This is a genomic window from Geomonas diazotrophica (genome assembly GCF_018919385.1).
In the GTDB taxonomy this organism is placed as follows: domain Bacteria; phylum Desulfobacterota; class Desulfuromonadia; order Geobacterales; family Geobacteraceae; genus Geomonas; species Geomonas diazotrophica.
Genome location: NZ_JAHLMF010000011.1, coordinates 171,789 through 260,083, shown reverse-complemented (window position 1 = coordinate 260,083; position 88,295 = coordinate 171,789). Strand labels below are relative to the sequence as shown.

Here is an 88,295-nt window from a genome sequence, read left to right as displayed (position 1 = left end):
CATACCCTGCGACAAAGTGCTCAGTTCCTGTTAGACTCTTTTTCGCCATGTTGGCCTCCCTCGTACGGTAACCTGAAGCGGCACACTTCAATGTTACCAGGATGGCCAGCATGGTATTTTTCGTGTCGGAGTTCGTTGTGTGACTGGGCCGACGTCACTGTCTTCTTGCCTTGGGCTTTTGCCTGATCTGGATATTTTTTAAACTTAGTTATCCGTTTGCCCTGCGATCCGGGAGCCCCTCAGTCCCCGGAGGCCGCCAGCGCCGGGAGGCGAACCGTCACCTTGGTCCCCTTGCCCGGCTCGGACTCGAAATCCAGGCTGCCGCCATGCTCTTTGACGATGGACGAAGAGATGTACAGGCCGAGCCCGGTACCCCCCTTGTTGATCCTCATCGTGAAAAAGGGCTCGGTAAGCCGCGAGAGCACCTCCTCGGACATGCCATCCCCCTCGTCCTCGACGCTCAGGTTCACCGTCTTCCGCTCGGCATCGTACCAGGTCGCCACCACGACGCCGCTGTTCTTGTCGGGTAACGACTGCAGCGCGTTCATGACCAGGTTGATCACCACCTGGTCGATCTGCTGCTGGCTTCCCTGCACCTCGGGGAGGTCTCGCTCGAGCTCCATCCGGTAGCGATCGGTGTGACGCTGGATATGGTGCCACAGGATGGCGCCGGCGTTTTCCAGCGACCGGTTCAAGTCGACACTCCCCTGCATGTCCAGCTCGGCGGGCTTGCTGAAGTTCTTCATGTCCCGCACGATCTTGTCGATCTGAAGCGACCCCTCCCGGATGCCGTCGTGCAGCTTGGGGACCATGTCCAGGACCTCGTCGTAGTGGAACCCACCGAGGTCGAACTCTCCCTCCGCCTCCCTGAGCGCCCGCAACCGGGCCAGGGAGTCCCGGGTGATCTGGGTCAGCACGGTGTTGTTGATGGAGATGCAGTGGTTGGGGTTGTTGATCTCGTGCGCGACGCTTGAAACCAGCATCCCCAGGGAGGTCATCTTGTTGGTCTGGATCAGCTTGGCCTGGGTGGCCCGGATCTCCTGCTCCAGGCGGAGCTTGTCGGATATGTCCCGGATGGAACAGAGCAGCAACTCCTCGTCCTTGAGCCTGATCCTCGTGCCCCGCAAGGAGATGACGATCTTCTCGCCCCCCGCTTTGTAGCTCACCGCCCGCTGCAGGAACCCCTGCGAGGCGTGGTGCTGGGCGAGCTCCTCCCTGATCTTCTGCAGGTCCGCCGCGGCGATGAGGGCGTCCATCCGCAGGGAGGGGAGCTCCTCGTGGCGCAGCCCGTAGAGCGAGAGCGCCGCGGGGTTGGCGTCGATTACCTGCAGCGTCTCCAGCTTCATGAGGATGACGGGATCGTCGTTTTGCACGAAGACCTGGTAGAAACGCTCCTCGCTCTCCTTGAGCTCGCTCTTGGCCTGGGCGAAGTCGGTGATGTCGCGCCCCTCGGCGATCAGGTAGATGACCGACCCCGCCTCGTCACGGATCGGGGAGAGGGAGAAGTCGACGTGGTGCACCTCTCCCGCCTGGTCCAGGTGGGTGGTTTCGAAACGGGTCGGGATGCCCCGGCAGCCGGTGGCGATCGACGCGCGCAGCCGTTCGCGCAGCTCCGGGTCGTGGCGCCACCAGGGGGTGTCCCAGTAGGGGACGCCGAGGACGGCCTCCTTCTCGGCTCCGACCAGGGCGAGTGCGGTGCGGTTCGCGTCGACCAGGGTGCCGTCGGGTGTGAGGAGCCCCTGGTAATGGAAGGCGTGGTCGGTGACCGAGCGCAAAAGCCTCTCGCTCTCCATGAGCTGCTGCTCCCGGTGCCGGATCTCGTCCCCCATGCTCTGCAGGTCGCCCGCCAGCTGCTCGACCTCGGCGATCTCTCCCTTGTGCCAAGGGGGAGAACTCTCGCCGCCGGCCACCCTGCGGGCGAAGCTGGCCAGCTCCTCCAGGCGGCGCGAGAGGCGGCGGGCCAGAAAGAGCGAGGCGAGGAGGGCCAGGAGGAGGGCGGCAAGCGCCCCGGCCGCCACGTTGCGGGTGGTGATGACCACGGAGCGGTAGGCGCTCTGCACCGGCTGGGCGACCAGCACGTACCAGCCGATATGGGTGGACTTCATCACGGTGCCGACCAGGGCCTGCCCCCGCAGCCTGAACTCGCCGCTCACCGGCCGGTCCGAGAGGAGTCCCCGGCGCACGAGCGGGATGTCACCCATGAAGGGGGGAGGGGACAGGGCGGGGCCACCCTGCTGGGCGATCAACTGGCCGTTGCGGTCGATCAGGATGATCGCCTGCCCGGCGCTCCCGACGATGTCCCCCATGGAACGAACCAGCTTCGCCAGGTCGACCTCTCCGATCAGGACCAGGTCAGCGCTCGGGACGCCGACCGCGATGGAGGTTCCCTTCCCGAATGCGGAAACGAACGTGTTGGACCAGACGGCGTCCCCGACGCGGCGGGTGTCGCGGAAGAGCTGTTCCTGGGCCAGGCTGGCCCTCTCCAGGGCCCGGTGGTCCTGCTGGGTGTGGCGGTGGTCCTTGCGGATCCCGACCGCCTCGATGTGTCCGTCGGGGAGGACCGTGTAGAGCAGGTTGAGCGACGCCGATGCCTCGACCTCGGCATCGAGGATCTCCTGCAGGTCCGCTTGGTAAGCGGGCCTGTGCAGGGGGAGGGCGGCCACCGCCTTGACGTCGGTGAGCGCCGCGGAGAGGTAGTTGTCCATGGCGACCCCGAACGCCCGTGCCAGTTCGCGCTGCCCCGTCGCCACGTCCTCGCTGATGTGGGGAAGCAGCAGGAAGACGTTCAAAAAGACGACCAGCAGGAAGGGGATCACGGCCAGAAGCGTCGACTGCAGCGACAGTATCCTGCGAAAACGGTGGGTGGGCACGGGGCTCCTCGCGCTGGGCTCCCCGCAAGGGGGGGCGCCATGGGAATCGGTGCGAAAAAAAACTCTTTTGCTTTTAACATTTTGACGATAAGCTGGCAAACACTCATTTGACTATTAGCATTAGTGGATTGTGGACGGACGCGGAGCGCACATGTCAGCACGGGGAAACAAGAGGGACGCAGCGGATCTGATCCTGCTGGTAGACGACGAGCCCCACATTCTGTTCGGGTCTTCGGTGATGCTGAGGCAGGCGGGGTTGGGACGGGTCAGGACGCTGGATGACATCCGCCAGCTGTTGCCCCTTTTGGCCGAGGAAGAGCCGGGGGTGATCGTCCTCGACCTGCAGATGCCGTACATCTCGGGCAAGGAGATGCTCGGGGAGCTCGGCTGCAGCTACCCGGGGGTCCCGGTGATCATCGTCACCGCGGCTAACGAGCTCGATACGGCCATCGACTGCATGAAGCTGGGCGCCTTCGATTACATCGTCAAACCGGTCGATGCCACCCGCTTCGTCACCAGCGTCAGGAAGGCGCTGGACCGCAACACCATGCAGCGCGAGATCGAGTCACTGCGCGAGTCGCTTCTGGGCGGCAGGCCCGCCAACGAGGAGGCCTTCTCCGGCGTCAAGACCAGGAGCCCGCGCATGAAGGCGATCTTCAGCTACCTGGAGGCGGTGGCTCCCACCGAACAGCCGGTGCTGATCACCGGAGAGACCGGGGTCGGCAAGGAACTGATCGCCCGCGCCCTGCACGAGTTGAGCGGTCGCCGGGGTGCCTTCGTCCCCGTGAACAGCGCCGGGGTCGATGACCACGTCTTCTCCGACACGCTCTTCGGGCACAAGAAGGGGGCCTTCACCGGCGCCGACCACGCGCGCGACGGCATGATCGTCCGCGCCGCGGGGGGGACGCTCTTTCTCGACGAGATCGGCGAGATGTCACTCCCCACCCAGGTGAAGCTCCTGCGCCTCTTGCAGGAAGGGGAGTACTACCCGCTGGGGGCCGACGTCGCCTCCGCCAACCAGGCCCGCGTGGTGGTGGCGACCAACCGCGACCTTTCCGCCGCCATCAGCGAGGGGAGCTTTCGCCGCGATCTCTACTACCGGCTCTGTGCCCACCAGGTGCACATCCCCCCGCTGCGCGAGCGGACCGAGGACATCCCGCTCCTTTTGGAGACCTTCGTGGAGGAGGCGGCCCACACGCTGCACAAGGAGGTCCCGGAGTACCCCTACGAGCTGGCGAGCCTCCTGGCCGGCTACAGCTTCCCCGGCAACGTCCGGGAGCTGCGCGCCCTGGTCTTCGACGTGGTGACCCGGCACCAGAGGGGGAAGCTTTCCCTGGCCCCCTTCCGGGACGCCACCGGGGTGGGGCTCCCGGCCCTGGCCCCCGGTCCCGACGAGGGGGGCGAATGGCTGAACCTCACCGCAGGTTTCCCGACCCTGGCGCAGCTCACCCAGAGCCTGATCGAGGCCGCGCTGAAGCGCTCGGGGGGGAACCAGAGGGCCGCCGCGGAACTCCTGGGCATCAGCCGCCAGGCGCTCAATCAGAGGATTAGCAAAAAATAACGCCACTATTTTCCCGCTTCACCCCGAAAAAACCGCTCCCCGCCCTTTCGCATCCCCTTTACAGGGCAAGAAATCTTGCCCTGTAAAGTTTTCTTGCTCGCCGCCGCAAGTCTCCGTCACATAAGCCGAATTCCCGCGTATACCCTCGCGCCGTCAAGAAACCTTGCTGACCGCAACGCCCCCCCCCACACTTTGTATTCATTGCAAGCGCCGTAAACAGGGAGTTCTTCATTTTTTTCGGTGCTGGCACGGCGCTTGCCAGAGCTGGAACGTCCGGGATGAACTCCCTGCCCGGCAGGCTGCTTTGTCGCTTTCCCCCTTGAGTCACGTGGGGGCATGGCAAGGAGAAGGATAAAGGAAAGAAAACGAGGTGCACGATGCTTAAGAAGGTGCTGGTAGTCGATGATTCGGAAATGATCCACAAGATGTACCGCCTGGTTCTGAACCGCTACAGCTGCGAGATCCTCGACGCTATGGACGGACAGCAGGCGCTCGACCTTTTGGAACGCCACCAGGGGGTCCAACTCATCCTGCTCGACATCAACATGCCGGTGATGAACGGGGTGCAGTTTCTGGAGAAGGCCGGCGCGCTGGGCTTCACCAGCAGGATTCCCGTGGTCATCATCAGCACCGAAGGGAAGGAAAGCGACACCATCCGCGGCCTGCAGCTGGGCGCCAAGGGGTACGTGAAGAAACCCTTCAACCCCACCCTGCTGCACGAGCTGATCGCTAAGCTCATGCTTCCCTCAGGCGAGGTTGCCGACTTCGATCAGCGCCGCTACGCCAACACCCTGTAATCCAGCGGCAGCTCGCCGGCGTCGGCACCGCAGCCGGCCGGAAACATGGAAAGGGAATGAGATGATGCTGAACAAGGTTCTCGTAGTGGACGATTCGGCGCTGATCCACCAGATGTACCACCTGGTCCTGGCGCGTTACCGGTGCGAGGTCGTCGATGCCCGCAACGGGCAGGAGGCGCTCGACATCCTGGCGCGGCAGGAGGACGTGCAGCTCGTGCTCTTGGACATCAACATGCCGGTGATGAACGGGGTGCAGTTCCTGGAGAAGGCCTCGGTGCTCGGCCTGACCGAGCGGGTCCCGGTGGTCATCGTAAGCACCGAGGGGAAGGAGGCGGACACCGTCCAGGGGCTGAGGCTGGGGGCCAGCGGCTACCTGACCAAGCCCTTCACGCCGAGCCAGCTGCACGACGTGATCGTACGGGTGATCGAGGCGGGGGTGGCCGGCATCGAGCCGGACGAGGAGATGGCACTTGAGCGGTGAGTGTGATTTTTCAGCCCTGATCGGTGACTTCGTCGAGGACGCCGGCGGACACCTGGACGCGGTGGAGGGGTTCCTCCTGGAGCTGGAGCGGCGCGCCCCGGCCGGATGCGACGGCGAACTGGTCACCCTGATCCAGGGGCACCTGCACACCCTCAAGGGGAACTCCGGGATGATGGGGCTCTCCCCGCTGCAGCAGTACGTGCACCGGCTGGAAGAGGTGATGAAGGAGACCGGCGCCGGCACGCTCACCCTTGGGGGCGCGCTCTTCGGTGCGCTCTACGGCGGCATCAACGCGCTCCGCTCGGCCCTGTTCCGCTTCGCCCAGACCCCCGACGCCGGCTTCGACTTCGCCGTCGAAGAGGCCGCTCTCGAGGCGCTGCGCGCCGCGCCCCACTCCGTTACCCGGGCCTCGGCCGAGGCGACGTCCGAGGGGACTCCCGAGCCCCTCCCTTCCCGTTCCGCCGCGCCGGCGGAGTTCGGCTACATCACCCAGAAAAGCAGCACCCTCAAGGTGAACTTCGAGAAGCTGGACGAGCTCTTGAACCTCATGGGCGAACTGGTCATCCAGCGCACGGCGCTTGCCACCCTGGAAAAGCGCCTGCGCGAGCAGGTGTCCGACCGGGAGCTTTTGAACGCCTTCAACGAGACCAGCCAGCTGATCGGCAAGAGCACCGACGACCTGCGCCAGTCCATCATGAAGGTGCGCATGCTCCCGGTGAAGAGCGTGTTCCAACGCTTCCAGCGCCTGGTGCGCGACCTCTCGCTCGCCCACGGCAAGGAGGTGCGCCTCAAGCTGGAAGGGGAGGAGACCGAGCTGGACAAGACGGTCCTGGACGAGATCGGCGAGCCCCTTTTGCACCTGATCAGAAACGCCGTGGACCACGGCCTGGAGCCCCCCGCCGAGCGGCGCGCCCGCGGCAAGGAGGCCTGCGGCACCCTGACCCTCAGGGCACGCCACGAGAGCAACCACATCGTCATCCAGGTCTGCGACGACGGGCGCGGCATGGACCCGGAGGAGATCCGCAAGAAGGCGGTCGCCCGCGGCGTGCTGGAGCAGGAAGCGGCCCAGGCGATGAGCGAGGCGGAGCTCTTGCAGTTGGTCTTCGTCCCCGGCTTCTCGACCAGGAGCGAGGTGACCGAGACCTCCGGCCGTGGCATCGGGCTCGACGTGGTCAAGAAGATCGTCTCCTCCCTAAACGGCATCATCGAGATCGAATCCCGGGTGGGACGCGGCACCACCTTCACCATGATGCTCCCCCTGACCCTCGCCATCATCTCCGCCCTCATGGTGGAGGTGGCGGGCGAGACCTACGCGGTGCCGCTCTCCGGGGTCCTGGAGAGCGTCCAGGTGCAGGGGGAAGAGTGCCACGACACCGGAAACGGCGAGGTGATCATGCTGCGCGACCGGGTGCTCCCCCTGTACCGGCTGGACCGCTTCTTCGGTCGGGAAAGCGGCGGAGAAAGGGAGCAGGAGTACGTGGTGGTTGTTGCCAGCGGGGACAAGAAGGGGGGGCTCGTGGTGGACCGGCTGGTCGGCCAGCAGGAGATCGTCATCAAGGGGCTGGACGACTACCTCGGGGAGCTCCCCGGGATCTCCGGCGGCACCGTGCTCGGTGACGGCAGGGTCTCGCTCATCGTCGACATACCCTCGATTCTGGGGCGCTGACCCCGTAAGGCGTAAAGAGTTATCGCAAAGGAGACAGGCATGGCAGAGCAATTTATCCTCCCAAGCTCCGGGCTCGCGGAGGACGTGCTGGCCCGGTTCATCGAACAGGCGCAGGAGGAGGTGGACCGGGGCACGGTGGGCGACTCCTTGGCACAGGGAGGGGGGACGCTGCAACTGGTCACCTTCAGGCTGGGCAAGGAGGAGTACGGGGTCGACATCAACAGCGTGCAGGAGATCATCCGGGGAGGGGGCATCACCGAGGTCCCCGGCGCACCCGGGCACGTAAGCGGGGTCATCAACCTGCGCGGCAAGATCATCCCGGTGGTGAACCTGCGCCGGCGCTTTTCCCGTCCCGACATCGAGGAGAACGAGGAGCAGCGCATCGTGGTGGTGGAACTGGGCGAGAAGCGCCTGGGGATGCTGGTCGATTCGGTGCGCCAGGTGATCCAGTTCTCGACGAGCCTCGTGGAGGAGATGCCCGAGGACGCCACCACCCCCGAGGCCAGCTACATAAACGGCATGGGGAAACTCGACGGCCGCCTGATCATCATTTTGAACCTCAACCGCGCACTGCTGCTCTAGCACGGGGCACTACCAGTAAAGGAGAAGGAGATGTTAAAGAACGTTCGCATAGGGGGCCGGCTCGGCCTTGGTTTCGGCGTCATGCTGCTCATCGTGGTCGCGGTCGGCGGCACCGGCTACTGGGGGGTGAAGGAAAGCACCCAGACCACCATCGCCATGCTGCAGGGGGACGCCACCATCTCGGAACACGCCTCCCGGGCGCGGGCCAACGTGGTGGGGATGCGGCGCTACGAGAAGGACCTCTTCCTGAACATCGGCAGCCGCGAGCACGAGAAGGAATACCTCGGCAAGTGGGGCGAACAGCGCGACCACCTTTTGAACCGCCTGAAGGACCTGGAGAAGATCGTTGTACTGCAGAAGGAGAAGGACGCGGTCAAGGCGATGAGGGAGGAGCTCGCCGCCTACGAGGCCGGCTTCAACAAGATCTACCAGGGGATAGAGGCGGGTCGCATCAAGAGCCCGGCCCAGGCTAACGCCGCCATCGAGCCGTACAAGGCGGGGATCCACAAGTTCGAGGAGGTCTCCAAGGAGATCGCCGACGAGAGCAACCAGCGCATGGACAGCAAGGAGAAGGTCATGATCGACCTCTCCCGCCACGTGACGCTCCTGGTCATTTCCAGCATCCTGGTAAGCCTCATCGCGGGGATCCTGGTGAGCTTTTTGATCACCCGCAGCATCACCGTGCCCATCAACGCGGCGGTCGAGGTGGCGAAGACCGTGGCCCGGGGGGATCTCACCGTGGCGGTCGAGGTGAACTCGAAGGACGAGGTGGGCGAGCTCCTTTCCGCCATGCAGATCATGGTGCAGAACCTCATGGCCATGATCGGCAAGATCAGGGGCACCTCCGGTGAGGTCGCCTCCGCGGCCGGACAGATCTCGGCCAACACGCAGCAGCTCACGAAGTCCGCCCACGGCCAGGCCTCGGCCACCGAGGAAACCTCGGCCACCATGGTGCAGATGGCCGCCTCCATCCAGACCGTCGCCGGCAACGCCGATGCTTTGGCCGCCAACGCGGACGAGGTTTCCTCCTCCATCGAGGAGCTCGGGGCCTCCAGCGAGCAGGTGGCCAAGAGCGCAGACGTGATGGCGAGCGCGGTCGCCGAGACCTCGGCCACCATCGAGCAGATGACCATCTCCATAGAAAACGTGGCCCAAAACGCAGACGAGCTGATGTCCTCGGTCGCCGAGACCTCGGCCACCATGGAGCAGATCGCCGTTTCCATCGACCAGGTGGCCGCCAACTCCCAGGAGCTGCAGAAGGTGGTGGGCGATTCGTCCTCCACCATCGAGGAGATGGCCGCGTCGATCCGCCAGGTGGCGAGGAACGTGGAGGAGGCGGACCAGGTGGCCAAGGGGGCGGCCAAGGAGGGGGGCGCCGGCCTCGAGGCGGGGCAGCAGGCGGTCGCCGCCATGGAGCGCGTGGCCCGGGTGATCGAGAAGACCTCGGACTCCATCCTGACCCTCGGGCGGCGCTCCGAGGAGATCGGCAACATCGTCAAGGTGATCGGCGAGATCGCCGACCAGACCAACCTGCTCGCCCTGAACGCGGCCATCGAGGCGGCGCGCGCCGGCGACGCGGGGCGCGGCTTCGCCGTGGTGGCCGACGAGGTGAGAAAGCTCGCCGAGCGGAGCATGGGGGCCACCAAGGAGATCGCCCTGGTGATCCGCCAGGTGCAGGCAGATACCGGCGAGTCGGTGAAGTACGGCGAGATCGCCTCGCAGGAGGCGAAGAACTCCATGGAGCTGATCACCCTGGCCGGGAACTCGCTGGAGAACATCGTCTCCAGCATCGAGCGCACCAGCACCCTCATGTCCGACATCGCCCGCATGACCGCCGAGCAGTCCAACGCCTCCAACCAGGTGATAAGGGCGGCGGAGCAGATGAGCGGGGCTTCGGAGGTGGTGGCCAACGCAGCCCGGGAGCAGGCGGCCGGCGGCAGGCAGATCCGGATCGCCGTGGAGCGGATGAACCAGCTCACCCAGGAGGTGACCGGTTCCGCCAAGGAGCAGGCCCTGGGGAGCCGCCAGATCCGCATCGCGGTGGAGAACATGAACCAGGTGACCAGCCAGGTGACCCTCGCCACCCGGGAGCAGTCCCTCTCCGCGCGCCAGATCGTCACCGCCGTGAACGGCATGACCGCCATGACCCAGTCCGTCGCCAACGCCACCGCGGAGCAGAAGAAGGGGGGCGAGATGGTCGTGGTCGCCATGGACAACATAAGCGACATCACCCGCGAAAACCTCTCCGCCGTCGAACAGCTCTCGCGTGCGGCGCTAAACCTCACCCAGCAGGCCGAGGAGATGACGGCGCTGGTTGGGACCTTCAAGGTGGCCTGAGATGGAAACCGGGGGAAACCTGGCCTGCCGGGACGGGGCGCCGGACCCGTACCTGGAGCGGATACGTGAACGGGTCTTCCAGAGGAGCAGGCTCTACTTCGGCCCCCGCAAGCTCTCACTTTTCCGGCAGCGGCTGGAGACCCGGCTGGCGCAGCTGGGTCTCGCGGATTACCGCTCCTACCTGGGGCACCTGGAACAAACCCCGGGGGAGTACGCGTCCCTGCTCGACCTGATGACCATCAACGAGACCTTCTTCTTCAGAAACCCCGACCAGTTCCGGCACCTGCGGCAGGCGGTGCTGCCAGGGCTGGAGCTGGCGCGGGGGCGGGAGATGATGCGCTCGTGGGGGGGAAGCGGGAACGGCGCCGGCGAAAACGTCATGAAGCTGCGGGTCCTCTGCGCCGGCTGCTCCACCGGCGAGGAGCCGTACACGGTGGCCATGACCCTCATGGAGGGGTTGCGCTACCCCAAGGCGTGGGACATCGAGATCGTGGCCGGTGATATCAGCAAGAGCTGCCTCAAGGCCGCGCGGGAGGGTTTCTACGAAACGGAGCGGCTGCACAACATCCCCCCCCACCTGATCGGCAAATACTTCACGGCGACCGCCGGCGGCGCCTTCGTGGGGGAAGAGCTGAGGGAGCTGGTCCGCTTCATTCCGCTGAACCTGAACCAGCTCATGGAGGGAGAGCTTCCCCCGGAGCTCGCCACCGGCTGGGGCGGCTTCGACCTGGTGTTCTGCCGCAACGTGATGATCTACTTCGCGCCGAGCTGCCAGCAGCTCCTCGTGGAAACCCTCTCCCGGCTCCTGGCCCCGGGGGGGCACCTCTTCACCGGCGACGCCGAGCCGCTGCACCTTTTCAGCCACGACCTCGCTGCGGTCCCCGATGCGGCCTGCCTCGTCTACAGGAAATTGGAGAACGTCGAAAATGCTTCTGCCCTATGACACCCTTGGCACCGAGTTCCCCCCCTTGCAGGAACGTTCACTCCCCGAGCTCCTCCTCTTCGTCGGCGACGCCGAACGGGGACGCAAGTACGAGGCCCTGGAAGCAATCATCGGACGGGGGATGGAGGAGATCTACCCCGCCCTCGAGGCGGCGGTTCGCGACAACGACAACGCCGACCTGAGAAACGGCGCCATGGAGGTGCTGGTGAAGATGGGGGGGGAGGCGGTGCCCCGCCTGAGCCGGCTCCTTACCGACGACGATGACGAGGAGATCCGCAACTTCAGCGCGGTGATGCTCGGGGACATCGGCAGCCGGGACGCGGTGGAGCACCTGATCCGGGCGCTCGCCGACCCGGACAGCAACGTGAGCCATTCCGCGGCCGAGGCGCTCGGCAAGATCGGCGACCGCAGCGCGCTGGTGCCGCTTCTGGAGCTGTTGAAGGGGGACTTCTGGCTGCAGTACCCCGCCATCTGCGCCATCGGGGAGCTCAGGGACTACCGCGCCGTGCCGCACCTGCTGCCGCTGCTCGACGACGAAATGTTGCGCGCCGCGGTGGTCGACGCGCTCGGGAAGGCCGGTGACCAGCGCGCCCTCTACGCGCTGGGCGGCATCCTCCCCTTCGTTGAACCGGAGCTGGCGCGCAGCGTCGCGCGCGCCATGGCGTCCATCAACAACAGCCTGAACGACCAGTTGAGCTACAAAAACCGCATCGAGGTGGGGACCCAGCAGGAACGGCTGCGGCAGCTGGTTTCCGGCCGCGGCGTGGAGCGGCTCAAATCGATCCTCAAGGAAGAGGGGGACCCTGAATCGTCTCAGGCGGCGGCGATGCTGCTGGGGTGGATGGGGGAGCTCTCCGCCCTGGACGGCTTCTTCGCGCTTTTGGGGGACGAGCGCAACCACCAGGTGGTCGAGAACGCCGTCCTCTCGCTGGGGAGGCAGGCCGAGGGGGAGCTTCTGGCGGCGCTGCACCATGACAGCGCCGCGGTCCGGCTGGTCGCACTGCGCGCGCTGCGCTGGGTCGGCGTCCCCTGTGATGCGCGGGAACTGGCGCGCCTTCTCAAACAGGACGAGGAGGCGGTACAGCTCGAGGTGCTGGAGACGCTGCAGTCCTTCCCCGACGAGTCGCTCTTGCCGCAACTGCAACTCATGCTGGCAAAGGGGAGCGACCAGCTGGCCGAGCAGGCGGCCCTCGCCCTGGCGCGCCATCGCCTGGGGCCTGTGCTGGATCTTTTCGCCCAACTGGTGCATTCCCCCGAGCCGCAGTCGCGCCGCCGCGCCGCCATGCTGCTGGGGTGCCTCAAGCAGGGGGGGGGCGTCGAGAACCTGCGCCTGCTCAGCCTCGATGACGAGGCCGTGGTGCGGGCGGAGCTCGTGCGTTCCATCGGCAAACAGCAGGTCTCCCAGGCTGTGCCGCTTCTGTGCCGCGCGCTGTGCGATCCGGAGGAGTCGGTGCGCGAGGCGGCTGTCCTGGCCGCGGCGGAGCTGGGGGAGCCGATGCTCGTGGATGAGCTGCTGGCCCTTTTGGGGAGCGGACGCGAGGATCTCGACTACTGCGTGATCCGCGCGGTCGGCGACATCGGCGCGCGTGAGGCCGGCGCCTTCCTGGTGGAGTACCTATCCCGGGGCGTTTCGCGCCAGCTGGAGTACGCCATCGTGGAAACCCTGGGCAAACTGGCCTACCGGGAGGCCTCCGACCTCGTCACCAGGCGTTACCTGAAGCATGCCGATCCCGACATCAGGCGGCTCGCGGTCTATACCCTTGGCGAGCTGGCCGACCAGGAATCGCTCAAGGCGGTGGAGGACGCGGTCTGCGACCCCCACTGGAGCGTGCGTATCGCGGCCCTGCGCGTGCTGGGCAAGATCGGCGGCGGACGTGAGCTCCCGCTGCTGCTCAAGGGGGTGAACGACGCCGATTCCATGGTGCGCAAGCACGCCATCACCGTCCTCGGGGAGCTGCGCAACCCCGTCACCGTCCCGGAGCTGGTGGCGCTGCTCGACGATGCGGAGGTAGGGAGGCACGCCTTCGAGGCGCTGGTGGCGTTCGGGCGCGGCGGGCTCCCCTGGCTGCACCGTCTCATGAAGAAGAGCTACAGCGCGGAGCTGCGCGAGCGGGTCATCGACGTGATCGGGAAGATCGCCGACGTCAAGAGCGTGGAGCCGCTTTTGGAGCTCCTCGACGACGAAAGCGAGATCGTCCGGCTCGCCTGCATCGACGCGCTGTGCCACTGCTACGATACCCTCCCCCTGAAGCGGCTGATCCAGGTGAGAAAGGAGGACCAGAGCGCCGAAGTCAGGGCGAGGGCGGAGTTGGCCCTGCAGAGTTTCGCACAGCGGGAATACCTCGGATGATGGTGGAGAAGATCGCCATGCAGGCCGAGGAGTTCAGGCTTATCAAGGAGTTCGTGGCGGACTCCTTCGGCCTGGTGCTGGAGGAAGGTACGCAGAGGGGGCTGGCGGCCAAGCTTTCGCCCCGGCTGCAGGAGTTGCGGCTGAAGAGCTTCACCGAGTATTACAGCTACCTCAAGTTCTCACCGGGGAGAAGCGCCGAGTGGCAGCGCCTGGTCCCCCTCATCACCAACAACGAAACCTATTTCTTCAGGGAATCCGGACAGCTCTCGGTCCTCGCGCAGGAGGTGCTGCCGGCGCTCAAGGAGCGCAAGCTGGCCCGCGGGGAGCGCACCCTCCGCATCCTCTCGGCCGGCTGCTCAAGCGGCGAGGAGGCCTACACCATCGCCATGCTCCTTTTGGAGTCGGGGTGCTTCTCCTGGGACTGGGACGTGCGCATAACCGGCGTCGACATCGACGCGCGGGTCCTGGACGCGGCCCGGCAGGGGGTCTACGCGCAGCGTGCCTTCTGGGCGACGGAGCCGCACCTGGTCGAGCGGTACCTGAGACGCCAGGACGACAAGTTCGCGGTGAGGGACATCCTGAGGAAATGGACCAGCTTCGCCCAGGGAAACCTGCTCGAGTTGGCCGACAGCGCGGCCGGCGAGCAGTTCGACGTCATCCTGTGCCGGAATGTGCTCATCTATTTCGCGGACCAAACCATCAAGCGGGTGGTGGACAACTTCGGCGCCCTGCAGTCTCCGGGAGGCTACCTGTTCCTGGGGCATTCGGAGTCGCTGTCCCGGACCCAGGCGTCGTACCTGCCGCTTCGTTTTCCGGGCGCCATCATCTATCAGAAGAGGGAGTGACAGCGTGGGCGGCTTGCAGAAGAAAATAAGGGTCCTGGTCGTGGACGACTCCGCCTTCGTGCGCCGGGCCATCCTGCGGATGTTCGAAAAGAGCCCCGACATCGAGGTGGTCGGTGTCGCCGCCAACGGCGAGAGCGCGGTGGAACTCGCCAGGAGCCTGCGCCCGGACGTGATCACCCTCGACGTGCAGATGCCGGTCCTGGACGGCCTCTCAGCGCTCGAGTTGATCATGAAGGAGTGTCCCGCGCCGGTGATCATGTTCAGTTGCCTCACCGGCAAGGGTGCGGAGAAGACCATGAAGGCGCTCGACATCGGCGCGGTCGACTTCGTCGACAAGAGTTCCGCGGGAGGGGCCATGGACATCGGCGCCCTGGCCAAGGAGCTGACCGGGAAGATCAAGGTGGCAGCCGGGGTGGACCTGGAAAAGCTGCGCGCCGCGGCACGCAAGGCGGGAACGGCGCCTCCCTCCCGGGGGAGAACCAAGGGAGAGGGCGCCGAGGTCGTGGTCATGGGGACCTCGACCGGCGGCCCCCCCGCGCTGCAGCAGGTTTTGGGGCGGATGCAGCCCCCCCCCTGCCCGATCCTCATCGTGCAGCACATGCCGCCCGGATTCACCGCCTCGCTCGCCGCGCGGCTCGACCGTCACAGCGCGCTGACGGTCCGGGAGGCGAGCGACGGCGAGGTGGTGGTGGCGGGGAACGTCTACCTTGCCCCCGCCGGCTGGCACATGCGGCTTCGGCGCAAGGACGGGGCGCTCCAGGTCTGGCTCGACCCGGCCCCCGGCGGGCACCTGCATTGCCCGTCGGTCGATGCGCTCTTCGACTCCGCGGCCGAGGTCTGTGGGGATCGTACCCTGGGGGTGGTGCTGACCGGGATGGGGAAGGACGGGGCAGCCGGCGCCCGGGCCATCAAGAAGGCCGGGGGGCGCATCGTGGTGGAGACCGAGGAGACCGCGATCGTCTACGGCATGCCCAAGGCGGTCGCGGACGCGGTCAGCGTCGACGCCGCGGTGCCGCTGTACGAGGTGTCCGATGCCATCGCCGGCATGATCTAGCGGCGGCACCGTCACCGTGCACCGACCGGCAGCGGGAGCTCGAGGCTTCCCCCTGCCGTTTTTTTTCGCCCCAAATCTGCCCCGGCTATTGCCGCCCCTTCCGCGCCCAGGCGCCTTTTCTCTCCGCAATCAGCAGGAAAATCACGAAGAAACCGAACAGGTACAGGGAGTAGTAGTACTTGAACTGCCCCGCCGGGGCCGCCAGGAAGACCAGCGGGACCCGGCTCAGGACGACCAGGGCGGTCGACGCCGTGGCCGGGAACCAGGGGAAGAGGGCGAGGGCAAGCAGGGCGAGGGCCAGCTCCGGGAGGAAGTTCCAGTGCAGGAACTTCCCTTCCGGGTGCAGCCCGGTGAAGGTCGATGCCGAGGCGATGAACCCGGCCTGCCGCTGGTAGAGTGCGGGAAAGAGCGTTCTGTGCAGCGGCTCGTTGTAGACCGCGTCGAAGTGCGGCGCGTGCTTTGTGTCCCGCGCCATGTCGCAGTAGGTGAAACCGTAGGGCCTCATCCCGGTGCTGGCCGAGAAGCAGATCAGGCGGTTGGCCAGAAACAGCGCCTTGTTGTCCATGATCATGCGGCCGTACAGGGCGCGCACCCGGGAGAAGGCGGCTTCCGGGACCGGCTTCCAGTAGCCGGACCAGAACGCCGGGATCTCGTACGGGATCGAGACCTCTTTCACCTTGTCCACGTCGACGAGCATGCCGAGCACCTTGCGGTCCTGTTCCGGGGTCGCGGTGACGTAGTCGTTTTGCAGCAGGTACCCGAGCGGGTTCATCATGAGCGAGACCGAGTAGGCGATCTTCTGGTCGTCGGGGATGGCAAGGGCCTTGATCAGGGCGGGCTTGACGATCTGCAACATGAGCAGCGCGCCCAAAAAAAGCATCCCCGCCCGCGGCGTCGAGATCCTCCCGTTCAGCCCGAGCAGCAGCGGGACGGCGAGCAGCAACGCGATGCCGTCGCCCCGGTAGATGGCGAGAAAAACGATGAGCGCCGCGCAAAAGCAGAGCTCCCTCCCCGAAAAAGCCCTCTCCCGCTCCACGATCCGGAAAAAGATCCAGAGCGCGAAAAACAAGAGCACCACGGAGAAGACGGTGTCGCGGGTGACCAGCAGGGTCAGCGCGATCACCGGGACGTTCACCAGTAACGCCAACAGCAGCAGGATCGTGAGGAACCGGGAAAGGCCGAGCCGGCGCAGCCCCGCCAGGGCGTAGGCGAAGACCAGGGAGGTGAGCAGGAGCTGGAAGATCGGGACCACCACCGCGTTGGGAACGATCTGGTACAGGGCCAGGTACAAAAGCGGGTGCAGGGCCGAGAACCAGTTGTCGAAGGAAAGGGAGTACATGCTCCAGAGCGTGCCGTAGGAGTCGGTCATGTAGAACCCGGGCCACAGGCCGAGGAGCCAGAAGCCGAACCAGGCGGCGCAGATGACGAAGAAGGCGAGGAAGTTCCCGGACTCCTCGTCGAGGCCGTTTTGGGCCGCCCGGTGCACGAAGCGGAGCACCCTCCCGGCGAGCAGGTAGGCGCCCCCCACCGCCACGGCCTTGGCGCAGAAAAGCTTGCTGAGCTTCGCGGCGTCGTAGGCCGCATAGGGGAGGGTGTTGTAGAAGGTCAGCAGCAGGACCAGCAGGGCGAAAAGGGGCGCGCCGACGCGGACCAGCGCCGGAGTTTCGGCGCGGTGCGCCGGCTCAACGTTTGGCGGGGACGGTCGCGTGACCGCCGGCTTTTCCGGCACCGGTCTCTCCATCAGTCGGCGAGAAAGCGGCTGACTTCGTCCGGGGTCCCCAGGGGGGTGACCGACCCGAACGGTATCTCGGTGACCGTCACCTCCCGCGCCTCGGCGATGAGCTGGTTGTACAGGGGGGCGACGTAGCGCTCCCCGCGCTCCTCGCGCCCGGCGACCGCGTAGTAGGCGTCATAGGCGCGGGCGTAGAGCGCGGCGGAGGAAAACCAGTAGAAGCCGATGGTGGCGAGCTCCGAGATGCGGTTCTTCTCGCGCACCTCCACGGCCCGTCCGTCGTCGGCGCACCTCACGAAACTCCACCCCTCGCCGGGGGCGCGGAAGCAGGGGATCCAGCCGTAACCGGCGGCCTGACCGGGCTGCAACAAACCCGGCTGCACCCCCGTGTCGATGTTGAAGATGGCCATGGGGGCGGCGCCGTCGATCTCGCCGCAGGCAAGGCGCGCCGTGGTGGCCTGCCCGTCCGTGGGGGCGGCGAGCTCGATGACGCCGACGGTGCCGATGCCGCGCGCCGCTGCGCGCTCGCGGATGAAGTCGGCGGCCCGGTCCTCGGCGCGCACCACGAAGACGAAGGGGGAGCCCGTATCGATGAAGGATTGCAGACCCTTCATGGACCAGTCGAACAGGGTGAGCCCGCGCGCCTGGATCATGTACTTGGGGACCGTGTAGCCCGCGTCGAGAAAGCGCCGGCCGAAGCCGGCCATGGTGATGACGATGGTGGTCTTTTGCGTCACTGTTCCCCCACCTCCTTGAGGATGTGCGCCGCTATCAGGGCGAAGGTAAGGATGTTGTGCGGAGATTCGATATGCAGCGGCAGCATGCTCAGGAACAGGGACGCCTCGTAGAGGCGCAGCCGTTTCAGGTCGATCCCCTGCGCCTCCAGGGGGGGGAGGAACACCGCCGCGTAGGCGTCGAAGTCGGCTTCGGGGGTGTGCAGCTGCAGCCGCAGGTCGGTGCCCACGACGATCTCGCTCAGGCCGTTGACCACGAAGTCGTAGCCGCCCAGCACGGAGTGGGACAGCTTGGCGTAGTCGTAGAACGGGTCGGTGTAGAGCTCGTCCTCGGAGCCGGCCCCAAGCGGGTCGATCAGCTTCAAGAGCCGGATCCTCTTGTCGTAGAGGATGTTGGAGAAGCAGAGGTCCCCGTGCCCGATGCACTCGTAGTCGGGCTGCCGGTCCCGGTACGGCGCCACCAGGTCCAGGTAGCACTCCAGCAGCCGCTCCAGCGAGGGGAAGCTGCTGCCGTTACGCAGCATGTCGTCCAGGTACCCCCTGAGCGGCAGTGGGTGCAGCTCGGCCTGGCGCTCCCGCACCTTGGTGAGGTAGAGCCGGTCGAAGTTGGCGCGCGCCCGCTGCCGCGAGCAGGAGCGGCGGGCACGCCCGTCGAGGAAGTGCAGGATATCCTCGAGGAAGCGGGCGAACTCCCGCGTGTCGAAGCCGCCGTTGATCCACTGCTGCCCCATGTCCAGCATGAGCAGGCGCTCCATGGCGTAGCTCGCGCCGTTTTTCCCGACGGTCAGGTCGTAGGGCATCACGAACCAGCGCCGCATCGACTCCGGCAACAGGCCGTAGAAGTCGTGCTCCGCCCGTATCTTGCGCGCGTTGGCCGAACGCTTGACCACGCTTTGCAGGGTCAGGGTGACGTTGTTGAAATGCCTGCTGTTGAAGGAGCCGCTCAGGAAATCGAGCAGCCCCACCTGCTCGCTCACATCCACGAAGGCGCCGTCCACCGGGACCCGCACCGCGTCCCCCTCCGCGGCGAGCGCAAGGTCTGGCCCGCGGCGGAAACGCTCCAGGCTGGTCGCCTGCAGCGGGACCCGCACCCCGTTCATGGTCCCCTGGCAGCTGTCGGCGCAGATACCGATCCGCTCAAGGAGGTCCAGGGCGACGGCTTCCAGCGCCGGCACGAGAAAGCCGGCTATGCGCACCACCCGCGAGCAGCGCTGCCGAACCAGTTCGGCGTCGATCATCTCGGCCGGTTTGCCGGTTTCAAGCCTCACCACGGGCCAGCCGAGGCGGCGGGCCAGGGCGCAGGCGCGCTCGAAGAGGCACTGGCGGCGGAACACGATGTCGCCGAACCTTTGCGCACCGATCAGGCCGGTGAGCTCGCCCGGGACGGGGCAACTGTCGTCGTAGAGTAAAACGGTGCTCATCTGGTCCGTCCTCTGGTGGTGGCCTTGACGCCCTGGAAGGGGGGCGTGTAGCGGTAGTTGGGCGCGGCGGGGTGCCTGCCGGGGCGGTAGCCGAGTCTCAGCCTGGCGTAGCTTCCCCCTCCCAGCGCCGCCATGATCCCCAGGGTGAGCAGGCAGATGGAGCGGTACAGCGCGAGCTGCAGGACGTGGCTTTGGGGCTGAGCCATGATGGCGTTACTGAGGGTGTCGAGCGCCTGCTGGGTGACGGTGTACCCGGTCGTGGGGGAGGCGATAAGGAGCAAAAAGACCATGGCCAGCTCGAGCCCCCAGACCGCGAAGGTGACGATGCACAAAAGGGACAAGGTCTGCAGGTCGATCCTCGGGATCGCACCGAGCAGGCGGCGCAGCCGCCGCATCCCCCGCAGCACCGTGAGTGACCTCTTGCTGCGGGACTGCAGCAGGGCCCGCATCAGCGCCGCGACCGCCCCGGGAAGCAGCATCCCCAAGAGGATGGAGCAGAGCAGGAAGCCCCCAAGGGAGAGAAAGATCAGCTCCATCGGCGGGCCCGAAGGCCGCAGCAGCACCAGCCCGACCAGCATCGCCAGGATCACCGTCACGTCGAAGAGGCGGTCGAGCCAGACGGCGAAGAGCCCGCGCGCGTCGTTACAAAGCAGGCGCGAGAACTCGGTGGCCCTGAGCAGGTCCCCCAGCTTGAACGGGGTCGCGAAGGTGACCAGGGCGATGGTCGCGTGGCAGCCGAACACGGTCGAGAAGCCGAGCCGGTCGCTGCCCAGCAACAGCCAGAGGCGGATGGCCCGCAGCACGTGCGCCAGCGAGTAGGCCGCCATGGCGGCGAGTCCAGCGGCGAGGGCGGTCGAGCCCCAGGCCGGATGCAGGCTAAGGACCTGCGCGTTGTAGACGCAGAGGGAAAAAAGGAACAGGGCGGAAAAACAGGCGAGGCACAGCCCGAAGAGATCGAGCACGAGGGAGGCCGAGGGAGCGCGTAGCCTCATGGTCACAGCCCCTTGGCGAGCGTCTCGAACCGGTACTCGGCCACCGGGTGGTCCCGGAACTCCCGGGCCAGGAACGCGTCGGGGTTCTTGAGGTAGCTGCCGAGCAGGCCCAGGGTGCGCCGCGCCTGGGAGAAGAGCTTGACGTTGGAGACCTGGTCCTCCTCGCGCCAGGAGATCGGGAAGAAGAGGAGGCTGTCTTTCCGTTTGACGTGCGCGAGGATCATGCAGTAGTTGAACATGAGGTTGTCGTGGAACTTGTGCCAGTACCCGGAGCGGAGATGCTCGGTGCGGTACAGGTTGAGTCCGGAACCGAGATCGTGGAGCTTTCGTCCGCATGCCGCCGAGAAGAGGCGGTTGAAAACGTGGTTGCCCAGGACCCGGGTGGGTGAATACCCCTCGATGCGGGAGTCGGGGTGGAAGCGGGCGCCCAGGCAGCAGTCGTAATCGTGGTGACGACCGGCGGCGAGTACGGGGATGATGTCGGCGACGTTGCCCTGGTCGTCGCCGTGCAAGACCATGACGTGGCTGAAGCCGTTGGCGATGGCGTAGCCGAAGGCCGCCTTGTGGGAGCCGCCCAGCCCGTAGTTGGCATGGTTGTGCACCACCGAGACCTTGCCAAGGCCCAGGGCGCGGGCCTCGTCGATGGCGGCCGCCACCGTCTGGTCGGGACTCACGTTGTCCACCACCATGATCTCGGCGAAGTGGCCGTGCACTGCAGGGTCCTGGAACTGGCGCAGCACCCGGACCACCTGGGGGGCGCAGCGGTAGGCGGGGATGAAGGCCAGTATGCGGTCGGGGGTGGACATGGTCGCTCTCGGGACGTATGGAATGGTGCGGCGTACGAGCGCCAAAGGATACGACGAATTCACGCTCAGTGCAATGGAGAACTGCAGCGCCGAGCGGCTCAAGCTCCCGGCGCAACTGCCGATAAGACAGTGAACCTCAACCTGCGGAGCCCCATGGCATGCCCCACACCAAGATCCTCGCCGTCGACGATGAACCCGTGTTCCGTTTCCTGCTCGAGCGCCAACTGCGCGAGATCGGCTATGACGTCGTCAGCGCCGTCGACGGGCTGCAGGCGCTGGAGATCCTCGAGCAGCAGACCGTCGACCTGGTGCTCTCCGACCTGGTCATGCCCAGGATGGACGGCCTGCAGTTGATCGGCTCGGTGCAAAAGCTCCATCCCGGCACCCCCATCATCGTGATCACCGCGCACGGCAGCGTGGAGAGCGCGGTGGAGGCGATGCGGCGCGGCGCCTACGACTACCTGGAGAAACCCTACGACCCGGAGGATCTGCGCATCACCATCCGGCGCGCCCTCGACTACCAGCGCGTCGTCCAGGAAAACGAGCAGATCAAGGGGCTTTTGACCGAGCGCTTCACCTTCCAGAGCATCGTGACGGTGAACCCCGCCATGAAGCAGGTGCTGGAGTTGGCCTCGCGGGTCGCCGCAGCGCGGCAGACCACGGTGGCCATCTACGGCGAGAGCGGTTCCGGCAAGGAGGTGCTGGCGCGGGCCATCCACTTCGCCGGCAACGGGCTTCCCGCTGAGTTCGTGGCCGTGAACTGCGCCGCCATCCCCGAGCACCTGATGGAGAGCGAGCTCTTCGGGCACGTGCGCGGCGCCTTCACCGGCGCAGACCGCGACCGGGAAGGGAAGTTCAGCCTGGCCAGGAAGGGAACCATCCTGCTGGACGAGATCGGGGACATGCCGCTTCCCCTGCAGGCGAAGCTGTTGCGCGTGCTCCAGGAGCGGGTCTTCGAGAAGATCGGCAGCAACGCCCCCATTCCCGTCGCCTGCCGCGTGATCGTCGCCACCAACCGCAGCCTCGCCGACCTGGTCGCGGCCGGGCGCTTCCGCGAGGACCTCTACCACCGCATCAACGTCTTCCCCCTGACCATCCCGCCGCTTTGCCAGAGAAAGGACGATATCCCGATCCTGTGCGGCCACATCCTCGAGCAGCTGCGCCAGCACCTGGGCAAGCCGCTGCCCGGGATCTCGCAGCAGGCCATGGAGCTGATGCTCGAGTACCGCTGGCCGGGCAACGTCCGGGAGCTGCGCAACTGCCTGGAGCGGGCCGCCATCATAACCGACAACGAGCTGATCCGCCCAAGCCACCTGGGGCTTGCCGGCACTGCGCCGGAGGGGACGGAATCGATAGACGCGGAAGGCGCCGTCGACGCCAGCCGGGTCAGCTACCACCTCTCGCTTTCCGCCGACGGGCTTTCCCTCGACGCCTTGAACGAGCAGATCCTCGGCATCACGCTGCAGCGCTGCGGCGGCAACAAGTCGAAGGCCTCCCAACTGCTCAAGGTGAACCGCAAGGCCTTCTACCGTTCCTGATCCAGCGTTTCGGCCCGTCGCAGGTCCTTGGCCTGACGCGGCGGTTGCCGCCTCCCCCCCTTTGCCGTCTCCCCCCATTTGCCGCCGACTCCTGGTGCTCCCCCTCCCACCCTTCCCCTCCGGGGGAGGTGCGGGACCCATTGTCCACACCCTTCGGACTCTCCTGTCCCACTGCCGGTCACACTGTCCCGCTGGGGGACAACCGCCTCCGTCCGCAGACGGTCAAACCTGCCGAAACTGCACCAGTTGCGGTTTTGGCACCGGTTATGCTCCTTACAGGTACAGGGAGGCCGATCTGTCCCGCACGGAACAGCTGCGACGGCACCGGCCACCTGAAACTCCCCTTGGGGGAGACTACCGCCACTACCGAAAGCACGGGAGACACGACATGAAAGCGATCAGAGATCTTAAAGTAGGTATGAAGCTCGCGGCAGGTTTCGCCTGCGTGGCCATCATAGCGGTGGTCATCGGCTTCATCGGCATAAGAGTGACCAACAACCTAAACGCTGAAGGGAAGAGGGCCTATGAGACGGTGACCGTTCCCCTGGGGGAACTGGCAGGGATGTCGGTCTCGTTCCAGCGGGTCCGGATCAACCTGCGCGATGCGGTCGAGGCGACCGACCCGGCGCAGCGCCAGCGTTACGTGGAAACGGTCACGGCGCTGCGTCAGAACATCTCTGAGCGGATGGCGCGCTATGAGAAGACCATGACGAGCGAGGAGGAGCGGAGCCTGTTCCGCGGATACGCCCAGGCGAGGTCGGAGTACCTGGGGTGCGTCGAGAGGATCCTCGCGATGAACCAGGCGGGGCGAAACGCCGAGGCCAGGGAGCTGCTGCACGGCGCGGGCAAGGAAGCGGCCCTGAAGCAGCAGGGGGCGCTGGACAAGCTGATGGCGGCCAAGGAGCAGCAAGGGAAGACCACCGCCCGCAGCAACGAACTCGCCGCCGCGTCGGCGGCACGGTCGATCGGCGGCCTCCTGGCGTTGGGTCTCATTCTCGCGCTGGTACTTGGGGTGGTTACCTCGAGGATGATCACCCGGCCGCTGGACAAGGCGGTGCAGGTGGCCAACCGGCTGGCGGAGGGGGACCTGACCGTCGAGGTGGTGGTCGATTCCAAGGATGAGACCGGCCAGCTCCAGGCGGCGATGGGGCACATGGTGCAGAGCCTCAGGGGGCTGGTGACCCAGACCGTGCAGATCTCCAGCAGCATCGCCTCGGCTTCGACCCAGCTGCAGGGTACCTCGGCCCAGATCGCCACCGGCGCCGAGGAGGTAGCCTCCCAGACCGGGACCGTCGCCACCGGCAGCGAGGAGATGGCGGCCACCAGCGCGGACATCGCCCGCAACTGCGTCCTGGCCGCCGAGGCATCCCGCCAGTCCAGCGATTCGGCCAACCAGGGGGCCAAGGTGGTGCAGGAAACCATCACGGGCATGGAAGAGATCGCCGGCCGGGTGCGCCGGACCTCCAAGACGGTGGAGGCGCTGGGGCATCGCTCCGAGGAGATCGGCGACATCGTCGGGACCATCGAGGACATCGCCGACCAGACCAACCTGCTGGCCTTGAACGCCGCCATCGAGGCGGCCCGGGCCGGCGAGCAGGGGCGCGGTTTCGCCGTGGTGGCGGACGAGGTGCGGGCCTTGGCCGAGAGGACCAGCAAGGCGACCAAGGAGATCGGCACCATGATCAAGGCCATCCAGGGCGAGACCCGCGACGCGGTCCGCGCCATGGACGAGGGTGTGCAGGAGGCCGAGAAGGGGGCGGCTTCGTCGCAACGTTCCGGGCAGGCGCTGGAAGATATCCTCAAGTGCATCAGCGAGGTCTCCCTGCAGGTGAGCCAGATCGCAACAGCCGCCGAGCAGCAGACCGCCACCACCACGGAGGTCACCTCCAACATCCAGCAGATAACGGACGTGGTGCAGCACACCGCGCGCGGCGCCGAGGAAACCGCCATGGCCGCAGCGCAGTTGGCCCAGCAGGCCGACGAACTGCAGACGCTGGTGGCCAGGTTCAGGGTCGCCTAGCGCAGGCAAGGCGGAGGAAACCTCGAGACGCGACATTCCCCTCAAGGGGTGCGCGCTTTTTCCCGAAGAAAGGAGTACGTCCCCGCAGAGGGTGATCCCTGCCGAGGACGCGGCGATACGAGACAGAGGTGGCGTCATGCACGCGGAGCGCAGCCTGAAAATAACCATAGTAAGCACCCTGGCACTGGTGGTCCTGCAGGGGGGACTCACCTGCCTTCTCCTGGAAAAACTGCAGCTCGGAGCCGGCGGCCCCCAGCTGCGGCAGTTAGCCCTGCTCCTGATCGCCGCCGCCTGCACCGTTTCCGGGTGGGTCCTGGCCTGGCACTTCATGGCCCGGCGGGACGATCCCCCGGCTGAGGCGGGGCCTCACGCCTCCCTGCTCCTGCAGTCGGTCGAGGAGGGGGTGGTCTCGGTGGACGGCACCGGATGCGTCACCTTCGCCAACCAGGCGGCGCAAGAACTCCTGGGGTACCAGGAGGGGGAATTGGTGGGGCGGGACCTGCGCGAGGTGATGCACCACGGCAAGGATCCCGACTGCGCCCATTGCGGCAAGGAGAGTTGCCTGCTGCACCCCGCCTTCACCGGGGGGAGGAGGCAGCGCTCCCGCAACGAGGTGCTGTGGCGCAAGAACGGCAGCTCCTTCAGCGCCGACTTCAGTTGCAGTGCGCTCGCCGGCGGCAGCCGCCCCGGCGCCGTACTCACCTTCCGTAACGTCAGTGCCCGCCGGGAGGTCGAGGATCGCCTGCGCCTGCAGGGCGCGGCCCTGGAGGCGGCGATGAACGGGATCATCATCGCCGACAGGCAGGAGAGGATCATCTGGGTAAACCAGGCGCTCTGCCGGATCCTGGGGGCGAGCCCCGAGGAACTGCTGGGGAAGAAACCGCAGCTGCTTTTCACGGCGGGGGACAAGCCGGAGCTCCTGGAGAACCTCTCCGAGAGCCTGGAGGCGCGGCGCCCCTGGCAGGGAGAGCTCCTTGGGTGCCGCGAAGACGGGACGACGCTGGACCAGGAGGTGACGGTAACGCCGGTTCTTGACGAGGCGGGTGAGCTGTCCAACTTCGTCTGGATCATGCTGGACATCTCGCAGCGCAAGCAAAGCGAGGCGGCCCTGCAGGAGAGCACCCGCCTGCAGGAGGAGGCCAACCGGCAACTGGTCAGGACGGTGCAGCGCGCCAACGAACTGGCGGTGAAATCCGCCCGCGCCTCCGCCGCCAAGAGCGACTTCCTGGCCAACATGAGCCACGAGATCCGCACCCCGATGAACGCCATCGTGGGGGCGGGACACCTGCTGCTGGACACGGAACTCTCCCCCCGGCAGGGCGAGTACCTGCAGACGCTGATGGTCTCCGCCGACCTCCTCCTGGGGATCATCAACGACGTGCTCGATTTTTCCAAGATCGAGGCGGGCAAACTCATGATCGAGCGGGTCGCCTTCCGCCTTCAGGACGTGGTGGCCGAGCTGTTGGCGGTCTATGCGCTGAGGGCGCGCCAACAGGGGATCGACCTGCACGTCGAGCTGGACCCGCAGATCCCGGAGCTGCTCACCGGGGACCCGATGCGCCTCGCCCAGATCCTCAACAACCTGCTGAGCAACGCCCTCAAATTCACCCGCCACGGCAGCGTACAGCTCGCGGTGAAACTGGCGCGCAGGGAGCCCGGCACAGCGGAGCTCATCTTCGCGGTGCGCGACTCGGGCATCGGCATCCTGGCCGAGGACCAGGCCCTGCTGTTCCAGGCCTTCACGCAGCTGGACGGCTCGATCACCCGCAGCCACGGCGGGACCGGACTCGGGCTCGCCATCTGCAAGCGTCTCACCAGCATGATGAAGGGCGAGATCTGGTGCGAGAGCATCCCTGGCCTTGGGAGCACCTTCTCTTTCTGGCTTCCCTTCGGCATCGCCGCCGCGGACAGCAGGGTGGAGCGTAAGAAGAAAGCGGGCTTCACCCGGTTCCGGCAGCAGCAGGTCCTCCTGGTCGAGGACAACCCCTTCAACCAGAAGGTGGCGCTCGCCCTGCTGGAGCGGGGGGGACTGCGGGTGACGGTCGCCTCCAACGGCGCCGAGGCGGTGGAGCTGGTGCGGCGCCGCGACTTCGACCTGGTGCTGATGGATATCCGGATGCCGGGGAAAGACGGTCTCACCGCGGCGCGGGAGATCCGGGCGCTGGGCAAGCCGGGGACGGAGACTCTCCCGATCCTGGCCGTTTCGGCCAACGCCATGGAGCACGACGTGGCCGCGAGCCTCGCGGCCGGCATGAACGGGCATGTCGCCAAGCCCTTCACCCCGGAGTCGCTTTACAGCGCCATCTCGGTCTGGCTCGACGGCCAGGGGAGCGCGCGGGCGTCCGGCCAGGGCGCGGTTGCGGGGGGGCAGGAACAGGCCCAGGAACGGCAGCCGGTGGCGAAGATCGACTTCGAGACCGGCGTTCGGCAGACCGGCGGCGACCGCAAGCTCTACCGCGACCTGCTCAAGCAGTTCGAGCGCGAGTACCAGGGCCAGGGGGGCGAGATCGAGCGCGAGATACGGGGCGGCAATAGGGAGGAGGCGGCGCGGCTTGCCCACTCGGTGAAGGGGATCGCCGGAGTGCTGGCGGCGCAGCCGCTGCACGGGGCCGCGCAGCGGCTGGAGACTGCCTTGAAGGGGGAGGGGGATCTGGACAAGGAGCTCTCCGACTTTCAGGAAGAACTGAAAGGTACCATAGGGTGCCTGCAGGCCGATGGGTGGCAGAACCTTACCAGCAGCGTCCCGCGCCAGCAGGCGGAAGCAGCCGGGGCAGGTGCGTCCCGGGGCCAGGCCTGAAGCCGTCAGGGGAGGGGGAGCCTGTAAAAGGAGACTGTTTCTCACCGGAGTTCCCGGAAGAACCAAAAAAAGCGCCTGTTCCAGTCGAGGAACAGGCGCTTTCTGTTTAGACACGTGCGTATTGGTAGCAGCCGGGTGTTACTTGGCCTTGATCATCTCGATTTCGAGGTTGATGTCGACGTCCTCGCCCACCGCGACGCCGCCGGTTTCCAGCGCTGCGTTATAGACCAGGCCGAAGTCCTTGCGGTTGATCTTGGTGTTGGCCGTTACGCCGCTTCTCAGGTTGCCCCACGGGTCCTTGCTCTCCTTGGCGGGACCTTCCACGTTCAGCACCACTTCCTTGGTCACGCCGTGCAGGGTCAGGTCGCCGGTCACTTTGAGCCTGTCCTTGCCGGCCCTGGCGACCTTCTTCGAGGTGAAGGTCATGGTCGGGTACTTGGCCACGTCGAAGAAGTCGGCGCTTCTTAAGTGCTCGTCACGCTTGGCCACGTTGGTGTTGACCGAGGCGGTGTCGATGGTGACCAAAACCTTGGACTTGGTGATGTCCTTGTCGTTGATCTCCACGGTCCCCCTGTGCTTCTCGAAGCTCCCCTTCACGTTGGATACCATCAGGTGCCGTACCTTGAAGCCGACGCTTGAGTGGTCGGGGTCGATGTTCCAGGTGGAGGCGGAGGCGAGAACTGGAACTGCGAGGAGTGCTACTGCTGCTATGGTTGCGATGGTTCTTTTCATGGTCTTTCTCCTTTTTCGTTGAACTGTGCGTGGTTTGTTCAAGTTGATGTCTTTTGATGTTAAACTATTGTCTCAAAAAAAAGCCGCTGTCGTCCTTCCCGTCATCCCTCCCGTAAACCGAGTTTTTTGCAGATCCTGCCCAGGGTTTCCTGTTCTTCATCGGTCAGCACCCCCATCTCCGCGGCGATGGCCGCCTCGACTTCGGCGAAGGTCGCCTCGATCAGCGCCCGTCCCTTTTCCGTGAGGAGCACGGTGCAGAAGCGGCGGTCTTCCAGGGAGCGCTCGCGCCGGACCAGTCCCTGCTTTTCCAGGTTGTCGATGACGAGGGTGATGTTGCCGGTGCTTTTCAGTATCTTGGACGCCACGTCGCGCTGGCACATGGGGCCCTTGTGCAGCAGTGCCTCAAGTACGCCGAACTGGCTGATGGTGAGCCCGGCGTCCGACATCTTGCGCCCTACTCGGACGGTCACCGACTCGGCACCCCGCATCAGTTTGGTGTAGCTGTTCAGCGCGAGTTTTGTCTTGGCGTCTTCTTTCATGATCGTTCTCTCCGTTGAGAAGCAACATCGTTTCGATGATTTAAAACTATAACTGAAGTGATTAAATGTCAAACTATTTTTTTCGGGATATTGCAAATAGTGCAACTCAGCGGACGCAAATGTAAAAAACAAACATTTCGCACAAGGCCGCAAAGGCGCCAAGGCACGCTGAAGCTTGCCAAGGCCCTCTTTTAATGGAAAAATACGCCTGGAGCTTCTAACCGTAGCACCGCGGCAGGCCGCTGATCGTAGCCTTTTTGGGGGGTAAGCTTTGCGTCATTGCGGCTTGGCGTGAGGCCGAACAGTTTTTTCGGGAGGTGCGGTGATGAAACGGCTGTTGCTGGTGCTGCTGTTACTGGTGCTCCCCCTGTGCCTGGCGGCTAAGGAGCCGCAGGTGGGACTCATCTCCCTGCGTGGACCGATCAATCCGGTCAGCACCGCCTTCCTGAAGGAAAACCTGGCGGCGGCCGGTAAACGGGGGGACCGGCTCCTGCTGGTGGAACTGGACACCCCCGGCGGGCTCGACAGCGCCATGCGCGAGGCGGTCCAGGCCATTCTCGGCGCGCCGGTCCCGGTTGCGGTCTACGTCGCCCCCTCCGGCGCGCGCGCGGCCTCGGCGGGCGCCGTGATCGCCCTTTCCGCTGACATCCTGGCGATGGCCCCCGGCACCAACATCGGGGCGGCGCACCCGGTGGGGCTGGGGGGCAAACCCGACCCGGTCATGGAGGCGAAGCTTGTGAACGACGCCGAGGCGTACGTCGAGGGGATCGCCGCCAAGAGGGGACGCAACACCGAGCTGGCCAGGAGGATGGTGCGCCAGAGCATCTCGTTGAGCGCCGAAGCGGCACTCGCGCAGCGGGTGATCGACCTGGTGGCGCCGAGCCGTCAGGACCTCCTTGCCAGGCTGGAGGGGCGCAAGGTGCAGCGGGGAGGGGAAGAGATCGTGCTGCACCTGGCCGGCGCACGGGTGGTTGGCCACGAGATGGGGACCCGCGACCGGATCCTGGACGCGATCAGCAACCCGGACGTCGCCTACATGCTGATGCTCCTGGGGATCCTGGGGCTCTTCTTCGAGCTCTCCAACCCCGGGGTGATCCTGCCCGGGGTAATCGGCGGCATCTCGCTGCTCCTCTCCTTCTTCGCCCTGCAGACCCTGCCGGTCAACTACGCCGGGATCGGCCTGATCCTTTTGGGAATCATCCTGTTCATCGCGGAGATCAAGGTGGTCTCCTACGGCATGCTCGCGGTCGGGGGAGTCGTGGCGATGGTGCTGGGATCGCTGATCCTGTTCCCGTCGCCCGAACCGTACCTGCGCCTGTCCTGGGGGGTGCTGGCGGGGACGGTCGGGGTGACGGCGCTCTTCTTCGCGGTGGTGGTGGTCAAGGTGATCCAGGCACACCGGGCGAAGCCGATAACCGGCGTGGAGGGGATGCTCGGGGAACTCGGGGTGGCGGATACCGACCTGGTGCCGGAGGGTAGGGTGCTGCTGCGCGGCGAGTACTGGAACGCGAGCAGCGAGGAACCGCTGCGCAAAGGGGAAAAGGTGCAGGTGGTCGCGGTGACAGGGCTGCGCCTCACCGTGCGCAAGGCGGGAGAAAAGGAGGAGGTGCGGGGCGGGTCATGACGCAATCCAAAAAGCGCAAGGAGTCGGGAGACCTGCGGCTGGGGGATGACCTTTTGGGGCTTCCTTGCCTGCAGCGCCAGCGCGCCAACCTGACGGGGGGTATGCGGGAGGAAAGGGGAAGCGCCGCGCCGGAGTGCCCGGTCTGCGGCCAGGAGGTGCCGGAGCTGTTGCACGGGTCGCAGGGGGCGGCCGACCCGGTGGTCGTGGAGCAGGTGCAGGAGAGGTTTCCCGGGTGGCAGCCCGAGGAGGGCCTCTGCCGGCCCTGCCTCGAGCGGTTCGGTCGCCCCGGGTAAGCGCTAGTAGTGCTTCGGGATGGGGAGGCACCCCTCCTCGTCGAGCGCGTCAAGATAGGCGCTGCGCAGGCCGAGGAAGGCCTGGGTTAGCCGGTCGATGAGGGTGGTGTGGGTGCACCCGATCAGTTCCAGCAGCCCGTTCTGCTTGTTGGCGATCAGCCTCTCGATGTGCGCCGCCCTGCGGTTGATGTCCACGTGGGTGTGCCCCTGGGCGTGGCTGACCAGGCTCAGCATGGCGTCGGTCACGAAGACGTCGATGGAGTACACCGCCGCCACCTGCGGGTGCTCCTTCAACTGGAACACCACGCGGATTTCCGGGTGCGGGAACTCGATGCCGGGAAGGTGCTCCGGTCCCATGTAGTAGGACGCCGCCACCGGCAGCACTTCGATGTAGCAGTTGAGCAGGGTCGATTCGATATCGATGGGGGTCTGCACCGGAAGTTTCAGTGCGGCCCGGGAGAACTGTTCACCATGTTCGAGATAGAGAGAAAGCCGCATGTCATCACCTGTAGTAGAACCTGTGGTAGAGGGATACTTCGGTTGTCACGATAAAAATAATACCGGCCCCAGCCAAAAAGCAAATGGGGGGACGCAATAATCTTTGCGGCGTACCCAGGTTCCGGTCGCCCCGTCCTGGCGGGTGATCGCGGTTGACATAGCCCTCCGGTCTATGCCATTAATTTCCCATCGCCATCTATCCCGCTAGTCCCTGCTAAGGTGTCTTGCCCTTGCACGTTTTCCGCTCAGTACAACAGATCCAGAGATCCCGCGCCGCCGGTGCCGGCCGCAAGCGCCTGTGCCTGACCCGAGTTACCATGCTCCTGGTCCTTTTCCTGGTGCTGCTGGCCTCGGCGGCGGGAGCCGACACCCTGGGGCGCGGCGGAGCCGGCAAAGGGGTGGTCGTGGTGGGGGGGGACTTCAACTATCCCCCCTACGAGTTCGTCGACAACGACGGCAAACCCACCGGTTTCAACGTGGAGCTGACCCGCGCCATAGCCGAGGTGATGGGCTTCAAGGTGGAGATCTCCCTGGGGCCCTGGGACGGCATGCGCCGGGCGCTGGAGCAGGGGGACGTGGACATCCTGCAGGGGATGGCCTTCTCCCAGGAGCGCACAAGCGAGGTCGATTTCTCCACGCCGCACGCCCTGTTGTTCCAGTCCATCTGGATCCGCCGCGACGACCGGCGCATCCGTTCCATAGACGACGTGCGCGGCAAGGAAGTCATCGTGATGAAGAACAGCATCATGCATGACTTCATGAAGGGGTACGACCCGAAGGCGAGGCTCATTCTCACCGATACGCTGGCCGAGGCGTTGAGACTTTTGAACCAGGGGAGGGGGGACTGCGCCCTGGTCTCGAGGCTGACCGGGATGTACCTGGAAAAGGAGATGGGGCTGAAGCGGATCGTCCCGGTGGCCGAGCCGATCATGACCCAGGCCTACGGCTACGCCGTGAAGAAGGGGAACGCCGAGGTGCTGGCGCGCTTCAACGAGGGACTCGCCATCCTGAAGCGTTCCGGTCAGTTCCAGGAGATCCACAACAAGTGGCTCGGCGTGATGGAGTCGCAGCCGGTCTCCTGGGGGCGGGTGGTGCGCTACGTGACCCTGGTGTCCCTGCCGCTTTTGCTGATCCTCGGGGGGACCGTGGTCTGGTCCCGAACCCTGCAAAAGCGGGTGGCGCAGCGCACCGAGGAACTGGCCCGCGAGGTGGCCGAGAAGCAGGCGGCGCTTGAGAAGTTGAGGATGCACCAGGACCAGTTGGTGCAGGCCGACAAGCTCGCCTCGCTGGGGACCCTGGTGGCGGGCGTCGCACACGAGATAAACAACCCCAACGGGCTGATCCTTTTGAACCTCCCCCGCTTCGAGGAGGTCCTGCGCGGTTCCCAGCCGATCCTGGACGAGTACCGCGAACGGCACGGCGACTTCAAGCTGGGGCGGCACAGCTACGACCGCCTGCGCGAGGAGCTGCCGCACATGCTCTCCGAGACGCAGGACGCCGCCAAGAGGATCAAGCGCATCGTCGCCGAGCTGAAGGATTTCGCCCGCCGCGACAGCGCCGACCTGACCGAGCTTTTGGACCTGAACCTCTGCGCCCAGGCCGCGCTGCGCCTGGTCGAGAACACCGTGGTGAAGAATTCGCACCAGGTGGTCGCCAACTTCGCCGAGACCCTGCCGCGGGTGAAGGGGAATAGCCAGCGCATCGAGCAGGTGATCGTGAACCTCCTTTTGAACGCGGCCCAGTCGCTGGAGGGGAGCGGCAAGAGCGTCCAAATCTCCACCCGGCACGACCGCTTTCGGGACCTGGTGCTCCTCACCGTGCGCGACGAGGGGAGGGGGGTGGAGCCCGAGCACCTGGCGCGGCTCACCGATCCCTTCTTCACCACCAAGCGCGAAGAGGGGGGGTGCGGCCTGGGGCTCTCCATTTCCGCTGGAATCGTGAAGCAGCACGGCGGCACCCTGAACTTCGATTCCCAGCCGGGTTTCGGCACCACGGTCACCATGGAGCTGCCGGCGCTGCGGGAAAGCGCGGGCATGTAGAGATCGCAGAACTCAAGGGAGTGGGAGCCTGTGACCGCCCGGTGGCATGGACGCCCGGTGGCATGGACGCCTGGTGGCATGGACCGCCAGGTAGCATGGACCGCCAGGTAGCATGGACCGCCAGGTAGCATGGACCGCGAGGTGGCATAAACCGCGAGGTTCTGTAGGGGCGAATAATCATTCGCCCTCCCCCTTGATTCAAAAGACGAAGAGGAGTTGCAGATGAGCGAAGCACTATACCCGGCATTCGGCGTGCTGCTGGTGGACGATGAGGCGCCCTGGCTGCGCAGCCTGCGCATGACGCTGGAAGGACCCGGTGCCATCAGCAACATCACCGCGCTCACCGACAGCCGCCTGGTGATGGGGGTGCTGGACAAGGGGGAGATCGGCCTGGTGCTGCTCGACCTGACCATGCCCTACCTCTCCGGCCAGGAGCTCCTGGCCCGCATCGCCGAGGAACACCCGGAGGTCACCGTGGTGGTCCTCTCCGGCCTGAACCAGATCGAGACGGCGGTCTCCTGCATGCGCCTGGGCGCCTTCGACTACCTGGTGAAGACCGACGAGGAGGACCACATCCTCGAATCGGTGCGGCGCGCCATCCGGATGCAGGAGCTGCAGCGGGAAAACAAGGAGATGCGGCGCCGTTTCCTGAACGACCGCCTGGAGTGCCCGGAGGCCTTCGCCCCCATCGTCACCAACAACAAGGCGATGCGCTCCATCTTCCAGTACATCGAGGCGGTGGCCAGGAGCACCCAGCCCATCCTGGTGACCGGGGAGAGCGGCGTCGGCAAGGAGCTGATCGCCCGGGCCATCCATACGCTGAGCCGCGGCGACGGTCCCCTGGTCCCGGTGAACGTGGCGGGGCTGGAGGACAACGTCTTCACTGATACCCTCTTCGGCCACAAGAAGGGGGCCTTCACCGGTGCCGACGAGAGCCGCAGCGGCATGGTGGAGCAGGCCGCCGAGGGGACGCTCTTTCTGGACGAGATCGGGGACCTCTCGCTCGCCTGCCAGGTGAAGCTCTTGCGGCTTCTGCAGGAGGGGGAATACTACCCGCTCGGGAGCGACCAGCCCAAGCAGCTCAGGGCGCGCATCGTGGTGGCGACCCACCACGACCTCTCCAAGAAGAAGGACGCCGGCGGGTTCAGAAAGGACCTCTACTTCCGCCTGAGGGCGCACCACGTGCACATTCCCCCCTTGCGCGAAAGAAAGGACGACATCCCGCTGCTCCTGGACCACTTCCTCAAGGAGAGCGCGGAGGTCTTCGGCAAGAAGGTGCCGAGCTACCCGAAGGAGCTCATGACGCTTCTGACCAACTACAGCTTCCCGGGGAACCTGCGCGAGTTGAGGTCGATGGTCTACGACGCCATGAGCGTGCACTCCTCGCGCATGCTCTCCATGAACAGCTTCAGGCAGGCGATGGAGGTGCAGGGCGAGGTTCCCGCGGACCAGGCCGCAACCGGCGAGCAGAACGTCTTTTGCTCCTGTGCCGAGATACCGACCTTGAGCGCGGCGGTGGAGCAGCTGGTCGCCGAGGCGATGCGACGCTCCGACAACAACCAGAGCATGGCCTCCCGCATGCTGGGGATCTCCCAGCCCGCGCTCAGCAAGAGGCTCAAGCTGCAGAGGGACGGCAAGGGGGAGTAGGTGAGGATGGACGGGCGAATGATTATTCGCCCCTACGGAGTGCGTGCCCAGTTTCGAGGCAGCGCGCTCACTCCCGGCCTCCTTCCTGCTGAACCCGATACGCTGCTTCTGCCGCTTTTTTGCACAAAACCTGCGCCTTTTCCCACCGGCTCTTTTCTTCGCGCTCCGGACCCGCCGCACGATGGGGTATAACTTTCGTTAAGCCTATAATGATTGTTATACCCGCCCTAAAATCCCCTTTCTTCGTCACTTCCTTCTTCGCCTCAAACAGCTTTCCAGTAGTGGTTATACCCCTTTGTTTCTAATGTTGGCTCCCAAAATGGCGTATTCGGATAGCAATCCGAGTTGTTAGCTGTTTACGCCTTCTTTGGCACCGGCTTTGCTGTATATAGAGCCGGATTGTACGCGTGCCAGCCTTGCCGCACCCAAAACGACGGTTGGCGGGAACGGTTGAGCGGGGAAACTGCCCATATCCTGTGCAGCAGCTTCGAGTGACTCGATTGGCAACAAATAGAAAAGGAGCAGCAGATGATCAAGTTTGAAGGGGTCCACAAGTGGTTCAAAAAGCTTCACGTGCTTAACGGGATCGATCTCCACGTCAAACAGGGGGAAGTGGTCGTCGTCTGCGGTCCCTCGGGGTCCGGCAAATCGACCCTGATCCGCACCATCAACCAGTTGGAGCCGATCGAGGAGGGGAGCCTGATCGTCGACGGCATGGACCTCAGGAGCAAGAAGACCGACATCAACAGGCTGCGTGCCGAGGTTGGCTTCGTGTTCCAGCAGTTCAACCTGTACCCGCACCTTTCGGTGATCGACAACATCACGCTGGCACCGATCAAGATCCGCAAGACATCCAAGAAGGAAGCGCAGGAGCAGGCCATGGAACTGTTGGAGCGCGTCGGCCTCGCCGTCAAGCGCGACGCCTACCCGACCCAGCTCTCCGGCGGCCAGCAGCAGCGCGTGGCCATCGCCCGTGCCCTGGCCATGAAGCCGCGCATCATGCTCTTCGACGAGCCGACCTCCGCGCTCGACCCCGAGATGATCGGCGAGGTGCTCGCGGTCATGCAGGACCTTGCCAGCACCGGCATGACCATGGTCTGCGTTACCCACGAGATGGGCTTCGCGCGCGAGGTGTCCGACCGCGTGGTGTTCATGGACCACGGCGTCATCCTCGAAGAGGCACAGCCGGAAGAATTCTTCCGCAACCCGCAGCACGACCGCGCCAAGCAGTTCCTGAAGCAGCTGCTGTCGCCGATGCACTAGAGAACTCGTTCACCCGCCGAACTCTGCCGGATTCCCAGCGGCGGGCACGGGTGCCTGTTAATAACGAACATCAAAAGGAGAGTACTGTGAAAAGATTGGCTGCTGTTGTTATGGGTTTGGCCCTGTTGGGTTCTTTCGGTAAGGCGATGGCCGCGGCTCCCGCCGACACCCTTGCCGAAGTCAAGAAGAAAGGCGTCCTGGTGGCTGGCGTGAAGGATTCCCTTCCTCCTTTTGGTTACGTGGACGAGAAGAGCCGCGAGATCGTAGGCTACGACGTCGACTTCGTGAAGGCGATCGCCAAGAAGCTGGGCGTGAAGGTCGAACTGAAGCCGGTTACCTCCGCTTCCCGCATGCCGCAGCTCACCGAGGGTAACATCGACATCATCGCCGCCACCATGACCAAGAACCCGGAGCGCGCCAAGCAGATCGGCTTCAGCCACACCTACTTCGCCACCGGTCAGAAGTTCATCACCGTGAAGGGGAAGGTTAAGAGCCTGAAGGACCTGGCCGGCAAGAAGATCGGTACCGCCAAGGGTTCCACCTCGGAGCAGAACGTGAAGGCCGCCCTGCCGACCGCCACCGTGCTTTCCTTCGACGATTACCCGCAGGCCTTCCTCGCGCTGCAGCAGGGCAAGGTGCAGGCGGTGACCACCGACGAGGCGATCCTGGCCGGCATCCTCGCCAAGGCACCCAACAAGGCGAAGTTCGAGATCCCGAACGTCCAGATCTCCAACGAGCCGTACGGCCTCGGCATGAGGAAGGACGACGCCAAGTTCATCGCCTTCGTGAACAAGACCATCCTCGACATGGAGAAGAGCGGCGAAGCCAAGAAGATCTTCGAGAAGTGGTTCGGCAAAGGCACCGACTTCCAGCTCAAGCGCACCTTCAAGATCGTAGCGGACAAGTAAAAAGACAGGTTAAGGTTGAGATTGAGGTTAAGAAAAACCTTTCTCTCAACCTTGACCTGCCGTTTAACAGTAAATCAGGTCGAAGAGTGAGGCCCGGTTGAGAAAAGACGTTTAGCTGGTAGCTTTATCTCAGTCTTAATCTTAGTCTCAGTCTCAGTCTTCAACCTGCCTCTAAGGGGTTTCACGTGCTAAAGTACACATTTGACTGGTCCATCGTCACCTCCGGCAAGTATTTCGAGTGGCTGGTATCCGGGCTCAAGGTCACCCTGGAGCTCTCCGCCGTCGGCATCGTCTGCGCCTTCATCTTGGGACTCCTGATCGCCGTCCTGAAGATGAGTCACTACCGTCCCGTGCGCTGGATCGCCACCGCCTACCTGGAGTTCTTCCGGAACACGCCGCTGCTGGTCCAGATCTTCTTCTGGTACTTCGGCTCCTACAAGGTGCTCCCGGCGGCGGTCAACGAATGGTTGAACAGCACGAACTTCGAGTTTGCCGCGGCCGCCATCGCCCTCACCATCTACACCTCGGCCTTCATCGCCGAGGATATCAGGTCGGGCATCCTCTCCATCCCGAAGGAGCAGATGGAGGCGGCCAGAAGCGCCGGCTTCTCCTATCTCCGTTCCATGCAGTACATCATCCTGCCGCAGGCGGTACGTATCACGATCCCTCCCCTGGTGAACCAGTTCCTGAACCTCGCCAAGAACTCCTCGCTCGCGATGAGCATCGGGGTCATGGAGCTCACCTACCAGGCGCGCCAGGTCGAGAGCTACACCTTCAAGGGATTCGAGGCGTTCACCGCCGCCACCGTGGTCTACCTCGGGCTGTCCGTGGTCATCACGGCGCTCATGGATCTGTACAACAAGAAGGTGCTCAACCCGCACCGCGCCTAGCGGACGGCGGACGGGTCCGGTAACGAGAACGGCAGATTTTCCTGCGGTAAACGGAGAAGATAATGGAAGAAGCACTCAACTTTCAGGTAATCATAGACAACTTCACCTACTTCATGATCGGGCGCTACCCCAACGGCCCGCTGGGCGGACTCGGGCTCACCATGTACCTCGCGGTGGTCTCCTGCGTCCTCTCCTTCTTCGGGGGACTGATCCTTGGGCTCTTGAGCCTGTCGCGCTACGCGGTGATCCGCCACCCGGTGAACCTGTTCATCAACACGGTGCGCGGCATTCCGCTTCTCATGGTGATCTTCTGGATGTACTTCCTGCTCCCGGCCCTGATGGGCAAGACGGTGCCGGAGGCGACCACGGTCATCATGGGACTCACCATATTCACCTCGGCCTACATGTCGCAGATCGTGCGCGCAGGCATCCAGGGGATCCCCAAGGGGCAGACCGAGGCGGCCATCTCGACGGGCTTGAAGCCCTGGCAGGCGATGCTCTACATCGTGCTTCCGCAGGGGCTGAGGAACATGATCCCCTCCTTCGTGAACCAGTTCGTGTCGCTCATCAAGGACACCTCGCTCGCCTTCATTGTCGGGGTTTCCGAGCTGACCCACGTCGGCACCCAGATCAACAACCGGACCATGGCCTTCCCGACCGAGATCTTCATCTTCATCGCCGCGGTCTACTTCGTGCTCTGCTTCGCCTTCACCTCCTTCTCGCGCTGGCTGGAGGGAAGGCTTGCGTGGAGAAAGTCGATCTAGGCTTTCGGGACCGGCAACAGCTTTTAAAACGCCCCCCTCGGTGCTCCGAGGGGGGCGTTTTTTTGTTCGGGGTAGGGGATGGACGCAGGGGCAGGCTTGTCATCGGGCTTGTCATCGGTGCGCGGCTGGCTTATCCTTTTGGTCTTATGCACCCCCAAAAAGGGGAGAGGGCATTGTCATCGGTCGCGCAGAGGTGCATAGGGGAGGGGGGAGTCATGGAGGCTCAGGTCGTTTCGGTTCGTTATCGCATCCCGCTTACGGAGCTCCAGGCGCAGAAGCTCCGCCGCACCTGGCCCAACGGCGACCCTTTCTACCCCTACGAAAAGATGGAACGCTACCTCGAACCGCTCCTGGTCGAGGACCTCAACTGGCACCACTACTCGGGAAACTACCTCTACTTCACGGTGTACGGGGACGATATCGAGGCGACGCTTGCGGACGCTCTCAAGGTGTTCGAGGCGAGACTGGCTCTTTTGGAGGGGAAAAAATGATCAAGAAACGGTTGGCGCTATCCTGCCTGCTGCTCCTGCTCGCCTGCGGCGCTGCCCACGGCGAGTCGGGGGGCCTCGGCCAACAGGTGCTCGCCGAAACCAACGCGGCGCGCCAGAACCCGCAGCGCTACGCGGAATACATCCGGGAGTTCAGGAAGAGCTTCATCGGCAAGGCGTACCGGCTGCCGGGGACGCTGAACATGGTGATGACGTCGGAAGGGAAGGGGGCGCTGGACGAGGCGGTGCGTTTCTTGTCGCGGCAGCGCCCGCTGCCGGCGCTTTCCTGGTCGCCGGGACTGGCGATGGCGGCGGCCGACCTGGTGCGGGAACAGGCCGCCTCGGGAGAGACGGGACACGGCGAGCGCGGCGACACGAAGAAGAGGATCGAGGAGTACGGCTCCTGGCGCTCGAGCCTCGGGGAGAACATCAGCTACGGGCCGGAAACCGCGAGGCAGGTGGTGATGGGGCTGATCATCGACGACGGGGTAGCCGACCGGGGACACAGAAAGAACATCTTCGACCGCTCCTTCACCACCGCGGGCGCCGCCTGCGGCCCGCACCCCCTCTACCGCACCATCTGCGTCACGGATTTCGCCGGAGGCTTCCAGGGGCGGTAACCGGCCGGTTCAGGCCTGGTTGACCAGGAGCGCGAGGCTGAGCCGGTTGCCGGCGGGGAGCTTGCAGTAGATGGAGGTGAGGTGGGCTTTCACGGTGCGCTCCACTATGCCCAGGTCGGCGGCGATCTCCAGGTTGGTCCTCCCTGCCGCCACCAGTTCGGCCACCCTGCGCTCGGTCGGGGTAAGCGGCGCCAGGAGCCTTTCGGGGTGCCTTTCCCTTCCCGCGCTGTTCTGCGCGGCTTCCAGGATCAACTGCTGGATCACCTGCTGTCCGAGCCACACCCCGCCGCTTGCCATCACGCGCAGCGCTTCCTGGAGGTTCTCCCGGGCGATGTAGCTGTTGGCGTAGCCCACGATCCCCACCTTCAGGAAGGAGAGCCCCTCCTCGGGTTCGGGACGGTCCGAGAGGAGGAAGAGCCGGGCCGCGGGAGCCGCGGCGCGCAACTCGGCGCAGGCGGCAGCGTCCACCAGGTCGCGGTGCAGGAGCACCAGCTCGAACTGTCCGGAGGAGGCCAGCCGCTTCAATTCGCCGAGGGTGCGGCACTCCTGGACCTGGTTCCCTTCGGCCACCAGGCCCTGCCACCGGCCCAACAGGGATGCGTTTGCGCTAGCCAGCAGGATCAGCATGTAATCACCTTTCGCGCAACGCCGAGTACTTGGCCTTGAGAATCGGTTTCAAGAGATAGGAGAGGATGGTCCGTTTGGCGGCCACGATGTCCACGGTGGCCACCATGCCCGGGATGATGGGGAGCGGCTTCTCCTTGGTCCCCAGGTAGTTGCGGTCGGTCCTCAGCGTGACGAGGTAGTAGCTTTCCTTGGTTTTCTCGTCGGTGATGCTGTCGGCACCGATCTGCTCCAGCCGTGCCTCCAGCCCGCCGTAGATGGTGTAGTCGTAGGCGGAGAACTTCACCGTGGCCTTCTGGTTCGGCTTCAGGAAGGCGATGTCGGCCGGCTTGATCTTGGTCTCGATGAGGAGGGTCCCCTCGGTGGGGACGATCTCCACGATGTTCATCCCCGGCTGGATGACGCCGCCGATGGTGTTGACCAGGATCCGGTTCACGGTGCCGTTCACCGGGGAGCGGACCAGGGTGCGGTCCAGACGGTCCTTGAGCGCGAGCGAGGACGCCGTTTCCTCGCCGACCTTCGCCGCGACGTCGTTGTACTCGGCCTTGGCCTTGTTGGAGAAGCTGAGCCTCAGCTCCTTCATGGCGGCGTAGCTCTCGTCGATCTTGGACTGAATGCGCGGGATCGACTGCTTGATGGTCTCGATCTCCCCCTTCATCTCGCTCGCCTTGCGCTCGAGCTGCAACAGCTCCATGTCGGAGACCGCTCCCTTGGCGACCAGGGGCCTCGTGATGTTGATCTCCTTCTGGTACAGGGTGTAGGTCTGGTTCAGCTCGCGCAGGCGGGTGCTCAGTTCCCTCAGTTCCCCCTGGCGCTGGTCGACCTGGGACTGCTTCACCTCGATGGAGTGCTTCAGCTCGGCGCGGCGCGACTCGAAGAGGGCCCGCTCGCTGGCCGCGATGCCGGCCGGAACGTCGCTCGGAATGGAGAAGCTGGTGCTGCCGGCCGCCTCGGCGCGCAGGCGGGCAGCCTTGGCCTTGTCGGCGCCGGACTTCGCCTGGCTCTGCTCCAGCGAGGAGACGAAGCGGGTCTCGTCGATCTTCAACAGGAGCTGCCCCTTCTTGACCGTGTCCCCCACCTTGACGTGCAGTTCGGAGAGGATCCCCCCCTCGAGGTTCTGGATCACCTGGACCTGGCTGGCCGGGATCACCTTCCCCTCGCCCCTGGTCGTCTGCTCCACCTCGGATACCGACGCCCAGCCGATGAAGATGACGAAGAGCGCAAACGTGGCCCAGAGGATGGCCCGCCCGCCGCGCGGGGACTGCACGAGGATCGAGGTCCTGATGTCGGTGACGTAGTCGACGTCGTCTTCGGGCATCCTGCGGAACACCCCGTTTCCCTTGTTCTTGGCTGCTTTTATCTCCACGTCGTATTCTCCGCTAGATGTTCAGGTGCCCGCGCTGCAGCGCTTCGAGGACCGTCGCCTTGGGTCCGTCGGCGATCACGGCGCCGTTGTCGATCACGATGATGCGGTCCACGAGTTCCAGGAGCGAGGCGCGGTGCGTGATCAGGACCATGGTCTTTTCCTGGGCGCCGGCCGCCAGGTTGTTCTTGAGCTTCAACTCGGCGCGGCTGTCCATGTTGCTGGTCGGTTCGTCGAAGACCAGCACCGGCGGGTCGAGCAGAAGCGCCCGTGCGATGGCCACGCACTGGCGCTGTCCGCCGGAGAGCCCGCGGCCGAACTCGCCGACCTCCATGTCGAAGCCCATGGGGTGCTTCTTGACGAACTCCCCGACGCCGGCAAGCTCCGCCGCGCGCATGATGGCGTGGTCGTCGATGTCGGCAGCCCCCAGGGTCAGGTTCTCGCGCACCGTCCCCTTGAACAGCGAGATGTCCTGCGGGACGTACCCCACGTAGTGCCGCAGCTCTGCCGGGTCGATCTGCCGGAGATCCGTGTCGTCCATGGTGACCATGCCGCTGGCCGGCTCGAAGAGGCCCAAAAGGAGCTTCCCGAGCGTGGTCTTGCCGGAGCCGATGGGGCCGATGACGCCGACCTTTTCGCCCGGGGCGATCTGCAGGGAGATGTTGTTCAGCGCGTTGACCGTCTGTCCGGGATAGGCGAAGAAGAGCGCCTTCACCCCGATCCCCCCCTTGAAGCGGGGGCGGTGCAGGAAGGTCTTGCCGGCGGGGCGCTCCACCGGGAGCTTCATGATGTCGTCCAGGGCCCGGTAGGCCTCCTTGGCCCGGTGGTAGCGGGTGGCGAGGTTGGCCACCTGGGCCACCGGCGCCACCACCTGCCGGGACAGGATCACCAGCGCCACCAGCCCCCCCTGGGTCAGTTCGCGCAGGGCGATGGCGTAGACCCCGGCGATGACCAGGGCGACCACGGCGAGGTTCTGTACCAGGTAGGAGACGTTGCTCACCGAGGAGGAGAGGAAGCGGGAGCGCGCGCTCCAGGTGGAGATGTAGCTGACGGCGTCCTCCCAGCTCCGCTGCACGTGGCTCTCCGCACCGAGCATCTTCACCGTCTCCAGCCCGGCGAGCCCCTCGACCAGGATGGCGTTCTTCTGGCTCGATGCGGCGAACGTGTTCTCCACGGCCCGGCGCAGCGGCGCCTGGATGCAGGCGGAGTAGAGCAGCATGAGAGCGATGCTCACCAGGAAGATGGTCAGGATGGCGCCACCGCCGATGTACCAGATCACCACCAGACCCAGGATGACGAACGGGAGGTCGATGACGGCGGTGATGGAGAAGGAGGTGATGAAGTCGAGGATGGTCTCGAATTCCCTCAGGTTGTTGGAGAAGGAGCCGATCGACTGCGGGCGCGCCTCCAGGCGGAGGTTCAGCACCCGCTGCAACAGCAGCGAGGAGATCTTCAGGTTGGCTTTCTTGCCCGCCTCGTCGACGAAGTAGCCGCGCAGCCCCTGCATCAGGACGCTGAACAGGTACACCACGGTGACGCCGATGGAGAGGACCCAGAGGGTCTCGTAGGCGCTGTTCGGAATGACCCGGTCGTAGACGTTCAGGATGTAGAAGGTGCTGACCAGGGCGAAGACGTTGATCAGGAAGGAGGCGATCAGGACGTCGCGGTAGATGCGCCAGGATGAGGTGATCGCCCCCCAGAACCAGTTTCCCTTCCCGTCCTCGCGGGTCACGCTGGTCGACTTGCCGATGCGGTACCTGGGGCGGACGAAGACGGCGAAGCCGGTGTAGAGCTTCTCCAGTTCGGCGCGGGTCAACGTCTTCTCGCCGGTCCCCGCCTCCGGGAGCAGGATCTTGAAGCTGTCCGACTCCGGGAGCCGCTCGACCACCGCGCACGCCTGCCGGTTGTGCAAAAGCAGGATGGCGGGGAGCTGCAGCTGGGAGATCCGCTCAAGGGGGCGCTTCACCAGGCGGGAGGAGAGCCCGGCGCGCTCGGCGCAGCGGGGAAACAGCTCGACCGTCACGCGGTTTTGCACCAGGGGGAGCCCGGCGGTCAGCCCCGTCCGCGATGCCGGCAGCCCGTGCAGCTTGGCCACCAAAAGGAGCGAGTCGAGAAGGGGGTCGTCGTGGCGATCGCTGTCCTCGCCGACATTCCACTCTGTTTCTTGGGTAAGGTTTTCAGTCTCTGGCACGTCCGATCCTCTTTAGCTGTAAAGGGGCCGCTCAAATGAACGGGAAACATACTAGCATAATACCTTTCACATTGGTAAACGTTTTGCGTTATACTTGCGGCTGTCTTCCCGTGTCAGTACCTCTTTTAGAAACACCGTCAGCCACCCGTTCAAAGAAAGGATACTCCATGTTTTATGTAGAAAGAGACGGCGAGGGCAAGATCGTCGCCCTGCACAAAAGTCCCGCCGCATCGGCCACCGAACAGAAATCCCCGATGGACGAGGAGGTGATCGCCTTCCTGAACGAAGCCGGGGCCTGGGGGGAGGCGCTGGCCTTCTCCGACGCGGCCACCGTGCGCGTCATCGAGGACCTGGTCGACCTCCTGGTCAGAAAGAACGTGATCAACTTCACCGAACTCCCCGAACAGGCGCAGCAGAGGATCAAGGCACGCCAGAGCCTGCGCGAGAAGATCTCCTCCACCGACCTCTTGGTGCACGACATCATCTGACGGCGGGGTAGGAGGCCAAAGGCGTCGGCCTGCCGAAGAAGTACCCCTGCATGGCGTCAAGGTTCAGCTCCTTGAGGATGGCCGCCTGCTCTTCGCTTTCCACCCCTTCCGCCACCACCTTGATGTCGATGCTGTGCGCCACGCTGCAGAGCGAGGCGACGTAGAACCTGCTGTCGGTCTCCCCGCCGGAAAGCTCGCCGGTGTAGGCCCGGTCGATCTTCACGTATTCCGGGTGCAGTGACTGCAGGTAGCCAAGCTTCGAGAAGCTGCGGCCGTAATGGTCGAGACCGATGCCGTGGCCGCAGGCCCGTACGGCGGCGCCGAACTCCCTGATGTTCTGCAGGTGCTGCACCGCGGCGAACTCGGAGAACTCGAAGCTCACGTGGGGTGCGGAGGGGGGGAGGGCCTTTAAGAAGGCGTAGAGCCAGTTCCGGAACGCATCGTCCTCCAGGGAGGTAGGGGACAGGTTGATGGCGATCCGGTCCACCCCGAGGCGGCGGTAGTCGGCCTTCAAGGCCTCCTCGATCACCATGCGGTCGATGGCGGACACGAGCTTCAGCCGCTCCGCGACCGGCATGAACAGGGCGGCGTCCAGCGGCTTGCCGTCCTCCTGCATGATGCGCGCGAAGAGCTCCAGCTGGAGCAGTTTGCGACCCGGCCCGTTCTCGATCACCCCCTGCGCGTCGAGCCTTATGCGCCTCTCCTCGAGCGCCCGCACCAGGGCGTCCTTCCAGTGCTGCTGCCCCTGCGGCAGCGCGTCCGAATCCCCGGTCACCGCACGCAGTTCCCAGCTGTTGGCCCCCTTTTGCAGCGCCGCGGAGAGCGCCAGGTCCGCCTCGGCCAGAAGCCTCGTGAGCGTGGTGCTTCCCTGGTAGGTGGCGATGCCGAGGTGGCCTATGTTGTCGGAAAGGGTGATCTTCTCCATGGCGATCCGGCCGAGCTGCGCCGCGATCTCGGTGGCGATGATCCCCCCCTCGGAAGGGGAGGCGTCGGGGAGGAAGATGCCGAAGTCGCCGCCGGTGAGGCGGGAAAGCGCGGTGTCGGCGTAGGCCTTCACCGAATTCTTCAGGAGCGCGGCCACCCGCTTCAGCAGGTCGTCGCCCGCCTGCAGCCCCCTTTTCTGGTTCAGCGCCTCCAGTCCGTGGATCCTCAACAAGAGGAGCAGCCCGCAGCCGTTTTGGTCCTGACTACCGAGGTCGGCGTTCACCTGGCTCTCGAACAGGCGCCGGTTCCCCAAGAGGGTGACCGGGTCCTGGTAGGCCCTTTCCTGGAGCCCCTCGGCCCGCGCCGCTTGCTCCTCGAACATCTCCTTCACCTTCACCGTCATCCGGTTCATCGCCTCCACCACGCTCTTGAATTCGCGGGTGCGCGGCAGCGACTCCTGCAACTGGTACTCCTTGCGGCACAGGGCGTCCGCCTGGCGCTCGACGGCGGCCAGGGGCTTCAACAGGATCCTGAGCCCGATCCCCGCCGCCAGGAGCAGGAAGGCCGCGCAGGCGGCGAACCAGATGGTCATGCTGATCACCTCGCTCCAGAGCGTTGCGTAGGCGTAGCCGGGGTGGCTCTTGACCAGGATGGTCCCACCCTGGTTCCACCCTGCCATCACGTCCGAGGCCGCCTCCGGGGTCTTCAGAGGGACCAGCGCCACGAACCACTGCGGCACGTCCTCGACCCGGACCGGGAGCGTCCGCTCGATGAGCACCTTGCCGCGCGGGTCGGCGTAGGTGATCTTCTGGTAGTAGCCCCGGTCGAACAGTGCGCTGATCATCCCCTCCACCAGGGTAAGGTCCTTCTGGGCCACGTGGGGTGAGATGGAGAGGGCCAGCGATGTGGCGGTGTCCTGCACGTGGGACTCCAGCTGGTTGGTGAGGAAGGTCCGCGTGTTGGCGAGCTTCGCGTACCAGGTGCCGGTGAACAGCAGCAGGAAGAGCACGACGGTGAAAATGATGAGCTGTCGATACAGTGTCATAGGGTTACCCTTTGTCCGTTACAGTCTGTTCTCGGACATCTTTTGAAGAAGGTCCTGCCAAAGCCTCAGCCGGCTCGACTTGCCGGCGGGCTTGCCCATCCCCCTTTGCTTGGCGAGCCACAGCCCGGAGCCGTTGAAGCTCAAGATCGGCATCAGGTCGTTGCGCTTGGAGGCGTGGTCTATGGAATCGACCAGGTTGTCGAGCACGAGCGGCTCGGCCTCGGGCGTGCTGTAGTAGGTGAGCACCATGTGGTGGATGTTGTAGCGCAGCGCCTTGACGTAGGTGATGCGGAGCTTTTCGTCTTCCACACCCATCGCCTTTAGGGTGAAGTACTTGGCGATGGCGAAGTCCTCGCAGTCCCCGGCCCCCTTGGCCAGGAATTCGATCGGGGTCGCCCAGTAGTCCTCTACCCCCCAGACGTCCCAGTCGCTGGCGAAACGGATCCTCTCGTTGAAGAAGCGGTTCACCTTGTCGAGCTTGTCCCGGTCGGACCGGCTCCTGTCCCGCGCGATCAGCTCCTCCCAGGCGGTCAGGCGGCGCAGGGCCTGCCCGCCGTACTTCTTCTCGGCCTGTTGCAGGATGGAGCGGTCGACGCTGAAGTTGCCGGCGGGGAGGACGGTGCCGGCAAGCAAAAGCGCCGCCATGAGGGCGGTCAAGGACAGCGATGTCAGTCGTTTCAGGTAGATGCCCACGGTTATCCCGGCCAAGGTGCTCTTTCTCTAAAAAAAAGCCCGGACCGTCCTTAAAGGTAGCGGCGATCCGGGGCTCTATAATACAGTGCTCTCTCGGGATAGTCTACGGCGTTCCTGCCGCCGTGGTGACCCTGCCGGTCTGGTCGGGAGCCTGCAGGCCGAGGGTCGGCAACAGGCGCGACATGCCGTTTAGGAGCCGGTACTCGGCGTAGCGCTGGTCGTACTGCGCGTTCACCAGGCTCGCCTTGGCGTTGATCAGCTCGGCCTGGGTGTCCAGCAGGTCGAACATGGTCCTCCTGCCGATGGACCACTGGGCGGCGAAGGCGTCGGCGGTCTGGGCGGCGGCCTTGACGTAGTCGTCGAGGTACTTGATCCGCTCCTGGGCGGAACGGTTGGCTTCCCAGGAGAGCCGGATCGACTGCACCGTCTGGCGCTTGGTGTTCTCGAGGATTTCCTCAGCCTCGTACACCTCGCTCTGGGTCTGCCCCAGGCGCGCCTTGTTCCAGCCGCCGTTCAGGATGTTGAAGGTGAGGGTGGCGGTCCCCAGGAACTCCTCGCGGTTCCCGGGGAAGTCGTTGTAGTCCTTGAGCCAGCGGTAGTCGAGTGCCACGTCGAGGCTCGGGTAGAGCAGGCTCTTCGCGGCCTCGTGCTGCGCCGTTCTCTCCTGAACCCCTTCCCGGGCTGACTTGAGCGCCTGGTTCCCGCCAACCGCCAGTTCCTCCGCCTCTTCCTTGCTCCTGGGGAGACGCGGCCCGACCGACTGGGGCTCGGTGAGCTCGCCGGGAAGGTAGCCGATCACCGCCTGGTAGTCGGCGAGGCTGTCGGAGAGGTTGGCCTGGGCGGCGGCGAGGTTGCTCTCCGCCAGCGCCACACGCCCCTTGACCTGCTCGAAGTCGGCCCGGCGGTCGACCCCGGACTCGCTTCTCAACTTCACCTGGTCGTGGATGCGCAGGTGGTTGGTCAGGTTCTCCTGGGCCAGGGCCAGGAGCTTTTCACTCTTCAAGACGTTGAGGTAGACCTTGGAGGCCAAAAGGGCGTTGTTCTCAGCGGAGTTCCCCAACTGGTACTGCTGGGCCCGGGCTCGGGCCTCCTGGCGCTCGACCTCGCTTTGGGTCCCGAAGAAGCGGAACACGTTCTGGCGCACGCTGATGGTCGCGGCGTTTGGGTAGACGGTGCCGAAGGTCGGCTCGTGCTGGCGGGTCACCCCGGCTGCCAGCGAGAGGTCCATGGTGGGGAGGTAGCCGGCCTTGGCCTGGCGCACTTCCTTCTCGCGTGCCACCTTGTTGTAGTAGTTCGCCCGCACCTCGGGGTTGGAGCGAAGCATGTACTGCACAGCGTCCTGGAGCGTCTCCGCCTGGGCGGCGCCCGCTGCCGACGCGAACATCCCCAATGCCAATACTGTCACTAATTTCCTGGTTCGTGGCATAGCATACCTTCCTGTGATGTCATATGGGTATTTGCAAATTAAATTTTACTAATATTTGCACTCTTGACTCATTATATACCGAGTAGTTGCTAATGTCGACACACATATTATGTGCTCATAATAAATTTGCAAATATTATTTTTTGTGTTTAATATATGGCGGGCCGTGAGTCAAGCATAAAGAATCATATGCCATTTGACACGGCGGGTTTTAATAGTAGCTTAGTAGTACCGTTTGGCAAGCCTGTGAGATTAAAGTGCAACTTTAATGCAATCTAATACAACTGAAACGGAGAAGATTGATTTGAAACGACATGCATTGATGATGATGGCAATGGCGTTGCTCCTCGCCTCCCGTCCCGGTCCGTCGGCAGCAGCCGACGCGCCGCAGGGGGGGAGCCCGGCGAGCAACAGGGTGGGGACCTTCTCGATCTCCCCGGTGGTCGGCGGAGTCTCCTTTGACGGGGAGCAGCACCTGGAAACCGCGCCGGTGTTCGGCCTGCGCGCGGGCTACAACTTCACCCGCAACCTCGAGGCGGAGGCGCTCTTCGACTACTCGAAGACCCGCTCGACGCTGACCGACAACAACACCGACTTCCTGCGCTACGGGGCCGACCTGCTGTGGAACTTCCGCCCCGACGAGAAGTTCGTCCCCAACGTGGCCGCGGGCTACGCCGGGACGCAGCTTAAGTCGCAGACCAAGGGGGCCTTCGACCTCGGCGCCGGCTTCAAGTACTTCGTCACCGAGGACATGGCCTGGCGCGGCGACGTGCGGGGGATCTTCCTCGACAACAAGATCGACAGGTACGCCATCGAGTACACCACCGGGATCTACATCCCCTTCGGCGTGACCCCGCCGGTCGCGAAGCTCCCGGCCCCGCCGCCTCCGCCCGAGCCGGTGGCGCGGCCGCTCCCCGCGGCACAGCCGACCTTGAACCTGACCGTACCGCCTCCTGTGGTGCCGGTACCGGTGGCCGCTCCCGAGGTCTCCCTGGCCGCCGCTCCCGCCTCCATCAAGAAGGGGGAGAAGTCGGTGCTGACCTGGCAGAGCAAGCGGGCCGACAACTGCGAGATGCGTCCCGACGTCGGCGACGTAGCCGCCAACGGTTCCACCATCGTGACCCCCGCGGCCGACACCATCTACACCGTGACCTGCAAGGGCAAAGGGGGCACCGCCTCCGCCAACGCGGCAGTCATGGTGGTCCAGCCGACCCAGGCGGAGAAACGCTTCTGCAACCAGCCTGCGGTGCTGATGATCAACTTCGACACCGACAAGTGGAACGTGAAGCCGCAGTACCACGCCGAGTTGAAGACGGTGGGCGACTTCCTGAACGAGTTCCCCGAGGCCCACGGCGAGATCTCCGGTCACACCGACGGCACCGCCAGCGTCCCTTACAACCAGAGGCTCTCCGAACGGCGCGCCCAGTCGGTGCGCGACTACATCGTCAAGAACTTCAACATCGATCCCAAGCGGCTGACCGCGAAGGGGTACGGCAAGTCCCGCCCGGTGGCGACCAACAAGACCGCCGTGGGGCGCGCGAAGAACAGGCGCATCGAGGCGAACCTCGTATGCGAGAAGAACGGTGTGCAACAGGCGCCGGCAGCCCAGTCGGGCCCGACCCCAAAGGCCGCGGGCAAAGCAGCCGCGGTAAAGAAAGGGAGCGCCCTTGGAAAAAAGCCGGTAGCCCTGGTGCCAGCGCAAGGTAACGTCGCCAACGGTGACGTTCCTCCTGCGCAACGCCAGGGCGAACCCGAAGCACGCTTTTTCCCGCAGGCCGCTGATCCGGGTGTGACCGCATCCGGATCGGCCCTCCTCCCCGCAGCACAAAGAAAGGGGGAAGAAACCGCAAGGTACTTCCCCAACGCGGCAGCACCCGAACTGAAGGAGGGGGCCGTGCCCCCTCCGCTTCCCGCGGCCAAACGCATCCAAGAGCCCCTGCGGCCTACCCGGACCAGCCTCCTGAACCCGGGCAGGTGACGGCGAGGGTCGCTCCAGCGCTCCCCGCGGCGCAGCTCCCCCCGCAGGCGGTTCCGCTTGTCGAGGGAGCGCAGCCGGCCCCGGAACTCAAGGCGGCGAAAGAGCCGCCCGAGCTTCCCCCCGCACAACTAAGCAAACAGGCAGCCCTGCCTACTCCCGATACCCCCGCCACTTCAGCGCCGACCGCGCTTCCCTCCATCGCCGCCGCGCCGGCCGCACTCCCCCTGGCTGCCGTTTCCGAAGCAGCATCCGTCGCCTCCGCGCTCAGAAAGCAGGAGCCCGAACCCGTCGCTCCCGATGAAGCGCCCTTCGAGCTCAAGGCGACCACGCCCACCCCCGTGCCCGATGGCAGGATCGCCCTGACCGGCATCACCATCGACAAGGACGGCCTCAGTCTGTACACGAGCGGCAAGGTGAACGAATTCAACCTGATCACCATGGTGGAGCCCTTCAGCCTGGTCATCGACCTCTACGGTGCGGTGAACGGCATAGGCCTCCCCAAGGCGCCGGTGGAAAAATTCGACCTCACCACCGTTCGTTTCAGAGAGTTCCCCGACCATCTCCAGATTACCCTCGACGCCGGCCGGGAGGAAATCATCCCCTACCGCAGCTTCAAGACCGACACCGGGTTGAGGATCAATATCAAACCGAGAAGCAGTCACCACATAGGCCCCTGACCGGCAGCGCAGGCGCTGCCTCCCGGAGGCCCACGATACGATGCTCTGAGTAGCTCATCCGTAAGGAGGAGTCTGACATGGACCACGGTATTGCATTGCGATGGAAACTGGCTGTCGTAGTGACGGGATTGGTGTCTCTACTTGCCGCGCCGGTGCTTGGCGCCGATGCGCAGCCCCCCGCCGCTGCGCCGCAGGACGCGCCCACCGAGCAGGCGAACGACCTCGGGCTTGAGCTGAGGCTGCAGACGGTGAAGAAGGACCTCCTGGTCATGCTCAACTTCGCCGAGCACTTCATCGCCAGCGGCGAGACCAAGACGGCGGCCCAGCTCCAGGCACCCCTCGACGACTACCTGAGGAGGCACGCCGACTACCTGGTGACCCAGGCGGTGGACGGCTCCAACAACGAGATGACCCAGCTCTCGGCGGAGATCGCGCTGGTGAAGACGCGGCTTCTGATCGTGCTCAACTACCGTGATGATGCCGGCAGCGTCCTCGCCGAGATGAAGAGGCTCTACGCTCCCTACCAGAAGATGTCGGTGCAGATCCAGGGGAAGACCACCACGCTGGACGAGGCCATCCGCCAGCTGGACAGCGACCTGGCGCGCATCGCCAAGAAATAACCGCTAAGGAGCCGCCGTCATGGACATTCTGGGCCTGATCACCATCAACCCCAACAGTTTCAACATCTGGTCGCTGAGAATCTCGCTCACCCTGACCTCCAGCATATTCATCATCGCGATGGTGCTGGCGGCGCGTGCCTTTTTGCACGCGAAGGCGCTGGACCAAAAGCACCTGGACAGCATCAAGGACCAGCACGCCTCGCCTACGGACACCCTCGCCGAAAGCGTGGCGAAGATGCTCTGGGCCACCAGCCAAAGCGACAACGCGACTGGAGCTGCGGCACCCAAGGAGTTTCTGTACGACGCCACCCGCGAAGTGGCGCAGAACAACTTCAACGGCACCTTCGTGAACCGCATCTACATGTGCGCGAACCTGCTCCCACCCATCGGCCTGTGGGGGACCGTGGCCGGGATGATCGTGATCTTTCTCTACACCGGGGACCCAGGGAGCGCCATCAACAACGGCGCCATCGGGGCGAAGCTCTGGTCGACCTACTTCGCCCTCATGTACTACGTGCTGCTGCAGGCGATCTGCGTCTGCCTGGACGTGATGGCCAAGCGTTCCATCAACCGCGGCCTGCAGGTGAAGATCTAGGAGGTGGACCATGCGCACGGTGGGAACATCCCGGAACCAGTGGCTCATCTCGTTTACCGACGTCGCCTTTTTGCTCCTCCTGGTCTTCACCCAGATGTCCCGGATGGACACCTCGAGCAGCCAGGTGGCTGAGATGCAGCTCCCGGCGCCGGTGGTGGCGAAGAGCCCCGAGTTGGTGGCGATGCAGTCCAACCCCGACTACCACCAGCTCCTGGTGGAGAAGCACAGCGCGAAACCGTACCGGCTGGCGCACATCCTGCGCGGCAAGGAGGCGGCGCGCACCGACCCCCTCTCCTACGACGAGCTCTGCTCGGCGCTGAAGCACCTGCAGGGGAACCGGGAGCAGCCGCGCCCGGTCGTGGTGCCGCTTCCCGAATCCTACAGCAGCGACCTTCTCTCCGCGGCGGCGGTGGTGAGCAGGTACTGGAGCTCCAACGGACTGGCGGTCGTGCGCACCTCGCGCACCGGAGGGGACAAGCCATGACCCTGCGCGTCCAGAACGCCTGCGGCCACGGGGGCACGCGCCTTAGGCACATCCTGGTCTGCGCCGAGCACGAGATGCGCCCCCCGGTCCCCCTGTGGCTGAGAGGGTCGGTGGTGGCGGCCTTGGTCCTTGTGGCGCTTTGCGTGAGCCGCTTCCAGATGCCCGGGGCTCCGGTCTCCAAACGCACCATCATGGACGTGAGCCGGCTGGATTTGAAGGCCCCCCCGGCGCACCCAAGGACGCTGCCTCCCGTCGAGAAGCCGGTGCCGGCACGGCAAAACCCGCGCACCATGTACGCCCTGGACCTGAAGCCGCCGCAGTACCGCCCTCCCGAGCCGGGGGGGCGTGAGCATGCCGGACAGCCCAGGAACGCGCCGCTCAGGCACGAGGTGGATTACCCCGCGGAGCTGCAGCGCCCGGCAATCGCCCGCGCTTCAGGCTACCAGAGTGGCTCCGAGGTGACCCTCTACCCGGCGGTCGCCCGGGAGCGCAAGGGGACGGAACCTTTCGACGCTCTTGGCGGCGCGCCTCCGGAGCGTCTGCCGGCCGCGAGGCTCAGGAAGGAGGCGGGGAGCGTCGAGGTGGGGGGGCGCCCCTCGCCCAAGAGCACCTACATCTACCGGGTGCGGGGCGGGCCTAACGCAGTTCCCGCGGCCGACGAACCGATTTACTTGCCGCAGCGTCCGGCCCGCGCCGTCGAGGTGGGGGGGAGCGCGCCACCCCTGCGGGTCGCGGCGGTGAGGAGCGCGCCGCAGGTGTCCATCGAGGAGCCCAAGGGAGGGCCGGTCCAGGCGGCGCGGCAGCGGAGCAAGAGCCCGGCAGGGAGCGGCGCGAACGGTTCGGAGGTCGCGCTGGCGCGCGGGGTGTCGCTGATGAGCCTCAAGATCTGCGACAGCGCCCTGCAGCAGGAGGAATCGATCAAGGCGGTATTGAGCGTGGTGGGGTCGCGCTCGAGCTGCAGCAGTGACAAAGGTGAGTTCCAGTTCAAGGGGACCAAACGCGTATCGTCCTTCAACCTCATCATCTTCCCTTCCAGGGGACGAGAGCCATCCCAGCGATGCGAGGAGTTGGAATATGCTTACGACTGCCTTAAAAAAAACTGACGTCAAACGGATCCTCTGTTTCATCTTCTTATGCGTCCTCTGCCTCCTGATGGGGGCCGCCCCCTCCTGGGGCGCCTCCAAGAAAAAGGGGCACGCCGTACCGGCCAGGAAGGAGCACAAGACGGCTGCCGTCCCGGCCCCGGCCCTCCCCCAGATCAAGGAGTGGGGGCCCTACCTCGACGTGGCCTACGAGCTCACCTACTGGGACAAGAACGAGATCAAGGAATGGCGCGAGAAGCGCGACCAGGAGATCGGCGAGACGCTCACGTCCTACATCGCCACCTGGAACGGCAAGCTCATGTCCGGGCAGAAGGGGGAGCAGCCGCAGCTCTTTCGCGACCGCGACTATTTAAGGCTCGCCATCGCCCAGACCGTCGACTACCTGCAAAGCGACAACCAGGAGAGCCTGGCCGCCGCGGCCAAGACCATTGAGAGCCTGAAGGGGAAGGCCTCCATGCCCGAGGTCGCCTACTGGTCCGGGATGGTGAAGGCGCTGCAGGCGTTGGAGCGCGATGACGCGGACGATTTCGTCGCCCAGGTCTACGGCATCTGGAACGGGTCGATCCTGTACATCGAGAAGAACGAGATCGCCACCGGTGCGACCAGCGGCTCAGTCCCCACCAACACCCCCTTCTACTACCGTAACCTCATCAACCTGGTGGTGAACCGGGCCATCATCGCGAGGAAGCTCGACGGCCTGAATGCGCTGGGCCCCCTGTTCGTGATGATGAACGACAGGAACCTCGGGGAGAAGGACAGCGAAGGGAAGTACACGAAGACATTGGTGCAGCGCATCGTGGACGGGCTGAACGCGCCCGACTCGGACTGCTACCGGTTGAACTTCACCGTTGCGGCCATCGAGTCCAAGCGCCTGCAGCAGGTGGCGAGCGCCAAGCTCGACGCCGAGGGTATGACCGAGGCGGTGCAAAAGACCTACGAGCGGGCGCGGACCTACAACGACCTCTGCTTCAAGTGGGCAGCGGGGCCGAGGTCGAGCGGCGTGGTCACGGCGGCGGTGGACTACCTGGACATGACCAGCTTCGCCATCCCGCGCCTGGCCGACAACGAGAACTCCGCGTCCTACAAGTTCTTCGCCACGTTGCCGGACCAGGAGGGGCGCACCGCGCTCCTGAAGTCGATGGCGATCTTCAACGACATCGCGCCATACTCGGCGGGGGGATGGGAGCGGGCCGGCTACCAGAGCCGCGAGCTGTACCTGAAGTCGGCGCACCGGCTCTGGCGGGCCATCATGGAGCTCGCCCTTTGGACCGGCGACTACTACCTGGTGAAGCTGAACACCACCCAGGACTCGCAGAGCATCCAAAGCTACGCCACCTCCATGCAGATGGCGCTCAACTCCTACCTGAACTTCCTGACGGCCCAGCAGGGTAGGGGGTACAACGACGTGATCCCGGACTCGGCCTACTTCGGTGCCTTCGAGGCGAGCGACAAGGTCTCCTACGCCTACCGCAAGGTGAGCGAGTTCAGTACCGACAACGGCGCCTACAACCTGTGGTTCACGCACCGGCTCCTCTCGGCCGAGCTGTTCCCGCTCTCCCTGCGCGAGGTGCGCCAGACCTCGTCGGCGCTCAAGAAGGACGGGCGCTACAACCTGTACCTCGACTACTTCCTGCCGCTGGCGAGCCGCATCAAGCAGTCTCCGGCCATCAAGAAGTGGGTGAGCGCGCAGCGTCCCGAGACGGCGACGGCGAGCCTTGCCTACATAACCACGATCGACAAGCTCTTTGCCGGCACGGCGACTGCCGATGCGCCGTCCGACACCCAGCTGGTCGCCTCGTTCCAGAGCATGCGTGAAGAGATGCAGAGGAATCCGGACCATCCGACGCACAACCTTTTGAAGCTCTTCTATCTCGAGGAGATCCAGAAGAACTCCAACTTCACCAAGCTGGTCAAGGAACCAAACCGTCTGGACCGGCCGTTCTGATTTGGCGGCTGCCGAAGTGCAGCACGTGCCCCGGCGAGGGGGATTTACCTTCCCCCCCAATCATAAAAAAGCCCTCTGAAGTAGCAGAGGGCTTTTTTTCGTCCCATGCTTGGCATTGGCCTGGACACAGGTAATATATCATCTCTGATTTAGCTACCGGCAGGTATGGCAGGAACAAAAGTGAGATCTCTGTAATCTCGATCACTATGTCAGTCTAGTACCAAGGTACAATAGACATGGTTTCCCCTCAGAGATATCTTTACCATAACCAAATTTAGTAGCTCCTTTCACGCTTCACTATCAAATATTACGGAGAACGGTCATGGCACAGAACGATCAAGCAGCAGCGGCAGGCGCCGGGAACCAGGTAGTCGGCAAGGTTGTCATTCTCTACGGAACGGTAAAAGCCATATCCCCGGATGGCGCGATCCGTCTGCTCATGCCGAACAGCCCGATCTTCGCGAACGATCGCATCGTCACCGAGAGCGACGGCAGTGTCTCGATCGTGTTTGACGGCGCCCAGGGCAACCATTTGGATCTGGGCAGGATGACCAACGTCGCCATCGACCACGACGTCTATGGAACCGTGACCGCCGGTGACACCACCGATACGACAGCCGAGGTCCAGCAGATCCAGCAGGCGCTCGCCACCGGCGACCAGCCCATCGAGCTGGAAGCCCCGGCAGCAGGTGGTCCCGCCGATGCAGGCGGCACCCACCCGGTCTTTATCCTTGCGCCGACGGGCGAGGAGGTTCTCCCCACCGCCGGTGTGACCACCACGGGCGTCACCTTCGGGAGCACCGGGACCATTGATTCGGTGATCACCGAGACCGTAGCCCCCCCCACCGTTCCGACCACCAACACGGTCGTGGTTACCGCGCCGACCGATGTCAACGAGGGTGGGGATATCACCTACACCGCGACGACTACCCATCCGGCCCAGGGTGACATCACGGTAACCCTCTCCAATGGAAGCTCCATTATCATCCCCAATGGCGGGACCAGCGGCACCGTCCACGTCCCCGTTCATCCGGACAACCCGTACATCGACGCCGGCACCGTAACCACTACGGTCACCTCCGCAACGGGCGGGACCGAAACTGTCGTTGTCGACCAGACTCCGGTGGTGACCCAGGTTCATGACATCCCAACCCCGACCACTGTAACCCTCGCGGTCAGCCCGGTCGCGATAACGGAGGCGGGTGCGACGGTGACCTACACCGCCACCCTGACCAACGTTGCCCACGGCGACGTGACTGTGCACCTGGACAACGGTCAGACGATCACGATCGCTGACGGCCACACCACCGGTTCGGTGGAGCATACCTTCGCCAACGCGGACGACGTCTACGTCGACCCGAGCAATAGCAGCGTAGCGATCACCAGCGCCTCCGGCGGCAATTTCGAGCAAATCGTTGTTGATGGCACCCCTGCAACCGTGCACATTGCCGATACTGTCAATGACACGACCGTAAGCCTCGCGGTCAGCCCGGCATCTGTCACCGAGGCCGGCGCAACGGTGACCTACACCGCGACCCTGACCAACGCGGCCCACGGCGACGTCACCGTCCATCTTGCCAACGGCCAGACCATCACCATCGCCGATGGCCACACCACCGGTACCGTCGATCACACCTTCGCGAACACGGACGACGTCTATACCGATCCGAGCAGCAGCTCTACATCGATCACTAGCGCCTCCGGCGGCAACTTCGAGAACCTGGTGGTGGACTCCACTCCGGTAACCGTCCAGATTGCGGATACCGTGAACGACACCACCGTCAGCCTGGCAGTCAGCCCGGCGTCGATTACGGAAGCCGGTGCAACGGTGACCTACACCGCGACCCTTACCAACGCGGCCCACGGCGACGTGACGGTGCATCTGGACAACGGCCAGACCATCACCATCGCCGACGGTCACACCACCGGCACCGTGGACCACACCTTCGCCAATACGGATGACGTCTACGTCGATCCGAGCAGCAGCAGCGTGGCGATTACCAGCGCTTCCGGCGGCAACTTCGAGAACCTGGTCGTCGACCACACTGCCGCCACGGTCAGCATCGCCGACACGGTAAATGACACCACGGTGAGCCTGGCTGTCAGCCCGGCGTCGATCACCGAGGCCGGCGCAACGGTGACCTACACCGCGACGCTTACCAATGCGGCCCACGGCGACGTGACCGTCCACCTGGACAACGGGCAGTCCATCACCATCGCCGACGGTCACACCACCGGTACCGTGGACCACACCTTTGCCAATATCGATGACGTGTACGTCGATCCGAGCAGCAGCGCTACATCGATCACTAGCGCCTCCGGCGGCAACTTCGAGAACCTGGTAGTGGACTCCACTTCGGTAACCGTCCAGATTGCCGATACCGTTAACGACACCACCGTGAGCCTCGCTGTCAGCCCGGCGTCGATTACGGAAGCCGGTGCAACGGTCACCTACACCGCGACCCTGACCAGCGCGGCTCACGGCGATGTCACCGTCCATCTCGACAACGGCCAGACCATCACCATCGCTGACGGTCACACCACCGGCACCGTGGACCATACCTTCGCCAACACGGACGATGTCTACGTCGACCCGACTAGCAGCAGCGTGGCGATCTCCAACGCCTCCGGCGGCAACTTCGAGAACCTTGTTGTCGATCACACCGCGGCCACGGTCCACATTGCCGATACCTTCAACGACACCACCGTCAGCCTGGCAGTCAGCCCGGCGTCGATTACGGAAGCCGGTGCAACGGTGACCTACACCGCGACCCTTACCAACGCGGCCCACGGCGACGTGACCGTTCACCTCGACAACGGCCAGACCATCACCATCGCCGACGGTCACACCACCGGCACCGTGGACCACACCTTCGCCAATACGGATGACGTCTACGTCGATCCGAGCAGCAGCAGCGTGGCGATTACCAGCGCTTCCGGCGGCAACTTCGAGAACCTGGTCGTCGACCACACTGCCGCCACGGTCAGCATCGCCGACACGGTAAATGACACCACGGTGAGCCTGGGTGTCAGCCCTGCGTCGATTACGGAAGCCGGCGCAACGGTGACCTACACCGCGACGCTTACCAATGCGGCTCACGGTGACGTGACCGTCCATCTCGACAACGGCCAGACCATCACGATCGCCGACGGTCACACCACCGGCACCGTGGACCATACCTTCGCCAATGCGGACGACGTCTACGTCGACCCGACTAGCAGCAGCGTGGCGATCTCCAGCGCTTCCGGCGGCAACTTCGAGAACCTCGTTGTCGACGCGAATCCGGCGACGGTACACATTGCCGATACGGTGAACGACACCACCGTGAGCCTGGGTGTCAGCCCCGCGTCGATCACCGAGGCGGGCGCCACCGTCACCTACACCGCGACGCTGACCAACGCGGCCCACGGTGACGTGACGGTGCATCTGGACAATGGCCAGACCATCACCATCGCCGACGGCCACACCACCGGCACCGTGGACCACACCTTCGCGAGCAGTGATGACGTCTACGTCGATCCTTCCGACAACAGCGTGACGATCTCGAGCGCCAGTGGCGGGAACTTCGAGAACCTTGTTGTTGATCACACCGCGGCCACGGTCCACATTGCCGATACCATCAACGACACCACGGTGAGCCTCGGTGTCAGCCCGGCGTCGATCACCGAAGCGGGCGCCACCGTCACCTACACCGCGACGCTCACCAATGCGGCCCACGGCGACGTGACGGTGCATCTGGACAACGGCCAGACCATCACCATCGCCGACGGCCACACCACCGGCACCGTGGACCATACCTTCGCCAATACGGACGACGTCTACGTCGACCCGACTAGCAGCAGCGTGGCGATCTCCAGCGCTTCCGGCGGCAACTTCGAGAACCTTGTCGTAGACCATACTGCCGCCACGGTCAGCATCGCCGATACCGTGAACGACACGACGGTGAGCCTGGGAGTCAGCCCGGCGTCGATCACCGAGGCGGGCGCAACGGTCACCTACACCGCGACGCTGACCAACGCGGCCCACGGCGACGTGACGGTGCATCTGGACAACGGCCAGACCATCACCATCGCCGACGGCCACACCACCGGCACCGTGGACCACACCTTCGCGAGCAGCGATGACGTCTACGTCGATCCTTCCGACAACAGCGTGACGATCTCGAGCGCCAGCGGCGGGAACTTCGAGAACCTTGTTGTCGATCACACCGCGGCCACGGTCCACATTGCCGATACCTTCAACGACACCACCGTGAGCCTCGGCGTCAGCCCGGCATCCATTACCGAGGCGGGCGCCACCGTCACCTACACGGCGACGCTCACCAATGCGGCCCACGGCGACGTAACGGTGCATCTGGACAACGGGCAGACCATCACCATCGCCGACGGTCACACCACCGGCACCGTGGACCACACCTTCGCCAATATCGATGACGTGTACGTCGATCCGAGCAGCAGCAGCGTGGCGATCTCCAGCGCCTCCGGCGGCAACTTCGAGAACCTTGTCGTCGATCACACCGCCGCCACGGTCAGCATCGCCGATACGGTGAACGACACCACGGTGAGCCTCGGTGTCAGCCCGGCATCCATCACCGAGGCGGGCGCAACGGTGACCTACACTGCCACCCTGACCAGCGCGGCTCACGGCGATGTAACGGTCCACCTGGACAACGGGCAGACGATCACCATCGCGGACGGGCATACCACCGGCACCGTCGATCACACCTTCGCCAACACCGATGATGTGTACGTCGATCCGAGCAACAGCAGCGTGGCGATCTCCAGCGCTTCCGGCGGCAACTTCGAGAACCTCGTCGTGGATGCCACTCCGGCCACGGTTCACATCGCCGATACCATTAACGACACCACCGTGAGCCTGGCCGTCAGCCCGGCGTCGATCACCGAGGCGGGCGCAACCGTCACCTACACCGCGACGCTGACCAACGCGGCCCACGGTGACGTGACGGTGCATCTGGACAATGGCCAGACCATCACCATCGCCGACGGCCACACCACCGGCACCGTGGACCACACCTTCGCGAGCAGCGATGACGTCTACGTCGATCCTTCCGACAACAGCGTGACGATCTCCAGCGCCAGCGGCGGGAACTTCGAGAACCTTGTTGTCGATCACACCGCGGCTACGGTCCACATTGCCGATACCATCAACGACACCACGGTGAGCCTCGGTGTCAGCCCGGCGTCGATCACCGAAGCGGGCGCCACCGTCACCTACACCGCGACGCTCACCAATGCGGCCCACGGCGACGTAACGGTGCATCTGGACAACGGCCAGACCATCACCATCGCTGACGGTCACACAACCGGCACCGTGGACCACACCTTCGCCAATATCGATGACGTGTATGTCGATCCGAGCAGCAGCAGCGTGGCGATCTCCAGCGCCTCCGGCGGCAACTTCGAGAACCTCGTCGTCGACCACACCGCCGCCACGGTCAGTATCGCTGATACGGTGAACGACACCACGGTGAGCCTGGCAGTCACCCCTGCATCCATCACCGAGGCGGGTGCAACGGTTACCTACACCGCCACCCTGACCAGCGCCGCACATGGCGACGTCACCGTTCACCTCGACAACGGCCAGACCATCACCATCGCCGACGGGCACAGCACCGGCACGGTTGACTACACCTTCGCAAACAGCGATGACGTGTACGTCGATCCGAGCAACAGCAGCGTGACGATCACCAGCGCTTCCGGCGGCAACTTCGAGAACCTCGTCGTCGACCACACTGCGGCCACCGTTCACATCGCTGATACCATCGATACAACCGGTGTACACATCAGCACCACCAACATCGGCGAGCATGATGCCGGGGCGACCTTCAGCATCCACCTCGACAACGCCCCGCAGGGAGCGGCCACGGCGACGGTTGACGTTTATGACCAGTACACCGGGCTGACCACGACCCACTCCGTCAATATTGACGGTTCCGGCAACGGGTCGCTGTTCGTGGCACTGTCGAACCCCGCGGATGAGAGCATCACCGCGACCGTTACCGCCATCAATGGCGGCAACTATGAAGCGACCAGCGTCGGCGCAACTGCCACTGCAAGCATCGACCACGGCGTCACACTCACACCTGTCGGCGTTTCCGTCAACGAGGCGAACCTGTCGGACGGCTCAAGCCCTGCCGCGGCTGCCCTGACCCAGAGCGGATCGCTTTCGATCACCGCCCTGGATGGCGTCAGTAGCGTCCACATCGGCAACACGGACATCTCTATCGCCGCCCTGCACGACCTCGGTTCTACCGGCCCGATCTCCATCGACGGCGTTACCTACGGGCAGATGACGGTCACCGGCTACACCGATACCGCTACCGGCGGCACGCTCCAGTACAGCTTCACGCTTAACGACAACGTGCTGACCCCGCCTGCCAGCGTGGAGAGCTACGTGGAGCAGGTCTCCGTCAGCGTAACCGATGCGAACGGCAGCGTTGCCAACTCTTCCCTCGGCATCACCATCGTGGACGATCACCCGACCTTCACCATGATCGATCACGCCATCATCGGCAACGAGAACAGCTCCACCGCCGGTGTGCTCTACGGCAACCACGACATCAACTTCGGTGCCGATTCGATCGGTTCGATCAACGTGGCCGGCGATTCCCTGAGCGGCAAACTGAGCTACGAGTACACCACCCATGCTGACGGCTCGGTCACCGCGGCCGCCTACTCGGGCACCAACCATACGGCCGACACTCACTTCTTCGACCTGACCGTCAACACCGATGGCACCTACGCCTTCGACATGGTCAACGCCCGGGCAACCTTTGCTTCAGGCAACATCAGCCTGCTCAACGTGAACGGTGGAGCGTCTACCAACAGTTTCGTTCTCAACGATGCGACCTTCAACGCCGTCGATACCAACCAGAATGGTTCGATCGGCAATGCAGAGCAGCTGAAGCCGACCTCGGTGGGCTTTGGCGTCGGTAACGGCAACGTGGATGTGGGCGAGCAGTTCAACGTCACTTTCGCAAACGGCATTGCTGTCGACACCATCTCGCTCTACGGCAAGGTCCAGGCCGCCGGTTCCCTGACCATGTCCTACGTCACGGACTACTTCAACCCCGACGGCACCGTAGGGCATGACACCGGCTCCGCAACGCTCGGCAGCAACGGCGAGATGCATTTCGACCCGCTGCACGACTTCACGTCCATTACGTTCACGGTCAGCACCGGCTCCGGCAAGCTGGACAGCTTCTCCTACACCGAGCGGCTGATCCCCAACGACGAGACCCTGCACTTCCAGGTCTCCGCAACCGACGGCGACGGCGACCCGACCGGATCGCACAGCCTGGACGTGACGCTGCTCGGCGTTCACACCGCCGGGACCGTCATTGCCGGAACCACCGGCAGCGATGCCATGATCGGCACCTCGGGCAACGATATTTTCTCGACTGGGGCAGGCCACGACACCATCATGGCGACCAAGGGGAACGACCACATCACCGACTTCGATGTCAACCACGACACCCTGGATGTCAGCAGCCTGCTGGCGAACGCCACCCAAAGCAACCTGGTGGTGGGCAACGACGGAGCGAACCATCTGAAGATAACCGTGGTGGATAACGCCAGCCACACACTCGGCAGTGTGACCTTTGACAACATCGCGTCGAACGACACAACGTCAATCAACACGTTGCTGGATGAAGTCAAGACGCACCATTGATCCCGTCTCACGGCGGTGACACCAACCTGCTGCGGAAGTTTCTTCCGCAGCAGGTTTTTTTCTGTCCGTAGCCTTAACGACTGTTCATCCATTCCGCAGGATTCGCTTGACACTCCCGCCGCAAAAAACTATAGCTATAACCTCCACTTCACCCAACCTTCTCCCGCCCGGACCGGGCCAATCGGGGAAACATGTACTGGGAATCTTTCGGCTTCAAAGAAGCACCTTTCGCACTTACTCCAAACCCGTCCTTCCTGTTCCTGAGCTCTCCGCACCAGGAGGCTTTCGCGCACCTGCTTTTCGCCATTGAGAACCGCGCCGGTTTCATCGAGCTCTCCGGCGAGGTCGGCACCGGCAAGACTACCCTCGTCCGTACCCTTCTGAACCAACTCGACCCGGAAACCCACCGCACCGCGCTGATCTTCAACCCGATCCTCTCCCCCCTGGGGTTCATGAAGGAGGTGAACGCGGAGTTCGCCCTTCCTACCGAAGGCAACGAGATCCGCGACCTGCATGCCGCCCTGAACGCGTACCTGCTCGAGGAAAACCGCGCGGGGCACACCGTGGTGCTGGTGATCGACGAGGCACAGAACCTCTCGGTCGAGGTGCTGGAACACGTCCGGCTCATCTCGAACCTGGAGACCGAGAGCGACAAGCTGATCCAGATCGTGCTCGTCGGGCAGCCGGAGCTGAACGCGCTCCTCGCCCGGGACGAGCTGCGGCAGCTCGACCAGCGCATCACGGTGCGCTACCACTTGAAGCCGATGTGCTTCGACGATACCTGCGCCTACATCCGGCACCGGATCAGGTTCGCCGCCGACGGCAGGGAGCCGCTCGTCTTTTCCCCCGGCGCGTTCAAGCGCATCTTCAAGTTTTCCGGCGGTCTGCCGCGCCTGATCAACGGCGTGTGCGACCGCGCGCTGCTGCTCGCCTACACTCGCGACTGCAAGGAGGTCACCCCTGCGATGGCGTCGCTCGCCATTGCCGACCTGCGCAAGGAGTCGCCGCGCCGGCGACGGGCGCTGCAGGTGAGGGCGCTGTCGGCGGCGCTGGTTCTCTGTGTCGTCATCATCGCCGGTTTCTCCGCGGTCTCCTTCCACCTGCTCCCGGAGGAGAAGAAGGCGGTCACGGAGAAGAAGGAGGCCAGGGAGACGCAGGAAGCCGATAAGATGCCTCCCTTGTCGGCCGAGGCTGCGCGGCAGGCGATAGCGGCGCAGCCCGAGCAGGAAAACCTGTACGCAGCCGTCAACGCCGTACTGGACGCCTGGCAGGTGCAGCGGGTCGATCCGGTCCCGGGTCAACCTGCCAACCTGCGCACGCTGGTCCGGCAGCGCGGGCTCGTCGCCTCGAAGTTTTCCGCGAGCTTTGAACTCCTGACGCGGCTTGACGCGCCGGCGCTGCTCCACATCGCGTTGCCGGGTGGAGGCGAGCGGTTGGTGGCCCTGGTGGGAGCGGATAGGGGCGGACTGGAGGTCGTCCCGCAGGTGGCGGGGCGCTCGAAGCTCAGCCACGCCGAACTGGCGCAGCTCTGGACCGGCGGGACCACCGTTCTTTGGAAGGATTTCCATGGCATCGCCTCGCGTACCAAGGCCGCTGACAAGGCTGCCGGGACCAAGGCTCTCCAGGGGCTTTTGAAGCAGGTCGACTGTTATGCCGGTCCGCTGGACGGGAACCTGAACGAGGCTACCAAGGCGGCGCTCGCCGAATTTCAGCGCCGCGAACAGCTGACGGCGGACGGCAAGGTGGGGGCTCAGACCCTCATGCTCCTGTACCGCAAGGCTGGCGGCTTCTTCCCCCCGGGGCTTATGCGGGTTGGCGCCAACGGCAAGCAGACGACGGGACGGATCTGACATGAGCCTGATACTCGACGCTTTGAGAAAGATGGAGCAGGAACGACGGAGCAGGCGCGGGTCCGCCCAAGACCTGCGTCCCGAGGTGCTGCGCTACCGCCTGGCGGCCCAGCCCAAAGAGCCGCGCCGCTACCCGGTGGCCGTGGTCGCCGGTACCGCGCTGCTTTTGGCCGGCATCGGTGCAGGTTTTCTGCTGAAGGGGCACGCCCCGGAACCGGCAAGGGAACCGGGTCTCGCAGCAGCTCCCGCACCCCAAGTGCCCGCAACCCCAGCACCGGTCGCACCGCCCGCAGCGCCCGCAGTCGCACCGGTAACAGTCGCACCCCCGGCCGTGCCGCCGGCACCGGCGCCTCCGGCCGCGACGGCCGTTGCCGGTCAATCTCCGGTCGCAATTCCCCAGTCGGTTGCGCCACCCACCGGGCAGGCCCGGAAAGCCTCCCGTGCCGCAGCCGTCCCCCGGTCCTTGCCGTCCGACGCGCCGCAGATGGCACCCCAGGAACCTGCCGCCGCTACCGGCGGTGCCCAGGACATCACCATCTCCGGGATCGCCTACCAGGACGAGCGGCGCCTGAGGCGCGCGGTCCTGAACGGGATCCTGGTCGGCGAGGGGGCGGAGGTGGGGGGCGCCCGCGTGGTCGAGATCAAGGAAACCAAGGTGCGGCTGTCCCGCGGCGGCCGCGTCTTCGAGGTTCCCTTCTCCTCCGGGCTCCAGTCCCGTTAACCCCGGCCTTCACGCCCCGGCCCCTGCGTATCGCCCTGGCCGGCCATCACGGTTCCCAATCTCCGAAGCACTGCAGCTGGAGCCCCGATGAAAGAAAGATCACCTGCCGAACATGCGGTCGAAAGAATTTCCGGCTCCCTGGAGAGGGTTACCTTCCACAGCGAGGAGACGGGCTTCTGCGTGCTGCGGGTGAAGGTTTCAGGGCACCGGGAACTGGTGACGGTGACCGGGAGCGCCGCGTCGATCACCCCGGGCGAGTTCCTCGAGTGCACCGGTTCCTGGCACAACGACCGCACCCACGGCATGCAGTTCAAGGCGGAGCACCTGAAGGTGGTGCCCCCCACCACGCTGGAGGGGATCGAGAAGTACCTGGGATCCGGGATGGTGCACGGCATCGGCCACCACTTCGCCAAGGTGCTGGTGCAGGCCTTTCGCGAGGAGGTCTTCGATGTCATCGAGAACCGCCCCGAGCGGCTGCTGGAACTCCCCGGCATCGGCCGCAAACGGATGGAGGCGGTGGCGAGCGCCTGGGTGGAGCAGAAGGCGATCCGGGAGATCATGGTTTTCCTGCAGTCCAACGGCCTTGGGACCGCACGCGCCGTGCGCATCTACAAGAGCTACGGCAACGAGGCGATCTTCAAGGTCACCGAGAACCCGTACCGGCTTGCCCTCGACATCCACGGGATCGGGTTCAAGACCGCCGACGCCCTGGCCGCCAACCTCGGCGTCGCGCGCGACTCGATGATCCGTGCGCAGGCCGGCGTCAGGCACGTGCTGCAGGAGCTCTCGGCAAGCGGCCACTGCGCGGCCGCCCGGTCCGACCTGGCGCAGAGCGCCGCCTCCCTGCTCGACATCCCCGTTGCCGTTATCGAAGCCGCCATCGACGCGGAGATCGCGGAGCAGAACCTGGTCGCCGAGCCGATCGCCGGCCGCCCCTGCCTGTTCCTGGCGCCGCTGCACCGTGCCGAGGTCGGTGTCGCCGGGAGCCTCTCGCGCCTTTGCAACGGAGCCCCACCCTGGGGCGGCATAGTCGCGGAAGAGGCCATCCCCTGGGTTGAGAGCCACAACGGCATCACCCTGTCCCAATCGCAGCGCGACGCCATCCGGCTTGCCTTGAAGAGCAAGGTGGTCGTCGTCACCGGCGGCCCGGGAGTCGGCAAGACCACGCTGGTGAACAGCATCCTTGCCATCATCCGCTCCAGGGAGCTACGGGTGACCCTGTGCGCCCCGACCGGAAGGGCGGCCAAGCGGCTCACCGAATCGACCGGTATCGAGGCCAAGACCATCCACCGCCTGCTGGAGTTCGACCCGCAGAGCTTCGGCTTCAAGCGCGACCGGGAAAACCCGCTTGCCACCGACCTCCTGGTGATGGACGAGGCCTCCATGGTCGACGTGGTGCTGATGAACAAGCTCCTCCCCGCCGTCCCGGACCACGCCGGCGTGATCATCGTGGGGGACGTGGACCAGCTCCCCTCCGTCGGCCCCGGCTGCGTCCTTGCCGACATCATCGATTCGGGCGCCGTCGCCACCGTGCGCCTGACCGAGATCTTCCGCCAGGCCGCGGGCTCCAAGATCATCGTCAACGCGCACCGCATCAACCGCGGCGAGCTCCCCCTGCAGGACGAGGGGAAGGAGCTGGCCGATTTCTACTTCATCCCCGCCGCGTCCGCCGAGGACATCCACGGCAAGCTGCTCCAGGTGATCACCGAGCGTATCCCGAAGCGTTTCGGCTTCGACCCGGTGCGCGACATCCAGGTGCTCACCCCCATGAACCGCGGCGGACTCGGCACCGGATCCTTGAACGCGGAACTGCAGGGTGTGCTAAACGGCAAGGCTGAACCCAGGGTGACCCGCTTCGGCACCGGCTTCGCGCCCGGCGACAAGGTGATCCAGACCGTGAACAACTACGAGAAGGAAGTCTTCAACGGCGACATCGGCCGGATCGTGGAGGTGCGCCAGGAGGAGGGGACGCTCAGCGTGGATTTCGACGAGCGGCTGGTGGAATATCAGTTCGGCGAACTGGACGAGGTGAGCCTCGCCTACGCCACCAGCATCCACAAGAGCCAGGGGTCCGAATACACCGCCGTCGTGATCCCCCTGTCCATGCAGCACTACACCATGCTGGAGCGCAACCTGATCTACACCGCGGTGACCCGGGGCAAGAAGCTGGTGGTGGTGATCGGCGAAGCCAAGGCGCTGGCCATGGCCGTGCGTACCAATAAATCGCAGCGCAGGATGACGGACCTGGCGCGCAGGATCTGCAGCGCCGGCATGGTGGAAGCGACCGTGCAGCCTTGAGCTCAGGAGGAAGTGATGAAGACCATCGGCATGATCGGCGGGCTCGGACCGGAGTCCACCATCGACTACTACCAGCGCATCATCGAAGCCTTCCGGGTGCCGGGGAGCCTCGCCGCACCGGAGATGGTGATCTACAGCGTTAGCCTGCAGGAGGTGATGGACCTCGCCGCCCGGCGCGAATGGAACCATCTCGTTTACCTGCTGCTGCAGAAGGTGAGGGCGCTGCACAAGGCCGGCGCCGATTTCGCCATCATCACGGCCAACACGCCGCACGTCGTGTTCGACGAGGTCCAGGCGAAGTCGCCCATCCCGCTCATCAGCATCGTCGCGGCCACCTGCGAGAAGGCGAAGGGGCTGGGGGTGAAGAAGGTCGGGCTTTTGGGGACCAGGTTCACCATGGAGGAGAACTTCTTTGCGCCTCCCTTCGCGGCAGCGGGGATCTCTGTGGTGGTCCCCTGTGCCAGTGAACAGCACTACATCCACGAGAAGCTGATGACGGAGATCGAGCTGGGGATCATAAAGGACGACACGAGGAAGGGGTTGATCGACATCATCGAGCGCCTGGTACTGCAGGAAAAGGTGGAGGCGGTCATCCTTGGCTGCACTGAACTGCCGCTGATACTAAAGGACGGCGACTTCGACACGACCTTTCTCAATACAACGGCGATCCATGTCGAGAGTGTGGTGAGATATTGCAGGGAAGGCAGGACGTGGTAAAAGGAGCAGGTCGGAATAAAGAACAGGGGGCAGTATGAAAACTTTATTGATCCTGGCGCTGGTTCTCGTCGCCTCGACCTCGTTCGCCGGTGAGAAGACAAAGACGGCCAAGGATGCGCCGAGCTCGCAAACGCTGCAGGAGAAGTGGGACGCGGATGCCTCGCTTTTGAAGCTGGACTGCAGCGACAGCATGTGCGTCTACGGCGTCAAGGGTTCCGCGCAGATCGTCGACGCCGACAGCAACATCCGCTCGGCGTGGGTCGCCTTTCTCTACACGGATGAAGGGCGCAAGGCGCTCGCGGGGCCGCTGAAGGGAAGCTATTACAGCAAGGAAAAGTGGAACATCAACTGCAACGAGGCGACCATGAACGTCTCCTCGGTCCACTACTACGACGCCAAGGGGAATCCGGTGAGCTCCTACGGCAACGACGACCAGTGGAGCGACGTCGTCCCCGGCAGCTTCGGTGAAACGGTCGCCGCCATCGTCTGCACCCTGGAGGACGACGGGACCGAGGAGGACACTCCCACCCGGGACGTGCCGGGAGAGGCCCCCTCCCAGGAAGGCACGCCCCTTTAAGGTCCCATGAGCCCCCTCGCCGGCATATCCCGCGTCAAGGTGCTGCTGCGGGCGCTACGCTCACGGAACTACCGCCTCTTCGTGGCCGGGCAGAGCGTCTCCCTGGTCGGCACCTGGATGCAGCAGGTTGCCATGAGCTGGCTCGTGTACCGACTGACCGACTCCGCCATGCTGCTGGGGGTGGTCGGGTTCACCAGCCAGGTTCCGACCTTCCTGTTCGCCCCGGTGGCGGGTGTCTTCGCGGACCGCTGCAACCGGCGCCGCCTGCTGATGCTGACCCAGGCGCTGGCCATGGTCCAGGCGGCGCTCCTGGCGGCGGCGGTGCTGCTGGGGGTGGTCCAGGTCTGGCACATCGTGCTGCTGAGCCTCGTTCTCGGCGTCGTGAACGCCTTCGACATCCCGGTCCGCCAGTCTTTCGTGGTCGAAATGGTGACCGAGCGCGAGGATCTCGGCAACGCCATCGCCCTCAACTCCTCCATGGTGAACGCCGCCCGCCTGATCGGTCCGACCATCGCCGGCCTGCTGGTCGCCTCGGTCGGGGAGGGGATCTGCTTCCTCTTGAACAGCGTGAGCTACCTTGCCGTGCTCCTGGCCCTGGCCGCCATGCGCATCGAGCCGCGGGGAGGCAACGACAAGCCCCGGCGCCACATCTATCACGAGCTCAAGGAAGGCTTCATCTACGCCTTCGGTTTCGGCCCCATTCGGAGCATCCTGCTGCTGGTCGCCCTGATGAGCCTTACCGGAATGCCGTACACCGTGCTGGTCCCGGTTTTCGCCAAGGACATCCTGCACGGCGGCGCCCACACCTTCGGCTTTTTGATGACCGCCGCGGGATGCGGCGCCCTAGTCGGCACCATCTACCTCGCCTCCCGCAGCAGCGTCCTCGGCCTTGGCAAGCTGATCGTGCTCTCGACCTGCCTTTTCTCCATCGGGGTCGCCGTCTTCGCCGTCTCAAGCAGCATGGCGCTCTCCCTCTCCGCGCTGGTCGTGGCCGGTTTCGGCGCCATGACGCTGGTCGCCTCCTGCAACACCATCCTGCAGACCATCCTGGAGGAGGACAAGCGGGGTAGGGTGATGAGCTTCTTCACCGTGGCCTTCATGGGGATGGCTCCCTTCGGCAGCCTGGGAGCCGGTGCCATGACCAAGGTCGTCGGCCCGCGCGTGACCCTGGTCATAGGGGCGGCCTGCTGCCTGGCCGGAGCCCTGGTATTCGCCAAAAACCTCCCCCGGATCAGGCAGATGATCCGCCCCATCTACGCCCGCATGGGCATCGTCAAAGAGGTGGCCCAGGGGATGGAGACCGCGGCCGAGCAGCCGCAACTGCCCAAGGAGAAGGAATGAAGGAAAGGATGAAGTTTTAGATGATAGATTTCCTCACTGCAGGTCTTGTTCTCGGTTGCTCGGCGGGGTTCTCGCCGGGGCCGCTTTTGATGCTGGTGATCTCCGAAACGCTCAGCCACGGCACCAGGTCCGGGGTGCGGGTGGCGCTCTCCCCCATCATCACCGACTTCCCCATCGTCGCCGCCACACTGCTGTTACTGATGAAAGTCTCCGGCTACCACGGCATCCTGGGCTGCGTCTCGCTGGCAGGCGGCCTCTTTGTGCTCTACACCGGCTACCAATCGCTGCGGGCCAAGCCGGTCCAACTGGACCTCCCCAAGGACCCTCCCAAGTCGCTGCGCAAGGGGGTGGTGACCAACTTGCTCAGCCCGCACCCTTACCTTTTCTGGATCACCGTGGGCGCGCCGCTTTTGTCCAGGTCGCTCAAGGTCGGACCCGCCGCCTTTGTCGCCTTCATCGGGAGCTTCTACCTCTGCCTGGTCGGCGCCAAGATCGTCCTCGCCCTCGCCGTGGGGAGGTCGCGGGCCTTCATGGGGAGCAGGGTTTACCTCTGGATCATGCGCCTGCTCGGCGCGCTGCTGACCTTCTTTGCTCTGCTGTTGTTCCGTGAGGGGCTCAAACTGCTGGGGGTGTGGTAGGAGGGGATCAGTAGTGGTAGCGTGCCTGGAGGAAGTCGACGCGGTCGTCGCTCACCAGGTACACCAGCCGGTGTTCCTGGGTGAGGCGGCGGGACCAGGCGGCGGGGGAGAGATACTTGAGCGGTTCGGGTTTTCCGATTCCACGGAAAGGGTCCCGCATCACCGCCTCCACCAGCGACAGGGCCCGTAACGCCGTCTTGCGGTCCACCTCCACCCAGTGGCGCAGGTCTTCGCGAAACTCCGGATGAAACACCGCCGCCCGGGCCTTAGCCGCCAAGTCCCAACTCCTGACGGAGTCCTGAAACCGTTTCCGGTTCACCCTCCCGCTTGAGGGCGCGCTCCAGCGCGGTCAGGAGCCTCTGGGCGTTCTTGGGCGAGCGCATCAGGTGCGCCGTCTCTACCAGGCTGGCCAATTCGTCCGCGGCTATCATGGCCACACTCTCACCGCTGCGGCGATCGATGATGACGATCTCGCGGTTTTTGGTCACTTCATCGCAAAGCCCGGCGAGGTTGGCCCGGGCATTGGTGTAGGTGGTCTTCAGCATCTTCTCCCCCTGTCCTTGTCGGCTGTACAGGAACACCGTACAGTAACTGCTGCGTTTTGGCAACAGTCAACCGAGGTGTCTGCGGCTAGTCGTACCCGGAGAACCGGTCCACCTCCACTTTGGCCAAAAGCCGCTCAAGGTAGCGCGACTTGAGCTGCTCGGCGGCCATGAGCCGCTGCACCGGCGGCAGTTTGAGGATCGCCCCGAGGATCGCCGCCATGGCGCGGTGGCTCAGATAGGCCTGGTTGTCGAAGATGAGGTTTTGCAGCTTGCCGCGCTCGATCGCCATGAGCACCAGCCGGTGCGCGGTGTTCACCGGCGTGAAGATGCGCTTGGCGCGAGGCTCGAGCCGGAGGGCGCCGGTGGGGCAGTTGCGCACGCATACCCCGCACCCAAGGCAGAAGTCGGTGTCGGTCTGGGACCGGACCCCTTCGGGATTGATGGTCACCGCGCCGACCGGGCAGACGGCCGCGCACCTGCCGCAGCCGCTGCAGCGGTCGGCCTGCGTCGTCTGCACGAAGTTGGTGCTGTACATGGCGTTGGGGATGGCCAGCCTGCGGGCCGCGATGAGCCCCTCGCAGCAGCAGCGGCAGCAGTTGCAGACGAAGTTGACCCGCTTTTGCACGTTGTCCGCGCACTGCACGAGGTTCAGGTCGCGTGCCTTTTGCAGCAGGTCCAGCCCCTCGGCGCTCTCCACGCGGCGCGCCACCCCCCGCCTTAACAGCGACTGCGCCGCGAGGTTCAGCGTCATGCAGATGTCCAGCGGCGCGGCGCAGGCCCGGTCCAGTTGCGCCATCTTGTGCCGGCAGTAGCAAAGCCCCACCGCGATGTCGCTCGCGCTCTTGATCACCTCGCTGGCGCGCTCGTAGTCGAGCACCTGGCAGGCCTGCTCGTCCGGAATCGCTTCCTCGTTCACCAGCACCCGCCCGAGCGAGGTCTCGCCCCCGGCAAAGAGGTCGCGGATGAAGGCGTCCTCGACGTTGATGTACTGAAAATAGAGCCGCGCCAGCTCCTTCTGGTCCAGGTCGGGGCGCAGCCGCATCAGGGAGAACTCGAAGAAGCCGGCCATGGGGGGAGGAAGGAAGTAGATACGCCTGCCGTCGCGCTCGATGTCCAGCAGCAGCGAGCGGGAGGCGAGCTTTTCCAGCAGGGCCCGGGCGTCCCTGGTGGGAAGGTTCCAGATCCGGGCGGCCTTGGTCGCGGAGAAGGGGCGCAGCGGCAACAGGCTCATGAGCACCGCCTCCCGCTCGCTGCACAGGATGGAAAAGATCCTGAGCAGGAGCTCCGACTCGGGCGCCCCCTGCGGAAACCGGTTCACCCGCCGCATCAGGCGGTGATAGCCGTCGTTTGATCGCTGCTCTGACAAGGAGGATCTCCTGTTGTTAAAAAACGACAATGTGCCAGTATAGCAGTCCCCCAAGGGCAGGCAACCTCCCATAACGCGGAGGGGGATCCCGACATCGCGGCTTCGTATATCCTGATGCCGCTAATTAAAGATTCCCCCCCGTGCGCCGAAGAGGACTGGAGCGACCACCGTGCCGAGCCTTTGCCCCGGCCGTTTTCGTACGCGTGGTGGCGAGGAGTGCTCGCCGGGATGAAGAAACTGAGCCTGACAACCAAGATGAGCCTGATGGTGTCCCTGCTGGTGGTGCTGGTGCTCTCCTGCATGACCCTGTCCGCCTCATGGTTCCTGGAAAAGCAGTACCAGGAGACCGTGTCGGAGCAGCAGTTCTCCATGGTCAACTCCATGGCCGGAGAGATCGACAGCAAGATGCGTCAGACCCAGCTCCAGCTCGAGGCCCTCGCCAGGACCATCCCGCACCGGCTCTTGACCAGTCCGCTTTTGGCCCAGCGCTTCCTGGAACAGCGGCCCGACATCCTGGCGCTCTTTGACAGCGACATCTTCATCTTCGACGCCCGGGGCAGACTCCTCGCGGTGAATCCCCTGGAAAAGCAGCTGATCGGCAGGGATTACTCCTTCCGCGACTACTACCGCGATGTCGCCCGCAGCAAAAGGCCCGTCATCTCCGAGCCCTTCGTCTCGACCCAGGCGCACGGTCACCCCACGGTCGCCTTCGTGGTCCCGGTGCTGGACGGCAAGGGGGACATCCTGGGGATGATCGGGGGGATGATCGACCTGTACAAGGACAATTACCTGGGCAAGCTCGCCCACGCCAGGATCGGGAAAAACGGCTACCTCTACCTGTTCAACACCCAGCGCATCATCATCGCCCACCCGGAGCAGCAGCGCATCATGAAGCGCGACCTCCCTCCGGGGGCGAATCCCCTGCTGGACCGGGCACTGGCGGGGTACGAGGGTGCCGGCGAGACGGTGACCTCGCGCGGATTGCCGGCGGTGGCCGCCTTCAAGCGCCTGAACAGCACGGGGTGGATCCTCGCCTCGACCTTCCCGCTCACCGAGGCCTACGCGCCGGTGCGGGAGGCCAAACTGCTGTTGGCGGCCGGGCTGATGGCGGCCCTGGCCGGGAGCGTGCTGGTCTGCCTGCTTTTCATGCGGCGGCTGACGGCGCCGCTTTTGACATTCATCCGCCACGTGGAGGGGATCAGCGACCAGGAGCAGGAGCTGGAGCCGGTGGCCATCCGGACCGGGGACGAAATCGGGACGCTGGCGCGCGCCTTCAACCGGATGATCCTTGAGCTGCGCCGGCAAAAGGAATCGGCGCGCGAGCTCCGCCTGGCGATCGATCAGGCGCCGGTCACGGTGATGGTGACCAATCGCAACGGGCAGATCGAGTACGTCAACCCCCATTTCACCAAGGTGACCGGTTACAGCGCCGAGGAGGCGCTGGGGCAAAACCCCAGGATCGTGAAATCGGGGTGGCATCCCCCCGAGTTCTATGCCCAGATGTGGCAGACGGTTCTCTCCGGTCGCCAGTGGCGCGGCGAGATGCGCAACCGGCGCAAAAACGGGGATCTCTACTGGGAGAGCGCCTCCATATCCTCGGTCACCGGCGACACGGGGGAGATCAGGAACTTCGTGGCGGTGAAGGAGGACATCACCGAGAGAAAGCGGGCCGAGGAGGCGCTGGTCAGGAGCGACGAGCGGATCAGGCTCCTGCTGGAATCGACGGCCGAGGCGATCTTCGGGATGGACCTCCTGGGGAACTGCACCTTCGCCAACCGCGCCTGCGCCAGGCTGCTCGGCTATGCCGGGGCCGAGGAACTGCTGGGAAGGAACATGCACCTGCTCATCCATCACACCACTTCCGACGGCTCTCCCAATCCGGAGCAGTCCTGTGCCCTGAGCCGGGTGCTGCGCGGGGAGCAGGGGCTGCACAGCGACGACCAGGTCTTCTGGCGTGCCGACGGCACCAGTTTCGCCGTGGAGTTCTGGTCCTACCCGCAGACGAGGGACGGGGAATTGGTGGGAGGGGTGGTCACCTTCTTCGACATCACCGAGCGCAAGCGGGCCGAGGAGGAGCTGCTTAGAGCGACCGAGGCTGCGGAGGCGGCGACGCGGGCGAAAAGCGAGTTCCTGGCCAACATGAGCCACGAGATCCGCACCCCGATGAACGCCGCGCTCGGGATGCTCTACCTTTTGCGGCATACCGAACTCACCGAGCAGCAGATGGATTACCTGGACAAGGCGCAGAGTGCCTCGGGGGTACTGCTCCGGGTCATCAACGACATCCTCGATTTCTCCAAGATAGAGGCGGGGAAGATGGAGCTCGAGCGGATCCCGTTCCGGCTGGATCAGGTGCTCTCCGACCTGCAGAACGTGGTGGGAGCCATCCTGCGGGACAAGGAGATCGAGTTCTCGGTGGCCGCAGGCGACGGCATCCCGGAGCTCCTGGTGGGGGACCCGCTCAGGCTGGGGCAGGTGCTTTTGAACCTCACCGGCAACGCCATCAAGTTCACCGAGAAGGGGAAGGTCGAGGTGGGGGTGGTGCTTTTGGCCCTGGAGCGGGACTGCGTGACGCTGCGCTTCTCCGTCTCCGATACCGGCATCGGGATGGAGGCCAAGCAGCAGGAGGGGCTCTTCACCCCCTTCACCCAGGCGGACAACTCCACCACCCGCCGCTACGGCGGGACCGGGCTCGGCCTCGCCATCTGCCGTGAGCTGGTTCAGCTCATGGAGGGGCAGATGTGGGTGGAGAGCGAGCCTGGACGCGGCAGCACCTTCAGCTTCATGGCCCGTTTCGGCGTGACCGGGAGCGGACAGGCCCCGCTCCCCGAGCCCCCGGCGGGAGAGCCCATCCAGGTGGGGGCGGGGATGCGCGTCCTGCTGGTGGAGGACAACCCCATCAACCAGGAGGTGGCCCGGTTCATCCTGGAGCGGGGCGGGGTCAAGGTCGAGGTGGCGCGTAACGGCGCCGAGGCCCTATCCATGGTGCACGCCCCTGGGGCGGCTTACCACGCCGTGCTCATGGACGTGCACATGCCGGTCATGGACGGCCTGGAGGCGACCCGGCGCATGCGGCTCGATCCCGCGCTGGAGCGGCTCCCCATCATCGCCATGACCGCCAGTGCGCTGCCTGGGGAGCGTCTGCTCTGCCGCGAAGCGGGCATGAACGACCAGGTGGACAAGCCGATCAACGTCCCCGGGCTGTTCGCGACTCTGAACCGCTGGGTGGGGGCGCTGCCGGGGCAACCGGAGCCCCCGGCCGGGCAGGCGGGGGAAAGCGGGCAGGACCTCCCCGACCAGGTGCCGGGACTGGACCTGCAGCGGGCCAAGTCCAGGATCCAGGACGGCAAGCTTTTGAAGAAGCTCCTGGTCAGCTTCCGCCGGGACAACGAAGGGCTCGTGCAGCGGATCGCCGCGGCAGCGGGAGCCGGCGACATCAAAGAGGCCCGGCGGGCGATCCACACGGTCAAGGGAAGCGCGGGGAGCCTGGGGGCGATCTGGCTGGGGAGCGCCGCCGCCTCCCTGGAGATGGCCCTGCAGGGAAACGACGCCAGCCAGGTGCACGAAACCCTGGAGAGGTTCGCCGAGAAGCTGGAGGAGGTGATGGGCTCCATCCGGCAGCTGGAAGAGGAGTGGGGGATCGCCGAAAGGGAGGCGGGTCCTTTTACGGCGAGGATCGAGTGCGAGGACCCCGAGCAGGTGGCGGCCTTGGCCCGCACCCTCGCCCGACTGCTGGCGAGCCAGAACATGAACGCCCTGGCGGTGTGGGAGGAGATGCGCCCCCTGCTGGCGGGGGAATTGCCGGAGCGGCTGGACGCGACGCTGCAGGCGCTTGATTTCGCCGACGCCCGTGCGGTTTTGCAGGAAATGATTGAACACCTGGAGCTAAGGACATGAGCGAGGAGCCGGAACAAGCAGCAAGGGGCAAGATCCTGATCGTGGACGACACCGCGGCCAACATCGAGATCCTGTACAAGATCCTCAAGGGGGAGTTCGACGTCCTCTTCGCCAAGAGCGGCGCCGACGGCATGCGGATGGTGCGGGAGCATACGCCGGATCTGGTGCTTCTGGACGTCATGATGCCCGACATGGACGGCTACGAGGTCTGCCGTCTACTGAAGCGGGACCCCGCGACGGCTCGCATGCCGGTGGTCTTTGTGACGGCGATGGGAAACGACGAGGACGAGACCAGGGGGCTGGAGCTTGGGGCCATCGACTACCTCACCAAGCCGATCCGGCCTCCCATCGTGCTGGCGCGGGTGCGCAACCACCTGGAACTAAAGCGCAGGGGCGACCTCTTGGAGCAGCTGAGCGCGGAACTGGCGCGCAAGAATCTGGAGCTCGAGGTGCTGGCGCGCGAGGACGGGCTGACCGGGGTGGCCAACCGGCGCCATTTCGACGAGGCGCTGCGCTCGGAGGTCCAGCGCGCCACGCGCAACGGGCGCAACCTCTCACTGATCATGTGCGACATCGACCGCTTCAAGCAGTTCAACGACCTGTACGGGCACCTGGCCGGGGACAGCTGTCTGCAACTGGTGGGGGAGCTGTTGAGGAAGAGTTTCAAGCGCGCCGGCGAGGTGGTGGCGCGCTACGGCGGCGAGGAGTTTGCCGTCATCCTGCCCGACACCAGTGCCGAGCTGGCGGGGCACCTGGCCGAGCGGCTGCGGCTGGAGCTCATGGGGCAGGCCCTGCCGCACGCCCAGTCCGAGTTCGGCGTGGTCACCATGAGCCTCGGCGTGGGGGGGGGGCTGGCGACGCGCGACCACAACGTGGAGTGGTACATCTGCTCGGCGGACGGGGCCCTGTACCGATCCAAGGCGGGGGGGAGGAACCGGGTCAGCGTCTGGGAGGATCAGTAATCCACCCCGGGCTGCGGCTCGATCTCCTTGCGGTACGCGTGCTTCACCTCCACCACCTCGCTCACCGTGTCGGCGAGGTCGATCACCAGGGGGTGCGCGTCCCGGCCGGTCAAAACCAGGTGCATGAGCGGCGGCTTTTGCGCCAGTATCTCCAGCACCTGCTCCAGGTCGATCAGTTGCAGCTGCAGTGCATTGTTGATCTCGTCCAGGATCACCATGTCCCATTTCCCCGACGCCATCTTCTCCAGGGCGAGCGCCACGGCGTCCTGGGCGTTGGCGCGGTGCTCGCTCTTGGGGTAGGGGTTACCCTGGATGCCGCAGAACCCCTTGCCGGTCTTGTGCAGTTCAACCTGATCGCCCAGAAGCTTCACCCCGTCCCACTCCCCCGCGTACAGGTCCCCCTTCATGAACTGGATGATGCAGACCCTCATGCCGTGTCCGCAGGCGCGCAGCGCCATCCCCAGCGCCGAGGTGGTCTTCCCCTTGCCGTGACCGGTGATGACCACGGTCAGTCCCTTTTTCAGCTTCGGCTCCAGCCTGTGTATCTGCACCGGCGGGCTTCCCTGTTTATTCATGATACGGCCTCCCCGCATATTCTAACCCTTTATAAAGCGGTTACGCAAAGTACGCCAAAAAAGGTTTACCCCGGCAATTCTTCGTGTTCTTCGCGGATACTTAGCGTTCTTTGCACTACCGCTTTTAGAGGTGGGGGGCGATCAATGGTGCGCCGCCATCTTGCCGATGACGCGCCACAGGCCAGCCACTCCCATCAAGGCGATGGCGATGCCGGCGGCGCGCAGCATGGCGTTTCTGAGGGCGCCGGAGACGGCGCTCGAGGCGGTTCCGAAGCCGAGCATCACCGGAACCGTTCCCAGTCCCATGGCGGCCATGGTGGCCGCACCGGTGATGGGGCTCCCGGTCCCGGCGGCGACGAGAAGGGGCGCGTAGACCAGGCCACAGGGGAGCAGGCCCAGCACCAGGCCCAAGGGCAGGGAGGCGAGCGGTGAGGGGGCGGCGAGGGCACGCCTCACCGGGACCGTAAGGAAGCGCGCGCCGCTCCCTTCCAGGGTGGAGAGGTTGAGAACGCTCAGCCCCAGCGCGGAGGAGAGCCCCACCATGATCACCATGAGGTTCGCCCCCACCATGAACCAGCGGAAGACCGTCTTCATGGCCATGAGGTTGAGCGACGAGCCGATCAGACCGGCCAGCGCCCCCAAAAGCGTGTAGGTCACTATGCGGCCGGTGTTATAGAAGAGCTGGGACTTGAGCCTTGACCCCAGCGCCCCGTCCTTGTCCTTAAGGGAGATAGCGGCCACGATGCCGCCGCACATCCCGATGCAGTGGAAGCTGCCGGCCAAACCGGCCACGAACGCCAACCAGATCTGTAGCATAGGCGGTCTCCTGTAGGTGTTATCGGTGCGGCACCGCCCCCGCCTGCGCTTCCGCTTCCGGGGGCTCCGGAGGGCGGTGGGACAGGGTGAGTTCATGCTCGGAAGGAGGGACGGGCAGGGGAGGGGAACCCTCGCTACGGGCAGGGAGCGGGGCCTCGTCGTCATCGAGCATCCTGTGCTTTGGGCGCTCCAGGTCGTTGAATTCACCCTTTTGCACCCCCCACAGGAAGAAGAGCCAGCAGCCGCAGCCAAGGAAGAAGGATAGTCCAATAAGTGCGAAAAGCGAGTTATTCATCCGGAGTCCTCATAAGCCTCAGCGAGTTGCCGACCACGCAGACGGAGCTGAGCGCCATGGCGGCCGCCGCGTAGATCGGGGTGAGGCGCCCGGTCATGGCGAGCGGGATGCCGATCAGGTTGTAAAGAAAGGCCCAGACAAGGTTCTGCCGGACCACCGCCATGGTGCGCCGCGCTATCCTGTGCGCGAGCGAAAGGCGCTCAAGGTCCGGCTTGGCGAGGACCAGGTCCGAGGTCTCCAGGGCGATGTCGGTCCCACCGGCGACCGCGCAGCCGACGTCGGCGGCTGAGAGTGCCGGGGCGTCGTTGATGCCGTCCCCCACCATCAAGACCGTCGCGCCTTCTCGCTGGAGCTTTTCTATCTCCCTGGTTTTGTCCGCAGGGGAGAGCGAGCCCACCCCCTTGGCCACCCCGGCGCTTTTGGCGACCTTGTCGGTGCACTCCTGGCGGTCGCCGCTTAAAAGCAGGGTGTCGATTCCCTTGCGCCGGAAGTAGGAGACCACGCCGGGGGCGTCGTCCCGCATGCGGTCCTTGAAGGTGAGGGTGCCGCAGTAGCGCCCCTTGTGGGCGACTCCCACCAGCATCCCCCCCTCCGGCGATGCCAGCTCGGTCGGGATACCCGAGACCCCCAGGCGCTCCAAAAACGGAACGCTTCCCAGGGCCGCCGTCTCGCTCGCCACTCGGCCCGTGACCCCGGCGCCGGCAAGCGTCACCAGTTCGGTCCCGGCGGGATACTCGATGTCGTGCCGGGCAGCGTAGTCGCGCACCGCCTTGGCGATGGGGTGCAGGGAGCCGCATTCCACCGCGGCGGCCAGCGCCAGCACCTGGCGCGGCGTCATCCCCGGCGCAGCCTGTATGTCGACCAGCATGGGAGCGCCCCGGGTGAGGGTGCCGGTCTTGTCGAAGACCGCGACGCTGACGCGGCTCAACCGCTCCAGCACGTCGCCTCCCTTGAACACGACCCCGAGGGCCGCGGCGGCGCCGGTCCCGGCCAGGATGGCGGTCGGGGTTGCGAGACCAAGCGCGCAGGGACAGGCGATCACCAGCACGGCGAGCGCCACCATGAGGCTCGCCCCCAACGACCTTCCCTGGCTGTAGTGCCAGCAAAAGGTCGCCACGGAGAGGGTGAGGACGGCCGGGACGAAGTAGGCGCTGACCCGGTCGGCGATGGCCTGGATGGGTGCGCGCCGGCTCTGGGCCTCCTCCACGAGGTGCGCCACCCTGGCGATGAAGCTCTCCCCGGCCTTCCTGAGGCAGGCCACGCGCAGGGCGCCGGTCAGGTTGCTGCTCCCGGCGATGACCTGGTCGCCTGCCTTTTTCAGCTGCGGCAGCGGCTCTCCGGTCGCGGCCGATTCGTCGACATCGCTGCTCCCTTCCATTACCGTCCCGTCCACCGGGAACCTCTCCCCCGGGGCAACCAGGATCAGGTCGCCCGGGGAGAGCTGCGAGGGCTCCACGGTCTCCAGCTTATCCCCGGCAAAGCGCTGCGCCTGCCCCGAGCAAAGCTCCAAAAGCCTCCCGATCCCGCTGGAGGCGCGCCGCTTGGCGCCATTTTCCAGGAGCCGCCCGGCGAGGATCAGGGTGACGATCATCGCGGCGGTTTCGAAGTAGACCTCGCCCCCGGCAAAGGTCGCGTAGACGCTGTAGCCGTAGGAGGAGAGGGCGCCGATGGCGATCAGGAGCTCCATGTTGGGAGCGCCGTTGCAGATGCCGCGCCAGGCGCCGGAGAGAAAGGGCCAGCCGCAGTAGAAGACCACCGGCGTCGTGACCAGGAGCGAGAAGAGCTGCAGGTACCCCTTCATCTGCGGCTCGATCCCCTGGAAGTAGCCGGCGTAGAGGGCGAAGGCGTATGCCATGAGCTGCATGCTGAGGAAGAAGGCGGTGCCGAAGCGGACCAGGAGATCCTTCTGCACCCGCTGCCCCGCCTCCCGCGCTGCGTCCTCGGTGTAGGGGCGGGGGACGTAGCCGATCTGGTCGATGCGGTTGAATATGGCGGCGGGCGTGATCCGGTCCGGGTCGAAGCGGACCCTGGCCCGGCCGGTTGCGTAGTTGACCCGGGCCTCGGTGACGCCGGGGATCGCGCCGATGATCTTTTCGTTCAGCCAGACGCAGGAGGCGCAGCGGATACCGTCGATGATGATGTCGATGACGCTTCCCTCGGCGGTGGCGTAGACGAAGCTGGACAGGTAGGCGTCACGGTGCTCCCCCTTGAAGGCCCGGGGGATCAGCCCCGTTTCCTGCCAGTCGCGCCGGCGGTAGTAGTCGGCGAGCCCCGACCCGCTTATAAGGAGGTAGGCGCCGTGGCAGCCGTGGCAGCAAAAGGAGAGCACCGAGTCAGGGGTGCGCTCCTCGACCAGCATGCCCGGCGGTATCTCACCGCCGCAATGGAAACAGGGTGCCAGCGCGCCTCTCAATTGAAGAACACCACTTTCTGGGAGGCGACCGCCTCTCCCTTGGTGAAGAGGAGCTCGCCGCGCAGCTCGGCCTGCCCGGAGACTGGCCAGCGGGCGACGAAGACACCTGGCGCGGATTCCGCCAGCGTCAGCACCTCCTTCTCGTTGCCGCGCCTGGTCTGGAACAAGAGGCTTCCGCCGGCGACCGGGGCCCCCTTCTCGTCGTGCACCCGGACCTGCAGATCGCTGCCGGCAAGCGAGGCGGACATGACCCAGTCCAGGCCGGGGTTGTACGCGCCGCTCCTGGTCTTGGCGTAGTTGAGGCCGTTTTGGTAGTAGTCGGTGTCGGTGACCCGGCTCCCGCGTTCGAACGAGATGAATATGCTGGTGCCCATCCCGAGGAGAAATACCGCCAGTAAAAGCAGGATGGCCAACTGCCAGCGGCACGACGATATGGTGACTCTTTTTTGCATGGTTTCTTCCTTCATCGAAAAGCCCTCACCCGGCCTCCGGCCACCCTCTCCCGGTGGGCGAGGGGACGGACGGGGGGCGTCGTAATTGAGCGCAGTCTGTCACAGGGGGGTACCCCTCGCTGGAGAAGCGATGAGTATTCCAGCGCGGAACAAGGTGCTCCACCAGCCTCGCCCTCCGGGAGAGGGGCAGGGGTGAGGGCGCCGCCGTACCGTGATCTGCATCGCTTTCCGCGCTACTGCACGGCGACCGGCAGCGGGCTTGCCGCCACCACCTTGTCGCCGGAGACGAGCCTCAGCTCTACCTGCATTCCCGGCGCCGGCGCCGGATTGAGCTTCAAGGCGAACCCGATCTTCCTGTTGGCGTTCGCCGCCAGCGTTATCTCCCGCACCGGGCCGACGAGCTCCACCCGGTATCCCGGCAAGGGCGCCGCCTCCAACGAAAAGGTCCGGGGCGCGCCGCCGCGGTTCTCCAGGAATACGGAGTAGAAGTTCACCAGCGAGCCGTCCGGCAGCCGCTTCACCTCGCCGCTTTCGGCGCGCTGTACCTTGAGAGTCGCTTCCTGGCGCGTGGTCGCCTCGAAGACCAGCAGGGCCACCAGCAACAGGAGCACGCCCCCCAAAAGGAGCGCCTTTTTGTTAACCGGCCGCGACCCGTCGGGACCCCGCGGCCCGAAGGTGTAATGGATCAGTCCTCCGCTTTTGCGCGGGGCGAACACGTCACGGCACGCGTCCAGGCAGCGGCCGCAGTTGATGCACTCGATCTGCAGACCCTGGCGGATGTCGATCCCGGTGGGACAGGCCCTGACGCAGGCGCCGCAGCGCAGGCAGACCCCCTTGAGCTCCGGGTCGAACTCCAGGGTGAGCGTGCCGCGCTCCATGGTCATCAGCTGGATCCGACCGTAGGGGCAGACGCTCTTGCAGAACCGGCGCCGCACGAAGGCGAGGTCGAGGTAGACGATGAGCGCCGTCACGGTGAGGGAGATCCCCGCCACCGCCCCCAGCTTCCCCGCGGCAATCCGCGCGAAGAAATCGGGCGGGGCGATGAAGTACCAGACCAGGTTCGCGGCCACCAGTGCCGAGAGGGCGAGATGCCAAAGCAGCCTCAGCGCGGCACGCGCCGGCGCAGGCAGGACCCGGGTCCGGGCGTCGAACCAGTCGGCAAGATCGCCAAGCGTGGTCTGGGGGCAGAGCCAGCCGCACCAGACCCTGCCAAAGAGCATGGTGACGAACAAGAAGGCGAAGACCAGGATCAGCACCACGATGAGGAGCAGGTAGAACTCCTCGATGCGCAGCTTTGCACCGAAAAAAAGGAGCGTCCTCGTGCCCGCGTCCAGCCGCAGCAGCGATTCGCCGCCGGGACGGACGAACGGGATCACCAGGATGAGCAGCGTGGCGAGCCACTGCACCCCCTTGCGCCAGGGGGCGATGCGCCACTTCTTCAACGGTACTGTCTTCAAAGCGACAGGACGTACTGGACCAGCCCCTGCATCTTGTCGCCGGAGAGTTCGTTCTTGAAGCCCGGCATGCCGCCCGGGCGCCCGTCACTGATGCTGGTGGTCACCTCCGGGGCGGTCCTGCCGTATTTGTACTTTTTCGCGGTAAGGTCGGGGCCGATCCCCCCCTTGGCGTCGGCGCCGTGGCAGGAGGCGCAGCGGGCGGCGAACTCCTTCTTACCCTCCGCGGCGAGGTCCGCGGTCCTGATCTCCTCGTGTGCCGGAACCGCCTGGCCGGCGGCCGCCTTCTCCCCCTGCACGGCGAGGCGCGCCTCCTTGGCCTTCTTGACCTCGGCGAACTCGCCGTAGGAGCTCCAGCCGCTGAACAGGTAATAGGCCATGAAGATGATTCCCCAGGTCACAAGGCCGAAGAACAGGATCCTGAACACCAGCGGGGAGTTCTTCTCGGCGCGGTACCTGATGCCGTCGTACTCTTTATTTTCGTCGGACATCGCGTCCTCCTTTTTTCTCGTCGCTCGGGTAGTCGTCGTCCATCATCCGGTATTTGGGTTGCTCCCCCTTCGCCTTCTGTTTACGGCTGTAGGTGCGCGCCACGATGGCGGCGAAGACCAGGAAGAGGAGCAGGGTCACCCCCAGGTAGTAGATGCTTGCGCTGTCCATGTCACTTCCTGTGCACGGACTTCAGGTAGGTGACCACCTTCCAGGTGCGCTCCTTGCCCAAGGTGTCGCCGAAGGAGGGCATGCCGCCGGCGGCGATGCCGCCGTAGACGCTGGTGAACACCTTGGCGTCGGGCTGGTCCAGGTCGCGCAGGTCCGGCCCCACCTCGCCCTTAAGCTCGATGCCGTGGCACTGCGCGCAGTGCTCTGCGTAGAGCTTCTGCCCTTCGGGGAGGACGCTCATGTTGCCCTGGAACGGGTTCTTCAGCTCGCCCAAGACCTCCGCCTTGCCGGTCTTTCTCCAGGGGATGTCGTTGCCCACCTTCTGCATGTAGGCGATGATGGCATCCATTTCGCTCTTTCCCTGCAGCGCCTGGATGTCGGCCGGGGTGTAGGGGAACTTGAGCGCCTTCATCTTCTTCTCGGAGAGGCTAGTGTCGAGCGGCCGGTTCAAGAAGTCGTAGGAGGGCATGTTGGAGCGGGGCACCATGGAGCGCGGGTCCTTCATGTGCTTCACGTGCCACGCGTCCGGGTACTTGCCGCCGATCCTCGCGAGGTCCGGGCCGTTACGGCGCGAGCCCCAGAGAAACGGCTGGTCGTAGACGAACTCGCCGCTTTTCGAGTACTCACCGTAGCGCTCCGTGTCGGAGAGGAGCGGGCGCACCGTCTGGGTGTGGCAGTTGTTGCACCCTTCGCGGATGTAGATGTCGCGCCCCTCGAGCTGCAGCGGGGTGTAGGGCTTCACCGAGGCGATGGCGAGCTTCGGGTCGTTGATCCAGCGGAAGGGGAGGACCATGGTGATCACGGTGCCGACCAGGATGGTCAGCGTGGCCAGGAGCAGGAATATGATGGGCTTCTTCTCTATCATGGCGTCTCCTCCCTAGGCTCTTTGCGCCGCGGCCTGGGCCTTGCCGCCGGCGATGGTCTGGTAGATGTTGTAGAGGAAGACGAGGAGCCCCGCGAGATAGATCACCCCGCCCAGGGCCCGCATGTGCCAATAGGGGTAGAGTTCCACCATGGTCTCGATGAAGCTGTAGTGCAGGCTTCCGTCCGGGTTGGTCGCGTTCAGCATGGCCGCCTGCTGCACGCCGGCGATCCACATGGTGATGGAGAAGATGAGCTGCCCGGTCAGGACCAGCCAGAAGTGCACGTTGGCCAGCGGGACGCTATAGACCTCGGTGTGGTAGAGCCTGGGGACGGTGTAGTAGATGGCCGCGAAGAGCACCAGCGAGACCCACCCCAGCGTCCCCATGTGCACGTGGCCGGGGACCCAGTCGGTGTAGTGGATGAAGGCGGAGAAGGTGCGCACCGCCTGCGAGGGGCCCTGCAGCGTCTGCATCCCGTAGAAGGTGATGCCGAAGATCAGGAACTTGACCAGGTAGTTCTCGCGCATCTGGTGCCACTGTCCGTTCATCGAGAAGTAGCCGTTGAAGACGGCGGCCCAGGAGGGCGCGATCAGCATCACCGAGAAGCCCATGGCGAGCGTCTGCACCCAGTCGGGGACCGGCGTCCAGAGCAGGTGGTGCGCCCCGGTCCAGAGATACATGAAGATGAGGCTCCAGAAGGCGACCACCCCCATCCGGTGGCTGTAGATGGGGACCCCGGTCGCCTTGGGGAGGAAGTAGTAGAAGATGGCCAGAGGCGGCGTGGTGAGCACCATGGCCACCGCGTTGTGCCCGTACCACCACTGGACGTTGGCGTCGTTGGCGCCGGCGTAGGCGGAGTAGGACTTGGTGAGGGAGACCGGAATCGCGGCGTTGTTCACCAGGTAGAGTACGGCGACCCCGACCAGGGTGGCCAGGATGTACCAGAGCGAGATGTACATCTGCTCCTCGCGCCTTTTCACGATGGTCATCACGATGTTCACTGCGAAGATCACCCAGAGCACCACGACGAGGCTTGCCACCGGCCATTCCAGCTCGGCGTATTCCTTGGAGCGGTTCATCCCCATGGCCAGCGTCACCGCCGCCAGCGCGATCACCACGTTGAAGAGCCAGAGCTGGACCTTCGCCAGCCCCGGACTCCACAGGCTCGTGCGCGTAAGGCGCTGGGTGATGTAGATGAAGAAGGCCATGAAACTGCCGATGCCCCAGCCGAAGATCCCGGCGTTGGTGTGGATCGGGCGCAGCCGGCCGTAGGTGAGGTAGGGGGGGAAGTTGAGCTGCGGGAAGGCGATCTGGAACGAGATGAAGACGCCGACCAGCACGGCCACCAGCCCCCATACCATGCTCCAGATCACAAACCCCTTGACGATGTCGTCAGCGTACCCTTCCTGTTGGTTCATGCCGTCCTCCTGGAGATGAATGGATCAGTGAAGGCAACATGTGGACGAGGGCGATGTCGTGGAGACATCGATCGCTCTGTTGCCGCAAGCTTGTGTCATAAATGCCGGAACTGTCGTGACTTTGTCCGGCGGTAAAGCCTTTTCCCAAAAGTAACGTCCAATGATCCAGCAATAACAAAGTGTTAGTTTAGGTTGTAATCTCGGTTTAGCAAGCGATGCACCTGTATACGGCTTCATTTTTCACGGCTCTTTTAGCTGGAGAAAGGTGCAGGTTTGCCGATACGCAAAGTAACGCGGTTACCCGCTTTCATTGAATCGGTTTATCCCTTAGCCTTGTTCATCGTGATGTCGCTTCATCGGGGGCGATATCCGGCCCGGAGGAGTCGTATGAGTACCAGCGAACTGATCTACTACTGTGCGGCGGGGGCTACGCTGCTCGTCATCTGGATAGGGGCGACCTACTGGGCCGTCAATTTTTTCATAAGGCAGGTAACCCAGCAGAGTTGCCATGATTTCAGGGTGCGCATGCAGGGAGAGGCGGAACGGGCCCTGAAGCTGTTCCGGGAGGGGCTTTGCGAACAGATCGTCCAGCAGGAGAATAAATCCGACGCCCTGGCGAGACTCTACGCCGCCCTGATCGACCAGTTGCGGTTGGGGAGGGAATTCCTGGCCTCGATAGGGCAGGGTGAGCGGGCTCAGGCGGAGAAACAGCTGAGGACGATAAGGGGGACCGGCGAGAGCTTCTCCGAGATCTTTCA

Annotated in this window: 70 protein-coding genes (1 of these 70 only partly in view); 42 read left to right on the top strand and 28 right to left on the bottom strand. The window is 64.8% G+C overall.

The window, feature by feature from the left end; genetic code table 11:
• Nucleotides 1–239: 239 nt before the first annotated feature.
• Nucleotides 240–2,870, bottom strand: coding sequence for a PAS domain S-box protein (locus KOM00_RS20910; RefSeq protein WP_216499550.1), 2,631 nt, complete (start codon nucleotides 2,868–2,870; stop codon nucleotides 240–242).
• A gap of 151 nt (nucleotides 2,871–3,021) precedes the next feature.
• Here KOM00_RS20910 and KOM00_RS13985 point away from each other — a divergent pair, with 151 nt between their 5' ends.
• From KOM00_RS13985 to KOM00_RS13940, 10 genes are all read left to right on the top strand, one after another.
• Complete coding sequence (locus tag KOM00_RS13985) at nucleotides 3,022–4,431, top strand: sigma-54-dependent transcriptional regulator (protein ID WP_216499549.1); 1,410 nt, start codon at nucleotides 3,022–3,024, stop codon at nucleotides 4,429–4,431.
• A 377-nt stretch (nucleotides 4,432–4,808) separates the two neighbouring features.
• Entirely contained in the window at nucleotides 4,809–5,228 is a 420-nt protein-coding gene (locus tag KOM00_RS13980; RefSeq protein WP_216499548.1) for a response regulator, read from the top strand.
• A gap of 61 nt (nucleotides 5,229–5,289) precedes the next feature.
• Nucleotides 5,290–5,709: a response regulator gene (locus KOM00_RS13975; protein WP_236026954.1), complete on the top strand. Its 420-nt coding sequence runs from the start codon at nucleotides 5,290–5,292 to the stop codon at nucleotides 5,707–5,709.
• Nucleotides 5,699–7,375, top strand: coding sequence for a chemotaxis protein CheA (locus KOM00_RS13970; RefSeq protein ID WP_216499547.1), 1,677 nt, complete (start codon nucleotides 5,699–5,701; stop codon nucleotides 7,373–7,375). Before KOM00_RS13975 ends, KOM00_RS13970 begins: the two co-directional genes overlap by 11 nt.
• A gap of 39 nt (nucleotides 7,376–7,414) precedes the next feature.
• Nucleotides 7,415–7,957 (top strand): chemotaxis protein CheW, encoded by a 543-nt coding sequence (locus KOM00_RS13965; protein WP_216499546.1) that lies wholly within the window; start codon nucleotides 7,415–7,417, stop codon nucleotides 7,955–7,957.
• A 30-nt stretch (nucleotides 7,958–7,987) separates the two neighbouring features.
• Nucleotides 7,988–10,294 carry a methyl-accepting chemotaxis protein gene (locus KOM00_RS13960; RefSeq protein WP_216499545.1) on the top strand — a complete coding sequence of 769 codons (2,307 nt, stop codon included), beginning with the start codon at nucleotides 7,988–7,990 and terminating at the stop codon, nucleotides 10,292–10,294.
• 1 nt (nucleotide 10,295) lies between these two features.
• Nucleotides 10,296–11,237 (top strand): CheR family methyltransferase, encoded by a 942-nt coding sequence (locus KOM00_RS13955; RefSeq protein ID WP_216499544.1) that lies wholly within the window; start codon nucleotides 10,296–10,298, stop codon nucleotides 11,235–11,237.
• Complete coding sequence (locus KOM00_RS13950) at nucleotides 11,221–13,587, top strand: HEAT repeat domain-containing protein (RefSeq protein WP_216499543.1); 2,367 nt, start codon at nucleotides 11,221–11,223, stop codon at nucleotides 13,585–13,587. Before KOM00_RS13955 ends, KOM00_RS13950 begins: the two co-directional genes overlap by 17 nt.
• Nucleotides 13,584–14,432 carry a CheR family methyltransferase gene (locus tag KOM00_RS13945; RefSeq protein WP_216499542.1) on the top strand — a complete coding sequence of 283 codons (849 nt, stop codon included), beginning with the start codon at nucleotides 13,584–13,586 and terminating at the stop codon, nucleotides 14,430–14,432. Before KOM00_RS13950 ends, KOM00_RS13945 begins: the two co-directional genes overlap by 4 nt.
• Before the next feature lie 4 nt (nucleotides 14,433–14,436).
• Nucleotides 14,437–15,486 carry a protein-glutamate methylesterase/protein-glutamine glutaminase gene (locus tag KOM00_RS13940; RefSeq protein WP_216499541.1) on the top strand — a complete coding sequence of 350 codons (1,050 nt, stop codon included), beginning with the start codon at nucleotides 14,437–14,439 and terminating at the stop codon, nucleotides 15,484–15,486.
• A gap of 85 nt (nucleotides 15,487–15,571) precedes the next feature.
• Here the strand turns inward: KOM00_RS13940 and KOM00_RS13935 are convergent, their stop codons facing one another.
• Genes KOM00_RS13935 through KOM00_RS13915 form a run of 5 tightly spaced genes read right to left on the bottom strand, consistent with a single transcriptional unit; the run spans nucleotide 15,572 to nucleotide 21,171 of the window.
• A complete protein-coding gene (locus KOM00_RS13935) occupies nucleotides 15,572–17,215 on the bottom strand; it encodes a hypothetical protein (RefSeq protein ID WP_216499540.1) in 1,644 nt (547 codons plus the stop codon).
• Nucleotides 17,216–17,226: 11 nt separating this feature from the next.
• On the bottom strand, nucleotides 17,227–17,955 hold the full coding sequence (locus tag KOM00_RS13930) for a glycosyltransferase family 2 protein (RefSeq protein WP_216499539.1): 729 nt from the start codon (nucleotides 17,953–17,955) through the stop codon (nucleotides 17,227–17,229).
• The gene (locus KOM00_RS13925; protein WP_216499538.1) at nucleotides 17,952–19,373 is read right to left on the bottom strand and encodes an aminoglycoside phosphotransferase family protein; all 1,422 of its coding nucleotides are present in this window, start codon (nucleotides 19,371–19,373) and stop codon (nucleotides 17,952–17,954) included. Before KOM00_RS13925 ends, KOM00_RS13930 begins: the two co-directional genes overlap by 4 nt.
• Nucleotides 19,370–20,365 carry a lysylphosphatidylglycerol synthase domain-containing protein gene (locus KOM00_RS13920; protein ID WP_216499537.1) on the bottom strand — a complete coding sequence of 332 codons (996 nt, stop codon included), beginning with the start codon at nucleotides 20,363–20,365 and terminating at the stop codon, nucleotides 19,370–19,372. The genes KOM00_RS13925 and KOM00_RS13920 overlap by 4 nt, the downstream gene beginning before the upstream one ends.
• 2 nt (nucleotides 20,366–20,367) lie before the next feature.
• On the bottom strand, nucleotides 20,368–21,171 hold the full coding sequence (locus KOM00_RS13915) for a glycosyltransferase family 2 protein (protein ID WP_216499536.1): 804 nt from the start codon (nucleotides 21,169–21,171) through the stop codon (nucleotides 20,368–20,370).
• A 158-nt stretch (nucleotides 21,172–21,329) separates the two neighbouring features.
• Between KOM00_RS13915 and KOM00_RS13910 the strand changes: the two genes are divergently transcribed.
• The 3 genes from KOM00_RS13910 to KOM00_RS13900 all read left to right on the top strand — a co-directional run bounded on the left by KOM00_RS13910 (nucleotide 21,330) and on the right by KOM00_RS13900 (nucleotide 27,526).
• On the top strand, nucleotides 21,330–22,709 hold the full coding sequence (locus tag KOM00_RS13910) for a sigma-54-dependent transcriptional regulator (protein WP_216499535.1): 1,380 nt from the start codon (nucleotides 21,330–21,332) through the stop codon (nucleotides 22,707–22,709).
• 388 nt (nucleotides 22,710–23,097) lie between these two features.
• Complete coding sequence (locus tag KOM00_RS13905; protein WP_216499534.1) at nucleotides 23,098–24,729, top strand: HAMP domain-containing methyl-accepting chemotaxis protein; 1,632 nt, start codon at nucleotides 23,098–23,100, stop codon at nucleotides 24,727–24,729.
• Between the two features lie 136 nt (nucleotides 24,730–24,865).
• Complete coding sequence (locus tag KOM00_RS13900; protein WP_216499533.1) at nucleotides 24,866–27,526, top strand: PAS domain-containing hybrid sensor histidine kinase/response regulator; 2,661 nt, start codon at nucleotides 24,866–24,868, stop codon at nucleotides 27,524–27,526.
• 138 nt (nucleotides 27,527–27,664) lie between these two features.
• Here KOM00_RS13900 and KOM00_RS13895 read toward each other — a convergent pair whose 3' ends face one another.
• Together KOM00_RS13895 and KOM00_RS13890 are read right to left on the bottom strand one after the other, a co-directional pair.
• Entirely contained in the window at nucleotides 27,665–28,258 is a 594-nt protein-coding gene (locus tag KOM00_RS13895) for a YceI family protein (protein ID WP_216499532.1), read from the bottom strand.
• A 101-nt stretch (nucleotides 28,259–28,359) separates the two neighbouring features.
• Nucleotides 28,360–28,797, bottom strand: coding sequence for a MarR family winged helix-turn-helix transcriptional regulator (locus tag KOM00_RS13890; RefSeq protein WP_216499531.1), 438 nt, complete (start codon nucleotides 28,795–28,797; stop codon nucleotides 28,360–28,362).
• A gap of 325 nt (nucleotides 28,798–29,122) precedes the next feature.
• Here KOM00_RS13890 and KOM00_RS13885 point away from each other — a divergent pair, with 325 nt between their 5' ends.
• Both KOM00_RS13885 and KOM00_RS13880 read left to right on the top strand, forming a co-directional pair.
• Nucleotides 29,123–30,421: an NfeD family protein gene (locus KOM00_RS13885; protein WP_216499530.1), complete on the top strand. Its 1,299-nt coding sequence runs from the start codon at nucleotides 29,123–29,125 to the stop codon at nucleotides 30,419–30,421.
• A complete protein-coding gene (locus tag KOM00_RS13880) occupies nucleotides 30,418–30,714 on the top strand; it encodes a hypothetical protein (RefSeq protein ID WP_216499529.1) in 297 nt (98 codons plus the stop codon). The genes KOM00_RS13885 and KOM00_RS13880 overlap by 4 nt, the downstream gene beginning before the upstream one ends.
• A gap of 3 nt (nucleotides 30,715–30,717) precedes the next feature.
• On the opposite strand, the gene KOM00_RS13875 is transcribed toward KOM00_RS13880, so the two are convergent.
• Complete coding sequence (locus KOM00_RS13875) at nucleotides 30,718–31,212, bottom strand: hypothetical protein (protein WP_216499528.1); 495 nt, start codon at nucleotides 31,210–31,212, stop codon at nucleotides 30,718–30,720.
• Between the two features lie 317 nt (nucleotides 31,213–31,529).
• Between KOM00_RS13875 and KOM00_RS13870 the strand changes: the two genes are divergently transcribed.
• The 8 genes from KOM00_RS13870 (at nucleotide 31,530) to KOM00_RS13835 (ending at nucleotide 39,831) form a co-directional block, all read left to right on the top strand.
• Nucleotides 31,530–33,251 (top strand): transporter substrate-binding domain-containing protein, encoded by a 1,722-nt coding sequence (locus KOM00_RS13870; protein ID WP_236026953.1) that lies wholly within the window; start codon nucleotides 31,530–31,532, stop codon nucleotides 33,249–33,251.
• 222 nt (nucleotides 33,252–33,473) lie between these two features.
• On the top strand, nucleotides 33,474–34,898 hold the full coding sequence (locus KOM00_RS13865) for a sigma-54-dependent transcriptional regulator (RefSeq protein ID WP_216499527.1): 1,425 nt from the start codon (nucleotides 33,474–33,476) through the stop codon (nucleotides 34,896–34,898).
• Nucleotides 34,899–35,426: 528 nt separating this feature from the next.
• Nucleotides 35,427–36,161 (top strand): amino acid ABC transporter ATP-binding protein, encoded by a 735-nt coding sequence (locus KOM00_RS13860; protein WP_216499526.1) that lies wholly within the window; start codon nucleotides 35,427–35,429, stop codon nucleotides 36,159–36,161.
• 86 nt (nucleotides 36,162–36,247) lie between these two features.
• Nucleotides 36,248–37,069 (top strand): ABC transporter substrate-binding protein, encoded by an 822-nt coding sequence (locus tag KOM00_RS13855; RefSeq protein ID WP_216499525.1) that lies wholly within the window; start codon nucleotides 36,248–36,250, stop codon nucleotides 37,067–37,069.
• Between the two features lie 185 nt (nucleotides 37,070–37,254).
• Nucleotides 37,255–37,959, top strand: coding sequence for an amino acid ABC transporter permease (locus KOM00_RS13850; protein WP_199390840.1), 705 nt, complete (start codon nucleotides 37,255–37,257; stop codon nucleotides 37,957–37,959).
• A 62-nt stretch (nucleotides 37,960–38,021) separates the two neighbouring features.
• Complete coding sequence (locus KOM00_RS13845) at nucleotides 38,022–38,723, top strand: amino acid ABC transporter permease (RefSeq protein ID WP_216499524.1); 702 nt, start codon at nucleotides 38,022–38,024, stop codon at nucleotides 38,721–38,723.
• A 215-nt stretch (nucleotides 38,724–38,938) separates the two neighbouring features.
• Complete coding sequence (locus KOM00_RS13840; protein ID WP_216499523.1) at nucleotides 38,939–39,214, top strand: hypothetical protein; 276 nt, start codon at nucleotides 38,939–38,941, stop codon at nucleotides 39,212–39,214.
• Complete coding sequence (locus KOM00_RS13835; protein ID WP_216499522.1) at nucleotides 39,211–39,831, top strand: CAP domain-containing protein; 621 nt, start codon at nucleotides 39,211–39,213, stop codon at nucleotides 39,829–39,831. The genes KOM00_RS13840 and KOM00_RS13835 overlap by 4 nt, the downstream gene beginning before the upstream one ends.
• A gap of 9 nt (nucleotides 39,832–39,840) precedes the next feature.
• Here the strand turns inward: KOM00_RS13835 and KOM00_RS13830 are convergent, their stop codons facing one another.
• The 3 genes from KOM00_RS13830 to KOM00_RS13820 are packed head-to-tail and all read right to left on the bottom strand — an operon-like array spanning nucleotide 39,841 to nucleotide 44,009.
• Entirely contained in the window at nucleotides 39,841–40,458 is a 618-nt protein-coding gene (locus tag KOM00_RS13830; protein ID WP_216499521.1) for a response regulator transcription factor, read from the bottom strand.
• A 4-nt stretch (nucleotides 40,459–40,462) separates the two neighbouring features.
• On the bottom strand, nucleotides 40,463–41,821 hold the full coding sequence (locus KOM00_RS13825; protein ID WP_216499520.1) for an HlyD family type I secretion periplasmic adaptor subunit: 1,359 nt from the start codon (nucleotides 41,819–41,821) through the stop codon (nucleotides 40,463–40,465).
• Between the two features lie 13 nt (nucleotides 41,822–41,834).
• Nucleotides 41,835–44,009 (bottom strand): type I secretion system permease/ATPase, encoded by a 2,175-nt coding sequence (locus tag KOM00_RS13820; protein ID WP_216499519.1) that lies wholly within the window; start codon nucleotides 44,007–44,009, stop codon nucleotides 41,835–41,837.
• Nucleotides 44,010–44,176: 167 nt separating this feature from the next.
• On the opposite strand from KOM00_RS13820, the gene KOM00_RS13815 reads away from it, so the two are divergent.
• Nucleotides 44,177–44,497 (top strand): hypothetical protein, encoded by a 321-nt coding sequence (locus tag KOM00_RS13815; protein ID WP_216499518.1) that lies wholly within the window; start codon nucleotides 44,177–44,179, stop codon nucleotides 44,495–44,497.
• Here the strand turns inward: KOM00_RS13815 and KOM00_RS13810 are convergent.
• The 3 genes from KOM00_RS13810 to KOM00_RS13800 form a co-directional block, all read right to left on the bottom strand.
• Nucleotides 44,490–46,466: a bifunctional diguanylate cyclase/phosphodiesterase gene (locus tag KOM00_RS13810; RefSeq protein WP_216499517.1), complete on the bottom strand. Its 1,977-nt coding sequence runs from the start codon at nucleotides 46,464–46,466 to the stop codon at nucleotides 44,490–44,492. The genes KOM00_RS13815 and KOM00_RS13810 overlap by 8 nt on opposite strands.
• Nucleotides 46,467–46,484: 18 nt before the next feature.
• Nucleotides 46,485–47,174: a transglutaminase-like cysteine peptidase gene (locus KOM00_RS13805; protein ID WP_236026952.1), complete on the bottom strand. Its 690-nt coding sequence runs from the start codon at nucleotides 47,172–47,174 to the stop codon at nucleotides 46,485–46,487.
• 88 nt (nucleotides 47,175–47,262) lie between these two features.
• Complete coding sequence (locus KOM00_RS13800; RefSeq protein WP_216499516.1) at nucleotides 47,263–48,564, bottom strand: TolC family outer membrane protein; 1,302 nt, start codon at nucleotides 48,562–48,564, stop codon at nucleotides 47,263–47,265.
• Between the two features lie 324 nt (nucleotides 48,565–48,888).
• Here KOM00_RS13800 and KOM00_RS13795 point away from each other — a divergent pair, with 324 nt between their 5' ends.
• From KOM00_RS13795 to KOM00_RS13725, 15 genes are all read left to right on the top strand, one after another.
• Nucleotides 48,889–50,562: an OmpA family protein gene (locus KOM00_RS13795; protein ID WP_216499515.1), complete on the top strand. Its 1,674-nt coding sequence runs from the start codon at nucleotides 48,889–48,891 to the stop codon at nucleotides 50,560–50,562.
• On the top strand, nucleotides 50,559–51,239 hold the full coding sequence (locus KOM00_RS13790; RefSeq protein ID WP_216499514.1) for a hypothetical protein: 681 nt from the start codon (nucleotides 50,559–50,561) through the stop codon (nucleotides 51,237–51,239). The genes KOM00_RS13795 and KOM00_RS13790 overlap by 4 nt, the downstream gene beginning before the upstream one ends.
• A 77-nt stretch (nucleotides 51,240–51,316) precedes the next feature.
• Nucleotides 51,317–51,859 carry a hypothetical protein gene (locus KOM00_RS13785; RefSeq protein WP_216499513.1) on the top strand — a complete coding sequence of 181 codons (543 nt, stop codon included), beginning with the start codon at nucleotides 51,317–51,319 and terminating at the stop codon, nucleotides 51,857–51,859.
• 19 nt (nucleotides 51,860–51,878) lie between these two features.
• On the top strand, nucleotides 51,879–52,454 hold the full coding sequence (locus tag KOM00_RS13780) for a hypothetical protein (protein WP_216499512.1): 576 nt from the start codon (nucleotides 51,879–51,881) through the stop codon (nucleotides 52,452–52,454).
• A 10-nt stretch (nucleotides 52,455–52,464) separates the two neighbouring features.
• On the top strand, nucleotides 52,465–52,938 hold the full coding sequence (locus tag KOM00_RS13775) for a hypothetical protein (RefSeq protein WP_216499511.1): 474 nt from the start codon (nucleotides 52,465–52,467) through the stop codon (nucleotides 52,936–52,938).
• Complete coding sequence (locus KOM00_RS13770; protein ID WP_216499510.1) at nucleotides 52,935–54,041, top strand: hypothetical protein; 1,107 nt, start codon at nucleotides 52,935–52,937, stop codon at nucleotides 54,039–54,041. Before KOM00_RS13775 ends, KOM00_RS13770 begins: the two co-directional genes overlap by 4 nt.
• The gene (locus KOM00_RS13765) at nucleotides 54,013–55,986 is read left to right on the top strand and encodes a hypothetical protein (RefSeq protein ID WP_216499509.1); all 1,974 of its coding nucleotides are present in this window, start codon (nucleotides 54,013–54,015) and stop codon (nucleotides 55,984–55,986) included. The genes KOM00_RS13770 and KOM00_RS13765 overlap by 29 nt, the downstream gene beginning before the upstream one ends.
• A 322-nt stretch (nucleotides 55,987–56,308) precedes the next feature.
• The gene (locus KOM00_RS13760; protein ID WP_216499508.1) at nucleotides 56,309–63,679 is read left to right on the top strand and encodes a retention module-containing protein; all 7,371 of its coding nucleotides are present in this window, start codon (nucleotides 56,309–56,311) and stop codon (nucleotides 63,677–63,679) included.
• A 191-nt stretch (nucleotides 63,680–63,870) separates the two neighbouring features.
• Nucleotides 63,871–65,529, top strand: a complete 1,659-nt coding sequence (locus KOM00_RS13755) for an AAA family ATPase (protein WP_216499507.1) — start codon at nucleotides 63,871–63,873, stop codon at nucleotides 65,527–65,529.
• A gap of 1 nt (nucleotide 65,530) precedes the next feature.
• Nucleotides 65,531–66,250: a general secretion pathway protein GspB gene (locus KOM00_RS13750; protein WP_216499506.1), complete on the top strand. Its 720-nt coding sequence runs from the start codon at nucleotides 65,531–65,533 to the stop codon at nucleotides 66,248–66,250.
• A gap of 87 nt (nucleotides 66,251–66,337) precedes the next feature.
• The gene (gene recD2, locus KOM00_RS13745; protein ID WP_216499505.1) at nucleotides 66,338–68,548 is read left to right on the top strand and encodes an SF1B family DNA helicase RecD2; all 2,211 of its coding nucleotides are present in this window, start codon (nucleotides 66,338–66,340) and stop codon (nucleotides 68,546–68,548) included.
• A gap of 15 nt (nucleotides 68,549–68,563) precedes the next feature.
• Nucleotides 68,564–69,265 carry an aspartate/glutamate racemase family protein gene (locus KOM00_RS13740; protein ID WP_216499504.1) on the top strand — a complete coding sequence of 234 codons (702 nt, stop codon included), beginning with the start codon at nucleotides 68,564–68,566 and terminating at the stop codon, nucleotides 69,263–69,265.
• A gap of 34 nt (nucleotides 69,266–69,299) precedes the next feature.
• Entirely contained in the window at nucleotides 69,300–69,842 is a 543-nt protein-coding gene (locus tag KOM00_RS13735) for a surface-adhesin E family protein (RefSeq protein ID WP_216499503.1), read from the top strand.
• Between the two features lie 6 nt (nucleotides 69,843–69,848).
• Complete coding sequence (locus KOM00_RS13730; protein WP_216499502.1) at nucleotides 69,849–71,183, top strand: MFS transporter; 1,335 nt, start codon at nucleotides 69,849–69,851, stop codon at nucleotides 71,181–71,183.
• A 20-nt stretch (nucleotides 71,184–71,203) separates the two neighbouring features.
• Nucleotides 71,204–71,821 carry a LysE family translocator gene (locus KOM00_RS13725; RefSeq protein ID WP_216499501.1) on the top strand — a complete coding sequence of 206 codons (618 nt, stop codon included), beginning with the start codon at nucleotides 71,204–71,206 and terminating at the stop codon, nucleotides 71,819–71,821.
• Nucleotides 71,822–71,828: 7 nt separating this feature from the next.
• Here the strand turns inward: KOM00_RS13725 and KOM00_RS13720 are convergent, their stop codons facing one another.
• The 3 genes from KOM00_RS13720 to KOM00_RS13710 form a co-directional block, all read right to left on the bottom strand.
• Nucleotides 71,829–72,098 carry a Txe/YoeB family addiction module toxin gene (locus tag KOM00_RS13720; protein ID WP_216499500.1) on the bottom strand — a complete coding sequence of 90 codons (270 nt, stop codon included), beginning with the start codon at nucleotides 72,096–72,098 and terminating at the stop codon, nucleotides 71,829–71,831.
• A complete protein-coding gene (locus KOM00_RS13715; protein WP_216499499.1) occupies nucleotides 72,088–72,366 on the bottom strand; it encodes a type II toxin-antitoxin system Phd/YefM family antitoxin in 279 nt (92 codons plus the stop codon). The genes KOM00_RS13720 and KOM00_RS13715 overlap by 11 nt, the downstream gene beginning before the upstream one ends.
• An 85-nt stretch (nucleotides 72,367–72,451) precedes the next feature.
• On the bottom strand, nucleotides 72,452–73,732 hold the full coding sequence (locus KOM00_RS13710; protein ID WP_236026951.1) for a 4Fe-4S dicluster domain-containing protein: 1,281 nt from the start codon (nucleotides 73,730–73,732) through the stop codon (nucleotides 72,452–72,454).
• Between the two features lie 228 nt (nucleotides 73,733–73,960).
• Here KOM00_RS13710 and KOM00_RS13705 point away from each other — a divergent pair, with 228 nt between their 5' ends.
• Both KOM00_RS13705 and KOM00_RS13700 read left to right on the top strand, forming a co-directional pair.
• Nucleotides 73,961–77,629, top strand: a complete 3,669-nt coding sequence (locus KOM00_RS13705) for a PAS domain S-box protein (protein WP_216499497.1) — start codon at nucleotides 73,961–73,963, stop codon at nucleotides 77,627–77,629.
• Nucleotides 77,626–78,591 carry a diguanylate cyclase gene (locus tag KOM00_RS13700; RefSeq protein WP_216499496.1) on the top strand — a complete coding sequence of 322 codons (966 nt, stop codon included), beginning with the start codon at nucleotides 77,626–77,628 and terminating at the stop codon, nucleotides 78,589–78,591. Before KOM00_RS13705 ends, KOM00_RS13700 begins: the two co-directional genes overlap by 4 nt.
• Here KOM00_RS13700 and cobO read toward each other — a convergent pair.
• From cobO to KOM00_RS13650, 10 genes are all read right to left on the bottom strand, one after another.
• Nucleotides 78,585–79,166, bottom strand: a complete 582-nt coding sequence (cobO, locus tag KOM00_RS13695; protein ID WP_216499495.1) for a cob(I)yrinic acid a,c-diamide adenosyltransferase — start codon at nucleotides 79,164–79,166, stop codon at nucleotides 78,585–78,587. The two genes, KOM00_RS13700 and cobO, sit on opposite strands and share 7 nt — an antisense overlap.
• Nucleotides 79,167–79,307: 141 nt before the next feature.
• On the bottom strand, nucleotides 79,308–79,982 hold the full coding sequence (locus KOM00_RS13690) for a sulfite exporter TauE/SafE family protein (RefSeq protein ID WP_216499494.1): 675 nt from the start codon (nucleotides 79,980–79,982) through the stop codon (nucleotides 79,308–79,310).
• Nucleotides 79,983–80,001: 19 nt separating this feature from the next.
• Nucleotides 80,002–80,277, bottom strand: a complete 276-nt coding sequence (gene ccoS, locus KOM00_RS13685) for a cbb3-type cytochrome oxidase assembly protein CcoS (protein ID WP_216499493.1) — start codon at nucleotides 80,275–80,277, stop codon at nucleotides 80,002–80,004.
• Nucleotides 80,270–82,690, bottom strand: a complete 2,421-nt coding sequence (locus tag KOM00_RS13680; protein WP_236026950.1) for a heavy metal translocating P-type ATPase — start codon at nucleotides 82,688–82,690, stop codon at nucleotides 80,270–80,272. Before KOM00_RS13680 ends, ccoS begins: the two co-directional genes overlap by 8 nt.
• Entirely contained in the window at nucleotides 82,687–83,142 is a 456-nt protein-coding gene (locus KOM00_RS13675) for a FixH family protein (RefSeq protein WP_216499492.1), read from the bottom strand. The genes KOM00_RS13680 and KOM00_RS13675 overlap by 4 nt, the downstream gene beginning before the upstream one ends.
• Before the next feature lie 233 nt (nucleotides 83,143–83,375).
• A complete protein-coding gene (locus tag KOM00_RS13670) occupies nucleotides 83,376–84,584 on the bottom strand; it encodes a 4Fe-4S dicluster domain-containing protein (protein ID WP_236026949.1) in 1,209 nt (402 codons plus the stop codon).
• 11 nt (nucleotides 84,585–84,595) lie between these two features.
• Complete coding sequence (locus KOM00_RS13665) at nucleotides 84,596–85,087, bottom strand: c-type cytochrome (protein ID WP_216499490.1); 492 nt, start codon at nucleotides 85,085–85,087, stop codon at nucleotides 84,596–84,598.
• On the bottom strand, nucleotides 85,071–85,256 hold the full coding sequence (locus tag KOM00_RS13660) for a cbb3-type cytochrome c oxidase subunit 3 (RefSeq protein WP_216499489.1): 186 nt from the start codon (nucleotides 85,254–85,256) through the stop codon (nucleotides 85,071–85,073). Before KOM00_RS13660 ends, KOM00_RS13665 begins: the two co-directional genes overlap by 17 nt.
• Before the next feature lies 1 nt (nucleotide 85,257).
• Nucleotides 85,258–86,121 (bottom strand): cbb3-type cytochrome c oxidase subunit II, encoded by an 864-nt coding sequence (locus KOM00_RS13655; protein ID WP_216499488.1) that lies wholly within the window; start codon nucleotides 86,119–86,121, stop codon nucleotides 85,258–85,260.
• Nucleotides 86,122–86,133: 12 nt separating this feature from the next.
• Nucleotides 86,134–87,537 carry a cbb3-type cytochrome c oxidase subunit I gene (locus KOM00_RS13650; RefSeq protein WP_216499487.1) on the bottom strand — a complete coding sequence of 468 codons (1,404 nt, stop codon included), beginning with the start codon at nucleotides 87,535–87,537 and terminating at the stop codon, nucleotides 86,134–86,136.
• 387 nt (nucleotides 87,538–87,924) lie between these two features.
• On the opposite strand from KOM00_RS13650, the gene KOM00_RS13645 reads away from it, so the two are divergent.
• Nucleotides 87,925–88,295, top strand: the 5' portion of a protein-coding gene (locus tag KOM00_RS13645) for a hypothetical protein (RefSeq protein ID WP_216499486.1). Its footprint extends 295 nt past the window's final position; the window shows 371 of its 666 coding nt (coding positions 1–371); its start codon is at nucleotides 87,925–87,927; its stop codon lies beyond the right edge, outside the window.

What these genes read in the sequence shown, in the direction of transcription:
- KOM00_RS13985 (WP_216499549.1), top strand. Translation starts at nt 3,022, where the DNA reads ATGTCAGCACGGGGAAACAAGAGGGACGCAGCGGATCTGATCCTGCTG.
- KOM00_RS13980 (WP_216499548.1), top strand. Translation starts at nt 4,809, where the DNA reads ATGCTTAAGAAGGTGCTGGTAGTCGATGATTCGGAAATGATCCACAAG.
- KOM00_RS13975 (WP_236026954.1), top strand. Translation starts at nt 5,290, where the DNA reads ATGATGCTGAACAAGGTTCTCGTAGTGGACGATTCGGCGCTGATCCAC.
- KOM00_RS13965 (WP_216499546.1), top strand. Translation starts at nt 7,415, where the DNA reads ATGGCAGAGCAATTTATCCTCCCAAGCTCCGGGCTCGCGGAGGACGTG.
- KOM00_RS13960 (WP_216499545.1), top strand. Translation starts at nt 7,988, where the DNA reads ATGTTAAAGAACGTTCGCATAGGGGGCCGGCTCGGCCTTGGTTTCGGC.
- KOM00_RS13955 (WP_216499544.1), top strand. Translation starts at nt 10,296, where the DNA reads ATGGAAACCGGGGGAAACCTGGCCTGCCGGGACGGGGCGCCGGACCCG.
- KOM00_RS13950 (WP_216499543.1), top strand. Translation starts at nt 11,221, where the DNA reads ATGCTTCTGCCCTATGACACCCTTGGCACCGAGTTCCCCCCCTTGCAG.
- KOM00_RS13945 (WP_216499542.1), top strand. Translation starts at nt 13,584, where the DNA reads ATGATGGTGGAGAAGATCGCCATGCAGGCCGAGGAGTTCAGGCTTATC.
- KOM00_RS13925 (WP_216499538.1), bottom strand. Translation starts at nt 19,373, where the DNA reads ATGAGCACCGTTTTACTCTACGACGACAGTTGCCCCGTCCCGGGCGAG.
- KOM00_RS13920 (WP_216499537.1), bottom strand. Translation starts at nt 20,365, where the DNA reads ATGAGGCTACGCGCTCCCTCGGCCTCCCTCGTGCTCGATCTCTTCGGG.
- KOM00_RS13915 (WP_216499536.1), bottom strand. Translation starts at nt 21,171, where the DNA reads ATGTCCACCCCCGACCGCATACTGGCCTTCATCCCCGCCTACCGCTGC.
- KOM00_RS13910 (WP_216499535.1), top strand. Translation starts at nt 21,330, where the DNA reads ATGCCCCACACCAAGATCCTCGCCGTCGACGATGAACCCGTGTTCCGT.
- KOM00_RS13905 (WP_216499534.1), top strand. Translation starts at nt 23,098, where the DNA reads ATGAAAGCGATCAGAGATCTTAAAGTAGGTATGAAGCTCGCGGCAGGT.
- KOM00_RS13900 (WP_216499533.1), top strand. Translation starts at nt 24,866, where the DNA reads ATGCACGCGGAGCGCAGCCTGAAAATAACCATAGTAAGCACCCTGGCA.
- KOM00_RS13895 (WP_216499532.1), bottom strand. Translation starts at nt 28,258, where the DNA reads ATGAAAAGAACCATCGCAACCATAGCAGCAGTAGCACTCCTCGCAGTT.
- KOM00_RS13890 (WP_216499531.1), bottom strand. Translation starts at nt 28,797, where the DNA reads ATGAAAGAAGACGCCAAGACAAAACTCGCGCTGAACAGCTACACCAAA.
- KOM00_RS13885 (WP_216499530.1), top strand. Translation starts at nt 29,123, where the DNA reads ATGAAACGGCTGTTGCTGGTGCTGCTGTTACTGGTGCTCCCCCTGTGC.
- KOM00_RS13880 (WP_216499529.1), top strand. Translation starts at nt 30,418, where the DNA reads ATGACGCAATCCAAAAAGCGCAAGGAGTCGGGAGACCTGCGGCTGGGG.
- KOM00_RS13875 (WP_216499528.1), bottom strand. Translation starts at nt 31,212, where the DNA reads ATGCGGCTTTCTCTCTATCTCGAACATGGTGAACAGTTCTCCCGGGCC.
- KOM00_RS13870 (WP_236026953.1), top strand. Translation starts at nt 31,530, where the DNA reads ATGCTCCTGGTCCTTTTCCTGGTGCTGCTGGCCTCGGCGGCGGGAGCC.
- KOM00_RS13865 (WP_216499527.1), top strand. Translation starts at nt 33,474, where the DNA reads ATGAGCGAAGCACTATACCCGGCATTCGGCGTGCTGCTGGTGGACGAT.
- KOM00_RS13860 (WP_216499526.1), top strand. Translation starts at nt 35,427, where the DNA reads ATGATCAAGTTTGAAGGGGTCCACAAGTGGTTCAAAAAGCTTCACGTG.
- KOM00_RS13845 (WP_216499524.1), top strand. Translation starts at nt 38,022, where the DNA reads ATGGAAGAAGCACTCAACTTTCAGGTAATCATAGACAACTTCACCTAC.
- KOM00_RS13840 (WP_216499523.1), top strand. Translation starts at nt 38,939, where the DNA reads ATGGAGGCTCAGGTCGTTTCGGTTCGTTATCGCATCCCGCTTACGGAG.
- KOM00_RS13835 (WP_216499522.1), top strand. Translation starts at nt 39,211, where the DNA reads ATGATCAAGAAACGGTTGGCGCTATCCTGCCTGCTGCTCCTGCTCGCC.
- KOM00_RS13830 (WP_216499521.1), bottom strand. Translation starts at nt 40,458, where the DNA reads ATGCTGATCCTGCTGGCTAGCGCAAACGCATCCCTGTTGGGCCGGTGG.
- KOM00_RS13815 (WP_216499518.1), top strand. Translation starts at nt 44,177, where the DNA reads ATGTTTTATGTAGAAAGAGACGGCGAGGGCAAGATCGTCGCCCTGCAC.
- KOM00_RS13810 (WP_216499517.1), bottom strand. Translation starts at nt 46,466, where the DNA reads ATGACACTGTATCGACAGCTCATCATTTTCACCGTCGTGCTCTTCCTG.
- KOM00_RS13785 (WP_216499513.1), top strand. Translation starts at nt 51,317, where the DNA reads ATGGACCACGGTATTGCATTGCGATGGAAACTGGCTGTCGTAGTGACG.
- KOM00_RS13780 (WP_216499512.1), top strand. Translation starts at nt 51,879, where the DNA reads ATGGACATTCTGGGCCTGATCACCATCAACCCCAACAGTTTCAACATC.
- KOM00_RS13775 (WP_216499511.1), top strand. Translation starts at nt 52,465, where the DNA reads ATGCGCACGGTGGGAACATCCCGGAACCAGTGGCTCATCTCGTTTACC.
- KOM00_RS13770 (WP_216499510.1), top strand. Translation starts at nt 52,935, where the DNA reads ATGACCCTGCGCGTCCAGAACGCCTGCGGCCACGGGGGCACGCGCCTT.
- KOM00_RS13765 (WP_216499509.1), top strand. Translation starts at nt 54,013, where the DNA reads ATGCTTACGACTGCCTTAAAAAAAACTGACGTCAAACGGATCCTCTGT.
- KOM00_RS13760 (WP_216499508.1), top strand. Translation starts at nt 56,309, where the DNA reads ATGGCACAGAACGATCAAGCAGCAGCGGCAGGCGCCGGGAACCAGGTA.
- KOM00_RS13755 (WP_216499507.1), top strand. Translation starts at nt 63,871, where the DNA reads ATGTACTGGGAATCTTTCGGCTTCAAAGAAGCACCTTTCGCACTTACT.
- KOM00_RS13750 (WP_216499506.1), top strand. Translation starts at nt 65,531, where the DNA reads ATGAGCCTGATACTCGACGCTTTGAGAAAGATGGAGCAGGAACGACGG.
- recD2 (WP_216499505.1), top strand. Translation starts at nt 66,338, where the DNA reads ATGAAAGAAAGATCACCTGCCGAACATGCGGTCGAAAGAATTTCCGGC.
- KOM00_RS13740 (WP_216499504.1), top strand. Translation starts at nt 68,564, where the DNA reads ATGAAGACCATCGGCATGATCGGCGGGCTCGGACCGGAGTCCACCATC.
- KOM00_RS13735 (WP_216499503.1), top strand. Translation starts at nt 69,300, where the DNA reads ATGAAAACTTTATTGATCCTGGCGCTGGTTCTCGTCGCCTCGACCTCG.
- KOM00_RS13730 (WP_216499502.1), top strand. Translation starts at nt 69,849, where the DNA reads ATGAGCCCCCTCGCCGGCATATCCCGCGTCAAGGTGCTGCTGCGGGCG.
- KOM00_RS13725 (WP_216499501.1), top strand. Translation starts at nt 71,204, where the DNA reads ATGATAGATTTCCTCACTGCAGGTCTTGTTCTCGGTTGCTCGGCGGGG.
- KOM00_RS13715 (WP_216499499.1), bottom strand. Translation starts at nt 72,366, where the DNA reads ATGCTGAAGACCACCTACACCAATGCCCGGGCCAACCTCGCCGGGCTT.
- KOM00_RS13705 (WP_216499497.1), top strand. Translation starts at nt 73,961, where the DNA reads ATGAAGAAACTGAGCCTGACAACCAAGATGAGCCTGATGGTGTCCCTG.
- KOM00_RS13700 (WP_216499496.1), top strand. Translation starts at nt 77,626, where the DNA reads ATGAGCGAGGAGCCGGAACAAGCAGCAAGGGGCAAGATCCTGATCGTG.
- cobO (WP_216499495.1), bottom strand. Translation starts at nt 79,166, where the DNA reads ATGAATAAACAGGGAAGCCCGCCGGTGCAGATACACAGGCTGGAGCCG.
- KOM00_RS13690 (WP_216499494.1), bottom strand. Translation starts at nt 79,982, where the DNA reads ATGCTACAGATCTGGTTGGCGTTCGTGGCCGGTTTGGCCGGCAGCTTC.
- ccoS (WP_216499493.1), bottom strand. Translation starts at nt 80,277, where the DNA reads ATGAATAACTCGCTTTTCGCACTTATTGGACTATCCTTCTTCCTTGGC.
- KOM00_RS13675 (WP_216499492.1), bottom strand. Translation starts at nt 83,142, where the DNA reads ATGCAAAAAAGAGTCACCATATCGTCGTGCCGCTGGCAGTTGGCCATC.
- KOM00_RS13665 (WP_216499490.1), bottom strand. Translation starts at nt 85,087, where the DNA reads ATGTCCGACGAAAATAAAGAGTACGACGGCATCAGGTACCGCGCCGAG.
- KOM00_RS13660 (WP_216499489.1), bottom strand. Translation starts at nt 85,256, where the DNA reads ATGGACAGCGCAAGCATCTACTACCTGGGGGTGACCCTGCTCCTCTTC.
- KOM00_RS13655 (WP_216499488.1), bottom strand. Translation starts at nt 86,121, where the DNA reads ATGATAGAGAAGAAGCCCATCATATTCCTGCTCCTGGCCACGCTGACC.
- KOM00_RS13650 (WP_216499487.1), bottom strand. Translation starts at nt 87,537, where the DNA reads ATGAACCAACAGGAAGGGTACGCTGACGACATCGTCAAGGGGTTTGTG.